This is a genomic window from Streptomyces sp. NPDC039609 (assembly GCF_055596705.1).
In genome coordinates this window covers 1-115,343 of sequence record NZ_JBVIUJ010000011.1, presented here as the reverse complement: position 1 = coordinate 115,343, position 115,343 = coordinate 1, and the positions used below count along the sequence as shown (strand labels likewise).

106 protein-coding genes and 2 riboswitches (1 of these 108 running past the window's edge) are annotated in these 115,343 nt (G+C 70.9%); of the genes, 64 read left to right on the top strand and 42 right to left on the bottom strand.

Annotated elements, in window-relative coordinates; translation table 11 throughout:
- Positions 1-582 carry the 5' portion of a quinolinate synthase NadA gene (nadA, locus tag ACZ561_RS29695; protein ID WP_376446752.1) on the bottom strand. The gene continues 600 nt to the left of window position 1, outside the view, so the window shows 582 of its 1,182 coding nt (coding positions 1-582); the start codon lies at positions 580-582; its stop codon lies off the left edge, out of view.
- Positions 583-843: 261 nt separating this feature from the next.
- On the opposite strand from nadA, the gene ACZ561_RS29690 reads away from it, so the two are divergent.
- Positions 844-1,200 (top strand): HesB/IscA family protein, encoded by a 357-nt coding sequence (locus tag ACZ561_RS29690; RefSeq protein WP_018848827.1) that lies wholly within the window; start codon positions 844-846, stop codon positions 1,198-1,200.
- 79 nt (positions 1,201-1,279) lie between these two features.
- Here the strand turns inward: ACZ561_RS29690 and ACZ561_RS29685 are convergent, their stop codons facing one another.
- Positions 1,280-2,707: a hypothetical protein gene (locus tag ACZ561_RS29685; RefSeq protein ID WP_471000655.1), complete on the bottom strand. Its 1,428-nt coding sequence runs from the start codon at positions 2,705-2,707 to the stop codon at positions 1,280-1,282.
- Positions 2,708-2,793: 86 nt separating this feature from the next.
- Entirely contained in the window at positions 2,794-3,000 is a 207-nt protein-coding gene (locus ACZ561_RS29680; protein ID WP_384528137.1) for a hypothetical protein, read from the bottom strand.
- Positions 3,001-3,132: 132 nt separating this feature from the next.
- Between ACZ561_RS29680 and ACZ561_RS29675 the strand changes: the two genes are divergently transcribed.
- Positions 3,133-4,107 carry a carbohydrate kinase family protein gene (locus ACZ561_RS29675; RefSeq protein ID WP_471000652.1) on the top strand — a complete coding sequence of 325 codons (975 nt, stop codon included), beginning with the start codon at positions 3,133-3,135 and terminating at the stop codon, positions 4,105-4,107.
- A gap of 79 nt (positions 4,108-4,186) precedes the next feature.
- Here ACZ561_RS29675 and ACZ561_RS29670 read toward each other — a convergent pair whose 3' ends face one another.
- Positions 4,187-5,569, bottom strand: coding sequence for an aminotransferase class V-fold PLP-dependent enzyme (locus ACZ561_RS29670; RefSeq protein ID WP_471000649.1), 1,383 nt, complete (start codon positions 5,567-5,569; stop codon positions 4,187-4,189).
- 285 nt (positions 5,570-5,854) lie between these two features.
- On the opposite strand from ACZ561_RS29670, the gene ctaC reads away from it, so the two are divergent.
- The 4 genes from ctaC (at position 5,855) to ACZ561_RS29650 (ending at position 10,357) form a co-directional block, all read left to right on the top strand.
- Positions 5,855-6,856 (top strand): aa3-type cytochrome oxidase subunit II, encoded by a 1,002-nt coding sequence (gene ctaC, locus ACZ561_RS29665; RefSeq protein ID WP_471000646.1) that lies wholly within the window; start codon positions 5,855-5,857, stop codon positions 6,854-6,856.
- Complete coding sequence (ctaD, locus tag ACZ561_RS29660; protein ID WP_471000643.1) at positions 6,853-8,589, top strand: aa3-type cytochrome oxidase subunit I; 1,737 nt, start codon at positions 6,853-6,855, stop codon at positions 8,587-8,589. The genes ctaC and ctaD overlap by 4 nt, the downstream gene beginning before the upstream one ends.
- Positions 8,586-8,984 (top strand): cytochrome c oxidase subunit 4, encoded by a 399-nt coding sequence (locus ACZ561_RS29655; RefSeq protein ID WP_376446364.1) that lies wholly within the window; start codon positions 8,586-8,588, stop codon positions 8,982-8,984. Before ctaD ends, ACZ561_RS29655 begins: the two co-directional genes overlap by 4 nt.
- Positions 8,985-9,103: 119 nt before the next feature.
- Entirely contained in the window at positions 9,104-10,357 is a 1,254-nt protein-coding gene (locus tag ACZ561_RS29650; protein ID WP_471000640.1) for a L,D-transpeptidase, read from the top strand.
- Positions 10,358-10,382: 25 nt separating this feature from the next.
- Here the strand turns inward: ACZ561_RS29650 and ACZ561_RS29645 are convergent, their stop codons facing one another.
- Entirely contained in the window at positions 10,383-10,784 is a 402-nt protein-coding gene (locus ACZ561_RS29645; protein ID WP_471000637.1) for a response regulator transcription factor, read from the bottom strand.
- Positions 10,785-10,961: 177 nt separating this feature from the next.
- On the opposite strand from ACZ561_RS29645, the gene ctaE reads away from it, so the two are divergent.
- The 6 genes from ctaE (at position 10,962) to ACZ561_RS29615 (ending at position 18,155) form a co-directional block, all read left to right on the top strand.
- Positions 10,962-11,582, top strand: a complete 621-nt coding sequence (ctaE, locus tag ACZ561_RS29640; RefSeq protein ID WP_471000634.1) for an aa3-type cytochrome oxidase subunit III — start codon at positions 10,962-10,964, stop codon at positions 11,580-11,582.
- Positions 11,583-11,649: 67 nt separating this feature from the next.
- The gene (qcrC, locus tag ACZ561_RS29635) at positions 11,650-12,459 is read left to right on the top strand and encodes a cytochrome bc1 complex diheme cytochrome c subunit (RefSeq protein WP_376444316.1); all 810 of its coding nucleotides are present in this window, start codon (positions 11,650-11,652) and stop codon (positions 12,457-12,459) included.
- Positions 12,456-13,508: a cytochrome bc1 complex Rieske iron-sulfur subunit gene (qcrA, locus tag ACZ561_RS29630; protein WP_376444314.1), complete on the top strand. Its 1,053-nt coding sequence runs from the start codon at positions 12,456-12,458 to the stop codon at positions 13,506-13,508. Before qcrC ends, qcrA begins: the two co-directional genes overlap by 4 nt.
- Complete coding sequence (gene qcrB / locus ACZ561_RS29625; RefSeq protein ID WP_471000631.1) at positions 13,505-15,130, top strand: cytochrome bc1 complex cytochrome b subunit; 1,626 nt, start codon at positions 13,505-13,507, stop codon at positions 15,128-15,130. Before qcrA ends, qcrB begins: the two co-directional genes overlap by 4 nt.
- Before the next feature lie 152 nt (positions 15,131-15,282).
- Positions 15,283-16,347 carry an anthranilate phosphoribosyltransferase gene (gene trpD, locus ACZ561_RS29620; protein ID WP_471000628.1) on the top strand — a complete coding sequence of 355 codons (1,065 nt, stop codon included), beginning with the start codon at positions 15,283-15,285 and terminating at the stop codon, positions 16,345-16,347.
- Positions 16,348-16,424: 77 nt separating this feature from the next.
- Positions 16,425-16,541, top strand: a riboswitch (SAM riboswitch).
- Between the two features lie 189 nt (positions 16,542-16,730).
- A complete protein-coding gene (locus ACZ561_RS29615; RefSeq protein WP_471000624.1) occupies positions 16,731-18,155 on the top strand; it encodes an aminotransferase class V-fold PLP-dependent enzyme in 1,425 nt (474 codons plus the stop codon).
- Positions 18,156-18,165: 10 nt separating this feature from the next.
- Here ACZ561_RS29615 and ACZ561_RS29610 read toward each other — a convergent pair whose 3' ends face one another.
- The 7 genes from ACZ561_RS29610 to ACZ561_RS29580 form a co-directional block, all read right to left on the bottom strand.
- Positions 18,166-19,317 (bottom strand): glycerate kinase family protein, encoded by a 1,152-nt coding sequence (locus tag ACZ561_RS29610; RefSeq protein WP_471000621.1) that lies wholly within the window; start codon positions 19,315-19,317, stop codon positions 18,166-18,168.
- Positions 19,314-20,744, bottom strand: a complete 1,431-nt coding sequence (locus ACZ561_RS29605; protein WP_471000618.1) for an SLC13 family permease — start codon at positions 20,742-20,744, stop codon at positions 19,314-19,316. Before ACZ561_RS29605 ends, ACZ561_RS29610 begins: the two co-directional genes overlap by 4 nt.
- Positions 20,745-20,817: 73 nt before the next feature.
- Positions 20,818-21,477: a response regulator transcription factor gene (locus ACZ561_RS29600; RefSeq protein WP_471000616.1), complete on the bottom strand. Its 660-nt coding sequence runs from the start codon at positions 21,475-21,477 to the stop codon at positions 20,818-20,820.
- Positions 21,474-22,919 carry a sensor histidine kinase gene (locus ACZ561_RS29595; RefSeq protein WP_471000613.1) on the bottom strand — a complete coding sequence of 482 codons (1,446 nt, stop codon included), beginning with the start codon at positions 22,917-22,919 and terminating at the stop codon, positions 21,474-21,476. Before ACZ561_RS29595 ends, ACZ561_RS29600 begins: the two co-directional genes overlap by 4 nt.
- On the bottom strand, positions 22,894-23,166 hold the full coding sequence (locus ACZ561_RS29590) for a small hydrophilic protein (protein ID WP_329121470.1): 273 nt from the start codon (positions 23,164-23,166) through the stop codon (positions 22,894-22,896). The genes ACZ561_RS29595 and ACZ561_RS29590 overlap by 26 nt, the downstream gene beginning before the upstream one ends.
- 83 nt (positions 23,167-23,249) lie before the next feature.
- Entirely contained in the window at positions 23,250-23,531 is a 282-nt protein-coding gene (locus ACZ561_RS29585) for an Lrp/AsnC family transcriptional regulator (RefSeq protein WP_017238849.1), read from the bottom strand.
- An 83-nt stretch (positions 23,532-23,614) separates the two neighbouring features.
- On the bottom strand, positions 23,615-24,328 hold the full coding sequence (locus ACZ561_RS29580; RefSeq protein ID WP_471000610.1) for a rhomboid family intramembrane serine protease: 714 nt from the start codon (positions 24,326-24,328) through the stop codon (positions 23,615-23,617).
- A 150-nt stretch (positions 24,329-24,478) separates the two neighbouring features.
- On the opposite strand from ACZ561_RS29580, the gene ACZ561_RS29575 reads away from it, so the two are divergent.
- From ACZ561_RS29575 to ACZ561_RS29555, 5 genes are all read left to right on the top strand, one after another.
- Positions 24,479-24,721 (top strand): hypothetical protein, encoded by a 243-nt coding sequence (locus tag ACZ561_RS29575; RefSeq protein ID WP_260228851.1) that lies wholly within the window; start codon positions 24,479-24,481, stop codon positions 24,719-24,721.
- Positions 24,722-24,755: 34 nt separating this feature from the next.
- Entirely contained in the window at positions 24,756-26,120 is a 1,365-nt protein-coding gene (locus ACZ561_RS29570; protein ID WP_471000607.1) for an NYN domain-containing protein, read from the top strand.
- 256 nt (positions 26,121-26,376) lie between these two features.
- Positions 26,377-27,405: a C40 family peptidase gene (locus ACZ561_RS29565; protein ID WP_471000604.1), complete on the top strand. Its 1,029-nt coding sequence runs from the start codon at positions 26,377-26,379 to the stop codon at positions 27,403-27,405.
- A 186-nt stretch (positions 27,406-27,591) separates the two neighbouring features.
- A complete protein-coding gene (locus ACZ561_RS29560) occupies positions 27,592-28,611 on the top strand; it encodes a C40 family peptidase (RefSeq protein ID WP_471000601.1) in 1,020 nt (339 codons plus the stop codon).
- A 73-nt stretch (positions 28,612-28,684) separates the two neighbouring features.
- Entirely contained in the window at positions 28,685-29,881 is a 1,197-nt protein-coding gene (locus ACZ561_RS29555) for a hypothetical protein (protein WP_471000598.1), read from the top strand.
- 59 nt (positions 29,882-29,940) lie between these two features.
- Here the strand turns inward: ACZ561_RS29555 and ACZ561_RS29550 are convergent, their stop codons facing one another.
- Entirely contained in the window at positions 29,941-30,471 is a 531-nt protein-coding gene (locus ACZ561_RS29550; RefSeq protein ID WP_471000595.1) for a PadR family transcriptional regulator, read from the bottom strand.
- A gap of 93 nt (positions 30,472-30,564) precedes the next feature.
- On the opposite strand from ACZ561_RS29550, the gene ACZ561_RS29545 reads away from it, so the two are divergent.
- Positions 30,565-31,911, top strand: coding sequence for an MATE family efflux transporter (locus tag ACZ561_RS29545; RefSeq protein WP_471000592.1), 1,347 nt, complete (start codon positions 30,565-30,567; stop codon positions 31,909-31,911).
- Here ACZ561_RS29545 and ACZ561_RS29540 read toward each other — a convergent pair.
- Positions 31,850-33,112, bottom strand: a complete 1,263-nt coding sequence (locus ACZ561_RS29540) for a glycosyltransferase 87 family protein (protein ID WP_471000589.1) — start codon at positions 33,110-33,112, stop codon at positions 31,850-31,852. The two genes, ACZ561_RS29545 and ACZ561_RS29540, sit on opposite strands and share 62 nt — an antisense overlap.
- 92 nt (positions 33,113-33,204) lie before the next feature.
- On the opposite strand from ACZ561_RS29540, the gene ACZ561_RS29535 reads away from it, so the two are divergent.
- Positions 33,205-34,347, top strand: coding sequence for a glycosyltransferase family 4 protein (locus ACZ561_RS29535; RefSeq protein WP_329121487.1), 1,143 nt, complete (start codon positions 33,205-33,207; stop codon positions 34,345-34,347).
- Positions 34,348-34,537: 190 nt separating this feature from the next.
- Here ACZ561_RS29535 and ACZ561_RS29530 read toward each other — a convergent pair whose 3' ends face one another.
- Positions 34,538-36,334: an AMP-dependent synthetase/ligase gene (locus ACZ561_RS29530; RefSeq protein ID WP_471000586.1), complete on the bottom strand. Its 1,797-nt coding sequence runs from the start codon at positions 36,332-36,334 to the stop codon at positions 34,538-34,540.
- Between the two features lie 257 nt (positions 36,335-36,591).
- Between ACZ561_RS29530 and ACZ561_RS29525 the strand changes: the two genes are divergently transcribed.
- The 6 genes from ACZ561_RS29525 to ACZ561_RS29500 all read left to right on the top strand — a co-directional run bounded on the left by ACZ561_RS29525 (position 36,592) and on the right by ACZ561_RS29500 (position 41,792).
- Entirely contained in the window at positions 36,592-37,359 is a 768-nt protein-coding gene (locus tag ACZ561_RS29525; RefSeq protein ID WP_471000583.1) for a metallophosphoesterase family protein, read from the top strand.
- Between the two features lie 100 nt (positions 37,360-37,459).
- Entirely contained in the window at positions 37,460-37,903 is a 444-nt protein-coding gene (locus tag ACZ561_RS29520) for an SRPBCC family protein (protein ID WP_471000580.1), read from the top strand.
- Between the two features lie 392 nt (positions 37,904-38,295).
- Positions 38,296-39,411, top strand: coding sequence for an ArsA family ATPase (locus ACZ561_RS29515; protein WP_471000577.1), 1,116 nt, complete (start codon positions 38,296-38,298; stop codon positions 39,409-39,411).
- A 41-nt stretch (positions 39,412-39,452) separates the two neighbouring features.
- Entirely contained in the window at positions 39,453-39,896 is a 444-nt protein-coding gene (locus tag ACZ561_RS29510) for a DUF5304 domain-containing protein (RefSeq protein ID WP_471000574.1), read from the top strand.
- 66 nt (positions 39,897-39,962) lie between these two features.
- Positions 39,963-40,904 carry an ROK family glucokinase gene (locus ACZ561_RS29505; RefSeq protein ID WP_383563445.1) on the top strand — a complete coding sequence of 314 codons (942 nt, stop codon included), beginning with the start codon at positions 39,963-39,965 and terminating at the stop codon, positions 40,902-40,904.
- A 144-nt stretch (positions 40,905-41,048) separates the two neighbouring features.
- Positions 41,049-41,792: an endonuclease/exonuclease/phosphatase family protein gene (locus tag ACZ561_RS29500; protein WP_471000569.1), complete on the top strand. Its 744-nt coding sequence runs from the start codon at positions 41,049-41,051 to the stop codon at positions 41,790-41,792.
- Positions 41,793-41,933: 141 nt separating this feature from the next.
- On the opposite strand, the gene ACZ561_RS29495 is transcribed toward ACZ561_RS29500, so the two are convergent.
- The gene (locus ACZ561_RS29495; protein ID WP_471000567.1) at positions 41,934-42,557 is read right to left on the bottom strand and encodes a hypothetical protein; all 624 of its coding nucleotides are present in this window, start codon (positions 42,555-42,557) and stop codon (positions 41,934-41,936) included.
- Entirely contained in the window at positions 42,550-43,332 is a 783-nt protein-coding gene (locus ACZ561_RS29490; RefSeq protein ID WP_471000564.1) for an alpha/beta hydrolase, read from the bottom strand. The genes ACZ561_RS29495 and ACZ561_RS29490 overlap by 8 nt, the downstream gene beginning before the upstream one ends.
- Before the next feature lie 216 nt (positions 43,333-43,548).
- Between ACZ561_RS29490 and ACZ561_RS29485 the strand changes: the two genes are divergently transcribed.
- The 4 genes from ACZ561_RS29485 (at position 43,549) to ACZ561_RS29470 (ending at position 47,417) form a co-directional block, all read left to right on the top strand.
- Positions 43,549-44,295: a lysophospholipid acyltransferase family protein gene (locus ACZ561_RS29485; protein WP_376442356.1), complete on the top strand. Its 747-nt coding sequence runs from the start codon at positions 43,549-43,551 to the stop codon at positions 44,293-44,295.
- 35 nt (positions 44,296-44,330) lie between these two features.
- The gene (gene macS / locus ACZ561_RS29480; protein WP_471000560.1) at positions 44,331-45,542 is read left to right on the top strand and encodes a MacS family sensor histidine kinase; all 1,212 of its coding nucleotides are present in this window, start codon (positions 44,331-44,333) and stop codon (positions 45,540-45,542) included.
- Positions 45,539-46,210, top strand: a complete 672-nt coding sequence (locus tag ACZ561_RS29475) for a response regulator transcription factor (RefSeq protein ID WP_362363627.1) — start codon at positions 45,539-45,541, stop codon at positions 46,208-46,210. Before macS ends, ACZ561_RS29475 begins: the two co-directional genes overlap by 4 nt.
- A 178-nt stretch (positions 46,211-46,388) precedes the next feature.
- The gene (locus tag ACZ561_RS29470) at positions 46,389-47,417 is read left to right on the top strand and encodes a 6-phosphofructokinase (protein WP_376442362.1); all 1,029 of its coding nucleotides are present in this window, start codon (positions 46,389-46,391) and stop codon (positions 47,415-47,417) included.
- A gap of 55 nt (positions 47,418-47,472) precedes the next feature.
- Here ACZ561_RS29470 and ACZ561_RS29465 read toward each other — a convergent pair whose 3' ends face one another.
- The 3 genes from ACZ561_RS29465 to ACZ561_RS29455 all read right to left on the bottom strand — a co-directional run bounded on the left by ACZ561_RS29465 (position 47,473) and on the right by ACZ561_RS29455 (position 52,457).
- Positions 47,473-49,368 carry an anthranilate synthase family protein gene (locus ACZ561_RS29465; protein WP_471000557.1) on the bottom strand — a complete coding sequence of 632 codons (1,896 nt, stop codon included), beginning with the start codon at positions 49,366-49,368 and terminating at the stop codon, positions 47,473-47,475.
- 99 nt (positions 49,369-49,467) lie between these two features.
- The gene (locus tag ACZ561_RS29460; protein ID WP_071892416.1) at positions 49,468-49,524 is read right to left on the bottom strand and encodes a trp operon leader peptide; all 57 of its coding nucleotides are present in this window, start codon (positions 49,522-49,524) and stop codon (positions 49,468-49,470) included.
- 104 nt (positions 49,525-49,628) lie between these two features.
- A complete protein-coding gene (locus tag ACZ561_RS29455; protein ID WP_471000554.1) occupies positions 49,629-52,457 on the bottom strand; it encodes an N-acetylmuramoyl-L-alanine amidase in 2,829 nt (942 codons plus the stop codon).
- 157 nt (positions 52,458-52,614) lie between these two features.
- Between ACZ561_RS29455 and ACZ561_RS29450 the strand changes: the two genes are divergently transcribed.
- Together ACZ561_RS29450 and ACZ561_RS29445 are read left to right on the top strand one after the other, a co-directional pair.
- The gene (locus ACZ561_RS29450) at positions 52,615-53,967 is read left to right on the top strand and encodes a class II 3-deoxy-7-phosphoheptulonate synthase (protein ID WP_471000551.1); all 1,353 of its coding nucleotides are present in this window, start codon (positions 52,615-52,617) and stop codon (positions 53,965-53,967) included.
- A gap of 120 nt (positions 53,968-54,087) precedes the next feature.
- Complete coding sequence (locus ACZ561_RS29445; protein WP_329121521.1) at positions 54,088-54,333, top strand: (2Fe-2S)-binding protein; 246 nt, start codon at positions 54,088-54,090, stop codon at positions 54,331-54,333.
- A gap of 16 nt (positions 54,334-54,349) precedes the next feature.
- Here the strand turns inward: ACZ561_RS29445 and bfr are convergent, their stop codons facing one another.
- Positions 54,350-54,826: a bacterioferritin gene (gene bfr / locus ACZ561_RS29440; RefSeq protein WP_376442373.1), complete on the bottom strand. Its 477-nt coding sequence runs from the start codon at positions 54,824-54,826 to the stop codon at positions 54,350-54,352.
- A gap of 176 nt (positions 54,827-55,002) precedes the next feature.
- On the opposite strand from bfr, the gene ACZ561_RS29435 reads away from it, so the two are divergent.
- The gene (locus tag ACZ561_RS29435) at positions 55,003-55,635 is read left to right on the top strand and encodes a sulfite oxidase-like oxidoreductase (RefSeq protein ID WP_471000547.1); all 633 of its coding nucleotides are present in this window, start codon (positions 55,003-55,005) and stop codon (positions 55,633-55,635) included.
- A gap of 29 nt (positions 55,636-55,664) precedes the next feature.
- Here ACZ561_RS29435 and ACZ561_RS29430 read toward each other — a convergent pair whose 3' ends face one another.
- The 6 genes from ACZ561_RS29430 to thiO form a co-directional block, all read right to left on the bottom strand.
- Positions 55,665-56,219, bottom strand: a complete 555-nt coding sequence (locus ACZ561_RS29430; protein ID WP_471000544.1) for a DUF4396 domain-containing protein — start codon at positions 56,217-56,219, stop codon at positions 55,665-55,667.
- A gap of 70 nt (positions 56,220-56,289) precedes the next feature.
- A complete protein-coding gene (locus ACZ561_RS29425; RefSeq protein ID WP_471000541.1) occupies positions 56,290-57,153 on the bottom strand; it encodes a deoxyribonuclease IV in 864 nt (287 codons plus the stop codon).
- Between the two features lie 6 nt (positions 57,154-57,159).
- Entirely contained in the window at positions 57,160-59,070 is a 1,911-nt protein-coding gene (gene pknB / locus ACZ561_RS29420; RefSeq protein WP_471000538.1) for a Stk1 family PASTA domain-containing Ser/Thr kinase, read from the bottom strand.
- Between the two features lie 91 nt (positions 59,071-59,161).
- Positions 59,162-59,956: a thiazole synthase gene (locus ACZ561_RS29415; RefSeq protein ID WP_376442384.1), complete on the bottom strand. Its 795-nt coding sequence runs from the start codon at positions 59,954-59,956 to the stop codon at positions 59,162-59,164.
- Between the two features lie 5 nt (positions 59,957-59,961).
- Positions 59,962-60,174 (bottom strand): sulfur carrier protein ThiS, encoded by a 213-nt coding sequence (gene thiS, locus ACZ561_RS29410; protein ID WP_471000535.1) that lies wholly within the window; start codon positions 60,172-60,174, stop codon positions 59,962-59,964.
- A complete protein-coding gene (gene thiO, locus ACZ561_RS29405; protein ID WP_471000532.1) occupies positions 60,171-61,337 on the bottom strand; it encodes a glycine oxidase ThiO in 1,167 nt (388 codons plus the stop codon). Before thiO ends, thiS begins: the two co-directional genes overlap by 4 nt.
- Positions 61,335-61,447: riboswitch (TPP riboswitch) on the bottom strand. Its footprint overlaps the gene before it by 3 nt.
- A 54-nt stretch (positions 61,448-61,501) precedes the next feature.
- Between thiO and ACZ561_RS29400 the strand changes: the two genes are divergently transcribed.
- From ACZ561_RS29400 to ACZ561_RS29375, 6 genes are all read left to right on the top strand, one after another.
- Positions 61,502-61,843, top strand: coding sequence for an avidin-fold protein (locus ACZ561_RS29400; RefSeq protein WP_471000530.1), 342 nt, complete (start codon positions 61,502-61,504; stop codon positions 61,841-61,843).
- A gap of 28 nt (positions 61,844-61,871) precedes the next feature.
- Positions 61,872-63,086 (top strand): NAD(P)/FAD-dependent oxidoreductase, encoded by a 1,215-nt coding sequence (locus tag ACZ561_RS29395; protein ID WP_471000527.1) that lies wholly within the window; start codon positions 61,872-61,874, stop codon positions 63,084-63,086.
- A 44-nt stretch (positions 63,087-63,130) separates the two neighbouring features.
- On the top strand, positions 63,131-63,496 hold the full coding sequence (locus tag ACZ561_RS29390) for an Rv2175c family DNA-binding protein (RefSeq protein ID WP_471000524.1): 366 nt from the start codon (positions 63,131-63,133) through the stop codon (positions 63,494-63,496).
- Between the two features lie 83 nt (positions 63,497-63,579).
- A complete protein-coding gene (gene thiE, locus ACZ561_RS29385) occupies positions 63,580-64,230 on the top strand; it encodes a thiamine phosphate synthase (protein ID WP_471000521.1) in 651 nt (216 codons plus the stop codon).
- A gap of 139 nt (positions 64,231-64,369) precedes the next feature.
- Positions 64,370-65,287, top strand: a complete 918-nt coding sequence (gene metF / locus ACZ561_RS29380; RefSeq protein WP_471000518.1) for a methylenetetrahydrofolate reductase [NAD(P)H] — start codon at positions 64,370-64,372, stop codon at positions 65,285-65,287.
- Positions 65,288-65,338: 51 nt separating this feature from the next.
- A complete protein-coding gene (locus ACZ561_RS29375) occupies positions 65,339-66,154 on the top strand; it encodes a hypothetical protein (RefSeq protein ID WP_471000515.1) in 816 nt (271 codons plus the stop codon).
- 15 nt (positions 66,155-66,169) lie between these two features.
- Here ACZ561_RS29375 and ACZ561_RS29370 read toward each other — a convergent pair whose 3' ends face one another.
- The 5 genes from ACZ561_RS29370 to ACZ561_RS29350 all read right to left on the bottom strand — a co-directional run bounded on the left by ACZ561_RS29370 (position 66,170) and on the right by ACZ561_RS29350 (position 72,113).
- A complete protein-coding gene (locus tag ACZ561_RS29370; protein ID WP_471000511.1) occupies positions 66,170-67,603 on the bottom strand; it encodes a phytoene desaturase family protein in 1,434 nt (477 codons plus the stop codon).
- Positions 67,604-67,670: 67 nt separating this feature from the next.
- On the bottom strand, positions 67,671-68,318 hold the full coding sequence (locus tag ACZ561_RS29365; RefSeq protein ID WP_471000509.1) for a DUF4126 domain-containing protein: 648 nt from the start codon (positions 68,316-68,318) through the stop codon (positions 67,671-67,673).
- A gap of 291 nt (positions 68,319-68,609) precedes the next feature.
- Positions 68,610-69,218 carry a TetR/AcrR family transcriptional regulator gene (locus tag ACZ561_RS29360; RefSeq protein ID WP_471000506.1) on the bottom strand — a complete coding sequence of 203 codons (609 nt, stop codon included), beginning with the start codon at positions 69,216-69,218 and terminating at the stop codon, positions 68,610-68,612.
- Between the two features lie 44 nt (positions 69,219-69,262).
- Positions 69,263-71,350 (bottom strand): YhgE/Pip family protein, encoded by a 2,088-nt coding sequence (locus ACZ561_RS29355; RefSeq protein ID WP_471000503.1) that lies wholly within the window; start codon positions 71,348-71,350, stop codon positions 69,263-69,265.
- Entirely contained in the window at positions 71,322-72,113 is a 792-nt protein-coding gene (locus ACZ561_RS29350; protein ID WP_471000500.1) for an ATP-binding cassette domain-containing protein, read from the bottom strand. The genes ACZ561_RS29355 and ACZ561_RS29350 overlap by 29 nt, the downstream gene beginning before the upstream one ends.
- Before the next feature lie 167 nt (positions 72,114-72,280).
- Between ACZ561_RS29350 and ACZ561_RS29345 the strand changes: the two genes are divergently transcribed.
- The 3 genes from ACZ561_RS29345 (at position 72,281) to ACZ561_RS29335 (ending at position 74,386) form a co-directional block, all read left to right on the top strand.
- The gene (locus ACZ561_RS29345) at positions 72,281-72,811 is read left to right on the top strand and encodes an SAV_6107 family HEPN domain-containing protein (protein WP_376446499.1); all 531 of its coding nucleotides are present in this window, start codon (positions 72,281-72,283) and stop codon (positions 72,809-72,811) included.
- Between the two features lie 78 nt (positions 72,812-72,889).
- On the top strand, positions 72,890-73,678 hold the full coding sequence (locus tag ACZ561_RS29340; protein WP_376446496.1) for a class I SAM-dependent methyltransferase: 789 nt from the start codon (positions 72,890-72,892) through the stop codon (positions 73,676-73,678).
- A gap of 303 nt (positions 73,679-73,981) precedes the next feature.
- Positions 73,982-74,386 carry a DUF3040 domain-containing protein gene (locus tag ACZ561_RS29335; RefSeq protein WP_471000497.1) on the top strand — a complete coding sequence of 135 codons (405 nt, stop codon included), beginning with the start codon at positions 73,982-73,984 and terminating at the stop codon, positions 74,384-74,386.
- A 262-nt stretch (positions 74,387-74,648) separates the two neighbouring features.
- On the opposite strand, the gene ACZ561_RS29330 is transcribed toward ACZ561_RS29335, so the two are convergent.
- The 4 genes from ACZ561_RS29330 to ACZ561_RS29315 all read right to left on the bottom strand — a co-directional run bounded on the left by ACZ561_RS29330 (position 74,649) and on the right by ACZ561_RS29315 (position 80,155).
- On the bottom strand, positions 74,649-77,057 hold the full coding sequence (locus ACZ561_RS29330; RefSeq protein WP_471000494.1) for a transglutaminase TgpA family protein: 2,409 nt from the start codon (positions 77,055-77,057) through the stop codon (positions 74,649-74,651).
- On the bottom strand, positions 77,054-78,427 hold the full coding sequence (locus ACZ561_RS29325; protein WP_471000491.1) for a DUF58 domain-containing protein: 1,374 nt from the start codon (positions 78,425-78,427) through the stop codon (positions 77,054-77,056). Before ACZ561_RS29325 ends, ACZ561_RS29330 begins: the two co-directional genes overlap by 4 nt.
- Positions 78,427-79,446, bottom strand: coding sequence for an AAA family ATPase (locus tag ACZ561_RS29320; protein ID WP_376444631.1), 1,020 nt, complete (start codon positions 79,444-79,446; stop codon positions 78,427-78,429). Before ACZ561_RS29320 ends, ACZ561_RS29325 begins: the two co-directional genes overlap by 1 nt.
- A gap of 160 nt (positions 79,447-79,606) precedes the next feature.
- The gene (locus ACZ561_RS29315; protein ID WP_384529082.1) at positions 79,607-80,155 is read right to left on the bottom strand and encodes a beta-class carbonic anhydrase; all 549 of its coding nucleotides are present in this window, start codon (positions 80,153-80,155) and stop codon (positions 79,607-79,609) included.
- A gap of 312 nt (positions 80,156-80,467) precedes the next feature.
- Between ACZ561_RS29315 and rsmH the strand changes: the two genes are divergently transcribed.
- The 16 genes from rsmH (at position 80,468) to ACZ561_RS29235 (ending at position 98,169) form a co-directional block, all read left to right on the top strand.
- Positions 80,468-81,427 (top strand): 16S rRNA (cytosine(1402)-N(4))-methyltransferase RsmH, encoded by a 960-nt coding sequence (rsmH, locus tag ACZ561_RS29310; protein ID WP_471000487.1) that lies wholly within the window; start codon positions 80,468-80,470, stop codon positions 81,425-81,427.
- A gap of 91 nt (positions 81,428-81,518) precedes the next feature.
- Positions 81,519-82,022: a cell division protein FtsL gene (gene ftsL / locus ACZ561_RS29305; protein WP_471000484.1), complete on the top strand. Its 504-nt coding sequence runs from the start codon at positions 81,519-81,521 to the stop codon at positions 82,020-82,022.
- 5 nt (positions 82,023-82,027) lie between these two features.
- Entirely contained in the window at positions 82,028-84,016 is a 1,989-nt protein-coding gene (locus ACZ561_RS29300) for a peptidoglycan D,D-transpeptidase FtsI family protein (RefSeq protein ID WP_471001003.1), read from the top strand.
- Positions 84,017-84,032: 16 nt separating this feature from the next.
- Entirely contained in the window at positions 84,033-85,694 is a 1,662-nt protein-coding gene (locus ACZ561_RS29295; RefSeq protein WP_471000481.1) for a UDP-N-acetylmuramoyl-L-alanyl-D-glutamate--2,6-diaminopimelate ligase, read from the top strand.
- Complete coding sequence (locus ACZ561_RS29290; protein ID WP_471000478.1) at positions 85,691-87,115, top strand: UDP-N-acetylmuramoyl-tripeptide--D-alanyl-D-alanine ligase; 1,425 nt, start codon at positions 85,691-85,693, stop codon at positions 87,113-87,115. Before ACZ561_RS29295 ends, ACZ561_RS29290 begins: the two co-directional genes overlap by 4 nt.
- On the top strand, positions 87,112-88,182 hold the full coding sequence (gene mraY, locus ACZ561_RS29285; RefSeq protein ID WP_471000475.1) for a phospho-N-acetylmuramoyl-pentapeptide-transferase: 1,071 nt from the start codon (positions 87,112-87,114) through the stop codon (positions 88,180-88,182). The genes ACZ561_RS29290 and mraY overlap by 4 nt, the downstream gene beginning before the upstream one ends.
- Positions 88,164-89,591, top strand: a complete 1,428-nt coding sequence (gene murD / locus ACZ561_RS29280; protein WP_471000472.1) for a UDP-N-acetylmuramoyl-L-alanine--D-glutamate ligase — start codon at positions 88,164-88,166, stop codon at positions 89,589-89,591. The genes mraY and murD overlap by 19 nt, the downstream gene beginning before the upstream one ends.
- 55 nt (positions 89,592-89,646) lie before the next feature.
- Positions 89,647-90,984: a putative lipid II flippase FtsW gene (gene ftsW / locus ACZ561_RS29275; protein ID WP_376444649.1), complete on the top strand. Its 1,338-nt coding sequence runs from the start codon at positions 89,647-89,649 to the stop codon at positions 90,982-90,984.
- A 6-nt stretch (positions 90,985-90,990) separates the two neighbouring features.
- On the top strand, positions 90,991-92,085 hold the full coding sequence (gene murG, locus ACZ561_RS29270; RefSeq protein WP_471000469.1) for an undecaprenyldiphospho-muramoylpentapeptide beta-N-acetylglucosaminyltransferase: 1,095 nt from the start codon (positions 90,991-90,993) through the stop codon (positions 92,083-92,085).
- A gap of 84 nt (positions 92,086-92,169) precedes the next feature.
- Positions 92,170-92,970, top strand: coding sequence for a cell division protein FtsQ/DivIB (locus ACZ561_RS29265; protein ID WP_471000465.1), 801 nt, complete (start codon positions 92,170-92,172; stop codon positions 92,968-92,970).
- A 280-nt stretch (positions 92,971-93,250) separates the two neighbouring features.
- A complete protein-coding gene (gene ftsZ / locus ACZ561_RS29260; protein ID WP_471000463.1) occupies positions 93,251-94,459 on the top strand; it encodes a cell division protein FtsZ in 1,209 nt (402 codons plus the stop codon).
- A 17-nt stretch (positions 94,460-94,476) separates the two neighbouring features.
- Positions 94,477-95,184, top strand: a complete 708-nt coding sequence (pgeF, locus tag ACZ561_RS29255) for a peptidoglycan editing factor PgeF (RefSeq protein WP_471000460.1) — start codon at positions 94,477-94,479, stop codon at positions 95,182-95,184.
- Position 95,185: 1 nt separating this feature from the next.
- Positions 95,186-95,905 (top strand): YggS family pyridoxal phosphate-dependent enzyme, encoded by a 720-nt coding sequence (locus tag ACZ561_RS29250; protein ID WP_471000457.1) that lies wholly within the window; start codon positions 95,186-95,188, stop codon positions 95,903-95,905.
- Positions 95,906-96,029: 124 nt separating this feature from the next.
- Positions 96,030-96,650, top strand: coding sequence for a cell division protein SepF (locus tag ACZ561_RS29245; RefSeq protein WP_376444664.1), 621 nt, complete (start codon positions 96,030-96,032; stop codon positions 96,648-96,650).
- Between the two features lie 78 nt (positions 96,651-96,728).
- Positions 96,729-97,019, top strand: coding sequence for a YggT family protein (locus tag ACZ561_RS29240; RefSeq protein WP_019885526.1), 291 nt, complete (start codon positions 96,729-96,731; stop codon positions 97,017-97,019).
- A 55-nt stretch (positions 97,020-97,074) separates the two neighbouring features.
- Positions 97,075-98,169: a DivIVA domain-containing protein gene (locus ACZ561_RS29235; protein WP_471000452.1), complete on the top strand. Its 1,095-nt coding sequence runs from the start codon at positions 97,075-97,077 to the stop codon at positions 98,167-98,169.
- Positions 98,170-98,895: 726 nt separating this feature from the next.
- On the opposite strand, the gene ileS is transcribed toward ACZ561_RS29235, so the two are convergent.
- Complete coding sequence (gene ileS, locus ACZ561_RS29230; protein ID WP_471000449.1) at positions 98,896-102,027, bottom strand: isoleucine--tRNA ligase; 3,132 nt, start codon at positions 102,025-102,027, stop codon at positions 98,896-98,898.
- Positions 102,028-102,581: 554 nt separating this feature from the next.
- Between ileS and ACZ561_RS29225 the strand changes: the two genes are divergently transcribed.
- The 6 genes from ACZ561_RS29225 (at position 102,582) to ACZ561_RS29200 (ending at position 107,868) form a co-directional block, all read left to right on the top strand.
- Positions 102,582-103,454 carry a TraR/DksA family transcriptional regulator gene (locus tag ACZ561_RS29225; protein WP_471000446.1) on the top strand — a complete coding sequence of 291 codons (873 nt, stop codon included), beginning with the start codon at positions 102,582-102,584 and terminating at the stop codon, positions 103,452-103,454.
- Between the two features lie 84 nt (positions 103,455-103,538).
- Entirely contained in the window at positions 103,539-104,117 is a 579-nt protein-coding gene (gene lspA / locus ACZ561_RS29220) for a signal peptidase II (protein WP_376446179.1), read from the top strand.
- A 17-nt stretch (positions 104,118-104,134) separates the two neighbouring features.
- Complete coding sequence (locus ACZ561_RS29215; RefSeq protein ID WP_361433021.1) at positions 104,135-105,076, top strand: RluA family pseudouridine synthase; 942 nt, start codon at positions 104,135-104,137, stop codon at positions 105,074-105,076.
- The gene (locus ACZ561_RS29210; RefSeq protein WP_471000443.1) at positions 105,073-105,540 is read left to right on the top strand and encodes a GNAT family N-acetyltransferase; all 468 of its coding nucleotides are present in this window, start codon (positions 105,073-105,075) and stop codon (positions 105,538-105,540) included. The genes ACZ561_RS29215 and ACZ561_RS29210 overlap by 4 nt, the downstream gene beginning before the upstream one ends.
- 145 nt (positions 105,541-105,685) lie before the next feature.
- The gene (locus ACZ561_RS29205; RefSeq protein ID WP_471000441.1) at positions 105,686-107,272 is read left to right on the top strand and encodes a Na+/H+ antiporter; all 1,587 of its coding nucleotides are present in this window, start codon (positions 105,686-105,688) and stop codon (positions 107,270-107,272) included.
- Positions 107,273-107,298: 26 nt separating this feature from the next.
- A complete protein-coding gene (locus ACZ561_RS29200) occupies positions 107,299-107,868 on the top strand; it encodes a dienelactone hydrolase family protein (RefSeq protein ID WP_471000438.1) in 570 nt (189 codons plus the stop codon).
- A gap of 60 nt (positions 107,869-107,928) precedes the next feature.
- Here the strand turns inward: ACZ561_RS29200 and ACZ561_RS29195 are convergent, their stop codons facing one another.
- The 5 genes from ACZ561_RS29195 to ACZ561_RS29175 form a co-directional block, all read right to left on the bottom strand.
- Positions 107,929-108,894 (bottom strand): zinc metalloprotease, encoded by a 966-nt coding sequence (locus tag ACZ561_RS29195; RefSeq protein ID WP_471000434.1) that lies wholly within the window; start codon positions 108,892-108,894, stop codon positions 107,929-107,931.
- A 351-nt stretch (positions 108,895-109,245) separates the two neighbouring features.
- Entirely contained in the window at positions 109,246-110,895 is a 1,650-nt protein-coding gene (locus tag ACZ561_RS29190; RefSeq protein WP_471000432.1) for an alkaline phosphatase D family protein, read from the bottom strand.
- A gap of 144 nt (positions 110,896-111,039) precedes the next feature.
- Positions 111,040-111,855 (bottom strand): DsbA family protein, encoded by an 816-nt coding sequence (locus ACZ561_RS29185; RefSeq protein ID WP_471000429.1) that lies wholly within the window; start codon positions 111,853-111,855, stop codon positions 111,040-111,042.
- Positions 111,856-111,900: 45 nt separating this feature from the next.
- A complete protein-coding gene (locus ACZ561_RS29180) occupies positions 111,901-112,587 on the bottom strand; it encodes a hypothetical protein (RefSeq protein WP_471000426.1) in 687 nt (228 codons plus the stop codon).
- Between the two features lie 62 nt (positions 112,588-112,649).
- On the bottom strand, positions 112,650-113,975 hold the full coding sequence (locus ACZ561_RS29175) for a DUF2252 domain-containing protein (protein WP_471000423.1): 1,326 nt from the start codon (positions 113,973-113,975) through the stop codon (positions 112,650-112,652).
- A 187-nt stretch (positions 113,976-114,162) separates the two neighbouring features.
- Here ACZ561_RS29175 and ACZ561_RS29170 point away from each other — a divergent pair.
- On the top strand, positions 114,163-115,343 hold a 1,181-nt coding region (locus tag ACZ561_RS29170; protein ID WP_471000421.1), incomplete at its 3' end, for a PHP domain-containing protein.

Sequence of the window (115,343 nt, the reverse complement as noted above, 5' to 3'; positions counted from 1 at the left end):
CCAGTCCAGGGCGCGCTTGGCGTTCGACGAGGTGCAGATCGTGCCCCCGTGCTTGCCGGTGAAGGCCTTGATGTCGGCCGAGGAGTTCATGTACGAGACGGGCACGACCTGCTCGGCGATCCCGGCCTCGGTCAGCACGTCCCAGCACTCGGCGACCTGCTCGGCGGTGGCCATGTCGGCCATCGAGCAGCCGGCCGCGAGGTCCGGCAGGACGACCTTCTGGTCGTCGGTGGTGAGGATGTCGGCCGATTCGGCCATGAAGTGCACACCGCAGAAGACGATGTACTCGGCCTCCGGGCGCGCGGCCGCGTCGCGGGCGAGCTTGAAGGAGTCGCCCGTGACGTCGGCGAACTGGATGACCTCGTCGCGCTGGTAGTGGTGGCCGAGGACGAAGACCTTGTCCCCGAGCTTCTCCTTCGCGGCGCGGGCGCGCTCCACGAGGTCCGGGTCGGAGGGCGACGGAAGGTCGCCGGGACACTCCACTCCGCGCTCGCTCTTCGGGTCGGCCTCGCGGCCGAGCAGCAGCAGGGCGAGCGGCGTCGGCTGGACGTCCAGGGGCTGGGCGGTGGTCACGTCACGCACCCTTTCTTTCTACGGAAGACCTTTTCGTCTAAATGACGCTATCTATCATAACCGCTTCACGTCAGTTTGACGATGTCCATAGTGTCGATGTGACGAATTCGCGGTCCCCGAATCGGATCTTGCCGTTAGCCGGTCCGCGAGCGGGTGTGCGAGCATGAAAGGGACAAGACGCGAAAGCCGAGCCTCGCCCGGAATGAATCCGGGGCCCCGCCGGTTGCAACCGTCGGCAAGCAGTCTCCGTACAACCCGGGAGAGAAGCAGATGTCCGTATCGGACGAGAAGACCACTGTCAGCGACGGCATCCTCCTGTCTGACGCCGCCGCGGCCAAGGTCAAGGCCCTGCTCGACCAGGAAGGCCGCGACGACCTGGCGCTGCGCGTCGCCGTACAGCCCGGCGGCTGCTCCGGCCTGCGGTACCAGCTCTTCTTCGACGAGCGCTCGCTCGACGGCGACGTCGTCAAGGACTTCGACGGCGTCAAGGTCGTCACCGACCGCATGAGCGCCCCGTACCTGGGCGGCGCCTCCATCGACTTCGTCGACACCATCGAGAAGCAGGGCTTCACGATCGACAACCCGAACGCCACGGGTTCCTGCGCCTGCGGCGACTCGTTCAGCTAAGTCGTCGGTCGGACGTACGAAGGCGGCCGCCCCGGACTTCCGGGGCGGCCGCCTTCGTACGTGTGGCGCCGTGTGTGCCTCACATGCGCGGTACGGGCTCCCCGCTCGCGTCCACGACCGCTCGGCCGCCCAGAGGCTGCTCCAGGGTCACCGTACGGGTGACCTCCACCGCGATGGCGATGCACGCCCGCCCCGGGTCGATCGGCCGCTCGGTCACCCGTACGGCGACCTTGTCGGCCCGCTCCTTGGCCGCCGCGGTGTACTCGCTGCACACCCCGCCCCAGAAGGTCACCGACAGCTTCGTGCCGGTGCCGTCGACCCGGTACGACGTGAGCTGCCGCTCGGGCGCCGTTCCCTCGCCCGGTTGCTGCGTCGGGGGCGGCGTCGGACTGGGCTTCGCCGGGGGCGCCAGATGCTCCGGAGCCACCGCCGTTCGTACGACCGTGTACGGCTTCGTGCCGGGCTCCGCCTCCACCGTGAACAGCCACGACGGCACGAGCGCCCGCTCACCGTCCACGAACTGCGACGCGAGACCGAAGACCGCGCCCGTGACCGCCAGCTCCTTCGGCTTCGCGTCCGGCTTACAGGTCGTCGCCGGAGCGTCCGCTCCGCCCTCCGTGCCGGCCGGCGGAGCCGTCGCACAGCCGCCGATGCCGATCGAGCCCGGCCCGGAGGACGCCTTGTTCAGCTCCTCCAGCGCCTTCTCCGCCCCGATCACCGGATAGCTGTCGCCCTTCACCGGATCCTTCAACTGCCCGCTGCCCGAGACCAGTTCACCGCCGGGGCCGACATGGATCCCGGTCGACCAGCCGTACGTCGGCAGCCCGCCCACGACCGGATCGGCGTTGACCACGCGTACCGAGCCCATCAGCTGGCCGGTGTCCAGCTTGGCGTCCTCCTGGCCGATCGCCTTCAGCACGGGAGTGGCCGCCGCCCTCGCCGCCGCCTCGCTCACCGGCCCACCGCTCGGGGGCTTCGCCTCGCCCGGAGGCGGGCATGACTTGCCCTTCAGGCAGGTGTCGCCGACCGGGCCCCCGTCGTACCGCGAGAAGGTCCAGCTGCCCGGGGCCTCGGCGGCCACGTCGAGCCGCAGCCCGGAGCCGTCCTTCTCCGGCGCGATCTTCCAGACCCCGCCCTCCAGGCGCGGCGTGCCCGCGATGCCCAGCGCCTGCGCCAGCCGGGTCACCTCCGCCGAGGTGACCCGGCCGTCGGGCCGGTGGACCGCGGCCGAGGAGGGCCCTTGGGGCAGGTCGCCCTCGGCCTTGTAGACGGCGCCACCGCCGTTGGGGTCGGGCTCACCCGGCGCGATACCGGGCCCGTCGTCGCCGCTCCTCCCGTCGAGCTTCAGCGGCGGGGGAGCGGCCGCCCCGGCGGGCCGGGTGGCATCGCCGTCGGTCGCCGTAGCGGCGAGATACACCCCGCCGCCCCCGACGAGCAGGACGCTCGCCGCCACCGAGGCGACGAGCATCGGCCGGTGCCGCATCCGCCGGTTCTCCGTACCGCTCACCACATCGCTCCTTCGTCCCTGACCCGGAAGGCATCTCCCCGGGAGACATCAGTGGGACGGAATGGGCGAGCGGGTGGTTCCGTCCCTCAGCCGCCGTATTCCGAGGTGGCGTCGATCAGCCGCGCCGAGGCGGGTGGGACGACGACGCCGTGGATGAGTGCGGGAGAGACGGGGGCGGGGGCGTCAGCTGCGGGAACCACCCAGTGGGGGGCCATGCGCGCACTGTCGCCGCGCAGCTGGGCCAGGCTGAACTCGGACTCCTGATGCTCACGAGGAGCGGGGTACGTGGACATAAACGCACCGTACGCACGCCATGACTCCAGGGAAAAGACCTACTCTGGGGTAGTTTCCACTGTTCGGCAGGGCGCCTCCCACCCGGTAGCGTGAACTGTCAACCCCTTTCCGTCCCGCAGGAGCGCCCAGCCGTGCGTATCGCAGTCACCGGCTCCATCGCCACCGACCACCTCATGACCTTCCCCGGCCGGTTCGCAGACCAGCTCGTAGCGGACCAGCTCCACACGGTCTCCCTCTCCTTCCTCGTCGACAACCTCGACATCAGAAGGGGAGGCGTCGGCCCGAACATCTGCTTCGGCATGGGCCAGCTCGGCGGCAACCCGATCCTGGTGGGGGCCGCGGGCTACGACTTCGACGAGTACCGCGCCTGGCTCGACCGCCACGGTGTGGACACCGGCTCGGTGCGGATCTCCGAGGTCCTGCACACCGCCCGTTTCGTCTGCACCACGGACAAGGACCACAACCAGATCGGCTCCTTCTACACCGGCGCGATGAGCGAGGCCCGGCAGATCGAGCTGAAGTCGGTCGCCGACCGCGTCGGCGGCCTCGACCTGGTCCTGATCGGCGCCGACGACCCCGAGGCGATGCTGCGCCACACCGAGGAGTGCAAGACGCGGGGGATCGCCTTCGCCGCGGACTTCTCGCAGCAGATCGCACGGATGGGCGGCGACGAGATCCGCACCCTCCTCGACGGTGCGACCTACCTCTTCTCCAACGAGTACGAGAAGGGCCTCATCGAGTCCAAGACGGGCTGGAGCGACGCGGAGATCCTGGACCGGGTCGGCCACCGGGTCACCACCCTCGGCTCGCGCGGTGTCCGTATCGAGCGCGCGGGCGAGCCGGCCATCGAGGTCGGCTGCGCGGAGGAGGACGCCAAGGTCGATCCGACGGGCGTCGGCGACGCGTTCCGCGCGGGCTTCCTGACCGGACTGTCCTGGGGCGTCAGCCTGGAGCGCGCGGCCCAGGTCGGCTGCATGCTCGCGACGCTGGTGATCGAGACCCTGGGCACCCAGGAGTACACGCTGCGCCGCGCGAACTTCATGGAGCGCTTCACCAAGGCGTACGGCGACGAGGCCGCGACCGAGGTCCAGGCGCACCTGGCCTGACGCCGAGGGCTCTCGGTCCCGCACCCCCGGCCCGGACGGCTCACGCCGCCCGGGCCCCGGGGGCAGGGGTGGCGGAGTTCTACGCCACCCGCCGCACCACGTAGGCCGTGCCGCCCTTCGGGGACGGCTCCTCGCCCACGTACTCCTGGCCACGCATCTCGCACCACGCCGGGATGTCCAGACGGGCGGCCTCGTCGTCGGCGAGAACCGTGACCGTCCCGCCGACGGGGACGTCGTCGATCACCTTCGCCAGTTCGATGACCGGGATCGGGCAGCGCTTGCCCAGCGCGTCCACCACGAGCGAGCCCGCGGACCCCGCGCTGGTCACCGCCTCCGGGGCGCCCAGCCGCTCCCGTACCCCCGCGACCACGCCCGGCAGCACCTCCAGGAAGCGGTCCACGTCCGCCTCCGGTGTCCCGATCGGCAGCGACACCCGGACATTGCCCTCGCTCAGCACTCCCATCGCGCGCAGCACATGGCTGGGCGTCAGCGTCGAGCTGGTGCACGACGAACCGGACGAAACGGAGAAACCCTCCCGGTCCAGCTCGTGCAACAAGGTCTCCCCGTCGACATAGAGACAGGAGAAGGTGACGAGATGGGGGAGTCGGCGCACCGGGTCACCCACCACCTCCACATCCGGCACGAGCGCCGCCACCCGCGCGCGGATCCGGTCCACCAGGCCCCGCAGCCGTGTCGCCTCCGCCGCCGCCTCCGCCCGCACCGCCCGCAGCGACGCCGCGGCGGCCACGATCGCCGGCAGGTTCTCGAAACCGGCCGCCCGCCCCGACTCCCGTTCGTCCGCGGGCCCTTGGGCCGCGAACCGCACCCCCTTCCGTACCGCGAGCAGCCCGACCCCTGACGGTCCGCCCCATTTGTGTGCACTCGCGGCGAGCAGCGACCAGCCGCCCTCCACCGGTCCCCACCCCAGCGACTGCGCCGCGTCGACGAGCAGCGGCACCCCCGTCTCCCGGCACGCCTCCGCGACTTCGGCCACCGGCTGCACCGTCCCCACCTCGTGGTTGGCGGACTGCAGACAGGCCAGGGCCGTCCCCTCCGTCAGTGCCGCGGCGAACGCCGAGGGGTCGACCGCGCCGGACCGGTCCACCGGGACCTCCGTCAGCGACCCGCCCGCCGCCGCGTGCGCCTCGCCCGCGTGCAGGACGGAGGAGTGTTCGACCGCCGACACCACGAGCCGCGTTCCGACACGCCGACGCCCCGCGAGGGCGCCGGAAATTCCGGAGTGAACCGCGCGTGTCCCCGAAGGAGTGAACACCAACTCGTCGGGGCGGCAGCCGACCGCCTCCGCCGCGGCCTCCCGCGCCGCGTCCAGGAGCAGCCGGGCCCGGCGCCCCTCTCGGTAGAGCCGGGCCGGGTCGGCCCAGCCCTCGTCCAGGGAGGCGAGCAGCGCCTGGCGGGCGACGGGGTGCAGTGGGGCGGAGGAGGCGGCGTCGAAGTAGGGCACCGGACAAAGCTAGCCTCCCGTCGCTCAAGGCCCCGTCAGATGCCCGACCCGCGCCGCCGATCGCGCGTCCGGGACCGCTCGGGGACCCTCCGCGGAATGGTCCCGTCCATCCCTTCGGGGAGTCGGACGGCGCGTTGGGCACCCTCCCCGCGCGACCCCAAATAGCGTCCAGTAGGGTTTGGTCCGCATAAACATCCAAACCCCTGCCCGCGGCCGGGGCGGCGACCGACCAGCGAGACGGCCGTAGCCGACCAGCGCGGGCCGAGACTCTCGGGAAGGCGCTACGTGAGTCCCAACGGCTCCGACCTCCCCCGCAGCCAAGGCGCGGGTGGTACCCCCACGTCTCGGCGCCCGATGCGGCGGAAGCTGCCGCAGGTGCTGACTGCGGGCCTGATCCTGGCGACAGCCACCGGCTGCTCGTACAACTGGGAAGACTTCCCCCGCCTTGGTATGCCCACCCCGGTCACGGAAGAGGCTCCCACGATCCTCTCCCTCTGGCAGGGCTCGTGGGCGGCTGCGCTCGTCACGGGCGTGCTGGTCTGGGGGCTGATCCTGTGGTCCGTCATCTTCCACCGGCGCAGCCGCACCAAGGTCGAAGTACCGCCGCAGACGCGGTACAACATGCCCATCGAGGCGCTGTACACGGTCACTCCGCTCATCATCGTGTCGGTGCTCTTCTACTTCACCGCGCGCGACGAGTCGAAGCTCCTCGCGCTCTCCGACAAGCCCGCCCACACCATCAACGTGGTCGGCTACCAGTGGAGCTGGGGCTTCAACTACCTCGAGGACGTGGACGGCAACCCCGCCACCGGTGACCCTCAGGCACAGAAGCAGCTGAACGCGATCCCGGACAAGTACAGCAACGACTTCCCCAAGGGCGCCGAGGGCGTCTACGAAGCCGGTATCCCCGGAGACCGGAACCCTCAGACGGGCAACCCCGGTCCGACCCTGGTGCTGCCGAAGGGGGAAAAGGTCCGGTTCATCCTGACCTCCCGTGACGTCATCCACTCGTTCTGGGTGGTTCCCTTCCTGTTCAAGCAGGACGTCATCCCCGGTCACACCAACGTCTTCGAGGTGACTCCGAACCGGGAGGGCACCTTCATGGGCAAGTGCGCCGAGCTCTGCGGCGTCGACCACTCCCGGATGCTCTTCAACGTCAAGGTGGTCTCCCCGGAGAGCTACCAGAAGTACCTGAAGGAGCTGGCCGAGAAGGGGCAGACCGGCTTCATCCCGTCGGGCATCGAGCAGACGGACCCGGCCAGGAATGCGGAGAAGAACCAACTGTGAGCATCCTCAACGAACCCCAGGGTGCGGCCGCGGCTGAGGACTCGTACGAGAACGAGCTCCCGGTACGCCGCAAGCAGCCCGGCAGCGTCGTGGTGAAGTGGCTGACGACCACCGACCACAAGACGATCGGCACGCTGTACCTCGTCACGTCGTTCGTGTTCTTCTGCATCGGCGGTCTGATGGCGCTCTTCATGCGCGCCGAGCTGGCCCGTCCGGGCACGCAGATCATGTCGAACGAGCAGTTCAACCAGGCGTTCACGATGCACGGCACGATCATGCTGCTGATGTTCGCGACGCCGCTGTTCGCCGGATTCGCGAACTGGATCATGCCGCTGCAGATCGGCGCGCCCGACGTGGCGTTCCCGCGGCTGAACATGTTCGCGTACTGGCTGTACCTCTTCGGCTCGATCATCGCGGTGGCCGGCTTCCTCACCCCGCAGGGTGCGGCCGACTTCGGCTGGTTCGCCTACTCCCCGCTGTCGGACGCCGTCCGCTCGCCGGGCGTCGGCGCCGACATGTGGATCATGGGTCTGGCCTTCTCCGGCTTCGGCACGATCCTCGGATCGGTCAACTTCATCACCACGATCATCTGCATGCGCGCTCCGGGCATGACGATGTTCCGCATGCCGATCTTCACCTGGAACGTGCTGCTGACCGGTGTCCTGGTCCTGCTCGCCTTCCCGGTGCTGGCCGCCGCGCTCTTCGCGCTGGAGGCAGACCGCAAGTTCGGCTCGCACATCTTCGACGCGTCCAACGGTGGCGCGCTGCTGTGGCAGCACCTCTTCTGGTTCTTCGGCCACCCCGAGGTGTACATCATCGCGCTGCCGTTCTTCGGCATCGTCTCCGAGGTCATCCCGGTCTTCAGCCGCAAGCCGATGTTCGGCTACATCGGTCTGATCGCCGCGACGATCGCGATCGCCGGTCTCTCCGTGACCGTGTGGGCCCACCACATGTACGTCACCGGAGGCGTCCTCCTACCGTTCTTCTCCTTCATGACGTTCCTCATCGCCGTACCGACAGGCGTGAAGTTCTTCAACTGGATCGGAACGATGTGGAAGGGCTCGTTGTCCTTCGAGACACCGATGCTCTGGACGATCGGCTTCCTGGTCACCTTCACCTTCGGTGGTCTGACCGGCGTCATCCTGGCCTCGCCGCCGATGGACTTCCACGTCTCCGACTCGTACTTCGTCGTCGCGCACTTCCACTACGTCGTCTTCGGCACCGTGGTCTTCGCGATGTTCGCCGGCTTCCACTTCTGGTGGCCGAAGTTCACGGGCAAGATGCTGGACGAGCGGCTCGGCAAGATCACGTTCTGGACGCTGTTCATCGGCTTCCACGGCACGTTCCTGGTGCAGCACTGGCTGGGTGCCGAGGGTATGCCGCGTCGTTACGCGGACTACCTCGACGCCGACGGTTTCACCGCGCTGAACACGATCTCGACGATCTCCTCGTTCCTGCTCGGACTGTCGATCCTGCCGTTCCTCTACAACGTGTGGAAGACCGCCAAGTACGGCAAGAAGATCGAGGTCGACGACCCGTGGGGCTACGGCCGCTCGCTCGAGTGGGCGACGTCCTGCCCGCCGCCGCGGCACAACTTCCTCACCCTGCCGCGGATCCGTTCCGAATCCCCGGCGTTCGACCTGCACCACCCTGAGATCGCGGCGGTCGACCAGCTCGAGAACAAGCCGCACGAGGCCGTGGCCCTCACGGGTGGCAAGGAGGCCGGCAAGTGAAGTTCCAGGGCAGGTTGTTCATCTGGCTGAGCATCTTCGTGCTCGCCATGGCCATCCTCTACGGCGTGTGGTCGAAGGAGCCGGTCGGTACGACGGCGCTGTTCCTGGCCTTCGGTCTCTGCATCATGGTCGGCTACTACCTGGCCTTCACGGCCCGGCGTGTCGACGAGATGGCCATGGACAACAAGGAGGCCGACGTCGCGGACGAGGCCGGCGAGGTGGGCTTCTTCGCCCCCCACAGCTGGCAGCCGCTGTCGCTGGCCATAGGAGGTGCGCTCGCCTTCCTCGCCGTCGCGATGGGCTGGTGGATCCTGTACTTCTCGGCTCCGCTGATCCTGGTCGGTCTGTTCGGCTGGGTGTTCGAGTTCTACCGTGGTGAGAACCAGAACCAGTAGCGGAAGCAGCACCCCGTAACACCCCGAGGGGCCCGGACACTTCGTCACCCGAAGTGTCCGGGCCCCTCGTTTGCAGCACTCGACGCGCTGGGCGCGAGGATTGTTCTTACGGTGATGTCATGAACGACACGCCGCGCATTCGGACTGTTCTGAGCTGCACCCTTATGGCCCTCCTGGTCACCGTCGGCGCCGGTGCCTGCGCGGGCACCGACGGCCACCCGCTGTCCGTGAAGCCCTACGACGCCGCGGAGCAGGTCTCCTTCAACGCCCCCGAGGACGGCAGGAAGGCCGACCCGGACAAGGCGCTGGAGATCACGGCCAAGGGCGACGACGGCCGCATCACCGATGTGACGGCCGTCGACGAGACCGGGCACCACCTGGCGGGCGAGCTCACCGCGGACGGCCAGCGCTGGCGCTCCACGAGCTCGCTGACGGCCGGCGGCCGCTACACCGTCAAGGTCTCCACGGAGGACGAGGACGGCGCCCCCGGCACCCGTACGTTCACGTTCGAGACGGCCCCGGCCAAGCGGGGACTGACCGCGACGTTCGGCCCGGAGGCGGGCACGTACGGCGTCGGACAGCCCATCACGGCCGAGCTCAGCGTCCCCGTCAAGGACAAGGCGGCCAGGGCGGTCGTCGAACGGGCCCTGAAGGTCCGCTCCACGCCCGCCGTCGAGGGCTCCTGGTACTGGGTGGACGACAAGAAGCTGCACTTCCGCCCGAAGGAGTACTGGCCCGCGGGCGCGTCGGTCTCGGTCACCGGCAATCTGGCGGGCGTCAAGGTCGGCGACAAGCTGTACGGCGGGGAGTCGAAGCCGTTGAAGCTGAAGATCGGCGACCGGATCGAGGCGATCGCGGACGCCGGCTCGTACTCCATGACCGTGCGACGCAACGGAGAAGTGATCAAGACCATGCCGGTGACCACCGGCAAACCGGGCTTCTCCACCCGCAACGGCATCAAAGTCGTCCTCGGCAAGGAGTACTACGTCCGGATGCGGGGCACCAGCGTCGGCATCGCGGAGGGCAGTTCGGAGTCGTACGACCTTCCCGTCTACTACGCGACACGGGTGACCTGGAGTGGTGAGTACGTCCACGCCGCGCCCTGGTCCGTGGGCTCACAGGGATTCGCCAACGTCAGCCACGGCTGTGTCGGCATGTCGACGGGCAACGCGGCCTGGTTCTTCGAGACCGTCCGTCCGGGCGACATCGTGCAGACCGTCAACAGCATCGGCGACATGATGGACCCGTTCGGGAACGGATTCGGCGACTGGAACGTGGCCTGGGACAAGTGGCGTCAGGGCAGCGCCCTGGTGGCCGACACCAAGAGCGCCGCCCACCAGCCCGACCCGACCCGCCTGCAGCCGTCGATCTAGGGCCTGTCCGGCGGATCAGGGTCGGTCAGACGTCGATGGACAGCCGCGAACGCAGCAGGGCCGCCAAGGACGCCGCGAACTCGACCGGTTCCACCGGAAGAGTGACAGCGGCGTCCGCACGGCTCCAGGTGGCCAGCCAGGCGTCCTGCGGGCGGCCGATCAGGAGCAGCACCGGCGGGCAGTGGAAGACCTCGTCCTTGATCTGCCGGCATACGCCCATCCCGCCCGCCGGCACGGCCTCGCCGTCCAGGACGCAGACGTCGATGCCGCCCTCGTCCAGGCGCTTCAGAACGGCCGGGAGTGTCGCGCATTCGAAGAACTCGACCGGCGGTACGTCGGCCGCGGGCCTGCGCCCCGCAGCCAGGCGCACCTGCTCCCGCGTGTTCGCATCGTCGCTGTAGACCAGGACCGTGGCGCTCGACTGCATCGTTCCTCCGTGAAGGTCATCAACCGATGCGGCGGATGCTACTCCGTCCCACACCCCGTCAACACCGGTTCGACACCGCCAGGGAGACCGCTTCGATGGGCCGTTCGGGCTGGACACACGCCCCTGACACTCCGAACGGCACCCCCCGGAGTGAGGGCGGGATAAGCGACCGACATAATGTCGGTCGTGGCGACAGTAACGACAGTAGAAACCGGGCACGCGCACCCGTCGGTCAATCGACCGAACCTCACCAGCGTCGGAACCATCATCTGGTTGAGTTCCGAGCTGATGTTCTTCGCGGCCCTCTTCGCGATGTACTTCACCCTGCGATCGGTGATGGGCCCCGAGTTCTGGACGGAAAAGGCAGACGCCTTGAACTTCCCGTTCTCGGCGACCAACACCACGATCCTGGTGCTCTCCTCCCTCACCTGCCAGCTCGGCGTCTTCGCCGCCGAGCGGGGCGATGTGAAGAAGCTCCGGACGTGGTTCATCATCACGTTCGTGATGGGTGCGATCTTCATCGGCGGCCAGGTCTTCGAGTACACCGAGCTGGTCAAGCACGAGGGGCTCTCGCTCTCGTCGGACCCGTACGGTTCTGTGTTCTACCTGACCACCGGCTTCCACGGCCTGCACGTGACGGGCGGTCTCATCGCCTTCCTGCTGGTCCTGGGCCGGACGTACGCCGCCAAGAGGTTCACTCACGAGCAGGCAACCGCCGCCATCGTCGTGTCCTACTACTGGCACTTCGTCGATGTCGTCTGGATCGGCCTCTTCGCCACGATCTACATGATCAAGTAATCGGGTCCCGGGACCCGAGCACATCCAGCAAGCATCGACGCAGAAGATCCTGACACCGGGGTAATCCGTGAAAAAGCTCTCCGCACGACGACGCCATCCGCTGGCGGCGGTCGTCGTCCTACTCCTCGCGCTGGCGGCCACCGGGGGGCTGTACGCCGCGTTCGCGCCTGCGGGCACGGCGAAGGCCGATGAAACCGCCCAGTCCCTCGCCATCGAGGAGGGCCAGAAGCTCTACGCCGTCGGCTGCGCCAGCTGCCACGGAACCGGCGGTCAGGGCACCTCCGACGGCCCCTCCCTGGTCGGCGTCGGCTCCGCCGCCGTGGACTTCCAGGTCGGCACGGGCCGTATGCCGGCCCAGCAGCCGGGCGCCCAGGTGCCGAAGAAGAAGGTCATCTACACGCAGGCTGAGATCGATCAGCTCGCGGCGTACATCGCCTCCCTCGGTGCCGGCCCGATCACGCCGAAGGAGGGGCAGTACAGCCCCGACGGGGCCGACATCGCCCGTGGTGGCGACCTGTTCCGCTCCAACTGTGCCCAGTGCCACAACTTCACCGGTGAGGGTGGCGCGCTCACGCACGGCAAGTACGCCCCGAACCTCGAAGGCGTGAGCCCGAAGCACCTGTACGAGGCCATGCAGACCGGCCCGCAGAACATGCCCTCCTTCCCGGACACGACCATGCCGGAGAAGGAGAAGAAGGACATCATCGCGTACGTCCAGGCCGTCAACGGCGAAAAGGCCGACAGCCCCGGCGGGCTCTCGCTCGGCGGCCTCGGCCCGGTCAGCGAGGGTCTGTTCGCCTGGGTCTTCGGTCTCGGTGCGCTGATCGCAGTTGCCGTCTGGGTCGCGGCCCACACCGCTAAGGCCAAGAAGTCATGAGTAGCCAAGAGATTCCAGAAGAGAACCTGCCCGCTGAGCAGGACACCGCGCACGGCGCGGTGAAGGTCCTCGACGACCCGTTCGCGGACCCGGGCCTTCCGCCCCACAAGCCGCGCATCCAGGACATCGACGAGCGGGCCGCCCGTCGGTCCGAGCGTGCGGTCGCCTTCATGTTCACGCTGTCGATGCTGGCCACGATCGGCTTCATCGCCTCGTACGTGATCTTCCCGGTCGACAAGATCGTGTACATCTGGCCGTTCGGCCGGGTGTCCGCGCTCAACTTCGCCCTGGGATGGACGCTCGGTCTGGCGCTGTTCTTCATCGGCGCGGGCGCGGTCCACTGGGCCCGCACCCTGATGTCCGACGTCGAGATCGCCGACGAGCGTCACCCGATCCAGGCCTCCCCGGAGACCAAGGCGAAGGTCATGGCGGACTTCGCGGCCGGTGCCGCCGAATCCGGCATGGGCCGTCGGAAGCTCATCCGCAACACGATGTTCGGCGCGCTGTCGCTCGTACCGCTCTCCGGCATCGTGCTGCTGCGTGACATGGGTCCGCTGCCCGAGAAGAAGCTCCGGGTCACCCTGTGGGCCAAGGGCAAGCAGCTCATCAACATGAACACGCACGAGCCGCTGCGTCCCGAGGACGTCGCCGTCGGTTCGCTGACCTTCGCCATGCCCGAGGGTCTGTCGGAGCACGACCACGACTTCCAGGTCCAGATCGCCAAGGCCGCCCTGATGATCGTCCGTATCCAGCCGGAGGACATCAAGGACAAGCAGGAGCTCGAGTGGGGGCACGAGGGCATCGTCGCCTTCTCGAAGATCTGCACCCACGTCGGCTGCCCGATCTCCCTGTATGAGCAGCAGACGCACCACGTCCTCTGCCCGTGCCACCAGTCCACCTTCGACCTCTCCGACGGCGCCCGCGTCATCTTCGGCCCGGCCGGTCACGCCCTTCCGCAGCTGCGGATCGGTGTGAACGACAAGGGCTTCCTCGAGGCGCTCGGCGACTTCGACGAGCCCGTCGGCCCGTCCTTCTGGGAGCGCGGATGAGCACTGTGACCGACACCAAGAAGAAGGCGCCCGCCGGTGAGCGGGTCGCCGACTGGGCCGACGGCCGCCTGGGGATCTACTCCCTGGCCAAGGCCAACATGCGGAAGATCTTCCCGGACCACTGGTCCTTCATGCTCGGTGAGATCTGCCTCTACAGCTTCATCATCATCATCCTCACGGGCGTCTACCTGACGATGTTCTTCCACCCGTCGATGAACGAGGTGGAGTACCACGGCAGCTACGTCCCGCTGCAGGGACAGCTGATGTCCGAGGCGTTCAACTCGACCATGCACATCTCCTTCGATGTGCGCGGTGGTCTGCTCATCCGGCAGATCCACCACTGGGCGGCGCTGATCTTCCTCGCCGGCATGTTCGTACACATGATGCGCGTGTTCTTCACGGGCGCGTTCCGCAAGCCGCGTGAGATCAACTGGCTGTTCGGCTTCCTGCTGTTCTTCCTGGGCATGTTCACCGGCTTCACCGGTTACTCGCTCCCGGACGACCTGCTCTCCGGCACCGGTGTCCGCTTCATGCAGGGCGCGATCCTGTCCGTGCCAATCATCGGCACGTACCTGTCGATGTTCCTGTTCGGCGGGGAGTTCCCCGGCGGCGACTTCGTGGCCCGGTTCTACTCGGCGCACGTCCTGCTGCTGCCCGGCATCATGCTGGGTCTGGTGGTCGCCCACCTGATCCTGGTCTTCTACCACAAGCACACGCAGTTCGAGGGCCCCGGCCGTACGAACAAGAACGTCGTGGGCATGCCGCTGCTGCCGGTCTACATGGCCAAGGCCGGAGGCTTCTTCTTCCTGGTCTTCGGTGTCATCTCGGTCATCGCGGCGATCGCCTCGATCAACCCGATCTGGGCGCTCGGCCCGTACCGGCCCGACCAGGTCTCCACCGGCGCCCAGCCCGACTGGTACATGGGCTTCGCCGAGGGTCTGATCCGTGTCATGCCGGGCTGGGAGATCAACCTCTGGGGCCACACGCTCGTCCTGGGCGTGATGATCCCGCTGGCGATCTTCCCGGCGGTCCTCGCGGCGATCGCGGTCTACCCGTTCATCGAGTCGTGGATCACCGGCGACAAGCGCGAGCACCACATCGCGCAGCGCCCGCGCAACGCTCCGACGCGCACCGCCTTCGGTGTCGCCTGGATCACCGCGTACATGATCATGCTCGTCGGTGGTGGAAACGACCTCTGGGCGACCCACTTCCACCTGTCGCTGAACTCGATCACCTGGTTCGTCCGGATCTTCTTCTTCGCCGGACCGGTCATCGCGTTCGTCGTCACCAAGCGGATCTGCCTCGGCCTCCAGCGCCGGGACAAGGACAAGGTGCTGCACGGTCGCGAGTCCGGCATCATCAAGCGTCTGCCGCACGGCGAGTTCGTCGAGGTGCACCAGCCGCTCAGCCAGGGCGAGCTGTACAAGCTCACGGCCCACGAGCAGAACGAGCCGGCCGAGCTCGGCCCCCTCGTCGACGAGAACGGCGTGGAGCGCAAGATCGGTCGCATGGAGAAGCTCCGGGTCAAGCTCAACAAGGGCTACTACGGCGAGGACCACCAGGTCGCCAAGCCGACCGCCGAGGAGTACAAGGAGATCACCAGCGGCCACGGCCACCACTGATCACCTGACTCCCCCCTAGGGCTTCGCCCTGGGGGGACGCCCAGAAGGTCGCCACAGCGGGAGCCCCGTCCATTCGATGGACGGGGCTCTTTGCCGTCCCCGTGGGTCGATAGGGTGGAGTCGTATCCGTTACGCACTGACCAGGAGCTGCCATGAGCGCTGCGACCCCCGCTGGAGGACCTACGTCGGCGGGCCGCTCCTGGCCCACCGTCCTGGACGGACTGCTGACCGGCCGCGACCAGAGCGCCGAGGACACCGCCTGGGCGATGGACCGCATCCTGCGCGGTGAGGCCACCGACGCCCAGATCGCCGGCTTCGCCGTCGCGCTGCGTGCCAAGGGCGAGACCGTCGAGGAGATCTCCGGCCTCGTCCGGACGATGTACGAGCACGCCAATGTGATCGAGGTCCCCGGCCCGTCCGTGGACATCGTCGGCACCGGCGGCGACGGCGCCAAGACGGTCAACATCTCGACGATGTCAGCGATCGTCGTGGCCGGCACCGGCGCCAAGGTCGTCAAGCACGGCAACCGTGCCGCGTCGAGCGCGAGCGGCGCCTCCGACGTCCTGGAGAAGCTGGGCGTCAATCTCCAGCTGACCCCGCAGCGGGTCGTCGAGGTCGCGGAGGAGGCCGGGATCACCTTCTGCTTCGCGGTGAAATTCCACCCGGCGCTGCGCCATGTGGCCGCTGCCCGCAAGGAGCTCGGCATCCGGACCACCTTCAACTTCCTCGGTCCGCTCACCAACCCCGCCCGGGTCAAGGCGCAGGCGACCGGCGTGGCCGACGCCCGGATGGCGCCGATCATGGCCGGGGTGCTCGCCGAGCGCGGCTCCTCGGCGCTGGTCTTCCGCGGGGACGACGGCCTGGACGAGCTGACGACCACGGCCACCTCACGCGTCTGGGTGGTACGGGACGGTGCGGTGCGCGAGGAGGCCTTCGACCCGCGGGACGTCGGCATCGAACTCGTACCGGTGGAGGCGCTGCGCGGCGCCGACGCCTCGTACAACGCCGATGTCGCCCGCCGGCTGCTCGCGGGCGAGACAGGGCCGGTACGGGACGCGGTGCTGCTGAACTCGGCGGCCGCGCTGACGGCCCTGGAGCCGGGCGAGGGCACTCTGGTGGAGCAGCTGCGCGAGGGAATCGCGAAGGCGGCCGAGTCGATCGACTCGGGGGCGGCGAGGCAGGCGCTGGAGCGCTGGGTCGCGGCCAGCAACAGGTAGGAGCACGGCGCGGACCCCGTTCCGGAATCCGGGACGGGGTTGCGCGGCGGCGATCACGTGGCATACGTTCTGTGCCAGGTCATGAGTGACAGCCATTAAGCCCCGGCTGGCTGTCCGGCAACCCTCCGTCCGTGGCGGGGTGCCCCGGGTGAAGACCAGGCCGTAGGCAGCAAGGTCTACGGCAAGCGCGGACCCCTGCGACACCCTGGGGTCCTGGTCCTCAAGGGAGCAGTCTCGTGAGCAAGCGAATGCGCTAGGGCCTTCGGCCCCGTTGTCCCACCCTCCGCACGAACACCGTGTGTCGAGGCAACACCCGTACGCGGCACCCCACTTCGCGCTGCCCTGCGGGCCCTTCGCTGCCATTCCCGCCAGGAGATACCGTCATGTCCGCGTACCCGAACGCCACCGCCGTCGCCGCTTCCGCCGCCACCACGCCGGCCGCCTCTGCCGTCGACCCCGAGGCCGGCGACCCCTGCTGCGCCGCCCCGCTCCCGGTCCTGGGGCGGGACGTCACCGTTCCGCTCGTCACCGGGGGCGAGGTCACCTACGCCGCGCTCGACTACGCCGCCAGCGCGCCGGCCCTGCAGCGCGTCTGGGACGACGTCGCCGCCTACGCCCCGTACTACGGCAGCGTCCACCGCGGCGCCGGGTACCTCTCGCAGCTCTCCACCGACCTCTTCGAGAACAGCCGCGTCACCGTCGCCGAGTTCCTCGACTGCCGCCCCGGCGACCAGGTCGTCTTCACCCGCTCCACCACCGACTCGCTCAACCTGCTCGCCGCCACGCTCCCCGCCGGTTGCGAGGTCTTCGTCTTCGAGACCGAGCACCACGCCTCGCTCCTGCCGTGGAAGGACGCCCGGGTCACCTACCTCAACGCCCCGCGCACGCACGCCCAGGCCGTCGAGACCCTGGAGCGGGCCCTCGCCGACCGCGACCCCTACGGCCCCGCCCTCGTCTGCGTCACCGGCGCGTCCAACGTCACCGGGGAGCTGTGGCCGGTGAGGGAGCTGGCCGCCGCCGCGCACGCCCACGGTGCCCGGATCGTCCTCGACGCCGCCCAGCTCGCGCCCCACCACCCCGTTTCCGTACAGGAGTTGGACGTGGACTGGGTCGCCTTCTCCGGCCACAAGCTGTACGCCCCGTTCGGCTCGGGTGTCCTCGCCGGCCGTGCCGACTGGCTCCAGGAGGCCGAGCCGTACCTCGCCGGCGGCGGCGCGTCCAAGAAGGTCGCCCGCCGCGCCGACGGCGGTGTCGACGTCGAGTGGCACACCACCGCCGCCCGCCACGAGGCCGGTTCGCCGAACGTCATCGGCGTCTACTCCATCGCCTCCGCCTGCAAGGCGCTCACCGAGGCCGGGTTCGACACCCTCGTCGCCCGTGAGCAGCACCTGATCGACACCGTTCGCGAGGGTCTGGCCGAGGTCCCCGAGGTGAAGGTGCTCTCGCTCTTCGGCGACGAGTCCCCGCGCGTCGGTGTCATCTCCTTCGTGGTGGAGGGCTGGAACAGCTCCCACTTCGCCGCCGCGCTCTCCGCCGAGTACGGCATCGGCGTCCGCGACGGCCTCTTCTGCGCCCACCCGCTGGTCCGCACCCTGCTCGGCAGCGACCCGCAGACCCAGGGCGAATGCGGGGCCCCCGAGGCCGCGCCCGGTGAGAAGTCGCTCAACGCCATCCGCGTCAGCTTCGGAGCCGGTACGCCGGACGAGCACGTGGAGCGCTTCGTACGGGCCGTGAAGGAGCTCGTCCGGGACGGCGCGCAGTGGAAGTACCGCACCGAGGACGGCCGTTGCGTCCCGGACCGCGGCTGATCCGTCCCGCTCAGGCCGCCAGCCGGGTCCCCACCAGGACCATCCGCAGGGCGCGCTCGGCCGCGTCGGCGAGGAACTCGCCGCCCCGGACGAGCGCCTCGGGCAGGGCCATCGGCGCCGGCAGGATCGAACCGTAGGCGTCCACCCCCACCGCCCGCACATGGTGGACGCCGTGCCCCAGCATGCCGGCCAGCGCGAGGACCGGGACGCCATGGGACTTGGCCCGGTGGGCCACCTCGGCGGGGATCTTTCCCCGGACGGTCTGGCCGTCCAGGGCGCCCTCGGCCGTGATGACGAGGTCGGCGCGGGCCAGCCGGGCATCCAGGTCGATCCGGTCGAGCAGCACCTCGAAGCGGGGCAGCAGCCGGGCGCCCAGTGCGGCCAGCCCGGCACCGAGACCGCCCGAGGCGCCCGTGCCCGGGGCGGTTCGCAGATCGACGGGCCCGGGAAGGTCGCGGCCGAGGACGGTGGCCCAGCGCTCCAGCGCGGCCGACAGCTCCTCGACCCGCTCCGGGCTCGCGCCCTTCTGCGGACCGAAGACCCGCGCCACGCCCCGCTCCCCGCACAGCAGGTTGTACGGATTGCAGGCCACGAGCAGCTCGGAGGAGGCGAGCCGCGGGTCGAGGCCGTCGGGGTCGATCCGAGCCAGGCGGTTCAACGCGCCACCCCCTGGGGGAAGTTCGACCCCGTCGGCGTCCAGGAGCCGGGCTCCGAGTGCCTGGAGCGCACCCGCCCCGCCGTCCGAGGTGCCGGAGTCGCCGCAGCCGACCAGGATGCGGTCGGCCCCGGCGTCCAGCGCGGCCCGGATCAGTTCGCCGACCCCGAAGGTGGTCGTGGCGCCCGGGTCCCGCCGTCCGGGCGGCACCAGGGAGAGGCCCGCGACGGCCGCCATCTCGACCACCGCGGAGGAGTCGTCGAGGAGCGCGAAGTGGGTCCCTACGGGTGCGCCCAGCGGGCCGGTCGCGACCCGGGGCACGAGCGTGCCACCGGTCGCGGCCGCCAGCGCCCGCGCCGTACCCTCCCCGCCGTCGACCAGCGGGATCAGATCGAGCAGGGCGTCCGGGCAGGCCCTGCGCACCCCCTCGGCGATGGCCTCCGCGGCCTCGGGGGCGGAGAGGGACTCCTTGAACCCGCTGGGGGCGACGGCGATACGAAGGGTCATGGCTGGGACTCCAGACGGACGGGCACGCCGAGCAGCGGCCAGACGACGAGGGCGAAGAACAGCACCAGCGCGGCGCTGAGCGGGGCGAGCACGGCGGAGAGCCGCAGCAGATGACGCGGTGTGAAGGTCGGGACGCCGTCCGGCGGTTCGGAGAACAGCGCGACCGGTTTGGCGGAGGCGGGCAGGGTCTGGCAGAAGCCGGCGGCAGCCGTGGAGGCGAGCGCGGCGGCGACCGGATCGACCCCGGCGCCGACCGCCGCCGCCATCACCAGCGGCACCAGGACCGAGGAACGGGCGGAGCGGGACTGGAGGACCAGGTGCGCGGCCGTGCCGACCACGACGACCACGGCGAGGAAGGCCCAGGCGGGCATCCCGTCCGGCAGCCCGCCGACCAGCCACCCCGCAGCGCCCGAGTCGACCAGCGCCACGCCCATCGCGGTGGTCGCCGCCATGAACAGGAGCATCGGCCACGGCACGGCGCCAAGACCGTCCCTGAGCCGTACGGTCCCCAGCATCGGCGAGGAGGCCACCACCGCGCCGATCAGCGCGACCACGGCGGGCGACACCCCGTGCACGGGCTCCGAGCACCACAGAGCGATCACCGTCCCGAGCAGCAGCAGGCACCGGGTCTCCTCCGTGGTCAGCGGCCCCGAGACCGCGGTGGGGGAGTGCTCCTGGAGCCGGGCGGCGGTGATCCGCACCGGCTCGCGCCGATCCGCCCGGCGCGTCGTCGTCAGCAGGACGGTCTCCGCAGCCAGATGGGAGGAGACCACCGCAAGTGGCAGCCCGAGCACCAGCCACTCCACGAAGCCGATCCGCTCACCGGTCCGCTCCAGGAGCAGACTCACCGTGATGAGATGCGCCCCCGCCCCGATCAGCGTCGCCACCGCCGACAGCAGCACGACCGTGGGGAAGAGCAGGGCCAGCATCACCACCAGCCGGCGCCGTTCGGACAGAGCCTTGGCGAGCGACAGGAAGACCGGCAGCGCGAGCGCGGCCCTGCCCGAGGTGGCCGGGACGGCGAAGGCGGTCACCACCAGGGCCGCGGTGGTCAGATGGACCAGCTGACGTACGGTACGGGCCCCGCTGACCAGGAAGGCCGCGGCCCGCCCGGCGAGCCCTGTCCGGGTCACCGCGGCGGCCAGCACGAACGCGCAGATCAGCAGCCAGATCGTCTCGTCGCCGAGCGTGCCGAACAGGGTGTCGGCGCTGATCACCCCCGTCGCCGTCAGCGCGAGCCCCGCGCCGAGGGCGACATGGGTGTCGTCGACGGGGGCGGCGATCCAGGCGCAGGTGGCGAGGGCGAAGACCACCAGAGTGAGCCGGGCCTCGCCACCGAGGCCCGGGGCGACGCCGGGGACGGCGAGCAGCGCACAGAGGCTCAAGGAGAGGCAGAGCCACACCGACCGACCGAGGGAGAGTTTCACACGGACCACTCTCCGAGCGGGCGGTGAGCCACCGATGAGCCCTCCATGAAAGGAGGTTCATCGGCCCGGCCCGTCAGGGCATCCGGTACCCCATGCCCCGGACCGTCTCCAGGCGCTCCGCCCCCAGCTTCCTGCGCAGCGCCCGGACGTACACGTCCACGATGTTGGATCCGGGGTCGAAGTCGTACCCCCACACATGGGACAGGATCTGCACGCGCGAGAGCACCTGCCCCGGGTGGCGCAGGAAGAGCTCGAGCAGCACGAACTCACGGGCGGTCAGATCCACGGTCCGCTCCCCGGACCTGGCCCGCCGGGTGCGCAGATCCAGGGTCAGATCGCCGCTGCGCAACACCGTCACCTCGGGCGTACGGGCGGCGGTGCGCAGCCGCAGCCGTATCCGGGCCAGGAGCTCCTCGAAGCGGAACGGCTTGGTCATCCAGTCGTCCGCCCCGCCCTCCAGACCGGCCACCGTGTCCCGTACCGAATCACGGGCCGTCAACACGATGACGGGCAACGTCACCCGGGCCTCGCGCAGTTCTCGCAGGACGGTGAAGCCGTCCCGCCCGGGCAGCCCGATGTCCAGGACCATCAGGTCGAAGCCGCCGGTGACGGCCCGGTGGAGGGCGGTGTCGCCGTCGGCGGCGACCGTGGTCGTGAAGCCGTTGGCGCGCAGCCCCTTCTCCACGAAGGAGGCGATCCGGTCCTCGTCCTCGGCGATCAGAATGCGGTTCACGGTGACTCCTCGAGGGCGAGTACGAGTACGAAGGTGGCGCCGCCGCCCTCGGTCGGGCGCAGTTCGACGCGCCCGCCCCGATGGCCTTCGGCGATGGCCCGGACGATGGAGAGGCCGAGGCCGGCGCCGCTGGTCCGGGCGCCGCGGCGGGTGGTGCCCCGCCGGAACCGTTCGAAGACGACCTCGGCGTCCTGTTCCTGGACGCCCGGGCCGTTGTCGGCGACGTACAGCTCGATCCGGCCCTCGGCCGTCCGCGAGCCGATCGCAATCCGCTGCCCCGGCACGGTGTGCTGGACCGCGTTCTGGGCGAGCTGCACCATCGCCTGGGTGATCCGCTGCGGGTCGAGGGCGGCCTCCCGGTCGGCGACCCCGTCGAGGGCCCAGTCCCGTTCGCCCAGCGCCCGCGCCTTCACGAAGACATCGGCGGTCAGCTCCGCGAGCTGGACCGGCTCGGTGCGGACGAAGTCCGGCCGTTCGGCCTTGGCGAGCAGCAGCAGGTCCTCCACGATCCGGCTCATCCGGTCGAGTTCGTCGGTCACCAGCCGGACGGTCTCGCGCTGCTCGGCCGGGTCCTCGCCCATCAGCTCCAGATGACCACGCACGATGGTGATCGGCGTGCGCAGCTCGTGCCCGGCGTCGTCGACGAACTGGCGCTGCCCGGCGAACGCCTGTTCAAGACGGTCCAGCATCGCGTTGAAGGTCTCGGCGAGCGCGGCGATGTCGTCCCGGCCCTGGACGGGGATCCGCTGGGTCAGATCGCGCTCGGTCAGTTCGGCGGCCGTCGCGCGGACCACTCGTACGGGTGCAAGGATGCGGCCCGCGACGGCCCAGCCGATGCCGGTCGTCATCAGCAGCGCCACGCCCGATATGGCGAGCAGGACGCGGAACGCCTCGTCGGCGACGGCCCGCTCGCGGTCCGCGTGGAAGGCGACCACGAACGCGGAGTCGCCCCCGCCGCCGGGGCTCTCCATCGGCACCTTCGCCCACCGGACCTCGCCCCGGGCGCGCTCGATCCGACCCGAGGAGGCGTCGGACGCGGCGATGGCGTCGAGCGAGACGCGGTCGCGGTGCAGGGCGACCGTGGTGGGGAGGTCCCGGGACTGCCGGATGACGCGGAGCCCCGGGCCACTGGTGCCCACCAGGCCGAGGAGCTCCTCGTCGGGGTCGGAGTACTGCCGCTGGAGGAAGATCCGCAGGAGCGCGTCCGGGTCGGTGAACCGGCGCCCGGTCGCGGGATCGACGCCCTGTTCCACGAAGTTGGCGAACTCCCCGGTCTCCTGGGTCAGGAGCTGGTTGATCCGGTGGTCCACGTCCCGCAGCAGGAGCGAGCGGGTGGCCACGGCGACGGCGGCCAGGGCCACGGCCATCACGAACAGCAGCCACAGCAGGATGCGGACGCGTGCGGAGACGCGGTGGTCAGCCCTCTTCACCGAGGTCGTCATCGTCGTCGCCGGTGGCCGAGGGTCCGGGCACCACCGCGTCGGACGGCGGAGCCGACGGGGCCGACGGCGTGCCGCCGGGGCTCGGGGTGGAGCTCGGTGTCGAGCCGCTCGGCGTGGAGCCGAGCTGCACGGCGGGCGGCACCCGGGGAGCCTCGGGCTCGTCGGTCAGGGCGTAGCTCGTCGCGGCTATCCCGAGCGGGATGGCGACGACGGCGGCGAGCGTGGCCATGCGATGGGTGAAGGACATGCGATCAGGCTGGCGCGCGCGGGTGGCCGCCAGGATGAGGCCCCGATGAGGATTCCTTCATCTTCACCGCGGTGTCCTCCGGGTCAGGACTCCAGGCCGATGGCGAAGGCCGCTTCGAGGTCGTGCTGGGAGTACGTACGGAACGCGACGTGCGTGTCCGTCGCCTCGACACCGGGGATCTTGCTGATCCGGCCGGGGATCACGTCCGCCAGGTCGTCGTGCCGGGGCACGCGGACCATGGCGATCAGGTCGTACGTGCCGGTCACCGAGAAGACCTCGCTGACGCTGTCGAGCGCGGCGATCGACTCCGCGATCTCCGGGATGCGGTCCACACTGGTCTTGATGAGCACGATCGCGGTGATCACGGCTGGCTTACTCCCTCGGTCGCCGCGGCTTGGACCTTCACTCTAGCCCGCCCGCCTCACGCCACCACCCTGCCGACGAGGCGCTACGCGCGCTGCACCCTTCCCCTGTAGCGCCCCCAGGCATAGAGGAAGCCGAAGGCGAAGCCCAGCACATGGGCCAGATAGGCAACCCCGGGCCCGGACCCGGCCGTCCGCGCCGCCAGCCACTGCAGCACGAACCAGAAGACCAGCACGATCCAGGCGGGGAAGCGCAGCGGCAGGAAGAAGAGGAACGGGAAGAGACTGGTCACCCGGGAGCGGGGGAAGAGGTGGAGGAACGCGCCGAGGACCCCGGAGATCGCCCCCGACGCCCCCACCAGCGTCTGCTCGCTGCTCGCGTACGCCGCCGCGTAGCCGAACAGGGCCAGATATCCGCAGCCGAGGTAGAAGAGAAGGAACGGGACGGCACCCATCCGCTCCTCGGCCATCGCGCCGAAGACGTACAGGAACAGCATGTTGCCCAGCAGATGGAGCCAGCTGCCGTGGACGAAGAGGGCGGTGAGCGGGGTGAGCAGGGTGCGTGGTTCGCCGCTCATCAGCTCGGCCGGCACGACTCCCCAGCGGTGGAAGTACGCGCTCTGCGCCGCGAGGGCCGCGTCCCCGGTCCCGTTTCCCGGATCGAGGCCGGACACCGGGCTGATCAGGAAGGTGAAACAGCAGACCGCGATGAGGCCGTACGTCACCGCCGGTCCGCCCCGGGCGCCTCGCCAGACGCCGAGGACCGCCTTCCGCCAGTCGGTCTGCCGCCGGTCGATCATGGACAGATCATTGCGTAACGGTGCTCAACTGGACAGAGTGCCTCGCCGCGACACGGGGTACCTGCGAGGCCGTAGGGTGACGGGCAGTACCTCCGCAGTTCGACGGCGCACCGCGGCACCCGCACTCGCATCATGAAAGAGGACGGCACGATGACGACGGTTCCCCTGCCGACCGCCGAGACCCGCTGGCGCTGCACGCTCTGCGGCAATCTGACCCGGTTCGACGTGACCCGCTCCTCCAAGGTCGTCGAGTACGTCCATCTGGACCTCGCGGGCGAACCGAAGGTCGAGGAGCGCGAGGTGGTCAGTGAGACCATCGAGTCGGTCCGCTGCCGCTGGTGCAACGCGGTGGATCAGATCGAACTCGTGGACAGGCCCGGCACCGCCTCCTGACGGAGCGGTGCGTATGACGATGGGGTGACGGATCGTGGAGCAGCCCGCGCACGGTGGTGAACCGGCCGGCGCGGCAGGTGACGCTGCCGAGACGCTCGACCGGCCGCTGCCCGACGGCGTACGGCGGAGGGTCGTCGCGCTGGTCTCGGACGCCTTCGGCGGGCTGACCGTCGCGGAGCTTCCGGCACCCCTGCGGCAGTACGCGCGGTTCACCGCCAGCAGGCGGGCCAAGTTCGCGGGCAACGCGATGGCCGCCGCACTGGAGGGCGACCCGCTCTTCCGGCAGCGGATCGGCGAGCGGTTCAAGGAGGCGCAGCCCGAGCTGGCCGGGGCCGTCGAGTCCGGCGCCCCGCCCGCCGCCGCCGACCCCGTCGACGTGGCCGCGGCCGCCTATGTCCTGCGCCCCGCCGGCTGGGTCAAGCTGGTCGCCGCCGCCGGTGAGGAGGCCCAGCGCGCGGACGCCGAGCGGGCCGACGAGGCAGGCCGGCGAGAGCTGGAGCGGCTGCGCGAGGAGGTCTCCACCGCCAAGGAGCGCGGCCGCGCGGAGACCGAGCAGTTGCGCACCGATCTGGAGGTGGCCCGCAAGGAAGCGGAATCGCTTCACCGCAAGCTGCGCAGCGCCCAGAGCGATGTGAAGCGCGGCGAGGCCGCCCTGCGTCGCACGCAGGCGGAGATCGACACCTTCCGGGCGGAGGCGGCGGCGCAGGTCTCGGCCGCCGAGAGCGAGACCCGGCGGCTCAAGGCCCGGCTCGGCGAGGTCGAGGCGGCCCTCGAGGCCAGCCGGCGGGCCGCCCGCGAGGGGCGCTCCGTGGAGGACATGCGGCTGCGCCTGCTGCTCGACACCGTGCTCGACGCCGCGCAGGGGCTGCGCCGCGAACTGGCCCTGCCGCCCGTCTCGATCCATCCCGCCGACACCGTCGACGCGGTGGAGCCCGGCCGGATGTCGCCGAAGGACATCGCGGCCCGGGCACTGTCCGAGACCGACCCCGCGCTCCTTGACCAGCTGCTCGCCCTGCCGCAGGCGCATCTGGTCGTGGACGGCTACAACGTCACCAAGACCGGCTATCCGACGATGCCGTTGGAGAAGCAGCGGCTGCGGCTGCTCGGCGGGCTCTCCGCGCTCGCGGCCCGCTCGGGCGCCGAGATCACCTGTGTCTTCGACGGGGCGGAGCTGGCGGCCCCGGTCCTGCTGGCCCCGCCGCGCGGGGTGCGGGTGCTGTTCTCCAAGCCGGGCGTCACCGCCGACGAGTTGATCCGTCAGCTGGTGCGTGCCGAGCCGCCGGGCCGGCCGGTCGTCGTGGTCTCCACCGACCGCGAGGTCGCCGACGGTGTGGCCAAGGCCGGCGCGCGGCCGGTCACGTCCGCATTGTTGCTGAAGCGGCTTTCGCGCACCTCGTGACACCTCATAACTCCTGGGTGTAATGCCCGAATTCTGGAGGGCGCACGGTCAAGTGGCCGCTACTGCCTGTGTGGTCTGTGGAAATAAAGTGCCGCGTGGGCGAGATTTTGCTCATGAGGATTTGAACTGATCACAACTTGGTCACTAGGGTCAGGCCTCGAACCTTCGCGCGGTTGATCATCCATCCGGGATGGCAGCGGAGGAACCGCCTGCCGCAGCCTGGTTGGGCGGCTCGAGGAAGAAGGAGATCGCCTTCGTGGCGTCCCACCGTCGTCCCAAGCAGCCGAGCCGCACCCGTGTGACCGTGCTCACCGCGACCGCCGCAGCGGCCGTCGCGCTCTCCGCCCAGACCGGCGCCCAGGCGGCTCCGAAGCCGAAGATCGACGACGTGAAGTCGAAGGTCGACAAGCTGCACCACGAGGCCGAGGAGGCCACGGAGCAGTACAACCTGGCCGAGGAGCGCCGGGGCAAGCTGCAGAAGGAGATCGGGGCCGTCCAGGACAAGGTGGCCCGCGGTCAGCAGGAGCTCAACACCCTGCGGGACAGCATCGGTTCGGTCGCCAGCGCGCAGTACCGCTCCGGTGGCATCGACCCGGCCCTCCAGCTCTTCCTCTCCTCCGACCCGGACACCTACCTCGACAAGGCGTCCGCGATCGACCAGCTCGGCGCCAAGCAGGCCGACGTGCTCCAGTCGATCCAGGCCAAGCAGCGGACCCTCGCCCAGCAGCGCGCCGAGGCGACGACGAAGCTCGCCGACCTCGAGGACGTCCGCAAGACCCTCGGCGAGAAGAAGAAGACCTTCCAGGGCAAGCTCGCCGAGGCGCAGAAGCTCCTCAACACCCTGACCGCCGCCGAGCGGGCCAAGATGCAGGAAGAGGAGCAGCGCGCCAGCCGCGCCGCCGGCGACCGCGTCGACCTCGGCAACGAGGTCCCGGCCTCCGCGCGTGGCCAGGCCGCGCTCAGCGCCGCCGCCACCCAGATCGGCAAGCCGTACGTCTCCGGCGCCGAGGGCCCCAACTCGTACGACTGCTCCGGTCTGACGCAGTGGGCCTACCGCCAGGCCGGCGTCACGCTCACCCGCACCACCTACACCCAGCAGAACGACGGTGTGAAGATCGGCCGCAGCGCGCTCAAGCCGGGCGACCTGGTCTTCTTCAACAGCCTGTCCCACGTGGGTCTGTACGCGGGCAACGGGCAGATCCTGCACGCCCCCAAGCCGGGCGCCTCGGTCCGCTACGAGTCGATGAGCTACATGGGCACCTTCCAGTTCGGCGTCCGTATCTGACGCATCCCGACATGACGCCCAATCGGGTGGTTCGTCGCATCCTTCGCTGACGTGACGCCCCGCCGGTGACCTGTGGTCTCCGGCGGGGCGTCACTTTGTGTGCCCGGCGCCTTCGTTGGACACGGAGTGATCACCGGCTACTGTCTGCCGCGCCAGTCTGGGTAACAGCCGAACGGAGCGCGATACGTGGCGTCCCACCGACGACCCGCGAGGGTCACCGTCCTGACCGCCGCCGCGGCCACCGCCGCCACGGCCTTCGGTGCCGTCCCCGCGAGCGCCGACCCGGGCGGCGCCCCGGAGGCCGCGACCAAGGCCACGGTCGACCGGCTCTTCGAGGAGGCCGAGCGGGCCACCGAGGGCTTCAACAAGGCCGACGAGCGGGCGGACACGCTGCGCAGGTCGGTCTCCCGGGCGCAGGACGGCCTGGCGCGTGGCCAGGAGCGGATCAACCGGATGAGGGGCGCGCTCGGTTCGGTCGCCGGAGCCCAGTACCGCTCCGGCGGCATCGACCCCGCCCTCGCGCTGCTGCTCTCCTCCGACCCCGACTCGTACCTCGACCGGGCCTCCGTGCTCGACCGGGTGGCCGCCCGGCAGGGCGTGGCGCTCGGCCAGCTCCAGGCCGAGCAGCGGAGGTTGACCCAGAAGCGGACGGAGGCCGGCCGGCTCCTCGCCGAACTGGAGCGCAGCCGGACCCAGGTCGCCCAGCACAAGCGCACCGTCGAGCGGAAGCTTGCCGAGGCCCGCCGGGTCCTGGCGTCCCTGAGCGCCGAGGACCGCGCGGAGTTCGACCAGGACGCCCGGGCCTCCCGTTCCGGCCGAGAGGAGGAGCTGCCGCCGCTCTCCGACCTTGGCCCGGCCTCCTCCCGTGCCGCCGCCGCGGTGATCGCTGCGCGCAGCGCGATCGGGATGCCCTATGTGTGGGGCGCGACCGGCCCGCGGGCCTTCGACTGCTCCGGCCTGATGGTGTGGTCCTACCGGCAGGCCGGGATCAGCCTGCCGCGGACCTCCTCCGCGCAGCGGTACGCCGGACGGCAGGTGCCGCTCTCGCAGGCGCAGCCCGGCGACCTCGTCACGTACCGCAGCGACGCCAGCCATGTCGGGATCTACGCGGGCAACGGGCAGGTGATCCACGCGCCCTACCCCGGGGCGCGGGTGCGCTACGACCCGGTCGGGATGATGTCCCACGTGACGGTGACGCGAGTCTGACCGTACGCCTGCGCGTACGTCTGCCCGTACGATCGATGGCGTGGCAGGTCAGGGGCATGGAGGGGCACGTCGGGTGGCAGTCGGTCTGCTGGCCGGCCTTCTGGCCCTCGCCGGGTGCGGGTTCCCCGAGCCTCCGGATCCCGCCCCCCAGGAGATCCAGACGCTCCTCGACCAGCACGCGCGGGCGCTGCTCACCCGGGACGAGGCGGCCTACGCGGTCACGCTCGACCCGAAGCGCGCCTCCGTCGCCCTGAAGGAGTTCGACCACCTGGCCGAGGTGCCACTGGCCTCGTGGGGCTACCGGCTCAAGGCCGTCGAGCGGCAGAGTGGGGACCGGGCGGGCGACGACCGGGCCACGGCCCGCGCCGACCTCACGTATCGGGTCGAGGGCTACGACTCCGGGCCCGTCACCACGGAGCGCGTCCTCGACCTGACCGAACGGGACGGCCGCTGGTACGTGACCGCCGAGCGGCCCGGAGAGGGCGCCGCCCAGCAGCTGTGGCAGCAGGGCGACGTGGAGGCGGTACGGGGCGCGCGCAGCCTCGTCCTCGGCGTCGGGCAGTCGGAGGAGCGTCTGAAGGCGATCGCGGCGGCGGCCGACCGGGCGGTGCCCGCGGTCTCGGCCGCCTGGTCCCCGCCCTGGGCCGGCCGGGTCGTCGTGCTCGTCCCCGCCTCCCTGGACGCCATGGGCGGCCTGCTCGGGGCGCCGGCGACCTCCTACCGGGGGATAGCGGCGGTCACGACCGGGGAGGTCGGCGGGGGGCCGGACGCCCCGGCGGACCGGGTGATCGTCAACCCCGAGGCGTACGGGGTCCTCGGCGAGTTCGGACAGCAGGTCGTCCTCACGCACGAGACCACCCACGTGGCCACCCGCACCGCCACCTCGGCGGCCACGCCCGTGTGGCTGTCGGAGGGCTTCGCCGACTGGGTCGCCTACCGGGGCACGGGCCGCACGGCCGCCCAGGCGGCCCCGGAGCTGCGTCGCGCGGTCCGGGCCGGCGACGTTCCGGCGGTGCTCCCGGACGACAAGGCCTTCGCCTTCGGCGGCGACGCGGAAGCACTGGCACGGGCGTACGAGGGCGGCTGGCTGGCCTGCGAGCTGATCGCCGAACGCTGGGGCGAGGCGAAGCTGACGGCCTTCTACCGCGCGGTGGGCGCCCACCCGGGTCGCGAGGGCGCGGTGGAGAAGGCGCTGACCGAGACCCTCGGCACGACCCCGGAGGAGTTCACGGCGGCCTGGCGAGGCTTTCTGCGGGACCGGCTGAGCTGACCGACGGGGACGCCGGCGCGGGTGTCAGGCCTCGGGTTCGGAGCCGCCCGCCCCGGGTGTCAGGCCTCGGGGTCCAGCTCCGCCAACGCCTCCGTCAGCCACTGCTTCTCGGCCGTGCCCGTCGCACGGGCGATGCGCAGCATGCCCTGGCGGAAGAGGTCCGGCTCCTCCTCGGCGCGCACCGGGGCGCCGTCCTTGTAGAAGAAGCTGGCGGGGGTGTTCAGGAAGGCCTGACGTCGGCGGAGGACGGCCGCCTGGGCCGCGCGGTCCGGGAGCAGGCCCAGGAAGGACAGCAGCGTGAAGAAGCGCTGGCCGTCGGTGATCTCGGCGTCCTTCGGATCGCGGAGGCGGGCGAACAGTTCCGCCCGGCCCTCGGCGGTCAGCGACAGCATCCGCCGCGGGGCCGCGCTCGTGCCCGGTTCCGTGCGGCGCTCGAGCAGCCCGGCCTTCACCATGCGGGTGATCGCCGGGTAGAGCGCGCCGTCGCTGACCGGGCGCACATGGCCGCTCAGCCCCTGGATGCGGTCCTTCAGCTCGTAACCGTGCAGCGGCTTCTCGTACAGGAAGCCGAGGATCGTCAGCTCCAGCACCCGCTCCTCCTTCGCGCTTGTCCCGGATCCCCAGCCATGCTACCTCTTATCGAGCTACCTCGAATCGATGTAGCTCGATAAGAGGGGGAGTCGATGACACATCGCCGCACACTGATCCGGCTCGCGTACCCCGTCTACGGAGAGCTCCTCGCCGCGGTCGCCGCCGGCATCATCGGCATGGTCTGGGTCGCGCGACTCGGCGGCGACGCCGTCGCGGCCGTCGCCGTCGCCACCAACGTCGAGAACGTCGCTCTCGGCATCGTGCTCATGGCCGGCTCCGGCACCACCGTCCTCGTCGCCCGCGCCCGAGGTGCCGAGGACCCCGGCGCCGTACGGGCAGCCGTCCGCGGCGGACGGCTGCTCGGCGCGCTGCTCGTCCCGCCCGTCGCCCTCGGCGGCTATCTGCTCCGCGAACCCCTCGCCGGGCTCGTCCTCGGCGGCGCCGACACTCCTGCGCGCGCCCTCGCCACCGGCTACCTCGCGATCTCGCTGCCCGGCACGGCCGTCTTCTTCGCCCTCACCGTCCTCGACGGCATCCTCAAGGGCGCGGGCGACACCCGCACACCGATGCGACTCGCCTTCCTCGCCAACGGACTGATCCTGGTCCTCGACCCACTGCTCATCCACGCGTACGGAGTGCGGGGCGCCGCCCTCGCCACCGTCGTCGGCCGCACGGTCGCCCTCGGCGCCGGACTCCTCGCCCTGCGCCGCAACCCGCTCCTGCGGGCCGCGCGGGCCGCCTCGCCCTCGGAGGGGACGGCCGCCGCCCTGCGCCGTACCGTCGCCACCGGGCTGCCCATGTCCGTCGACTTCGTCGTGCGGATGCTGGGGGCCCTCGCCCTCGTCGCCGTCGTGGCCCGGCTCGGTGTCACCCAGGTCGCCGCGTACGGCATCGCCACGAAGGCCATGTACGTCGCCACGATGGCGTTCTACGCCGTGCGCCAGGCCGCGGCCATCCACACCGCGCATCTGCTCGGGGCGGGCCGGGACGAGCGCCGGGCCGTCGGCCGACAGGCCCTGTTCCTCGGGGGAGTCATCGGTGCGGCCGCCGCCGCTCTGCTGTTCCTCGTTGCCGGCCCCGTCATGCGCGGTTTCGGCGCGGAGCCGGACGTGGTGGCCGCCGGCGCCCTCTTCCTGCGCTGCCTGGGGCCCCATCTGGTGCTGATGGCCGGGTTCATCGCCCTCGCCGGGGTCTTCGAGGGCAGCGGCGACAGCCCGCGGCTCGCCCGGATCACGGTCGCCGGCGTCCTGTTCCAGCTGCCTCTCGCGTATGTGCTCTCAGGCCTGGGGCTGCCCGGAATCTGCCTGGCCATGGGTCTCGCGACGGCGGCGCAGTGCGCGGCCCTCGCCGGCCTGATGCACCGCCGCACCCCGCCGCTCAGCCGACGGGCAGGCGCCTCGCACGCTCGGACTGCTGAACCGGAATCCTCGCCGGGGTGAGACGCGGCTCCGTCACCGTCTGCTGCCACAGGATGCGGCATGCCGAGACCGACGCGGCGACCAGGAGTCCGTTCCGTATCAGCAGCAGGCCGATGCCCAGCGGATCGCTGTCCGTCACATGGGAGAACCACACCGGGAACTCGAACTGCGTCACCGCCGTCGCCCACACCACCAGATGCGCCGGCCGCCGCATCCGGCTCGCCCGGTAGGCCAGGCACACGGCGGCCAGACCTATCAGCCAGATCATGTACTGGGGGCTTATCACCCGGCTCGTGGTGGTGAACAGCAGCACCGCCACGAACGCCACGTCCGCCGGAGTCGACGTCGTGAACGCGCGGGCCCGTATCCGCCACACCAGCAACCAGGCGAAGGCGGCGATGGTCAGGGCCATGGCCATCGAGGAGACCGTGGAGACGTACGGGCCGAGGAACTCGATCGAGCCGTAGTTCATCCGGGCCTCGCCCTCCCAGCCGATGTGCCGGGCGACATGGAAGAGCATCGCGCCCAGGGACTCGAGCTCCAGCCCCCGGTCGCGCTGGAAGGTCAGGAAGGCCAGCGCCCCCGGCGCCGCGAGCACGCACAGAAGCAGCAGCCCGGCCGCCGCGCCCGCGGCCGTCGACCACGAGCGGAAGGTGGCGCGGCCGCGCGGGGTGCCGGCGAGCAGCAGCGCCGGCCAGACCTTCAGCATCGCCCCGAAGCCGGCCAGCGCGCCGAGCACCCGGGGGCGGGAGAGCCCCGCGAGGAGCGCGGCCACGGCGACGGCGGTGACCATGAGGTCGTACCGGGCGTACGCGGTCGGGCCGAGCAGCGGCACGCCCGCGATCCAGATCCACGCGCCGTGCGGGCTGCGGCCCCGCCGCTTCCCCGCGTACATCAGCAGCCCGAAGACGAGCGCGTCGCAGAGGAACGCGAGCACGAAGAAGGCGGCGGAGTACTCCAGGAACGGCAGCAGGGCGGGGGCGAGGATCGCCAGGGCGGCGAGCGGCGGGTACTGCCAGGTCACGTCGTCCAGCGGATACGTGCCGGTCTTCAGGACCTCGTACCAGCCCTGGTAGATCTGCTCGATGTCGCTCGTGACGTCCGGCCCGGGGACGGTGACGACCTTGAAGACACAGAGGAGCAGGATGATCCGGGTGAGTCCCCAGATGAGGACGGGGTTTCTTCTCGCGCGCTCGGCAGCCGTACCCAGTACGCCCGTCATTCCTACCTCGTCCATTCCAGTCGGTCGGTCGGTCCGCGCCTGCGGAGGGTGTGTTGCCGGGCGGGGGGTGCGGTCACGTACATTCGGCGACGATGCACAAGACCCTGATCGTAACCAACGACTTCCCGCCCCGGCCCGGCGGAATCCAGGCGTTCCTGCACAACATGGCGCTGCGTCTGGATCCCGAGCGGATCGTGGTCTACGCCTCCACGTGGAAGCGCAGCCGCGAGGGGATCGAGGCGACCGCCGCGTTCGACGCGGAGCAGCCTTTCACGGTGGTGCGGGACAGCACCACCATGCTGTTGCCCACACCTCGCGTCACCGCGCGGGCGACCGCGCTGCTGCGTGAGCACGGCTGCGAATCCGTGTGGTTCGGGGCGGCGGCGCCGCTCGGCCTGATGGCCCCCGCGCTGCGTCGCGCGGGTGCGCGGCGGCTCGTCGCGACGACGCACGGACACGAGGCGGGGTGGGCCCAGCTCCCGGCCGCGCGACAGCTCCTGCGCCGTATCGGCGAGGGCACGGACACCCTCACCTATCTCGGCGAGTACACGCGCTCGCGGATCGCGGCGGCGCTGACGCCCGAGGCGGCAGCGCGCATGGTGCAGCTCCCGCCGGGCGTGGACGAGAAGACCTTCCACCCGGGCTCGGGCGGCGAGGCGGTACGGGAGCGCCTCGGGCTCAGCGACCGGCCCGTGGTCGTGTGCGTCTCGCGGCTCGTGCCGCGCAAGGGCCAGGACACGCTGATCCGGGCCATGCCCGAGATCCTGCGGCGGGTGCCGGACGCGGTGCTGCTGATCGTCGGCGGCGGCCCTTACGAGAAGGACCTCAAGTCGCTCGCGGCGACGACCGGGGTGGCCGGTTCCGTACGTTTCACGGGCGCGGTGCCGTGGGAGGAGCTGCCGGCCCACTACGGCGCCGGCGACGTCTTCGCCATGCCCTGCCGCACCCGCCGCGGCGGCCTCGACGTCGAGGGTCTCGGCATCGTCTACCTGGAGGCCTCGGCCACCGGCCTCCCGGTCGTCGCCGGCGACTCGGGCGGCGCCCCGGACGCGGTCCTGGACGGCGAAACGGGCTGGGTCGTCCGAGGCGACGCCCCCGAGGAGTCCGCGGACCGCATCGCGACCCTCCTCCTCGACCCCGCCCTGCGCGCCCGCATGGGCGAGCGAGGCCGCGCCTGGGTCGAGGACCGCTGGCGCTGGGACCTGCTCGCGGAGCGCCTGAAGGAACTGCTGTAGGACCGGGTCCCTGCCGGGCGTCGCCCGCGCGGCCCCCGGCCCGGTACGCCCGCGGCGGGGAGCCGCCGCCTTCGGGGTGGGGCGACGTCGTCCCCACACGCCGGCCGGCCCAGGCCCCGCACACGGAGACGGGCCCCGCGGGACGCCGAACGGCGTCCCGCGGGGCCCGTCGTGGTTCGGGCACCCGTGCCTACGGGCGGTAGATCGCCTCGATCTCGTCCGCGAAGTCCTTCGCCACCACGTTGCGCTTCAGCTTCAGCGACGGCGTGATGTGGCCCGCCTCCTCGGTGAACTGGGAGTTCAGGATCCGGAACTTCCGTACCGACTCGGCCTTGGACACGGCCGCGTTGCCGTCGTCCACCGCCCGCTGGATCTCCGCGAGCAGCTCCGCGTCGTCGCGCAGCGACGCCGCCGTCGAGTCCGCCGGCTTGCCGTGCTCGCTCGCCCAGCGGCCGAGGAACTCCTCGTCCAGGGTGACCAGCGCGCCCACGAACGGACGCCCGTCGCCGACGACCATGCACTCGGCGACCAGCGCGTGCGCACGGATCCGGTCCTCGATGACCGCCGGGGCGACGTTCTTGCCGCCCGCCGTCACCAGGATCTCCTTCTTCCGTCCGGTGATCGCGAGGTAGCCGTCCTCGTCGAGCGTGCCGATGTCACCGGTGTGGAACCAGCCGTCGGCCAGAGCCTCTGCCGTCGCGGCCTCGTTCTTCCAGTAGCCGGTGAAGATGTGCTCGCCGTGCAGCAACACCTCGCCGTCGTCGGCGATCCGCACCACCGAGCCCGGCAGGGGCTGACCCACCGTGCCGATCTTCTGCCGGTCCCACGGGTTGAACGCCGTCGCCGCGCAGGACTCCGTCAGGCCGTAGCCCTCCAGGACGGTGAAGCCGATGCCGCGGTAGAAGTGACCGAGTCGCTCGCCCAACGGCGCTCCGCCGGAGATGGCGTACTCACCACGCCCGCCCAGCACCGCCCGCAGCTTGCTGTAGACGAGCTTGTCGAAGACCTTGTGCTTGATCTTCAGACCGAGCGATGCGCCCTGCGGGGTGCTGGTGGCCCGGCTCCAGGCGATCGCCGTGTGCGCGGCCTTGTCGAAGATCTTGCCCTTGCCGTCCGCCTGGGCCTTCGCGCGCGCCGAGTTGTAGACCTTCTCGAAGACGCGCGGCACGCCGAGGATCAGCGTGGGCCGGAACGTGGCCAGCTCGTCGGTGAGGTTCTTGATGTCCGGCAGGCAGCCGAGCTTGATCGGCGCCATGACCGCCGCGAGCTCCACCATGCGGCCGAAGACGTGGGCGGCCGGCAGGAAGAGCATCACGGAGCTCTCGCCGGTCCGGAAGAGCGGCTTCAGTCGCTCGACCAGGTTGCCGCACTCCGCGAAGAACGCGCGGTGCGTCAGCACGCAGCCCTTGGGGCGGCCGGTGGTGCCCGAGGTGTAGACGATCGTCGCCGGGTCGTCCGCGTGCGCCGACGACATCCGCTCGTCGAGCAGTTCGTCGGAGACGTCCGCACCGGTGGCGGTGAGTTGGGCGACGGCGTCGGCCTCGATCTGCAAGACGCCCTTCAGCGCCGGCAGGTTCGACCGGACCGACTCCACCGACTCCTGGTGGGCGGAGGACTCGACGAGGGCGAGCGAGGCGCCCGAGTCGCCGAGGATCCACTGGATCTGCTCCGGCGAACTCGTCTCGTACACCGGCACCGTCACGGCGCCCGCGCTCCAGATCGCGAAGTCGAGGAGTACCCACTCGTACCGCGTTCTGGAAAGCAGCGCCACCCGGTCGCCCGGCTCCACGCCGGCGGCGATCAGCCCCTTCGCAGCCCCGCGGACCTCGGCGAGGAACTGCTTGGCGGTGACGTCCGTCCAGACGCCGGCCACCTTGCGTCCCATGACGGCGGTGTCTGGGTGCTGAGACGCGTTGCGGCGGATGAGATCCGTCAGATTGCCGTCCGAGGGGACCTCGTACAGGGCCGGAAGGCTGAACTCGCGCAAGACTGCTGCTCCTCATCGGGCGCCGGCGCCACGGCTCTGTGTGAATGCACCGGTGCGGTCCAAGATCGGGCAGGTGCTCAGTGGGGGTGAGCACAACTGGACTGCCCGGACGTTACCCATCAGTACTCGGTTCCCGATAGGGGGGTCTGGCCAGATGTTCGGTGCATCACACAGTAGTGGCCGTGCTTCGCGCACAGTAATCCACAGCTTTCCGGACTCGGAAGTAACCGCAGGTCCGACGCCCTACGCTGAACCGCATGAGGATCAACGTGGTCAGTGACGTGCACGGGAACGCAGGTGCCCTCCTCAAGGCGGGGGAGGGCGCGGACGCCGTCGTCTGTCTCGGCGACCTGGTGCTCTTCCTCGACTATGCCGACCACAGTCGCGGCATCTTCCCCGACCTCTTCGGCGTGGAGAACGCCGACCTGATCGTCGAACTGCGCACCGCGCGCCGCTTCGACGAAGCTCGTGACCTGGGACGACGCCTCTGGTCCGAACTGGCCGTCGACCGGAACACGGCGATCGAGTCCGCGGTGCGGCGCCAGTACGAGGAACTGTTCGCGGCCTTCCCGACCCCCACCTACGCGACCTATGGAAATGTCGACATCCCGGGGCTGTGGAACGAGTACGCCCGGCCGGGGACCACGGTCCTCGACGGCGAGCGGATCGAGCTCGACGGGCTGGTCTTCGGCTTCGTCGGCGGCGGACTGCGCACCCCGATGCGGACGCCGTACGAGATCTCCGACGAGGAGTACGCGGCGAAGGTGGAGGCGCTCGGCGAGGTCGACGTGCTGTGCAGTCACATTCCGCCGGACGTCCCCGAGCTGACCTACGACACGGTCGCGCGCCGCTTCGAACGCGGCAGCCGAGCCCTGCTCGACGCGATCCGGCGCACGCGGCCGCGGTACGCCCTCTTCGGCCACGTCCACCAGCCGCTGGCGCGCCGGATGCGGGTCGGGGCCACGGAATGCGTGAACGTCGGCCACTTCGCGGCGACGGGCAGGCCGTGGACGCTGGAGTGGTGACGGGCCTTCGGTGACGGCGCGATAGCCTTCGGTCGGCACGGTTCGTGCCCTTCGATTTCTTCGAGTTCTCGCCGGACCGCACAGTGGAGGAGCCACAGCGATGGCCGAACACACCAGCTCGAGCATCACCATCGAGGCAGCGCCGGCCGATGTCATGGGCGTGATCGCCGACTTCGCCCGCTACCCCGAGTGGACGGGCGAGGTGAAGGAGGCCGAGGTCCTGGAGAAGGACGAGGCCGGCCGCGCGGAGAAGGTGCGGCTGCTGCTCGACGCGGGCGCGATCAAGGACGACCACACGCTGGCGTACACCTGGACCGGCGACAACGAGGTCTCCTGGACGCTGGTCAAGTCCCAGATGCTCCGCTCCCTGGACGGCTCGTACCGCCTGGCCCCGGCGGGCGGCGGGACGCGCACCGAGGTGACGTACCAGCTGACGGTGGACGTCAAGATCCCGATGCTGGGCATGATCAAGCGCAAGGCGGAGAAGGTCATCATCGACCGGGCGTTGGCGGGCCTGAAGAAGCGGGTGGAATCGGGGGCGTAGCCGCGGGGGCGGCGCCTGCGCGACCGCGTCGTTCGGGCCCCGGCGCCTGCTGGGGCGGCGCCCGCCATCTCACCGGTTGTGTGCACCCGCGCCGCTGGGGCGGTGTCCGCCCGTCCCACCGGTGGTGGGCAACTGTTCCGCCGGGGCGGGCCCACCCGCGCCTTACCCCTCCCACCCCCGTTGTGGGCATTCGTTCCGCTGGGCTGGGGGTCCCCCCAGACTCCGTCCGGGGGGGACCCCCAGCCCAGCGGAACGCCTGCCCACAACCCGGCGGACCCGTTGCGGATGGGCACAAGCTGCGTGCGTGGGGGCTGCTGGTCGGCACTGCCCTGCAGGGCGGATGTCCATGACGCCGTGAGGGCGGGGAGCCGTGGGCGGTAACGTTCCGTCGTATGGGGATCTTGCTCGTCACCGGGACCGGCGGCGCCGGTCGTACCACCGTCGCTTCCGCCACCGCGCTCGCCGAGGCGCAGGCCGGCCGGCGAGTCCTCCTCGTGTCCGGCGACGCCGACGAGACGCCCGGCGTGGAGCTCCTCCGCCCCGCCCCCGCCGCCGACTTCCGCCGCGAGTTCCTCGCCCTGCAGGCCCGCTCCGGCGCCGCCCTCGACCTCCTCGGTGCCGCCCCCTTCGAGGACGCCGAGCTCACCGAACTCCCCGGCAGTCACCAGTTCGCCCTGCTCCGCGCCCTGCGCGACGCCGCCGGCGGCGACTGGGACCTCGTCGTCGTCGACCTGCCCCCGCTGCTCGAAGCCCTCGCCCTCCTCGCGCTGCCCGAGCAGCTGCGCCGCTACCTCCGCCGCCTCCTGCCCCCCGAGCGGCAGGCCGCCCGCGCCCTGCGCCCCATGCTGGCCCAGCTCGCCGGCGTCCCCATGCCCGCCCAGTGGCTGTACGCGACGACGGCCCGCTGGGAGGCCGAGCTCGCCGCCGTCCAGGCCGTCGTCGACGACCCCACCACCGCCGTCCGCCTCGTCGTCGAGCCGGGACCCGCCGCCACCGTCGCCCTGTGCACCGCCCGCCTGGGCCTCGCGCTCCACCGCCTCGCCCTCGACACCGTGATCGCCAACAAGCTGCTCCCGGCCGACTCGCCCGACCCCTGGCTCGCCGGGTTGACCGCCCAGCAGCACGAGCACCTGGACCGGCTCCGTACCTCCCACGACGGGGCCGTGCACGCGCTCCCGCACCTCGGCCGGGACCTGCGCGGCCCCGAGGACCTCGCCCTGCTCGCGGTCGACGCCAAACCCGCACCCGTCCCCGAGTGGACCGTCGAGGACCGCAGGGACGACGACGGCATCCTCGTCTGGCACATCCCCCTGCCCGGCGCCGTCAAGGGCGAGCTCTCCCTCGTCCGCCGCGGGGACGAACTTCTCCTCGCCGTCGGCCCGTTCCGCCGCAACGTCCCGCTGCCGCCCGCCCTGCGCCGCTGCACGGTCGCCGGCGCCGGGCTCGTCGACGGCGATCTGAGGGTCCGCTTCGCACCGGACGCCGGTCTCTGGCCCCGGACGTCCTGAGGCCGTGTACCGTCGACGGTATAAGCCGTAAGGAGTACGCCATGAGCGATTCGGATGCCTGGGCCAAGGCGTGCGCCGAGGACCTGGAGGCCGAGAAGGCGCGCCGCCGCGCCGAGGCCGGCGCGGAGCCAGGCTCGGCCGCCGAGGAGTTCCGCAAGCTCTTCGACGCCGTCGCCGACAAGGTCTCCTCGATGCGGAACCCGCTGATGGGCATGGCAGCCCAGGGCACCGTGCAGCAGCTGGTCAACCAGGCGAAGGCGGCCGTCGAGCCCGTCATCGAGCGCAACCCGCAGGTCTTCGACCACCTCGCCGCCGCCGGCAACGAACTGCTGGCCGCCTACCGCTCGGCGGTCGAGGGCCACGAGACGCGCTGGACCCGCGACGAGCCGCACGACCCGCGCAAGGAATCCCGGCCGGACCGGCCCGAGGACTCCAAGAAGGACGACGACGGGCCCGGAACCGGGCAGCACATCGACCTGGACTGATCAGTACGGTCGCCCCCCTCGGGTACGGTTGGCCTTAGCGGGGCTCGACCGAAAACTGAGGGACACATGGGACTCACCATCGGCGTCGACATCGGCGGCACGAAGATCGCGGCCGGCGTGGTCGACGAGGAGGGCAACATCCTCGACACGCACAAGGTGCCCACCCCGCCGACCCCCGAAGGCATCGTCGACGCGATCTGCGCCGCCGTGTCCGAGGCCGGCAAGGGTCATCAGATCGAGGCTGTCGGCATCGGTGCCGCGGGCTATGTCGACGACAAGCGCGCCACCGTCCTCTTCGCGCCGAACATCGACTGGCGGCACGAGCCGCTGAAGGACAAGGTCGAACAGCGGGTCGGCCTGCCGGTCGTGGTCGAGAACGACGCGAACGCGGCGGCCTGGGGCGAGTACAAGTTCGGCGCCGGTCAGGGCCACGAGGACGTCATCTGCATCACCCTCGGCACCGGCCTCGGCGGCGGCATCATCATCGGCAACAAGCTCCGCCGTGGACGCTTCGGCGTGGCGGCCGAGTTCGGCCACATCCGGGTCGTCCCCGACGGCCTGCTGTGCGGCTGCGGCAGCCAGGGCTGCTGGGAGCAGTACGCCTCCGGCCGCGCGCTCGTCCGGTACGCGAAGCAGCGCGCCCACGCCACGCCCGAGCACGCGGAGATCCTCCTCGGCCTGGGCGACGGCACCCCCGACGGCATCGAGGGCAAGCACGTCAGCGCGGCGGCCCGACAGGGCGACCCGGTGGCCGTGGACTCCTTCCGCGAGCTGGCCCGCTGGGCCGGCGCGGGCCTCGCGGACCTGGCGTCGCTCTTCGACCCCTCGGCGTTCATCGTGGGCGGAGGCGTCTCGGACGAGGGCGAGCTGGTGCTCGACCCGATCCGGAAGTCCTTCCGCCGCTGGCTGATCGGCGGCGAGTGGCGGCCGCACGCCCAGGTGCTCGCGGCCAAGCTCGGCGGCAAGGCCGGTCTGGTCGGCGCGGCGGACCTGGCCCGCCAGGGCTGACGCCCACGCCACGCTCGTACAGCATTCGTACGACTCGGAACGCCGTCCCGCGCTCGTGCGAGGGGCGGCGTTCCGCACGTCGAGGCCACGTTCGCCCGTCGCGTCCTCTGGGGACCGACGGGCGGTTGTCGTATGTTGCTGGGCATGGCGATCACCGGGCTGCCCAACTCCCGCACCGAGGCGGACGGTTCGGCCGTCGTCCGGGTGCTCAGCTACAACATCCGCTCGATGCGTGACGACGAGGACGCCCTCGCCCGGGTCATCCGGGCCTGCGCGCCCGATCTCGTCTTCGTCCAGGAGGCGCCGCGCTTCTTCCGCTGGCGCAAGCACGCGGCCCGGCTCGCCGCCAAGAGCGAGCTCGTCGTGCTGAGCGGCGGCGCCACGGCCGCCGGGCCGCTGCTGATGTGCTCGCTGAGGGCCACCGTGGAGCGGACCGAGGACGTGCTGCTGCCGCTGACCCCCGGGCTGCACCGGCGCGGCCTCGCCACCGCCGTCGTACGGTTCGCGGGCGCGAGGGTCGGGCTGATCAGCTGTCATCTGAGTCTGCGGAGCGACGAACGGTACGCGCAGGCCGGGATGGTTCTCGACCGGGTCGCCGCCATGGACGTCCCGCACACGATCGTCGCAGGGGACCTCAACGAACGCCCCGGCGGCCGGAGCTTCACCCGTCTCACCAAGGAGCTCCAGGACGGCTGGGCGGCCGGCCCCTGGGGCGGCGAGTACACCTCGACACCCACCGACCCGCACCAGCGCATCGACGCGATCCTGGCGACCGAGGGCGTCGAGTTCCTGGGCTGCGGAGTCCCGACGGAGCTCGACCCGACGGACCTGAGAGCGGCGACGGACCACCTCCCGGTCCTCGCGGCGGTCAGGATTCCGGCGACCTGAGCGGCGGGCCGGAGGCGCGGGCCGGAGGCCGGGGCGACGGCACCCGGCGGACGCGGTCCGCCGGGAGGATCAGCCCACCTTCCGGTCCTCGCGGCCGCCAGGATCCCCCGGCCAGGAACGGACGGAGCGGCGCCCGGTCCGCTACACCACCGCGCCGCGCCCCGGGTCGTCGAAGCCGTCATCGTCGTCGTCGTGCTTCATGCGGGCCACCAGCGTCGCGAAGCCGCCGAGGAAGCCGCCCACGCAGAGCGTCGTCAGCCACCACGTCATGTCCCACTTGAGCAGCACCGCGAGCAGCATCAGGACGGGGCCGCCGACGACGCCGAGCCACGCGAACTTCGTGGTCGCGTCCGCCTCCGGCAGCGGCGGCGGCTCCGGCGGGACGAAGTGGCCCTCGTCGCCGTCCTCGCCCTTCTTGCCGGACGGCTTCTCGCCGGTCTCGGCGTCCGGATCCGCGAGTTCGTAGTCGCGCGGGCCGCCGCCCACGCTCACACCGGGCGCGAAGACGACCGAGCCGCCGAGGACGGGCTTCCGAGGATCCTCGTCCTCGCCGTCCTCTTCCTCCTCCTCGTCGTCCTCGCCGTCGTCGTCACCGTCGTCGGAACCCTCCACGGGCTCCGGCAGTGCCAGGTCCTCCACCGATCTGAAGGGCCTCGCCCCCGGAGGGTCCGCCGGCTCCTCGCCGTACCCGGCGACGATCGCGGCCCAGGCCGCTTCCTCGTCGATCGGCTGCGGCTCGCGCTCGCCGTCCTGCTGCTCAGCCACTGCTCGTGCTCCCCTTCTCCCCCACGGCCTCCGGAGCGAGGCGGCAGAGGAACGCCCAGCTCTCCTCGAAGATCCGCTCCGCATCGTGGTCCAACGTCGCCACGTGGTAGCTCTGTTCCAGCAGGATCTCCTTCACGTCCGTCGAGGAGATCCGGCTCAGGATCCGCGCCGTGTCGGCGGGCGGCACCACATGGTCCTGCGTGCTGTGCAGGACCACCAGCGGCTGCGTGACCTGCGGCAGCTCCGCGTCCACCGTCTGGAACAACCGGCGCAGGGAGTGCGCCGCGTGCAGCGGCACCCGGTCGTACCCGACCTCCGCCGCGCCCTCCTTGGCGATGTCGCTGGCGATGCCGTTCGTCGACCGGACGAAGTGGCGGACCACCGGCAGCGCGTGCGCCGCCAGGCCATGGACCTTGTTGCCCGGGTTCACCAGGACGAGGCCCTGCACCGCGTCCCCGTACTTGGCCGCGAGCCGCAGGGCCAGCGCCCCGCCCATGGACAGGCCGAAGACGAAGACCCGCTCGCAGCTCGCGAGCAGCTCCCGCAGCGCCCGGTCCACCTCCGCGTACCAGTCGTGCCAGGTCGTGAGCTGCATGTCCTCCCAGCGCGTGCCGTGCCCGGGCAGCAGCGGCAGCGACACCGTGAGACCGCGCTCGGCCAGATACTCCGCCCACGGGCGCAGCGACTGCGGGGAACCGGTGAAACCGTGACAGAGAAGGACGCCGACCTCTCCGCCCTCATGGCGGTACGGCTCGGCTCCAGGAAGGACCGGCACCGGGGTCTCCTGTTCGGGTTCGGCTTCGAGGTGCGAGTACGGCGAGTACCGCGACGAAGCAACGACGAAAGAGGGAAGAACCTTCACCGTACGCGACCGGACCGACACCGACCAGGGCCGTTCGCACGAAGGTGCCCCGCACACGGCCACACCCGCGAGGGCAGGCGGGAAAAGGCGGGATAAGGTCTGTCCGACAGCACACGGAAGGTACTCGAGTTGATCTACGGCGCAATGAAGTTCTCCATCGGAGGGTCACTGAAGGTCGCCTTCAGGCCTTGGGTGGAGGGCCTCGAGAACATTCCCGCCGAGGGGCCGGCGATCCTCGCGAGCAACCACCTGTCCTTCTCGGACTCCTTCTTCCTGCCGGCGGTCCTCGACCGCAAGGTCACCTTCATCGCCAAGGCCGAGTACTTCACCTCGCCTGGTGTGAAGGGCAAGCTCACCGCCGCCTTCTTCAAGGGCGTCGGCCAGCTCCCCGTGGACCGCTCCGGCGCCCGCGGTGCGGGCGAGGCGGCGATCAAGGCCGGTATCGACGTCATCGAGAAGGGCGGGCTCTTCGGGATCTATCCCGAGGGCACCCGCTCGCCCGACGGCCGGCTCTACCGCGGCAAGCCCGGCGGTCTCGCGCGCGTGGCGCTGGCCACCGGCGCGCCGGTCATCCCGGTCGCCATGATCGACACCGAGAAGATCCAGCCGCCCGGCAAGGTCGTCCCCAAGCTGATGCGCCCGGGGATCCGGATCGGCAAGCCGCTCGACTTCAGCCGCTACCAGGGCATGGAGGGCGACCGCTTCATCCTCCGCTCGGTGACCGACGAGGTCATGTACGAGATCATGAAGCTGTCCGGCCAGGAGTACGTCGACATCTACGCGACCGCTGCCAAGCGTCAGATCGCGGATGCCGAGAAGGCCGCCAAGGAGGCCGTCAAGGCCGAGATCGCGGCGCGGGAAGAGTCCGGCGCCTGACCCTCTCGTAGAGGGGGCGCCCGGGGGTGGGGGAGATGGCCAAGCGCGAGCGTGTCGTGCGGATGTCGGTTGAGCAGCCGCTGTGGCGCGCGCTCACCGCGTACCGCGTCGGAACGATGATCTACGCCGTTCTGATCTTCGTCTTCGCCCGGGACCGTTACGAGCGGCCCTGGGTGGCCGTCGCCTTCCTCGCCGTCATGTGCGTCTGGACCCTCGCCACCCTGCCCAAGGTGGCGAACGCGGCCAGCTGCACCAAGCGTTTTCTGATCGCCGACCTGGCCGTCGCCCTGACCGGCATCCTGCTCACCCCGCTCGCGGACGAGCAGGCCCAGTCGGTCGACGGTCCTACTCTGCCGACGATATGGACCGCCGGAGCCGTCCTCGCGTACGCGATCAAGGGCGGCTGGCGCTGGGCCGGCTTCGCCTCCTCGCTGGTCGCCGTCGCCAACATCATCGAGCGCGCCCACCCCACCCGGGACACCCTTCACAACGTCCTCCTCGTGTGGGTGGCGTCCATCGCCATCGGCTACGTCGTCGAGGTCGCCCGCGCATCCGAACGCACCCTCGCCCGCGCCCTGGAGATCGAGGCCGCGACCCGGGAGCGGGAGCGGCTCGCCCGGGACATCCACGACAGCGTCCTCCAGATTCTGGCGATGGTGCAGCGGCGCGGCACGGCACTGGGCGGCGAGGCCGCCGAGCTGGGCCGGATGGCGGGGGAGCAGGAGGTCGCGCTGCGGACCCTGGTCGCGGGTGGGCTGACCCGCCCGTCGCTGGTCTCCGAGGACGAGTCCGAAGGCGCCGTGGTCCGCATCGTCGAGGAGCCGGACGACGACTGCCCGGTCGATCTGCGCGCCCTGCTCGCCCCGCGCGCCGGGGCGAAGGTCACGCTCTCCGACCCGGGCGCCCCGGTCCTGCTGCAGCCCGCCGCCGCCCGCGAGCTGGCCGCCGCCGTCGGTGCCGCCCTGGACAATGTCCGGGTGCACGCGGGCGGGAACGCCCGGGCCTGGATCCTGGTCGAGGACTGGCCGGACGAGGTGATCGTGACGGTACGGGACGACGGCCCGGGCATCCCGGAGGGGCGGCTGGCCCAGGCCGAGGGCGAGGGCCGGATGGGCGTCGCCCTGTCCATCCGGGGCAGACTGCGCGATCTGGGCGGCACGGCCGAGCTGATCTCGGTCCCGGGCCAGGGCACGGAAGTCGAACTGAAGGTCCCGCGGGATCCACGGGGGAAGGCAGGAACACGATGAGCGAGCAGCAGATCAGAGTGATGGTCGTGGACGACCACCCGATGTGGCGGGACGCGGTCGCCCGCGACCTCGCCGAGGCGGGCTTCGACGTGGTGGCCACGGCGGGCGACGGCGAACAGGCCGTGCGCCGCGCCGGCGCGGCCGCCCCGGACGTCCTCGTCCTGGACCTCAACCTGCCCGCCAAGCCGGGCGTCCAGGTCTGCAAGGAGCTGGTCGGCGCCAACCCCCGGCTGAGGGTCCTCGTGCTCTCCGCGAGCGGCGAGCACGCCGACGTGCTGGAGGCGGTCAAGTCCGGCGCCACCGGCTATCTGCTGAAGTCCGCCAGCACGGCCGAGCTGATCGACGCCGTGCGCCGCACCGCGGTCGGCGACCCCGTCTTCACCCCTGGTCTCGCGGGCCTGGTGCTCGGCGAGTACCGCCGCCTCGCCTCCGAGCCCGTTCCGGCGGCCGGCGGCGACGAGTCGAAGGCGCCGCAGCTGACCGAGCGCGAGACCGAGGTCCTGCGTCTGGTCGCCAAGGGGCTGAGCTACAAGCAGATCGCCGAGCGCCTGGTCATCTCGCACCGCACGGTGCAGAACCACGTCCAGAACACCCTCGGCAAGCTCCAGTTGCACAACCGCGTGGAGCTCGTCCGGTACGCCATCGAGCGCGGCCTCGACGACGCCTGAGCGCTCCGGGCGCGCCGGGCCGCCAGGTCTCCGGGCGCGCCCGGCCCGGTCTTCCGGGCGTGCAGGGCCCATCGTCCGGGCGGGCACGGACAATTCACTCTTCGCGCTGTGTCGGAGTGACCCACGTCACTACTAGCGTGGGTCGCGCATCCCGTCCGCCACGGTGAAGGAGAGCTCCATGCGCGTCGGCGTACTGACCGGGGGCGGCGACTGCCCCGGTCTCAACGCGGTCATCCGCGCCATCGTCCGCAAGGGCATCCAGGAGTACGGCTACGAGTTCACCGGGTTCCGCGACGGTTGGCGCGGCCCGCTGGACGGCGTCACCGTACGGCTCGACATCCCAGCCGTCCGCGGCATCCTGCCGCGCGGCGGCACCATCCTCGGCTCCTCGCGCACCAATCCGCTCAAGGTGGAGAACGGCATCCGCCGGATCAAGGAGAACCTCGCCAAGTGCGAGGTCGACGCCCTGATCGCGATCGGCGGCGAGGACACCCTCGGGGTCGCCGCCCGGCTGGTCGACGAGTACGGCGTCCCCTGCGTGGGCGTGCCGAAGACCATCGACAACGACCTGTCCGCCACCGACTACACCTTCGGTTTCGACACCGCCGTCGGGATCGCCACCGAGGCCATCGACCGCCTCCACACCACCGCCGAGTCCCATATGCGGGTCCTGGTGGTGGAGGTGATGGGCCGCCACGCCGGCTGGATCGCCCTGCACTCCGGCCTCGCGGGCGGCGCCAACGTCATCCTCATCCCCGAGCAGCGCTTCGACCTCGACCAGGTCTGCGCCTGGGTCACCTCGCGCTTCAAGGCCACGTACGCCCCGATCGTGGTCGTCGCGGAGGGCGCGATGCCCCGGGACGGGGACATGGTCCTCAAGGACGGCACCCTCGACTCGTACGGACACGTCCGGCTCTCGGGCGTGGGCGAGTGGCTCGCCAAGGAGATCGAGCGGCGGACCGGCAACGAGGCCCGCACCACCGTCCTCGGCCATGTGCAGCGCGGTGGCACCCCCAGCGCCTTCGACCGCTGGCTCGCCACCCGCTTCGGTCTGCACGCCATCGAGGCCGTGCGCGACGGGGACTTCGGAAAGATGGTCGCGCTGCGCGGCACCGACATCGTCCGCGTCCCGATCTCCGAGGCCACGGCACGGCTGAAGACGGTCGATCCGGCGCTCTACGCCGAGGTGGGCGTCTTCTTCGGCTGAGCACCCCGAGGGCATGGGCCGTATACGCGCTGTTCGCGCATGTACGGCCCATCGCTCACCCGCGCCCCAGGGCGTGTCCGTCCTGGGCCCGCACCCCGGCGAGCAGTGACGCGGTCAGCGCGGCCCCTTCCCTCGTCAGCACCGACTCCGGGTGGAACTGGACGCCCGCGAAGCCCGGCCCGCGCAGGGCGTGGACCTCGTCCGTCGCCGCGTCGCGGCTCACCTCGATCCGGTGCAGGGCCAGTTCGGTGGCCGTCCGGTCGTCGCAGCGGGCCGTGAAGCTGTTGTAGAAGCCGACCGTCTGCTCCTGCCCGAAGAGGTCGATCCGCATCTGCGCCCCCTGGAAGGGGGTGCGCTTGCGGGCGATCTCCAGGCCCAGTTCGGCCGCGATCAGCTCGTGGCCGAGGCAGACACCGAGCAGTCCGTGCCGGTGGCCCCCTACGAGATCGGCGGTGAGCCCGCGCAGGAAACGCATCTTCGGATCGGCGGCGTCCGACGGATCCCCCGGCCCCGGGCCGAGCACCACCGGGCCGTCGTGGGAGAGCGCGAGCTGCCGCAGTCCCGGCTCGTCGTAGCGGACGACCGACACCTCCAGACCCGAGGAGCGCAGCAGATGCGCGAGCATCGCGGTGAACGTGTCCTCGGCGTCGATCACCAGCGCGTGGCCGCTCAGCTCGGCCGACCGGACCTGCATCCGCAGCCAGAACGGCGCCAGATCGGCCCGCCGGGCGTCCAGCGCAGCCCGCACCCGCGGATCGTCCGCGAGCCGGGCCGCCCGCGGGGACTCCTCGCGCGGCCGACCCTCCCGAACTCCCAGGGCGGCGAGCACACCCGCCGCCTTGGCATGGGTCTCGGCGACCTCGCCCGCCGGGTCGGAGTGGCGCACCAGGGTCGCGCCGACCGGCACCCGCAGCCGCCCGTCCCGGGCGATGTCGGCGGTCCGGATGAGGATCGGGGAGTCCAGCGTCTGGACCCCGTTCTCGTCGGTGCCGAGCAGGGCCAGGGCGCCCGCGTAGTAGCCGCGCCCGCCGGCCTCGTGCCGCTCGATGACCCGGCAGGCGTTCTGTACGGGGGAGCCGGTGACCGTCGCCGCGAACATCGTCTCCCGCAGCACCTCCCGCACGTCGAGGGACGAACGGCCGCGCAGCTCGTACTCGGTGTGCGCGAGATGCGCCATCTCCTTGAGCCGGGGACCGATCACCACTCCGCCCATGTCGCCGACGGTGCACATCATCTTCAGCTCCTCGTCGACCACCATGGAGAGCTCCTCGGTCTCCTTGCGGTCGGCGAGGAAGGTCAGCAGGTCCTCGGGGGTCGGAGCGGCGCCCGACGGGTAGCGGTACGTGCCGCTGATCGGATTCATCACGACCGTGCCCCCGGACATCCGGACGTGCACCTCGGGGCTCGCACCGACCAGCGTGCGGTCCCCGGTGTGGACGACGAAGGTCCAGTACGCGCCCCGCTCGCCCGCGAGCAGCCGACGGAACAGCGCCAGGGCGTCGGCGCGTCCGAAGCCCGGGATCTCGCCGGTGTAGGTGCGGCGGATGACGAAGTTGGCGCCCTCGCCGGAGCCGATCTCCTCGTCGATGACCCGCCGTACGGTCTCGGCGTACGCCTCGTCCGACACGTCGAACCCGCCACCCTCCACCCGTACGTCATGGCCGGGCAGCTGCTCCATCGCGGTGGCGAGCGGCAGCTCGTACGCCTCCTCGGCGACCAGGACGGCGAGCGGGGTGCCGTCGTCGCGGACGTCGAAGCCGCGCTCGCGGATCTGCCGGAACGGCACGAGGGCGAGCGTCGGCAGCGTGCCGACGGGCAGCTCGGCGAGCCGCCCGGCCTCGTGGACCGCGCCGATCAGCACGTCGACGGTGTCGTGATCACGGCCCGGTGTGCGCCTGCGGAGCAGCGCGAAGGGAGGGCAGGAGGGGTCCAGGAGTCGGGAGAGGTCCATGGTGCGTGTTCCTTCCGGGGAATTCGGAGAGGAACGGCTCCTGAAACGGAAGAAGGCCGCCCCTCGGGGCGGCCTTCGCGTGTCTCGGTGTACGCGCAGTCAGTGGGCCGCCGGATGAGCGGTCCACCACCAGTTCTGGATCTGCGGCGCGAACATGCGAGCACTGTAGCCCAGCCGGACAGGGAAACGGGGCCCGGTCCGCACCGTGGACGGTGCGGGCCGGGCCCCTCTTCACAGATCGACAGGATCGATTCCTCGGATCAGAAGATCGAGTTGTAGATCCCCCAGCCCGGACCCATCTTGATGCGCGCGCCGATCGGGGACGTGGCGCTGCCCGTGCCGGGGTACAGCCATGCGACGCCGGTGGTGTCCCGTGCCATCAGGTCCACCCTGCCGTCACCGGTCAGGTCGCTCGGAGCGAGGATGACGTTGTGCATGTTCCAGCCGGTGCCGACCTGGACCCGGCTGGTGTACGGCGCGGCGGCGTTACCCGTGCCCTTGTGCATCCACAGGACGCCGGACGCCTCGCGGCCCAGGATGTCGGGCTTGCCGTCACCCGTCAGATCGCCGGCGCCGAGGATGATGGTGTAGCCCTGCCAGCCCGTGCCGAGCTTCGCGCGGGTGGTGAACGGCGCGGACGGGTTGCCGGTGCCCTGGTACAGGTAGATCGCGCCCGACTTCTCGCGCGCGAGCAGGTCGGCCTTGCCGTCACCGGTCAGGTCACGCATGCCGACGATCCTGTCGTAGCCGCCCCAGCCGGGACCGACCTTGACTCGCGCCTTGAAGGGCGCGGACGGGTTGCCGCTGCCCTGGTGGTACCAGAGCACGTCGCCGCCTTCGCGACCCACGACGTCACCGGTGCCGTCGGCGCGCAGCGCGGTCATCGGGGTGATGACGTCGTAGCCCTGCCAGCCGCTGCCGACGCGGTAGCGGTTCAGGAACTGCCACGACGCGCTGCCGGTGCCCTGGTACTGCCAGATGACGCCGGAGCTGTCACGGGCGACGACGTTGTAGCGGTTGGTCGCGGTGGCCGGTGCGGCACCGGCGACCACGTCCACGTCGGACGCCTTCACCCAGGCGATCCGGTGGTTGAACCGGATCGGGATGAACTGGTTCGTCGTGCCCTTGACCAGGGTGCGCGAGCCGGCGCCCGTTCCGTCGAAGGTGCCGCCGTAGTAGTAGTCACCGGCGACCTGGGCGCCACCTTGGACGTACTTCTGGCCCGACAGCAGGAGGCTGCTGTACTTCGTCAGCGACTCCTGGCCGCGGGACTGGACCGCGACGTTCGTCCCCGTGTACGCCGCGTCTTCGGGGTAGGCACGGCCGTAGACCTTGACGGAGGTCAGGCCGGCCTTCGGCGTCACCGTCTTGGTGCCCGTGCCGACCGGGACGGTCCACTGGCCGCCGGGGTTCTGGAACCAGGCCTTCTTGCCGCCGTACCAGATCGCCGTCCAGTTGTACTGGCTCTCCGCGACCACGTATTCGCCGCCCGCGACCAGCTTGTTCGCCCAGTTGGAACCTTCCGACCAGGTGGACGAGAAGTACGGGTCGGTGAGGGTGGCCGAGCTCGTCGACGGCGAGGTGTAGAGGTAGTTGAAGTTCGACGGCCGTGCGGCGACAGCGGCTCCGCCGTACGTCAGCGTCGGCTGGTTGGCCGTGGTGAACGGCGGGACGTAGCGAACGATCTGGCCCGCCTTGAGCAGCCCGCCCGCGCCGCCGACACCCGTCGGGGCGCCCAGCAGCGACATGTAGTGGTTCCAGTCCCAGTACGGGCCCGGGTCCCAGTGCTGGGTGCGGACCTTCTCGTCGAGCACGCCGGGGATCTCGTCGTGGCCGATGATGTGCTGGCGGTCCAGCGGGATGGAGTACTTCTTCGCCAGGTGCTTCACGAGCGCGGCGGAGGACTCGTACTGCGGCTCGGTGTACCAGGAGCCGCTCTTGATGGCGTAGCCCTCGTGCTCGATGCCGATCGAGTGCATGTTGAGGGTCTTGTTGCCCGCGTGCCAGGCCTCGTTCTTGTTCTCGACCATCTGGGTGACGAGACCGTCCGAGGCGCGGATCAGGTAGTGCGCGCTCGCGTACGACGCCGGGTTCTTGAAGACGGCGAGCGAGCCGTCGTAGCCGCCCTCGGTGTCGTGGATGGCGATGTAGCGGATGTCGTAGCCGCCCTCGGGGCGGTTGGCGACGTTGTAGTTGCCGTAGTCCGTCGGGTCGGTCGTGCTGTTCTGCCGGAAACCGGCAGGGATGAAGTTGCAGTTCAGACCCACAGGGCAGTCGGCCGTCGCCGTCGTCGCCGCGAAGGTCGCGGCGAGCGGGACGTTCGACGGCTTCACGGGCTCGACCGAGGGATCGGCGGCCAGGACGACCTGCTCGCCGTCCGTGGTGAGCTCCCGCTCGCCCGTCTTGATCGACTCGAAGACCCGCTTCGCGAAGAGGTCGGCGCCCTTCTTGTCCGGCGCCTGGCTGTAGCGCGCCACGGCCGGGTACCAGGCACCGGCCTCGTCCGGCAGATCACCGGTCGCCTGCTTCTGGTACTCGGCGAGCAGCGCCGCGCCGGCGCGGATGCTCGCGGCGGTGTCGTTCTTCAGGGAGTCGGCGGAGCCGTCGACCAGCTCGGCGGCCTTGTCCAGGGTGTGCAGCCGCGGATCGTCGGTGTCGACGGTCTCCTTCGGCGTGGTGCGCAGCGCCTTCTGTGCGTCGAAGTGCTTCTCGACGTTGGGGTCGCCGCTCCGGTTCATGTGCTCGAGGCGTTCCTCGTCGGCCTCGGGTTCCACGTCCTCCGGGTCGACATCCGTCAGACCCATGACGTTGTACGCACCGGTCGTGCTCGGCTCGCCGTCGTGGGACTCCCACCGCGTCTGCCGGTACGCCACGGCCATCAGCACGCTCTGCGGCACGTCGAACTCGTCCGCCGCCTGCGCGAACTGCGACTGCAGCGACACGTGCGCGCCCGGCTTGTCGTCCGAGGAGCCCAGGATGCCGGGCGATGCCACGGCGATCGTGCCGATCGTCGCGGTGGCGACGACCGCCGCCGCCGCACCGTAAAGCAGCCGTCTTTTCTTGCGGTCCCTGCGGTGCCCTTGAGTCACACCCACCCCTGTGATTAATTCAAGTCTCAGATGTTTAAACGCGCGTGAGGGTAACACCACTCGAAGGCGTGAACCTTGTTCACAGACATTTCGGACGCGCGTCTCAGCCACTGGTCGCGTCCCTGGACAGGTCGCCCGACCCCGTAATGTGGTGGTTGTGACCGTGAACGCTAAGACCACCGCAACCGGTGGCAACACCTGGCGAGACCTTCCCGCGGCGCAGCAGCCTGAGTACCCCGATGCCGAGGCTCTGCGCGATGTGATCGCGGACCTCGAGTCGTATCCGCCGCTCGTCTTCGCGGGCGAGTGCGATCAGCTGCGCGCCCGTATGGGAGCCGTCGCCCGTGGCGAGGCGTTCCTCCTCCAGGGCGGCGACTGTGCCGAGGCCTTCGACGCCGTTTCCGCCGACCACATCCGTGCCAAGCTCAAGACCCTGCTCCAGATGAGCGCCGTCCTCACGTACGCGGCCTCCGTGCCCGTCGTCAAGGTCGGCCGCATCGCCGGGCAGTACTCCAAGCCCCGTTCGAAGGGGACCGAGACCCGCGACGGCGTGACCCTGCCGACGTACCGCGGCGACTCGGTCAACGGCTTCGACTTCAACGAGAAGGCCCGCATCCCGGACCCCGAGCGTCTGAAGCGGATGTACAACGCCTCCGCCTCCACGCTCAACCTGGTGCGCGCCTTCACCACCGGCGGCTACGCCGACCTGCGCCAGGTGCACGCCTGGAACCAGGACTTCGTGAAGTCGTCCCCCTCGGGCCAGCGCTACGAGCAGCTGGCGCGCGAGATCGACAACGCGCTGAACTTCATGAAGGCGTGTGGCACCGACCCTGCCGAGTTCAAGGCCGTCGAGTTCTACGCCTCCCACGAGGCGCTGCTGCTCGACTACGAGGGTGCGCTGACCCGTACGGACTCGCGCACCGGCAAGCTGTACGACACCTCCGGCCACATGGTCTGGATCGGTGAGCGCACCCGCCAGCTCGACCACGCCCACATCGAGTTCGCCTCGCAGATCGCGAACCCGATCGGCATCAAGCTGGGCCCGACGACCTCGGTCGACGACGCGCTGACGTACATCGACCGCCTGGACCCGGACCGTGAGCCCGGCCGGCTGACCTTCATCGTCCGCATGGGCGCCGACAAGGTCCGGGACAAGCTCCCGGAGCTGGTCGAGAAGGTCACCGCCTCCGGTGCGACCGTCGCCTGGGTCACCGACCCGATGCACGGCAACACCTTCGAAGCGGCCTCCGGCCACAAGACCCGCCGCTTCGACGACGTGCTCGACGAGGTCAAGGGCTTCTTCGAGGTCCACAAGGGCCTCGGCACGCACCCGGGCGGCATCCATGTCGAGCTCACCGGTGACGATGTCACCGAGTGCGTGGGCGGCGGCGACGAGATCTTCGTCGACGACCTGCACCAGCGCTACGAGACGGCCTGCGACCCGCGGCTGAACCGCAGCCAGTCGCTCGACCTGGCGTTCCTGGTCGCGGAGATGTACCGCGATCAGTAAGTGGCTTCCTACGACTGTGGGGCGCGGATCCATGTGATCCGCGCCCCACAGTCATTTCCGGGCTTTACACCTGGTAGGCGCCGGGTAAGGTTAGGTTAGCCTTATCGATCCCGGCAGGAGGTGAACCGCGTGTACGTCTGCTCATGCTTCGGCGTTACGGAGAAGCAGGTCAAGGAGCACGCGGACGCGGGCGCCTGCACCCCTCGCCAGATCGCCTCGGCCTGCAAGGCCGGGACCGACTGCGGTTCCTGTGTGCGACGCATTCAGGCCATCCTCGGGCGCGGCAACTGCCCCCGACGCGAGCTCCTGGACCAGGGAATGCCGGCCCTGACGTCGGCCCCCGAGGACCTCTCCGAAGCCGCGTAGGGCCGCCCGGAGCCGATCAGCTCGGCTGCTCGATGAGCGTCGAGATGTACAGCGCCTCGCCGAGGCTCTCGATCAGCTCCAGCTGTGTGTCGAGGTAGTCGATGTGGTGTTCCTCGTCGGCCAGGATCTCCTCGAAGAGGTTCGCCGAGGTGATGTCCCCCTTGGCGCGCATGACCTCGATGCCGCGCTTGAGGCGGTCGATCGCCTCCACCTCCACCTGGCGGTCCGCCTCGAACATCTCCTTGATCGTCTGACCGACCCGCACATGGAAGAGCCGCTGGTAGTTGGGCAGACCGTCCAGCATCAGGATGCGTTCGGTGAGCTTGTCCGCGTGCTTCATCTCATCGATGGACTCTTCGCGGGTGTACTTGGCGAGCTTGGTCCAACCCTTGTTGTCCTGGATGCGGTAGTGCAGCCAGTACTGGTTGATGGCCGTCAGCTCGCCGGTCAGCTGCTCGTTGAGGAACTCGAGGACCTCGGGGTCGCCCTGCATCGCAGAGGCTCCTTCCACGCATGTCTATGTCGTGACTGGGCAGGATGGCCGCATCCTTGCACCACGGATGGGGGGCGTCCAGTAAGTGCAGGCTTAGTGGGGCTTGCCCTGAATCAAGCTGGTGTGCGAGGTTGGCTGGTCATGACCACCCCTCGCGGTCTGTCACCATGGATGACATGGGTCAGCCGGAGAGCGGAGTACACCGGGAAGCAGGGCAGTCGGATCTTCCGCCGGGGCAGCGGCTGCAGCGAGGCTGGCCGGTCACCCATTACGGCCCCGTCCCCAAGTTCAAGCCCGACCGCTGGGAGTTCCGGGTCTTCGGGGCCACGGCGGACGGCGACAAGCGGTGCTGGAACCACGAGGAGTTCTCGGCGCTCCCGTTCTCGACGGTCGTGGCCGATCTGCACTGCGTCACGAAGTTCAGCATGATCGGGGCCGAATGGGGTGGAGTGCCGGCCCGGACGATCCTGGAGCTCGCCCCGCCGGCCGCCAGTGTCACGCATGTGATGGTCTGGGCCGAGTACGGCTTCAGCGCCAACATGCGGCTCGCCGACTTCGCCTCGGAGCGCTCGATCTTCGCCACCCACAAGGACGGTGAGCTGCTCACCGCCGAGCACGGCTTCCCGCTGCGTCTCGTGGTGCCCCACCTGTACGCCTGGAAGGGGCCCAAGTGGGTCCGGGGCGTGGAGTACATGACCGCCGATCGCCGCGGCTTCTGGGAGGAGCGCGGCTATCACAACATCGGCGACCCGTGGACGGAGCAGCGGTACTCGTACCAGGAGGAGCCCGGGGACGGCCCGGAGCTGTAGCGCTCCAGGGCCGTCCCTCGTGCGCGGTCTCAGTGGTGGTACCGGTGGACCACCGCGTGGCCCTTTCCGCGGCCGATCATCCATTTGTTGACGGGTGTGGTGATCAGGAAGGCGACGAGGAAGGCGAAGGCCAGGGCGCCCCAGAACAGCGCGTCCGAGAGGTGTGCGTCCATCGCGCCGGGGACCAGGAGCAGCACCCCGTTGTCGACGATCTCCATCACGGCGATGGAGAGCGTGTCGGCGGCGAGTGCGACGCCGATGGCGGCCTTCAGGCTCAGGCCGGCGCGGACGACCGCCCACAGGGTCAGCGAGTAGCCGAAGAAGAAGGCCAGCACGATGGCGAGGGCCATCGTCGGGGCGTTGCCCCAGCCGAGCGCGGTTCCGATGATCATGCCCAGGATCTCGCCGATGGCGCATCCGGTGAGGCAGTGGAGGGTGGCCTTCGCCGCCATGGACCAGCTGACCTTGCCGGGGGTGTGTCCCTGGTGGCCGCCGTGGCCCTGGTGGGCGGCTTGGCTCTCGTGCCCGTGGTGGGTGGCGTGGTCGTGCGTGGAGTGGTGATGCGTGTGCGCCTCGTGCTCCATGAGGTCCCCCAATGGCCGGTAGCGGTTCCTGCTGCCTTGACAGGAACCGTATACCCCCCAGGGGTATTCCTCAACGGGAAACTCGGCCCCTGAGCTTCTTCAGCCGCTCCACGTCCGCCACGTGCCCTTCCTTCCCGCCCGGGGTCTCGATGATCAGCGGGACGCCCTCGGTCGCATGGTGCCGCATGAGCTCCCGGAACGGCTCCTCGCCGATGTGGCCGGCCCCGATGTTCGCGTGCCGGTCCTTGTGCGCGCCGACGACATCCTTGGAGTCGTTTGCGTGGATCAGCTTCAGCCGCCCCTCGCCGACCACCTCCACCAGCCGGTCGAGCGTCTGCGTCATCCCGTACGGACCGGTCAGATCGTGGCCCGCGGCGAAGATGTGGCAGGTGTCCAGGCAGATGCCGAGCTTCGGATGGCGGTCCAGCGCATCGAAGTACGGGCCGAAGTCCTCGGCGCGTGAGCAGAGCGAGAACCCCTGCCCGGCCGTCGACTCGAGCAGGAGGAACGGGTCGTCCGGGTGGGTCAGCTCGTCGAGCAGCGGCCGCATCCGCTCCCGTACCTGCGCCAGCGCCTCCGCACGCGGCCGGCCGCCGGTCGCCGAACCGGTGTGCACCACGACGCCCTTCGCCCCGATCTCACGGCCCCGGCGCAGCGAGTGCCGCAGCGACTCGACCGACCGCTCGACGGTGGCCTCGGTGTGGGAGCCGAAGTTGATCAGATACGGGGCGTGGACCCAGGCCGACAGGGACTCGGCCTCGCACCCGGCGCGGAACAGCTCGTCCTGCGCCGGGTTGCCGACGGGGGTGGCCCAGCCGCGCGGGTTGGCGACGAAGACCTGGACGGTCTCCGCACCCAGTTCGCGGGCGTAGCCCAGACCGACCGTGGCGAGGCCGCCGGCCACGGGTACATGGCCGCCGACGGGGTTGCGCATGAGTTCTTACAGTCCCTTGATCGTGATCGTGACGGTGGAGCCCTCGGGGGCGGTGGAGCCGCCCTCGACCGACTGGCCCGAGACCTTGTCGCCGAGGAAGGGGAAGGTCTTCTCGACCTTCACCTCGAAGCCCGCGCCTTCCAGTCTCTCGCGCGCGGTGTCGGTGGACTCGCCCACGACGTCGGGGACCTCGATCATGCGAGGGCCCTTGGAGACGGTGAGGACGATCCGGTCGCCCTGCGCGGCGCGGCTGCCCTCCGCGAGGGACTGGGCCGCGACGGTGCCGGCCGCCTCGGGGGAGTGGACGCGCTCGCCGGCCACCTCCACCTTGAGTCCGGCGTCCCGGAGCGTGCTCGTGGCCTCGTCCACCGTCTCGCCGGCCACGTCGGGGACGTCGATCGGGACACCCTTGCTCACGACCAGGGCCACGGCCGAGTCCGGGCTGCGCTCGGTGCCGGGCTCGGGGTCGGAGCTGATCACGGCGCCCTGCGCGATGTCCTGGCTGAACGCCCGGGTGATCACACCCGGCGCCAGCCCCTCCTTCGCCAGGAGCCGCTTGGCCTCCGCCAGCGGCTTCCCCTTGAGGTTCGGGACCTTCACGATCTCCGGGCCGCGGGAGATGGTGAGCGTGACCGTGCCGTTGCCGCGGATCCGCGCGCCGGAGGCGGGGTCGGTGGCCATGACCGTGCCGCGCTCGTACACCTCGCTGAAGGCGCGCTTCGTCGCACCCACGTCGAGCCCGGCGTCCCTGAGCCGCTGGCTGGCCTGCGCCTCGCTCTGGCCGAGGACGGCCGGGACGCGGGTGAACTGGCCGGAATTGATGTACCAGACGCCCGCGCCGAGTCCGAGGGCCAGCAGGACGGCGGCCACGACGAGCAGAGGCCCGCGGGGGCGGCGCGGAGCGCGCCGGGACTCCGGACGGGGCTCGGGCGGCGGCATCGTCAGCCGGCTGGTGTGCTGCACCGGCTGCTCGGTCTCCGCGGGCAGGGTCCGGGGGATGACGCTGGTCCGGTCCTCGGCCCCCGTGGTGTCCTCCCGGTGCGCCTGCGGCGGGACCGCGTCCAGCTGCTCGTCCCCGAGCGTCGAACGGGCCTCCCGGGTCAGGGCCAGGAGCGCGACGGCGTCGTACGGACGGACGTCGGGGTTGCGCGCGGTCGCGGTCGCCACCAGCTCGTCCAGTTCGAGGGCGAGACCGGGGACGGCGGCGGACGGGGCCGGGACGTCGGTGTTCAGATGCTGGTAGAGGACCTGCGCGGGAGTGTCCCCGGAGTGCGGCTTGCCGCCCGTCAGCATCTCGTACAGGACGACACCGCAGGCGTACACGTCGGCGCGGGTGTCCGCCGTGCCGTGCTCGATCTGCTCGGGGGCGAGGTACGACACGGTGCCGAGGACGGAGCCGGTGGTGTTGGTGGCCGAGCCGACGGCCCGTACGAGACCGAAGTCGGCGACCTTCACCCGGCCGTCGTCCCCTATCAGGACGTTCTCCGGCTTCATGTCCCGGTGCACGAATCCGGCCCGGTGCGCGGCGCCCAGCGCGGCGAGGACCGGCTCCAGGATGTCGAGCGCCGCCCGGGGCTGGAGCGCCCCGCGCTCGCGCAGCACGTCGCGCAGGGTGCACCCGGCGACGTACTCCATGGCGAGATAGACGTACGCGCCGTCCGCTCCCTGGTCGAAGACCCCGACGACGTTCGGGTGCGAGAGCCGCGCCACGGACTTCGCCTCGCGGATGAACCGCTCCACGAAGGTGGCGTCGGTGGCGAGGTCCGGGTGCATCACCTTGAGCGCGAGCACCCGGTCGAGTCGGGTGTCGACCGCCCGGTAGACCGTGGCCATCCCGCCGACGGCGATGCGCGCGTCGACGCGGTAGCGGTCGTCGAGCAGCTGCCCGACGAGGGGGTCATGAAGGGTCGTGTCCACGGCCTCGAGTTTACGAGCCGGTGAGGACCGCCCGTCCCCACCGGCCGCTACCGCAGCACACCTGTGACGCGCGGGGCCCGCTCCACCGGCCTCAGAACGCCGGCCGCTCCGGGTCCAGGACCGCGCGGCCCTCCGTCGGGGACGAGGCCTCCGCGAAGTGGCGCCGCGGGATCCGGCCCGCCCGCCACGCCAGGCGGCCCGCCTCCACGGCGTGCCGCATCCCCTCCGCCATCAGCACCGGCTCCTGCGCCCGGGTCACCGCCGACGCGAGCATGACGGCCGCGCACCCCAGCTCCATCGCCAGGGCGGCGTCCGAGGCCGTCCCCGCCCCCGCGTCCAGGATCACCGGGACCCCGGCCCGCTCCACGATCAGCTGGAAATTGTGCGGGTTGCGGATCCCGAGCCCGGAGCCGATCGGCGAGCCCAGCGGCATGATCGCCGCGCACCCCACGTCCTCCAGCTTCCTCGCCAGGACCGGGTCGTCGTTGGTGTACGGCAGGACCGTGAAGCCGTCGTCCACCAGCGTCTCCGCCGCGTCGAGCAGCTCGATCGGATCGGGCAGCAGGGTCCGTTCGTCGGCGACGACCTCCAGCTTGATCCAGTCGGTGCCCAGCGCCTCCCGCGCCAGCCGCGCCGTCAGGACGGCCTCGCCCGCCGTGAAGCAGCCCGCCGTGTTGGGCAGGACGCGGATGGAGAGCCGGTTCAGGACGGACAGGACGGAGCCCTGCACGGTCGGGTCGAGGCGCCGCATGGCGACGGTGGTGAGCTCGGTGCCGCTGGCGATCAGGGAGCGTTCGAGGACGTCCAGGCTCGGGGCGCCGCCCGTGCCCATGATCAGACGCGAGGAGAACTCCGTACCGCCGAGGAGGAAGGTGTCGTCGGACATCGCGCTCAGCCCCCCTGCACCGCGGTGAGAACCTCGACCCGGTCGCCCTCGCCGAGGACGGTCGCGGACCACTGGCTGCGCGGCACGACCGTCTCGTTGACGGCCGCGGCCACCCCTGACGGCGCCGGCGTCAGTGTCGCGACCAGGGCGTCGAGGGTCGTGGGCGCGGCGAGGGCACGTGCCTCGCCGTTGACGGAGACGTTCGTCGAGACGTTCATACGGGCTGCTCCTGAGGTACGGGGGAGAAGCGGCGGGGGCTGAAGGGGCGGGCCTCGTCCGGAAGCACGCCGGTGGTGAGGAGGTCGGCCATCACATCGCCGGTGACGGGGGTGAGCAGGACCCCGTTGCGGTAGTGCCCCGTGGCCAGCCGCAGGCCGGGCAGGGCGGTCGGGCCGAGCAGCGGTGCGTTGTCCGGCGAACCGGGCCGCAGCCCCGCGCGGGTCTCGGTGAGCGGCAGCTCGGTGATGCCCGGCACGAGCTCGTGGGCGTCACGCAGCAGCTCGTACACGCCGCCCGCCGTGACGGTGGTGTCCCAGCCCAGTTCCTCGCTGGTCGCACCGACCACCAGCTCGCCGTTCTCGCGCGGCACGAGATAGACGTGGCTGCCGCGCACGACGGCCCGGACGGTCCGCGACAGGAACGGCGCGTAGGCCCGTGGCACGCTCAGCCGCAGCACCTGCCCCTTGACGGGGCGTACAGGCGGCAGCACCTCGTCCGGTACGCCGGCGAGCCGGCCGCTGAGGCTGCCCGCGGCCAGGACGACCTGGTCGGCTTCGAGCGTCCCGCCCCCGGCGAGCAGCACGCCCGCCGCCCGGTCCCGTACGACGGCCAGCCGCTCCGCGAGGGCCCGGTGGAAGACCACTCCGACCCGCTCGCAGGCGGTGACCAGCGCGGCGGCGAGCCGGCGCGGATCGACCTGGTGGTCGCCGTCGACCCGCAGTCCGCCGCGCACGCCCGGGGCCAGCATCGGCTCCAGACGGCGGCAGTCGCGCCCGCTGAGCCACTCCGACTCCAGGCCGCAGCGGGTCTGCAGGGCGTGCAGTTCGCGCAGATGCGCCCGGTCGTCGGCGTCGAGCGCGACGGCGAGCGTTCCGCAGGCGCGGTACCCGACGTCGTGCCCGGTGGCGTCCCGGAGCTCGGTGACGAAGTCGGGATAGCGGCGCGCGGAGGCGAGGTTGAGGGCGAGCAGGGTCTCCTCGCCGTAGTGGAGCTCGGTGACCGCGGCCAGCATTCCGGCCGCCACGCGGGCGGCCCCGCCGCCCGGTTCCGGGTCGACGACCGCGGTGCGCAGCCCGCGCTGCGCGGCCCGCCAGGCCGTGACCAGACCGATGATTCCGCCCCCGATGACGAGAACGTCCGGGGTACTGCATGTACGCGACATGGGCGTCCAGCCCCTCCCTTCGCCGGCATGACCCGGATCAGGTTCGTACGGTCGGAGGCCGGCCAGCCTCCCTCTCAGCCCGGTGCGTCCGGGCTCCCGCGAGTGCTCTACGTTGACGGTCAGACTATCCCCCGCCCCCGACGCCCAGTAAGGGAGCCTCCACCGTGGCCCGATCTCTCGACGGACTCGTCCTCGCGCCCGTCGCCGACCAGGCCCCCGGTCAGGTCGGTACGCGCACCCGGTTCACCTACCACGAGGAGGACGGCCGGATCTGGGCCGAGTACGCGGGCGGGGACGTGGTCCGCGGGAATCTCGTCGGCACGCGCGCGGGGGACCGGCTCGACTTCCGCTACGTCCAGTTGAAGCAGGACGGATCCACCTCTTCCGGGCATTGCGTCTCGATTGTGGTGGAGCTGCCGGACGGGCGCGTTCGGTTGGAGGAGACCTGGGCATGGGAGTCCCAGGAGGGCTCCGGCACCAGCGTGGTGGAACAGCCGCCTTCCTGACGGTGCGTCAGATCGTTAAGGTGATCGGGTGAGCGAGCAGAAGCAGGCACAGCAGCGGGTCGTGATCGTGGGCGCCGGCATGGCGGGGGTGCAGACCGCCGTCGCCCTGCGCGAACAGGGCTTCACCGGCCAGGTCACCCTCATCGGCGCCGAGCCGCACCAGCCCTACGACCGGCCGCCCCTCTCCAAGGCCGTGCTCCTCGGCAAGGCCGAGGACTCCGCCTTCGACGTCGACTTCGAGGCCCTCGCCATCGAACTGCGCCTCGGCCTCGACGTCACCGGACTGCGCGCCGAGGGCCACGAGGTCGACACCGAGGCCGGACCCGTCCCGTACGACGTCCTGGTCGTCGCCACCGGCGCCGAGCCGGTCACCCTGCCCGGCACCGAGGGTGTCCCCGGAGTCCATCTGCTGCGCACCCTCGACGACGCCGCCCGCCTCAAGCCCGTCCTGGAGCGGCGCCACGACATCGTGGTGGTCGGCGCCGGCTGGATCGGCGCCGAGTTCGCCACCGCCGCGCGCGAGGCGGGGTGCGCCGTCATCGTCGTGGAGGCCGCCGACCGCCCGCTCGCCGGCGCGCTCCCCGCCGAGGTCACCGCCCCGATGGCGCAGTGGTACGAGGAGAGCGGAACCGAACTCCTCACCCACGCGCGCGTGGCCGCCGTCGAACCCGGCACGGTCGTCCTGACCGACGGCCGCCGGCTGCCCGCCGAGGCGGTCGTCGTCGGCATCGGAGCCCGCCCCGCCACCGGCTGGCTCGCCGACTCCGGCATCGCCCGCGACCCCGACGGCTCCATCACCGCCGACGAGCGGCTGCACACCTCCCTGCCCGACGTGTACGCCGTCGGCGACTGCGCATCCTTCCCCTCGGCACGCTACGGCCGCCGCCTCCTCGTCCACCACTGGGACAACGCGCTCCAGGGCCCGCGCACCGTCGCGGCCGACATCATCGGCGAGGCCCCCCGGCCGTACGACCCCGTGCCCTACTTCTGGTCCGAGCAGTTCGGCCGCTTCGTGCAGTACGCCGGGCACCACGGAGGCGACGCGCAGCTGGTGAGGCGCGGCGACCCGGCCGGCCCCTCCTGGTCGGCGCTCTGGCTGCGCGACGGCGTGCTCGTCGCCCTGCTCGCCGTCGGACGCCCCCGCGACCTGGCCCAGGGCCGCAAGCTGATCGAGTCCGGCGCCCGGGTCGACCCCGACCGTGCCGCCGACCCGTCCGTCCCTCTGAAGGCGGCACTCCAGTAGGGCTCGACTACCGGCTGTCAGTCCGGGATGGCAGGCTTGTCCACGTGACCGAGATTGACGCAAGAATCGATGCTCTCGTCCCCGCCTGGCTCTACCTCCCCGACATCGCGGAAATGCTCGATGTCGAGGTGACGCGCGTGCGGCAGCTGGTCAAGGAGGGCCAGCTCATCGCCGTACGCCGCGGTGAGAACAAGGCGCTTCAGGTGCCCGCCGCCTTCATCGACGGCGACAAGGTGGTCAAGGGCCTCTCCGGGACCCTGACCCTCCTGAAGGACGACGGCTTCACCGACGAAGAGATGCTGGAGTGGCTCTTCACTCCCGACCCGAGCCTGCCGGGCACGCCCGCGCAGGCCCTCAGCGAGAATCGCGGCACGGAGGTGAAGCGCCGCGCCCAGGCGCTCGCCGTCTGACGTACCGAAGACACCACAGAGATTCCGTGGGGCCGGGCCCGCCCCGGCTCCACGGAATCCGCACCCAACGGGGGGAAGCACCCATGTCCACGCCTCGCGAGCAGCTCGCCGACGCCCGGCTCTACCTGTGCACGGACGCCCGAAAGCGTCAGGGAGACCTGTCGGCCTTCCTCGACGCCGTGCTCTCCTCCGGCGTGGACATCGTGCAACTCCGTGACAAGGGCATGGAGGCCGGCGAGGAGCTGGAGCACCTCGCCGTGTTCGCCGACGCCTGCCGCCGCCACGGCAAGCTGCTCGCCGTGAACGACCGGGCCGATGTCGCCCACGCCATCGGTTCCGACGCGCTGCACCTGGGCCAGGGCGACCTGCCCGTGCCCGCGGCCCGCGCGATCCTCGGCGAGGACGTGCTGATCGGCCGTTCCTGCCACGGCGAGTCCGAGGTGGACACCGCCGTCGCCGAGCCCGGCGTGGACTACTTCTGCACCGGCCCCTGCTGGCCCACCCCGACCAAGCCCGGGCGGTACGCACCCGGCCTCGGCCTGGTGCGGTACACGGCCGCCCTGGAGCAGGACCGGCCCTGGTTCGCCATCGGCGGGATCGACGAGACCACCCTCGACGAGGTCCTCGACGCGGGCGCCCGCCGGATCGTGGTCGTCCGGGCGATCACAGAGGCCGACGACCCGGCCGCCGCGACGGCCCGCCTGGCCAAGCGGGTCCGCGAGCGCTCGGCGTGATCTCCCCGCCGTGGACGGCCGCGTGACCTTTTTGGCGCAATGCCCGAAGGCCGGGTCCGCCCCTTGGGCGTTGTCCAAAAACGTGTCCATCCCTCGGACGCGGCTTCGCCGGCCGTGTGACCCCGTCTAACCTGCCGGTATGGCCCTTGGAACCGCTTCCACCCGCACGGACCGTGCCCGCACGGTCCGCGAGATCCTCTCTGCCGGCAAGCCGTCGTACTCCTTCGAGTTCTACGCGCCCCGGACGGAGAAGGGCGAGCGGAGCCTGTGGAACGCCCTGCGCAGAGTGGAGGCGGTCGGGCCGAGCTTCGTCTCGGTGACCTACGGCGCCGGCGGCTCGACCCGCGGCGGGACGGTCAAGGCCACCCAGAAGATCGCCGGCGACACCACGCTGACCCCGGTGGCCCACCTCACCGCGGTCGACCACTCCGTCGCCGAGCTGCGCAACGTTCTCGGCCAGTACGCGGACGCCGGCATCCGGAACATGCTGGCCCTGCGCGGCGACCCGCCCGGCGACCCGCTGGGGGAGTGGATCGAGCACCCCGAGGGTGTGCGGTACGCCGCCGACCTGGTCCGGCTGATCAAGGAGTCCGGCGACTTCTGCGTGGGTGTCGCCGCCTTCCCCGAGATGCACCCCCGCTCACTCGACTGGGACACGGACATCCGTCACTTCGTGGACAAGTGCCGGGCGGGCGCCGACTACGCGATCACGCAGATGTTCTTCGATCCGGAGAACTACCTCCGGATGCGTGACAGCGTGGCGAAGGCCGGCTGCGAGACGCCGATCATCCCCGAAGTCATGCCCGTTGTGAACGTGAAGACCCTCGACCGGCTGCCCCAGCTGAGCAACGCGCACTTCCCGGCCGATGTGAAAGAACGCATCCTCGCCGTCAAGGACGACGCGGCCGCTGTACGCTCCATTGGCATCGAGTTCGCGACGGAGTTCTGCGCACGTCTGCTCTCCGAGGGTGTCCCCGGACTGCACTTCATCACGCTGAACAACTCCACCGCGACGCTGGAGATCTACGAGAATCTCGGACTGCACGTGCAGTCGTGACCGGCGTACCCGCCCCAGACCCGCGGCGGTGGCCGTAGGAGAGGGGCGGGCATGGGGTGGACGGTCCTCTACATCGCGTTCGGCGTTGTCGCGTTGTGGCTGCTGGGTGAGGTGCTCCTGCAGTACAAGGCACGCCTGCGCTGGCGGGTGCTCGCCTTCTGCGGCTTCCTCGGCGTCGTCCTGGGCGTCCTGATGCCCTCGGTCGCGGTGATCATCGCGGGGGCGATCGCCTTCGCCGTCGGCCAGACCTATGTGACCCTGTCCTTCCGCCGCGGCTTCTCCACCGGCTGGGCCATCGGCGGGAGCCCGGGCGCGAGCCGTCGCCGCAGGTCCGCACCGGTCGAGACGGGCCCCACCCTGGAGGTCAGCGACCTCTCCTACGAGCACGCGGAGCCTTCCGCCGCCGAGTCCACCGCGGTCTACGAGCCCCAGCCCATGGACGAGGACACCGGCCAGTACGGCATCTACGACACCTCGTACGGCCACGGTCACGACCACACCCAGGCGCAGCCGCAGGAGCAGCCCGCCTACAGCACCGGATACGACGGCTACGGCCCGGGGTACGAACAGCCCGCGTACCAGCCCGCCTACGAGCAGCAGCCGGCCTACGACTACGGCAGCGGCCAGCAGCAGTACGCCGCCTACTCCGACCCGTACATCGGCGGGGGGACGGACGGCCAGCAGTACGCCTCGTACGACTACGGCACAGGCCAGCAGCAGTACGCCGACCCCTACGCGCCCTCGTACGGCTACGACACCCCGCCCGGCGGCGTGTGGGTGCCCCAGCAGCGCGACAACGAACAGTCCGCCCCGCAGCAGGGCCAGGAGCACTACGGCTACGGCAACGACCAGCAGTACCGGTACTGACCGCTCCGGACGCGTCTACCGCGAACCGCGGAAGTCCGCGCCCTCCACGATCAGCCCGGCGACGAGCGCGCCCGACATCCCGGCGTGCGCGAGCCCGCCGCCGGGGTGGGACCAGCCGCCGGCGAAGTAGAGCCCGGGGAGCGGGGAAGGATTGGCCGCCGGGAGATACCGTCCGGCGGCCCCCGCGAGCGCGGGTCCGGGTACCTCGGCAACGCCTGTCTCGTGCCGCGTGTCGTCAGGGGTGCGGACCTCCCGCCAGAGCAACCGCTCCTGAAGCCCGGGAACGGCCGACTCCGCCGCCGTGACCATGCGTGCGGCGACGGCGCTCCAGTCCTGCCCGCCCTGCGTGCCCACGGTCGCGGTCACGGTCACCGACTCGTGGTCGCCGTCGGGCCGCAGGGCCGGGTCGTCGGGCCGCAGTACGGTCACCGTCGGCCGGTCCCCGGAACCGTGGACGACCGTGCGGTGCACGGTGCCGGACTCCTGCGCCCCGCGCAGGGCCAGACAGACCGTCACGCGGCCCGTGCCGTCGGGCCGGAGCGCGTGGACGTCCACGCCGCTCGGCGCGAGCCGCCGATCCCCGTCGTGGTGCGAGGGCACCGGCGCGCCCGACACGACGTGATCGGCCTCGACGGTCTCCCCTCCGGCCAGCTCGATGCCGCACGCCCGCCCGTCCTTCTCCAGGACCTTCTCCACGGGGGCGTCGAACACGAACTCCACCCGCCGCTTCCGGCACCGCTCGTACACCGCGTCCGCGAGCGCCCTGATGCCGCCGCTCACGTACCAGGTGCCGAAGGTCTGCTCCATGTACGGCAGGACGGCGGCCGAGGCCGGGGCGGTGGCCGGGTCGAAGCCATGGCTCCAGGCGTACGAGTCGAGGAGCGCGGCGAGCCGTGGGTCGCGCAGCTCGCGGGCGCCGATCTGCGCGAGCGTGGTCGTCGGGCGGCGCAGGAGCCCCGCCTTCAGGGCGGGGTAGGGCTCGCGGCCCAGGGCCGAGGCGTCCGCGGGCTGCGGCTCCTCCAGGAGCGGGCGGCGGGTGCGGTCCCAGGCCTCGCGGGCCCGGACCAGGAAATCGCCCCAGCGCTCACCCGCGCCCGCGCCGAGCGCCGCGTCCAGCGCGGAGACCGTGCCCGCGCGCGAGGCGTTCGGCAGGTCCACGCGGGTGCCGTCGGCGAAGACATGACGGCTCGCCGGGTCGACCTGCGCCAGCTCGACGCAGTCCTCCAGCGGCTCCTTGCCGGTCTTGACGAACAGATCGCGGTAGACCGCGGGCAGATGCAGTAGCCCCGGGCCCGTGTCGAAGCCGAACCCGTCCCGCTCGAAGCGGCGCACCGCACCGCCGTACGTCCCGCCGCGCTCGTACACCGTCACCCGGTGGCCCGCCACGGCCAGCCTGGCGGCCGCCGCCATGGCGCCGAGCCCCGCGCCGATCACCACAATCCGTGCCATGTCAGCGACTTTATCCGGCCCCTCGGACACTGCCGAAGGCCAGGTGCGGCCAACTGGGCAGGCATGGTCAGAAGTGCTCCGACCCGTCGCCGGACCGCGCCCGCGCCCGCGTCCTGGCCTCCGCGGCCGCCAGGGTCTTCTCCTCCCGCCGCTGTGCCCTGCGGCGCAGGAAGCGGCGGATGCGATGGGCGAGGAAGCCCAGTATCACCAGGCCGAGCACGAGGAGTACGGCCGCGATGATCGCCGCCACCTCCGGATTGAATATCGCGAAGGTGATGATCCCGGCGACCCCGAGGTCTTCCGCGATGCTCATGCCGATGTTGGAGAACGGCTCCGGCGAGGTGTTGATCGCCATCCGGGTCCCGGCCTTGACGAGGTGGCTCAGGAGAGCCGTCGAGCCGCCGACCGCGGCCGCCGCGAGTTCGGGCAGCGAACCGGACTCCCCGGCCAGCAGGGCGGCCACGACGGCGCCGGCGATCGGCCGGATCACCGTGTGGACGGAGTCCCAGACGGAGTCGACATAGGGGATCTTGTCCGCCACCGCCTCGCACAGGAACAACACCCCGGCCGCGATCAGGACATCGGTGCGCTGCAACGCCTCGGGCACCTCGTCGCTGATGCCGGTCGCGCCGAAGACGCCGAGCAGCAGGATCACCGCGTACGCGTTGATCCCGCTCGCCCAGCCGCTGGTGAAGACCAGGGGGAGTACGGACACGCCCGCGATCGTATCCAGGTCTGAGTACCCGTACCTAGAGCGTGAGATGAGTAGGGATGCGGATGGGTTCCGACCTGCCGAGACGGAAGAGTGGAGGCAACGGAAGGGGCACGGCTCCGGACCGCCGGCACGGGGCGGCGGAACGGGGCCGTGCGCCTGCCGGCACGGGGGTGCACGGGGGTACGGGGGTACCACGGGGGAGCACGGGGGTGCGGAAACGCCGGACGGCGAGGCTCGGGGGGATCGAGCCTCGCCGTCCGGCGTTTCTCCCGGCGGTCGTTCGGCTGTCGGTCAGCAGCCGCCCACGCGCCCGTGCAGCAGCCGTGACAGCGCGCTGTGCACGTCGTCGATCGAGCGCTCCCGCTGGAAGGCCTGCCAGTCGAGGGCGGCCACCAGCACCATCCCGACCAGCGCGGCCGCGGAGAGCGGAATGTCGATCTCCTCGCTCAGCTCGCCGTTCTCGACGCCCTCGCGCAACACCCCCTCCACCACGGCGACCGCCTGCTGACGGACGACCAGGAGGGTCGAGTTCCAGGCCCGGTTGGTGCGCCACAGCTCGGCCACGTACAGCTGGGTGAAGGCCGGATAGCGGTCGATGAAGACCAGACCCGCCCGGATCATCGCGTCCAGCGCGTCGACCCGGCTCCCGCCCCGCTCCGCCGTCTCCTCGGCAGCCGTCCTCAGAGAGGTGGTGAGCAGGGCGACTCCGTGCCGCAGCAGCTCCTCGAAGAGCTCGGTCTTGCTCTTGAAGTTGTAGTAGACCGTGCCCTTGGCGACACCCGCGCGCTCGGCGATCTCGTCCACCGTCGTCGCCGAGAAGCCCTGCTCGGCGATGAGCGTGACGGCGGCCTCGTAGAGCTTCGCGCGCGTGGCCTGGCGTCTGGTGCTGCTGCTGTCCATGGGCTCGATTCTCACAGGTCTCGCGGGGGTCACAGAGGCAGGTGTCACAAGGACAGATCGGGGTGGAGCCGGTCCAGGGTCCACACCTGCTTGCGCCGGGCGGAGACCGCGGTCAGCGCCAGCGCGCCCACGGTGAACGCCGTCAGTACCGCGACCGCCTGCCAGACCGGTCCGATGCCGCCGCCCGAGATCAGCCGGCGCAGCGACTCGACCACATAACTCATCGGCAGGAAGGGATGGATCGCGTTGAAGAAGCCGGGACTGGTCTGAACGGGGTACGTGCCGCCCGCCGAGGTCAGCTGGAGCATCAGCACGGCGAGCACCAGGATCCGGCCTGCCGCGCCGAAGCGGGCGTTGAGCCACTGGATGATCGCGGCGAAGCAGCAGGTCACCAGGGCGAGGAAGCCGACGGTCCCGGCCGCCCTGGCCATCTGGAGGCCGAGGCCCCAGTGCAGTACGGACATCAGCGCGGCGACCTGGAGCAGCCCGATGGCCGCGACCGGAAGCCAGCCGGCCAGTGCGATCCGCCAGGCGGAGGCACCGGCGGCGAGCGCGCGCCGGTTGAGCGGCTGGATCAGCATGTACGCCACCATCGCGCCGACCCAGAGGGAGAGCGGGATGAAGTACGGGGCGAAGCCGGTGCCGTAGTTGGGCGCCTTGTGGAGCGACTGGGAGGCGAGTGCGACCGGGTCGGCCATGACCTCCGTGCGCTTGTCACGCTCCTGCTTGTCGTAGTCGGGGATCTTGGCGACTCCGTCGTTCAGGCCGGTGGCCAGCTCGCCGGATCCGTCGGCCAGCTTGAACAGACCGCCGTCGAGGTCCCCGGCGCCTTTCTTGAGCTTGCCGACACCCGTGTCGAGGTTCGTGGAACCGGTCTTGGCGCTCGTGAGGCCGGTGTGCAGCTCGTCGGCGCCCTTGGCGACCTTCAGGGCGCCTTCGTTCAGCTTGTTGATCTTCTTGACGGCGCCTTCGAGGTCCTCGTCGAGGTGCGGCGCGGCCTTGGCCAGGTCCTCTGCCTGCTTCTGCAGGGTGGCGAGCCGGCCGTCGAGCTTCTTCAGGTCGCCGTCGCTGTCCTTGGTCAGCTCGTGCAGGTCGTCGGCGATCTTCGCCACGTCGTCGGCCGAGACCTTGGCCTCCTTGAGGACCGGGCAGGCCTTGGGATCGGGCAGCGGATTGTCCACGCACTCCTTCTTGTGGAGCGCGTCCAGGTGGTCGTCGGCCAGGTGGGCGGCGGTCCGGGCGATCGGGGCGCGGCGGACGACGTCCTCGAGGTCGTGACGCACGGCCGCGGTCGAGTCGGCGACCAGCCGGGCGGTGTCGCCGATCGTCTTGCCGTTGTTCTTCAGGTACGGGCGGACCTGGGCGGCCCGTTCGTTGACCTTGTCGGCGAGCGCCTGGGTGCCGTTCGCGACCTGTCGTGAGCCGGTCTCCAGGTCACCCGCGCCCTTGTCGAGCTTCTTCAGGCCGGTGGCGAGGTCGCCACTGCCCTTCTTGGCGTCCTTCAGGCCGTCGGCCAGGCTCTTCGAACCCTTCTTCGCCTTGTCCACGCCCTCCTTGAGCTCACCCGCGCCCTTGGCGGCCTCGGCGGTCGCGTCGTGGATGTCGGAGAAGGAGATGAAGATCTTGTCCAGGAAGGTGCGCGAGGACTTGGTGGAGGCGGCGGTGCGGACCTCGGAGAAGACCGTCCGGGAGATCTGCCCGACGATGTAGTTGTTGGCGTCGTTCGTACGGACCCGCAGCGCGCCCGTCTCGGGGGCGTCGCCCGAACTGGAGGCGATCCGCGTGCTGAGGTCGCCCGGCATGGTCAGCGAGAGGTAGTACGTCCCGTCCTCCACGCCCTTGCGGGCGTCGGCGTCGCTCACCTCGTGCCACTGGAAGACCTTGCTGTCCAGCAGGCCCTTCGCGATGTCGTCACCGGCGTTGATCTTCTTGCCGTCGGCGGTCGCGCCCTTGTCCTCGTTGACCAGGGCGACGGGTATCCGGTCGAGCCTGCTGTACGGGTCCCAGAAGGACCACAGGTACAGCGCGCCGTACAGCAGCGGCAGCAGCAGGATCGCGACGAGCGCGGCCCGCGGCAGCTTCCCCCTGCCGAACCGCTTCAGCTCAAGCGCGGCCAGTTTCGGCGAGCGCATCGGCTGCCCCCTCCTCGATCGTGTGGTCCTCGGTGGTCGTGTCGTCCTCGGTCGCGCGCGGCGCCGTGGTGATCTTCAGGGCGTTCTCGGGCGCCTCGCTGCAGACGGCGAGCACGGTGGTACCGGCGTCGGCGATGGAGCGCAGCAGGGACCAGGCCTCGGCCCGGTCGGCGTCGGAGAGCTTCAGATCGGTGTCGTCGAGCGCGAGCAGCCGGGGCCGGCCGATCAGCGCCAGGGCGATGGACAGCCGCAGCGCCTCCAGCCGCTCCAGATCCCGTACGGAGGTCCGCTCGCCCTTCGGGAGGGTGTCCAGGTCGAGCCCGGACGCCTCCAGGGCCGCGTCGATCCGTGCTTTGGCGGCGGTCGCCCGCTCGGCCGGCGGCCGGAGCAGGGCCCGTACCGAGCCGTCGTAGCGGCGCTGGAGCAGGGCGCGCTCGCGCAGGTGCTCGGCGACGGTGAACGCCGGGTCGAGGTCGCTGACCCCGGGCACCGGGCCGAGCGCGCTGATCCGGCGCACGGCGGCCATCTTGCGGGGCAGACGGAGCCCCGCGACCTCGGCGTGGCCCTCCTGGGGCTTCATCCGGCCGGTCAGCGCCAGCAGCAGACAGGTACGGCCCGAGCCGGACGGCCCCTCGATCGCGACGAGCGAGCCGGGCTCGGCCCGGAAGCCGACCTCGCGGAACACCCAGCCGCGCGGCCCTTTCAGCCCGAATCCGTCCGCGACGACGGCGGCGCCGTGCGGCTCCTCCGGCTTCGCTTCCACCGGTCCACCCCCACATTCCCCAGTTTTTGAACTGACCAGTCAGTTCAAAAACTTACCCCTGAGTCGGCGATCCAGGCAAAGTCGCAGGTCAGAGGGATTGTCAGTGGTGCCCTTCACGATGGACACATACGGACACAGAGCCGTCACACGACGACAGGAGGCTCGTCATGACCAGCTCCTCCGCAGCAGCCGCACCGCGGCGCCGCGCCGCCGGCCGCCCTGCCCCCGCACTGTCCGGACCGCCGTCCGACGTCCACCCCGTGCTGCGCCGCTCCACCGCGCCGCCCGCAGCACTCGACCTGCTCGCCCAGGCCCGCGCCGGCCTGGAGGAGGCCGTCGGACACGATGTGCCCAACGAGCGGTACGCCACCGCACACCTCGCCGCGCTGCGCACCGCCGCGGCCGTGCTCGCCGCCCGTGGCCGCCCCGAGACCAACCCGCGCAAGCGCGCGCGGATCAGGAGCGCCTGGGAAGTGCTCCCCGAGATAGCGCCCGAGCTGACCGAGTGGAGCGCACTGTTCGCCTCCGGAGCGTCCCGCCGGGCCAGGGCGGAGGCGGGCATACCCGGCGCGGCGAGCCGCCGGGACGCCGACGACCTGATCCGGGACGCCGCGATGTTCCTGCGCCTCGTCGAGCGGCTCCTCGTCCTCCAGCCCGTGCTGCCCCGTCAGTCCGGCGCCGAGGAGGCCACGGGGTAGCCACATGTGAGCGGGGGAGCACGCCCGAGGCCATAGGGTGGGAGGCGTTCGTGCACCGTCACCGAGGAGTCAACAGCCGTGTCGGACCCTTCCCCTGTCTTCGGTCGAGAGGCGTCGTCGCGCCCGTCGCGCGCCTCCCTGCGTACGGCCGTCGTCTGGGACGTCCTCAAGGACGCCCTCGACCGCCGGGTCAAGGCCACCGGGCAGGACGGCCTCGACGTCCTCGACACGGGCGGCGGCTCCGGGAACTTCGCGGTGCCGGTGGCCCGCCTCGGCCACCGGGTCACCGTCGTCGACCCCAGCCCGAACGCGCTGTTCGCGCTGGAGCGCCGGGCCGCCGAGGCCGGCGTCGCCGACCGGGTGACCGGGGTCCAGGGCGACATCCGCGGCCTGTTCGACGTGGTCGGGCGGGAGGCGTACGACGTCGTGCTCTGCCATGGCGTCCTGGAGTACGTGGACGACCCGGCCGAGGGTGTACGGAACGCGGTGGCGGCGCTGCGGGCCGGTGGCGCGCTCAGCCTGCTCGCCGCGGGCGTCGGGGGCGCGGTCCTGGCCCGCGCGCTCGCCGGCCACTTCACCGAGGCCCGCACCGCCCTGAGCGACCCGTCCGGGCGCTGGGGCGACGGTGACCCGGTGCCCCGTCGCTTCACGGCGGACCAGCTCGGCGAACTGGCGGGCGAGGCCGGTCTGGACGTCGGGGCGGTGCACGGCGTGCGGGTCTTCGCCGACCTCGTCCCCGGCGTCCTGGTCGACACCGAGCCCGGAGCGGCGGAGGCCCTGCTCAAGCTGGAGGCCGCCGCCGCGGAGCTGCCGTCCTTCCACGCCATCGCCACCCAGCTGCACGTCCTGGGCGAGAAGCGCGCCTGACACCCGCCCGGCGGCAGGTCCGGGGCCCGGCCCCGGACGGCGCGCACCGTGCTGATCAGCGACGCAGCCGCACATGGAGTACGCCACAGGCCCCCCGAACGGGGAGTTCGCCCCGTATGATCGGGGGACACCATCCGGCATGACAGGCCAGGCGCTGGGGAATCAACGCTTCAGCAACCGAACCGCATGGCGGCCCGGATTGGCGATTTGGCGTTGAGGGCGGGTTTCACGGGGACGATTCCCTGCCTATCCTGAAAGGGCCGCATCCCGGTCGCCCCCGCGACCGACGACTAGGAGGACTCCGTGCCGCTCTCGGAGCACGAGCAGCGAATGCTCGAGCAGATGGAGCGAGCGCTGTACGCCGAAGATCCCAAGTTCGCGACAGCGCTCGAGGGAAGCGGACTGCGTACGTACACCCGGCGACGGGTCTACCAGGCAGTCGTCGGCTTTCTGGTGGGTATCGCGCTCCTCATGGCTGGAATGGTCGCTCAGCAGTGGTGGATCAGCGTGGTGGGTTTCCTCGTCATGCTGGGCTGCGCGGTGATGGCCGTTACAGGCTGGCGCAAGGCGCCCAAGCCGGGTGAGCAGCAGGCGACGGGCGGATCGGCGGCCGGTGGCCGTCAGGCCCGGCAGCGCCGCTCGATGATGAATCGGATCGAGGAACGGTGGCAGCGCCGCCGGGACGAACAGCAGGGCGGCGGCCACTGACGGCGCCCTGAGGGCGAAGCCCTCCTCACGACACAGAGCCCCGCGGGGCCGCGCTGGAGCGCGGCTCGGCGGGGCTTCGTCGTGGGCGCCTGTCGCCGGGGTGAGCGGCGCCCACGCCTCCCCTCGTTGTGGGCATTCGTTCCGGCTGGGGCTGGGGGTCGCCCAGACTTCGTCCGGGGGACCCCCAGCCCCCGCGGAGCGAATGCCCACAACCGGGTGGAGGTGGGCTCCGCCCACCGTGGAGCGGAGCCCTACCGGGGGGTCAGGTGCGTTCGGTGCGGCGGAGGGCGACCGTCAGGCGGGTCATCAGGGCCTGGCGGCGGGCCGACCAGGCTCCCGTCGCCCTTGACCAGCGCGACGACGCCGCCCACACCACCCGGACGGCCGAGCGTGGTGCCAGCAGTGCGCGCAGGCGCGTCTTCCGGGAGGACGCCGCCGCGAAGCCCGACCCGACCAGAGCGACCTCCTCCACGAGACCCGTCGCCGGACGGGGCTGCGGGGCGTAGAGGACCTGCTCGACCGCGCGGGCCACCCGGTGCACCGCGTTCGCCGGCTCGCCCTCCAGCGAGCCGAGGCGGACGATCCGGGCCGCCGTCTTCCGGGGCGTCTGCGAGTCGTCCGGCGTGACCCCGTGGTCCCAGGCCGTGTCGCGGATCTCCTGCCACGCCGCCAGCGTCCTGGCCACCGCGTCCTCGGGCGTACGGCCCGAGGATCCGAGCCGTCGCGCCCGTACCCGCGTACGCCACAACCAGGGCGACAGCGGCAACAGAAGCACCACCGCCACGCCCAGGCAGATCAGCACGACCTTCAGCGGATCCACCCCACCGCCGTCGGACGACCCTCCGCCCGCCGCCGCGTCCGGGCCGCACTCGCCGAGGCGACGCATCTCCGGCGGGCAGCTCTCCGAGGTGCTCGGCGCCGCGGACGGCATCGCCGAGGCGCTGGTCTCCGGCTGCGCCGTCTGCGACGGCGTCCCCGAAGGGGACTGCTGCCGCGTGTAGTCCGGCGTCGTACCCCGCGTCGGCGTCGGCTCGAACCGGATCCAGCCCGCGCCCTCGAAGTACAGCTCCGGCCAGGCGTGGGCATCCCGGATACCGACCGACATCGTGCCGTCGGACTGCGAGGTGCCCGGCATGAAGCCGACCGCCACCCGGGCCGGAATGCCCAGGGAGCGTGCCATCGCCGCCATCGAGAACGAGAAGTGGACGCAGAAGCCCTCCCGCCGCTGGAGGAAGCGGGAGATCGCCTCGACACCCGTGCCCGACTCGACCTCGACGTCGTAGCGGAAGCCACCGTCCGTCGCGAACCAGTCCTGGAGCTTCACGGCCCGCTCGTAGTCGTTCCGCGCGCCCCTGGTGACCTGGAGAGCCGTCGCCTTCACGTCGAGCGGCAGCGAGGAGGGCACCCGGGTGTACTCGGAGCGGAGCTTGGGCGGTGCCGGCGGCGCCGCCGCCAGCTGCGCGGCCGTGGGCCGCACGTCCAGGCTGCTCACCGTGTACCGGGCGCCCCGCGTGTTCTGCTCGTCGTCGCCGACGATCATCCGCCCGGCCGGCTCGTACCGCCAGCGGCCGTCGATCTCGACCTTGGCCGCCGGGTACGGCATCGGCAGCCACTTCTGCTCGTACGTCGAGGAGGCCACGAAGTTGCCCGTGACCTCGGTCGTACGGACCTGCTCGCCGAGCCCGTCGGGCCGCGGCAGCCGCTCGGGAACGTCCCCGATCGGGCGGACCGAGGACTTCCATGAGGTGCCGTCGAACTGGTCGAGCGCCACCAGACGCAGATACATCCCGGTGGTGTCGGTGGCGTTGGTCCGGTAGCGCAACACCTCGCGGTCCTCGGGCTGCCGCAGATTGTCCTGGAGCGAGACCAGCGGGTTCACGGCCGAGATCGTGCCGCCCTTGCCGCTCTCACCCGATCCGCCGCCCGGGCCGCCGAACAGACCGCCGGAGAGCGCGGGCAGCGCTGCCGGCACGACCAGCGCGACACCCATGGCCACCACGCCGATCCGCCGGCCGGTCCGCACCGGGGCGAGCGCCTGCCCGCTCCCGGCCGCGCCGGTGCTCCCGGGTCGCGGCGCGCCGCCGAAGACCCGCCCCCACTGCGAGAGCCGGTCACGGCTCTCCGCCAGGAGCAGCACGAGGTAGCCGGTGGCGGCGAGCACGAACCACAGCCAGCTCGCGCCGCCGTCGGAGAGACCCGCGGCCACCGAGTACAGCGCGAGGAGCGGCAGACCGGCCGGAGCGGCGCTGCGGAAGGTCACCGCGATCGTGTCCACCAGGAGACCGATCACGAGCACGCCGCCGACCACCATCAGCCGGATGCCCTCGGTGTCGGGGGCCGGGATCGCGTAGGTGCCGACGTCGTCCGCGCCCGCCCGGAACAGCGCGGCGAACTCCCCGAGGGCCCCCGGCCCGGGCAGGAAGCCGAGCAGCGCCTGCTCCCGGGTGAAGACGAGGGTCAGTGTCAGCAGGCTCGTCAGGGCCTGAGCCGCGATCGTCAGCGGCCGGGCCAGCGGAACCCGCCGGGTCAGCGCGCCGACCCCGCTCTGCAGCGCCAGCAGGATCACGGCCGTGAAGATCCAGGTCGCCGGCTTCACCAGCGGAAGAAGCGCGCCCGCCGCCATCAGCGTGGCGGCGAAGGCGCCCAGTGTCAGCCGCCCGCGGCCGCTCATGACCAACCTCCGTACGTGTCACCCGCGGCGGTCTCCGCACGCGCTCCGCCGGCCTGCTGCCACAGCTCGGCGAGCCGTGCGCCCGGGCGCACCGCCAGCGCCGTCCAGCCGGCCTCCCGCAACTGCCGCAGCCGCTCGTCGACCGCACCGGTCACCGCGCCGCCCGTCAGCCATGTTCCGCTGTCCAGGACGAAGGCCACGGCCGCACCGCTGCGCTGCCGCATCCGGGCCGCCACCGCCGCCTGCTCCTCGTCGATGTCGCCGACGAAGGCGATCAGAAGCCCTTCGTTCCCGCCGCGCAGGACGTCGTACGCGCGGGAGAGTCCGGCCCCGTCGGAGTGGTCGACGACGGCGAGGGTGTCCATCATCAGCCCGGCCGCCTCGGCCGAGTCCTGCGTCGCACCGGCGAAGCCCTCGGCGCCCTCACCGGGCACCGCGGTGCCCGTGTCGGTGAGGAGCCGTACCGAATAGCCCCGTTCCAGCATGTGCACCAGGGCCGAGGCCGCGCCCGAGACCGCCCACTCGAAGGCCGAGTCGGGGCCGGCGCCCTGGAACGCGATCCGGCGGGTGTCGAGCAGGACCGTGCAGCGGGCCCGCTGCGGCTGCTCCTCACGGCGGACCATCAGCTCGCCGTAGCGCGCGGTGGAACGCCAGTGCACCCGGCGCAGATCGTCGCCGTGGCGGTAGGTACGCGGGATCACGTCGTCGTCGCCGGCCAGCGCCAGCGAGCGCTGCCGGCCGTCGCCGTACCCCGCGGCCTCGCCGGCCAGCTTCACCGCCGGGAGCGATTCGGTCCGCGGGACCACGGTGAGGGTGTCGTAGGCGCTGAAGGAGCGGGTCAGCTCGCACATGCCGAAGGGGTCGTTCAGCCGCAACTGGAGCGGGCCCAGCGGGAAGCGGCCGCGCAGATCGGACCGGACCCGGTACGACACCTCGCGCCGGCCGCCCGCCTCGACCCGGTCCAGGACGAACCGGGGCCGCGGCCCGAGCATGTACGGGACATGGTCCTGGAGCATCAGCAGCCCGGTGGGCAGTCGGGAGACGTTGTCCATCCGCAGATGGACCCGGGCCTCGGAGCCGACCGGCACCCGGTGCGGGGAGAGCCGGCGGCTGCCGGCGACCCGGTACCGGGTGCGGTAGAGCACCCCGACGCAGATCAGCGGCAGCACGGCGAGCAGCAGCCCGACGCGCAGCAGATCACCCTGGCCGAGGACGTAGGCACAGATCGCGGCGGCGACACCGGCGGCGAGGAAGGACCGGCCGCGCGTGGTGAGACCGCCGAGCGCGGCCCTCAGTCCGCCCTTGTCGTTCCCCGTGGGAGCGCCCCGGTCGTCACCCCGCTGCCCCTCCGGCGCGGCAGCGGTCGCCATCACAGCTGCCGAACGCCGGGCTGCTGCTGGCCGTAGTGCGGGCCGGCGGGCGGCGCCGCGACCGGGACGGGCGTGCGCTGCAGGATGTCCAGCACGACCTGCTCCGAGGTGCGCCGGTTCAGCTGGGCCTGCGCCGTCGGCAGCAGCCGGTGCGCGAGGACCGGCACGGCCAGCGCCTGGAGGTCGTCCGGCAGGACGTACTCGCGGCCGCTGAGCGCGGCGGACGCCTTGGCGGCGCGCAGCAGGTGGAGCGTGGCACGCGGCGAGGCGCCGAGCCGCAGATCCGCGTGGTTTCGGGTCGCGGCGACGATGTCGACGGCGTACCGGCGCACGGCGTCGGCGACATGGACGCCGCGTACCGCGTCGATCAGCTTCACGATGTCGTGGGCGTGCGCGACGGGTTGCAGGTCGTCGAGCGGGTTGACCGCCCCGTGGATGTCGAGCATCTGGAGCTCGGCCTCGGCACTGGGGTAGCCGATCGAGACGCGCGCCATGAAGCGGTCGCGCTGTGCCTCGGGGAGCGGGTACGTGCCCTCCATCTCCACCGGGTTCTGCGTGGCCACGACCATGAACGGGCTCGGCAGCTCGTACGTCTGCCCGTCGACGGTGACCTGCCGCTCCTCCATGGACTCCAGGAGCGCCGACTGGGTCTTCGGCGAGGCGCGGTTGATCTCGTCGCCGATCACGATCTGGGCGAAGATCGCGCCCGGCTTGAACTCGAAGTCCCGCCGCTGCTGGTCGAAGATCGACACGCCGGTGATGTCCGACGGCAGCAGGTCGGGCGTGAACTGGATACGGCGCACCGAACAGTCGATGGACCGCGCCAGCGTCTTGGCCAGCATCGTCTTGCCGACGCCGGGGACATCCTCGATCAGAAGATGCCCCTCGGCGAGCAGCACGGTCAGCGAAAGCCGTACGACCTCAGGCTTGCCCTCGATCACACCCTCCACCGACCTGCGGACACGCTCCGCTGTGGTGGTCAGATCTGTGAGGCTCGCTCGATCGTCATAGGTCGTCACCCGGCCCTCCTCGGCCCCTGCGAAAAACACCGACACCTGCCCCCGCGGTTCATTCGGGGGGTGTCACCCGAGCATTCTTGTTGCCTCTGCCGGGTTGTGTCACTTGCCTGTGGACAAGTGAGAGCGATATGCCGGGGTTTGCCGTGTTGTGCCCCGCGAATCAGGAGGGGTCGATCTCGCGCAACAGGCCCGTGGTCACGTCGAAGACAAAACCGCGGACGTCGTCGGTGTGCAGCAGGAACGGCGAGGTCCGCACGCGCTGCATCGACTGCCGGACGTCCTGCTCGACGTCGCGGAAGGCCTCCACCGCCCAGGCCGGCCGCTGACCGACCTCCATCTCCAGTTCGTGCCGGAAGTCCTCGGTGAGCGACTCCAGGCCGCAGCCGGTGTGGTGGATGAGCACCACGCTGCGCGTCTTCAGGGCGCGCTGGCTGATCGTGAGCGAGCGGATCACGTCGTCGGTGACCACGCCGCCCGCGTTGCGGATGGTGTGGCAGTCGCCGAGCTCCAGACCGAGTGCGGCGTGCAGGTCGAGACGGGCGTCCATGCAGGCCACCACGGCCACCTGCAGGACGGGCTTGGCGTCCATGCCGGGATCGGTGAAGCGGGACGCGTATCGCTCGTTGGCCTCGACGAGGCGGTCGGTGACGGTACCGCCGGTACGTATCACGTCGGCGGCGTCTGCGGAGGGGTGCGCTGAGGTCGACATGTCTATGACGGTAGTGGTCACAGAACGTCGCGGCCCGTCGTGAGAGCGGACAAAGAACGTCAATGAGCCTTGTTGTGAGCTAACCCACAGGCATGGGAAGAGCAGACCCATTCGAGTGAGCTGTCGGGAATGCCCGACTCCTCTCGATGGCCCGTGCGACGCGCCAGCCGGTTGATTGACCGCTGGGTCCAGTGGACTAAAGTGACGCGAAGTTCACGGAGACATTGAGCGATTTCCGCAGTTTCTCCCCCGCGAGTGCGGCGGATGCGTAGCGGCCGCGCCGAATCTGAGCCGAATTCTGAGAGGGCGCAATTGAGCAACGACCGACACGTCCCGGTGATGCTCCAGCGGTGCCTGGACATGTTGGCCCCGGCGCTCGAGCACCCCGGTGCGGTGGTCGTCGACTGCACCCTCGGCCTCGGCGGCCACAGCGAGGCGCTCCTGCGCCGCTTCCCCGAGGCGCGGCTCGTCGCCCTCGACCGGGACAAGGAGGCGCTGCGGCTCTCCGGCGAGCGGCTGGCCCCCTACGGTGAGCGCGCCACGCTCGTCCACGCGGTCTACGACGAGCTGCCCGAGGTCCTCGACCGGCTCGGCATCCCGAAGGTGGACGGCATCCTCTTCGACCTCGGCGTCTCCTCGATGCAGCTCGACGAGGCCGACCGCGGCTTCGCGTACGCGCAGGACGCCCCGCTCGACATGCGCATGGACCAGACGACCGGGGTCAGCGCGGCGGAGGTCCTCAACACCTACCCGGCCGGCGAACTGGTCCGCATCCTCCGCGCGTACGGGGAGGAGAAGCAGGCCAAGCGGATCGTCTCCGCGATCGTGCGCGAGCGCGAGAAGGAGCCGTTCACCAACAGCGCCCGCCTGGTCGAGCTGATCCGCGACTCCCTGCCGCAGGCGGCCAAGCGCACCGGCGGCAACCCCGCCAAGCGCACCTTCCAGGCCCTGCGCATCGAGGTCAACGGCGAGCTGACCGTCCTGGAGCGGGCGATCCCGGCGGCGGTGAAGGCGATCGCGGTGGGCGGCCGGATCGCGGTCCTGTCGTACCACTCCCTGGAGGACCGGCTGGTCAAGCAGGTCTTCGCGGCGGGCGCGGCGAACACGGCCCCGCCCGGCCTGCCGGTCGTCCCCGAGCAGTACCAGCCCCGCCTGAAACTCCTCACCCGCGGCGCCGAACTCCCCACCGAGGAGGAGATCGCCGAGAACCGCCGCGCGGCCCCGGCCCGGCTCCGAGGGGCGCAGCGCATCCGGGAGGACGTGCTCCGGTGAGCGACACACGCGAGGCCACCGGGCCGCAGACGACGACGATGCCAGCGCCTCCGCGTCTCGCGGGCGGAGAAGCGAGCGAGGACAGGCACGCATGACCACGAAGGGGCCGCTCAAAGGGCGGGCGGCGCGACTCGGGCGGCTCATGCCCTCGGGGCACAGTACCGCCGCCCGTACCCCTTTCGTCCTCCTCGTCGTGGTCCTGCTCGGCGGCGGGCTCATCACGCTCCTGCTGCTGAACTCCGCCCTGAACCAGGGCTCCTTCAAGCTGCGTGACCTCAAGAACCGGACCACGGAACTCACCGACGAGGAGCAGGCCCTCCAGCGGGACGTGGACGACCGCTCCGCGCCCGACGCGCTGGAGCGTCGGGCCCGGGAGCTCGGCATGGTCCCGGGCGGGAGCCCCGCCTTCCTGAACCCGGACGGCAAGGTCCTCGGCGAGCCCTCCAAGGCGTCCGCGCCCAAGCCCACCCGCACCCCGGCCCCACCGCGCACCACACCCCCGACGGGGTCCCCGACCGGACCACCGCCCGCGACACCCGGGAAGACCGGGAAGCCGCAGACGACCCCGCCCGCCCCGACGACCCCCGGCAGGTGACCGCAGTGCCCCCCAAGGAGCCCCCGCGCCGCCGGGTGCCCGGCCCCGCCCGCTCCGCACGGCCCCGGCCCCCCGAGGGCAGGCAGGCCCGGCCCGGACCGCGCCCCGCCGCCCGCCCGGGCGCCACGCGCAGGCCCGCTCCGAGGCCACCGGCGAGGCCGCGCACCATTCGGCTCGGCAGCCCCAAGCCCCGGCTGCGGCTGGTCTCCCTCGGACTGACCCTCGTGATGCTGGCCTTCGTCGTCCGCCTGCTCCAGGTGCAGGCCGTCGACGCGAGCACGCTGGCCGCCAAGGCCGAGGCGCACCGCTACCAGGAGTACACGCTCTCCGCCGACCGCGGCGAGATCACCGACCGCTCCGGGATCGCGCTGGCCGCCAGCGTCGACGCGTACGACATCGTCGCCGACCCGTTGCTCTTCACCCCCGAGGAGAGCAAGGTCCAGGACGCCCCCGAGCAGGCCGCCGCGCTCCTCGCGCCGCTCCTGGGCAAGCAGCCCGCGGACCTGGCCAAGAAGCTCCGCACCCCCAAGTCCCGCTACACCCTGCTCGCCCGCAAGCAGACCCCGCAGGTCTGGAACCAGATCAAGGACCTCAAGAAGGTCTACGGGAAGAAGTCCGCGCGCTCCGAGGGCGGCAACGGCGTCAATCTCCTCGGCGGCATCGTGAGCGAACCCAGCACCAAGCGCGTGTACCCCAACGGGGAGCTCGCCGCCGGAATACTGGGGTACGTCAACGCCGAGGGCCGCGGCGCCGGCGGCCTGGAGTCGATGCTCGACAAGGAGCTCGCGGGCCAGGACGGCAAGATCAGGTTCGCCGAGTCCGGGGGGCGCCAGGTACCGACCGCCGGCACCCGGGGCACCCCTGCCGTACCCGGCTCCGACATCGAGCTGACCATCGACCGGGACATCCAGTGGGCCGCCCAGCAGGCCATCACCGACCAGGTGAGGAAGTCCAAGGCCGACCGCGGCTACGTCATAGTGCAGAACACGAGGACCGGCGAGGTCCTCGCGATGGCCAACGCCCCCGGCTTCGACCCCAACGACCTGTCGGCGGCCAACTCCGCCGCGATGGGCAACGCCGCCCTCCAGGACGCCTACGAGCCCGGTTCGACCAGCAAGGTCATGTCCATGGCCGCCGTTCTGGAAGAGGGCGTGGCGACGCCCGGAACCCATGTCGTCGTGCCCAACCGGCTGCACCGCGGGGACCGACTCTTCAGGGACGACATCGACCACCCCACCTGGTACCTGACCCTCAACGGCGTCCTCGCCAAGTCCAGCAACATCGGCACGATCCTGGCGACCGGCCAGCTCGGCAAGACCCAGGCCGAGTCCAACCGGGTCCTCCACTCCTATCTGCGCAAGTTCGGCATCGGCAGCCCCACCGGGCTCGGCTACCCCGGTGAGACCCCTGGCATCCTCGCCAAGCCGGCGAACTGGTCGACCTCGCAGCAGTACACGATCCCGTTCGGTCAGGGCCTGTCGATCAACGCCATGCAGGCCGCCTCGGTCTACTCGACCATCGCCAACGGAGGCGTACGGATCGAGCCCACCCTCGTCCGCGGCACCAAGGGACCCGACGGCCGGTTCACCCCCGCGCCCGCCCCGGAGCAGACCAGGGTGGTCAGCGAGAAGACCGCCAAGACCCTCGCGACGATGCTGGAGTCCGTGGTCGACGACCGGGAGGGCACCGGCACCAAGGCCCGGATCCCCGGCTACCGGGTCGCGGGCAAGACGGGCACCGCCAACCGCGTAGACCCCGAAGTCGGTGGCTACAGGGGATACACCGCCTCCTTCGCCGGCTTCGCGCCCGCCGACAACCCGCAGATCACGGTCTACTGCGCCATTCAGAACCCCACCAAGGGCAGCTACTTCGGCGGCCAGATCTGCGGCCCGATCTACAAGAAGGTCATGGAGTTCGCCCTGAAGACCCTCCACGTGGCCCCGACCGGCAGCGAGCCCGCCCGTCTGCCGGTGATTTTCAAGGACAGCGAGTGACACCCCGGGAGCACCAGTGACCACGATCACCCCCGATTCCGGGAACCGGAAATCGAACTCCGGCGAGGCCCGGGTCTCTTTTGGCCCCTCGGCGGGTGGGCCCGGTACGCTCACCGCCGTGCCACACGCTGATCAGTACCGAACCGCCCCGCCCCGCCCGGAGCAGGCCCGCCCGACACCCCTGGGCGACCTGGCCGCCCGGCTCGGTGTCGAGACGCCCGCCAGCACGGACACCGCCGTCACGGGCATCACCCACGACTCGCGGGCGGTACGCCCCGGGGACGTCTACGCCGCCCTGCCGGGCGCCCGGCTGCACGGCGCCGACTTCGCCGACCAGGCCGCCGGACTCGGCGCCGCCGCGATCCTCACCGACCCGTCCGGCGCCGACCGCGCCGCCGCGACCGGCCTGCCGGTCCTGGTCGTCGCGAACCCGCGCGGACGGATGGGCGAGCTCGCCGCCGAGATCTACGGCCGCCCGGGCACGGACCTGCTCCAGATCGGCATCACCGGCACCTCCGGCAAGACCACCACGGCCTATCTGGTCGAGGGAGGGCTGCGCGCCGCCGAACGCAGGACCGGCCTCATCGGCACGGTCGAGATGCGGATCGGCGACGAGCGCATCAAGTCGGAACGTACGACCCCGGAGGCCACCGACCTCCAGGCGCTGTTCGCGGTCATGCGCGAGCGCGGCGTCGAGGCGGTCGCCATGGAGGTCTCCAGCCACGCCCTCGTGCTCGGCCGGGTCGACGGCTGCGTCTTCGACGTCGCCGTCTTCAACAACCTCAGCCCGGAGCACATGGAGTTCCACTCCGACATGGAGGACTACTTCGGGGCCAAGGCGCGGCTGTTCACGCCCGAGCGCAGCAGGCGCGGCGTCGTGAACCTCGACGACACCTACGGCCGCAGGCTCGCGAAGGAGGCGTCCGTCCCGGTCGTCACCTTCTCCGCCGAGGGCGACCCGGACGCCGACTGGCGAGCCGAGGACGTCGCACTGGGCGCGGTCGGCTCGACGTTCACCGTCGTCGGCCCCGAGGGCGAGCGGATCGCCGCCACCGCCCCGCTGCCCGGCCCGTTCAACGTCGCCAACACGCTCGCCGCGATCGTCACCCTCGCCGTCGCCGGGATCGACCCGCAGACCGCCGCCGACGGCGTCGCCGACGTCCCCGGCGTCCCCGGCCGCCTCGAGCGCGTCGACGCGGGCCAGCCGTACCTCGCGGTCGTCGACTACGCCCACAAGACGGACGCCGTCGAATCCGTCCTGCGCTCGCTGCGCAAGGTCACCGAGGGGAAGCTGCACATCGTCCTCGGCTGCGGAGGCGACCGGGACACCACCAAGCGCGGCCCGATGGGCGCCGCCGCGGCGCGCCTCGCCGACACCGCCGTACTGACCTCCGACAACCCCCGCTCCGAGGACCCCCTCGCGATCCTCGCCGCGATGCTCGCGGGCGCCGCCGAGGTGCCCGCCCACGAGCGCGGCGACGTCCTGGTCGACGCCGACCGGGCCGCCGCCATCGCCGCGGCCGTGGCCCGCGCACAGCCCGGCGACACCGTGCTCGTCGCCGGCAAGGGCCACGAGCAGGGCCAGGACATCGCCGGAGTGGTCCGCCCCTTCGACGACCGCCTGGTCCTGCGCGAAGCGCTTGAAGCCAGCCACAAGAAGTCAGGGATGAAGCAGTGATCGCCCTCTCCCTCGCCGAGATCGCCGAAATCGTCGGCGGGCAGTCGTACGACATACCGGATCCGGCCGTCCAGGTCACCGGACCCGTCGTCATCGACTCCCGTGAGGTGAAGCCCGGCAGCCTGTTCGCCGCCTTCGCCGGTGAACAGGTCGACGGCCACGACTACGCGACCCGTGCCGTCGAAGCGGGCGCGGTGGCCGTGTTGGCCGTCCGCCCCGTCGGCGTGCCCGCCATCGTCGTGGACGACGTCCAGACGGCGCTCGGCGCCCTCGCCCGAGCCGTCGTCGAACGCCTCGGCACCGATGTCGTCGCGCTCACCGGCTCCGCCGGCAAGACCTCCACCAAGGACCTGATCGCCCAGGTCCTGCAGCGCCACGCGCCCACCGTCTGGACGCCCGGCTCGCTCAACAACGAGATCGGGCTGCCGCTGACGGCGCTGCGCGCCGGCGACGAGACCCAGCACCTGGTCCTGGAAATGGGTGCTCGCGGCATCGGGCACATCCGCTACCTCACCGGACTGACCCCGCCGCGCATCGGACTCGTCCTGAACGTGGGCACCGCCCACATCGGCGAGTTCGGCGGCCGCGAGCAGATCGCCCAGGCGAAGGGCGAACTCGTCGAGGCGCTCCCGCCGGCCGACAAGGGCGGCGTGGCGGTCCTCAACGCCGACGACCCGCTCGTCCGGGCCATGGCAGCGCGCACCCACGCGCGCGTGATCCTCTTCGGAGAGGCACGCGAATCCGACGTACGTGCCGAGAATGTCCGGCTCACAGAGAACGGACAGCCCTCTTTCAGTCTTCACACACCCACCGGGTGCAGTGACGTGACCTTGCGCCTGTACGGTGAGCACCACGTGTCGAACGCGCTCGCCGCGGCCGCCGTCGCCCATGAGCTGGGCATGGCCGTCGAGGAGATCGCCACCGCGCTCTCCGAGGCAGGCACCCTGTCGCGCTGGCGCATGGAGGTCACCGAGCGTCCGGACGGCGTGACGATCGTCAACGACGCCTACAACGCGAACCCCGAGTCCATGCGAGCCGCGCTGCGCGCGCTCGCGGCCATGGGTCGGGCCGCACAGGCCCAGGGGGGCCGCACGTGGGCGGTGCTCGGCAAGATGGCCGAGCTCGGTGACGCATCGCTCGCCGAGCACGACGCGGTCGGGCGGCTCGCCGTCCGGCTCAACGTCAGCAAGCTCGTGGCGGTCGGGGACAGGGAAGCGTCCTGGTTGCAACTGGGCGCATATAACGAGGGTTCGTGGGGTGAGGAGTCGGTGCACGTGTCCGACGCGCAGGCGGCGGTCGACCTGTTGCGCAGTGAGCTGCGCCCGGGGGACGTCGTCCTTGTGAAGGCTTCCAGGTCGGTCGGTCTGGAGCAGGTCGCCCTGGCACTGCTCGACTCCGGGAGCGAGGTTGCCGGTCGATGAGGCAGATCCTCTTCGCGGGGGCCATCGGGCTCTTCCTGACCCTGATCGGTACTCCGCTGCTCATCAAGCTCCTTGCCCGCAAGGGATACGGACAGTTCATCAGGGATGACGGCCCGCGCGGCCACGCCGGCAAGAAGGGCACGCCCACCATGGGCGGTATCTCCTTCATCCTGGCCACGCTCATCGCGTACGCCCTCGCCAAGGTCATCACCGGTGAGGACCCGACGTACTCGGGCGTCCTCGTCCTCTTCCTGATGGCTGGCATGGGTCTCGTCGGCTTCCTCGACGACTACATCAAGATCGTCAAGCAGCGTTCGCTGGGTCTGCGGGCCAAGGCGAAGATGGCCGGCCAGCTGATCGTCGGCATCGCCTTCGCCGTGCTCTCCCTGCAGTTCGCGGACCTGCGCGGGCTCACCCCCGCCTCCACGAAGCTCTCCTTCATCACCGACTTCGGCTGGGCCATCGGGCCGGTGCTGTTCGTGGTCTGGGCGCTCTTCATGATCCTGGCCATGTCCAACGGCGTGAACCTGACGGACGGTCTGGACGGCCTGGCCACCGGCGCGTCGGTGATGGTCTTCGGCGCGTACACGTTCATCGGCCTGTGGCAGTTCCAGGAGTCCTGCGCCAACGCGGAGACCCTGACCAACCCCAACGCCTGCTTCGAGGTCCGCGACCCGCTCGACCTGGCGGTCGTCGCCTCCGCCCTCATGGGTGCCTGCTTCGGCTTCCTGTGGTGGAACACCTCGCCGGCCAAGATCTTCATGGGCGACACGGGCTCGCTGGCGCTCGGCGGCGCGCTCGCCGGTCTCGCCATCTGCTCCCGTACCGAGCTGCTGCTCGCCCTGCTCGGCGGCCTGTTCGTGCTGATCACCATGTCGGTGGTCATCCAGGTCGGTTCGTTCAAGATGACGGGCAAGCGTGTCTTCCGGATGGCCCCGCTCCAGCACCACTTCGAGCTCAAGGGGTGGTCCGAAGTCCTTGTGGTGGTCCGCTTCTGGATCATCCAGGGCATGTGTGTGATCGTGGGTCTGGGCCTCTTCTACGCGGGATGGGCGTCCGAAAAGTGAGCTGGAACGGCAAGAGGGTCACCGTCGCGGGCCTCGGGGTCTCCGGAATCCCGGCCGCCCGCGTCCTGCACGGCCTCGGCGCGGTCGTGACCGTCGTCAACGACGGCGACGACGAGCGCTCCCGGGCCCAGGCCGCCGAACTGGAGGCGGAGGGTGTCGCCGTCCGCCTCGGCGACGGGGCGACCCTGCCCGAGGGCACCGAACTGATCGTCACCACCCCCGGCTGGCGGCCCGACAAGCCGCTGTTCGCGGCCGCCGCCGAGGCGGGCGTGGAGATCTGGGGCGATGTCGAGCTCGCCTGGCGCCTCCGCGGCCCGGGAGCCGCCCCCTGGCTCGCCGTGACCGGCACCAACGGCAAGACCACGACCGTACGGATGCTCGCCTCGATCCTGGAGGCCGCGGGCCTGCGGACCGCGGCCGTCGGGAACATCGGCGTCTCCCTCCTCGACGCGGTCCTCGGCGAGGAGACCTACGACGTGCTCGCCGTCGAACTCTCCAGCTACCAGCTGCACTGGGCGCCGAGCGTGCGCGCCCACTCGGCCGCCGTACTCAACCTGGCGCCCGACCACCTCGACTGGCACGGCTCCATGGAGGCGTACGCCGCCGACAAGGGCCGCATCTACGAGGGCAACACCGTCGCCTGCGTCTACAACGTCGCCGACAAGGCCACCGAGGACCTGGTCCGCGAGGCCGATGTCGAGGAGGGCTGCCGCGCGATCGGCTTCACCCTCGGCACGCCCGGCCCGTCCCAGCTCGGCGTCGTCGAGGGCATCCTCGTCGACCGGGCCTTCGTCGAGAACCGCCAGAAGCAGGCCCAGGAGCTCGCCGAGGTCGCGGACGTCAACCCGCCGGCCCCGCACAACGTCGCCAACGCGCTCGCCGCGGCGGCCCTGGCCCGCGCCTTCGGTGTCGAGCCGAGGGCCGTACGTGACGGACTGCGGGCCTTCCGGCCCGACCCGCACCGCATCGAACTGGTCGAGGACGTCCAGGGCGTCGTGTACGTCGACGACTCCAAGGCGACCAACACCCACGCCGCGGAAGCCTCGTTGGCGGCCTACGACCCGATCGTCTGGATCGCCGGCGGCCTCGCCAAGGGCGCGACCTTCGACGAGCTCGTCGCGAAGTCGGCGGAGCGGCTGCGCGGGGTCGTGCTGATCGGCGCCGACCGCGCCCTGATCCGCGAAGCCCTGGCGCGACACGCCCCCGAAGTACCGGTGGTGGACCTCGACCGGACCGACACTGGGGCGATGTCAGCGGCGGTCCAGGAGGCCGCCCGGCTCGCCCGGCCGGGGGACACGGTCCTGCTGGCCCCGGCCTGCGCCTCGATGGACATGTTCACCAACTACAACAAGCGGGGCGAGGCGTTCGCGGACGCGGTCCGCACCCTTGCCGCCACCGGGCGCGTCTGACCTGACCAGCGAGAAGGTCCGGCAGCGCCGGGCACGACTGGAGGGGACAGCGACCATGCCGAGCAGAACCGCCGGGACTCGCCGGCCCTCCGCCGTACGCGGCGGAGGCCGGGCCCCCACGCCGCCGCGCGCCTCGCGCGGCGGCGTACGGCGGATGTACGAGCAGGCCCGCCGTGCCTGGGACCGCCCGCTGACGGCGTACTACGTGATCTTCGGTGCGGCACTGCTCATCACCACCCTCGGCCTGGTGATGGTCTACTCCGCCTCGATGATCACGGCGCTGCGGTACGACCTCGTGCCCTCGTACTTCTTCCGTAAACAGTTCTTCGCCGCGGTCCTCGGCACGGCGCTCCTCCTGGTGGCCTCCCGGATGCCCGTGAAGCTGCACCGGGCGCTCGCGTACCCGATCCTGGTCGGCGCCGTCTTCCTGATGGTGCTCGTCCAGATCCCGGGGATAGGGCGCGCGGTCGGCGGCAACCAGAACTGGATCTCACTGGGCGGCCCCTTCATGCTGCAGCCCAGTGAGTTCGGCAAACTGGCTCTCATCCTGTGGGGCGCCGATCTGCTCGCCCGCAAGCAGGACATGAAGCTGCTCACGCAGTGGAAGCACATGCTGGTGCCACTGGTTCCCGGCACGTTTCTGCTGCTCGGGCTGATCATGCTCGGCGGGGACATGGGCACGGCCATCGTGCTCACCGCGATCCTCTTCGGGCTGCTGTGGACGGCCGGCGCGCCCACCCGGCTCTTCGTCGGGGTGCTCGGCGTGGCCGGGGCGATCGGCTTCCTGCTGATCAAGACCAGCGCCAACCGGATGAAGCGATTCGCCTGCATCGGTGCCACCGACCCCGGGGGAGAGGGCGCGCCCTGTCTTCAGGCGGCGCACGGCATCTATGCTCTGGCCTCGGGCGGATGGTTCGGTTCCGGTTTGGGTGCCAGTGTGGAAAAATGGGGCCAACTACCCGAAGCGCACACCGACTTCATCTTCGCCGTCACCGGGGAGGAACTGGGTCTGGCGGGGACGCTGTCGGTGCTCGCCCTGTTCGCGGCTCTAGGCTATGCGGGTATCCGCGTGGCCGGACACACGGAGAACCCCTTCGTGAGGTACGCCGCGGGAGGCGTGACCACCTGGATCACGGCGCAGGCCGTGATCAACATCGGTGCGGTGCTCGGTCTGCTGCCGATCGCCGGAGTCCCGCTCCCGCTGTTCTCCTACGGAGGGTCGGCCCTGCTGCCGACCATGTTCGCCGTCGGGCTCCTCATCGCCTTCGCGCGACAGGAACCCGCCGCGAAAGCGGCCCTGGCCATGCGGCGCCCCGGCTGGGGTAGGCGGGCCGGGGTGAGATGGAAGTCGATGCGACGGCGCGTCAAGAAGCGTCCGTCCGGAGAGCGGTGAATTTCGGTGCATGTCGTACTTGCCGGTGGGGGGACCGCCGGCCACATCGAGCCCGCGCTCGCCCTCGCGGACGCCCTGCGCAGGCAGGACCCGAGCGTGGGAATCACGGCGCTCGGCACGGAGAAGGGCCTGGAGACCCGGCTCGTGCCCGAGCGGGGCTACGAGCTGGCCCTCATCCCCGCCGTGCCGCTGCCGCGCAAGCCCACCCCTGAGCTGATCACCGTCCCCGGACGGCTGCGCGGCACCATCAAGGCGGCCGAGCAGATCCTGGAGCGCACCAACGCCGACTGTGTCGTCGGCTTCGGTGGCTACGTGGCGCTGCCCGGCTATCTGGCGGCCAAACGGCTCGGGGTGCCGATCGTGGTCCACGAGGCCAACGCCAGGCCCGGTCTGGCCAACAAGATCGGCTCGCGGTACGCGGCCGGCGTCGCCGTCGCCACCCCTGACTCCAAGCTGCGCAACGCCCGTTACATCGGCATTCCGCTGCGGCACACCATCGCCACCCTCGACCGGGCCCGGGTCCGGCCCGAGGCGCGCGCCGCCTTCGGTCTCGACCCGAACCTGCCGACGCTGCTGGTCTCCGGCGGCTCGCAGGGCGCGCGCCGGCTCAACGAGGTCGTCCAGCAGATCGCGCCGGTGCTCCAGCGCTCGGGCATCCAGATCCTGCACGCGGTCGGCCCCAAGAACGAGGTGCCGCGTGTCGACAACATGCCCGGGATGCCGCCGTACATCCCGGTACCGTACGTGGACCGGATGGATCTCGCGTACGCCGCCGCCGACATGATGCTCTGCCGTGCGGGCGCGATGACCGTCGCCGAACTCTCCGCCGTCGGGCTGCCCGCCGCCTATGTCCCGCTGCCGATCGGCAACGGCGAACAGCGGCTCAATGCCCAGCCGGTGGTCAAGGCCGGCGGTGGTCTGCTCGTCGACGACGCGGAGCTTTCGCCGCAGTGGGTGCAGGGCAATGTCCTGCCCGTACTCGCCGATCCGCACCGGCTGTACGAGATGTCCCGCGCCGCGGCCGAATTCGGCCGCCGGGACGCCGACGACCTGCTCGTCGGCATGGTGTACGAGGCGATCGCCGCACGCCGCCGGGCGTAGCGCGCGGGGCGGAAGCGGAATGGCGGGCGAGCCAACGGGGCGCCCCGGCGGCGAGCCGAGTCCGAACAACGAAGGGGACGCCAGGTGGCTGGACCGACGACCGCCGAGAAGCACGGCACGAGCACGCCGAAGGGGTCGTCGGAGCGGCCGTCCCCCTCGGGCACCCGGAGCAGTGGCTTCCGGGTGCCCGCGCCGCGCCTCCTGCTGATCGCCCTGGCCGTTCTCGTGATCGCGGCCGGTGGAATCTGGGCGCTCTACGGCTCGTCCTGGCTGCGTGTGGAGCGGGTGGATGCTTCCGGAACCCAGGTTCTGACACCTCATGAGGTGGAAACGGCCGCCGCCGTCCCGATCGGATCCCCGCTCGTCTCCGTCGACACGGACGCGATCGAGGCGCGACTTCTTCAGAAACTGCCCCGCATCGACACGGTGGAGGTCGTTCGGTCCTGGCCGGACGGAATTGGTCTGAAAGTGACGGAACGGCAGCCCGTTCTGCTGGTGGAAAAGGACGGAAAGTTCACGGAAGTGGACTCCACCGGAACCCGCTTCGCCACCGTGGACAAAGCGCCCCCAGGCGTACCGAAGCTCGTCCTCGACATCGCCTCCTCGGCGAGCCTGCGCCGCTTCGACGCCGACCGGCTGTTGCTCGAAGCAGTGGGCGTGACGGGCGAACTCCCGGAAAAGATCGCCCGGGATACTCGTGTCGTCAAGGTGGTGTCGTACGACTCCATCACTCTGGAGCTCAGCGGCGGCCGCACGATCCTCTGGGGCAGCGGTGAGGACGGTGCCGTCAAGGCGCGCGTACTCACGGCGCTGATGAAAGCAACGCCCAAAGCGGGGCACTTCGATGTAAGCGCCCCCACGGCACCCGCCGTGTCGGGGAGTTGACGCTCATCGGCGCTGGCCAGCACCCTGGTTGGCCAGCGCTACGGGTGATCACATAGGGTGAAAAGAAAAACGGGAGGTTCGGCGTGTTCGTTGAACGTGCGCCACTTGTCGACTTAGTGTCCTGTTCGGAAGAGTCCAGAGAACAGAGACACTGGTAACCCTAAACTTCAACGTTAGGGTTTGGGTCGGCGTTTCGGACCGTCCCAATCGGCATCCGTCGTCGCAGCGCGACTACCACCGCGAAGCGGCGACACGTAACTCGAGGCGAGAGGCCTTCGACGTGGCAGCACCGCAGAACTACCTCGCAGTCATCAAGGTCATCGGTGTCGGCGGCGGTGGTGTCAATGCCATCAACCGAATGATCGAGGTCGGTCTCAAGGGCGTCGAGTTCATCGCGATCAACACGGACGCGCAAGCGCTGTTGATGAGCGACGCCGACGTCAAGCTCGACGTCGGTCGTGAACTCACCCGCGGCCTCGGGGCCGGGGCCAACCCGGCCGTCGGTCGCAAGGCGGCAGAGGACCACCGTGAGGAGATCGAGGAGGTCCTCAAGGGGGCCGACATGGTCTTCGTCACCGCCGGCGAAGGTGGCGGCACCGGCACCGGCGGCGCACCCGTCGTGGCCAACATCGCGCGCTCGCTCGGCGCCCTGACGATCGGTGTGGTCACCCGGCCGTTCACCTTCGAGGGACGCCGTCGGGCCAACCAGGCGGAGGACGGCATCGCCGAGCTCCGCGAAGAGGTCGACACCCTCATCGTCATCCCGAACGACCGCCTGCTCTCGATCTCGGACCGCCAGGTCTCCGTGCTCGACGCTTTCAAGTCGGCCGACCAGGTGCTGCTGAGCGGTGTGCAGGGCATCACCGACCTCATCACCACCCCGGGTCTGATCAACCTCGACTTCGCCGACGTCAAGTCGGTCATGTCCGAGGCCGGTTCGGCACTCATGGGCATCGGCTCCGCCCGCGGCGACGACCGCGCGGTCGCGGCGGCCGAGATGGCGATCTCCTCGCCGCTCCTCGAGGCGTCCATCGACGGCGCCCGTGGCGTGCTGCTCTCCATCTCCGGTGGCTCCGACCTCGGTCTCTTCGAGATCAACGAGGCCGCGCAGCTGGTGAGCGAGGCCGCGCACCCCGAGGCCAACATCATCTTCGGTGCCGTCATCGACGACGCGCTGGGCGACGAGGTACGGGTCACGGTCATCGCGGCCGGCTTCGACGGCGGCCAGCCGCCGGCCCGCCGGGACAACATCCTCAGCTCCGCCTCGGCCAAGCGTGAGGAGCCGGCCCCGGCGCCGCGCGCCACCGAGCGCCCGCTCGGCGGCCTCGGCACCGTCGCCCCCCGGGACGAGCCGCCCGCCCCGGTCGAGCCGGCTCCGGCGGTCAACGAGTCCTCGCTGCCGCCGGTCACCCCGCCGGCGGTCCCGCCGGCCCGCCCGTACCCGGACACCCAGGCCGAAGAGCTGGATGTGCCGGACTTCCTGAAGTGATAGAGAAGCTCGAACCCGTGAGCGGCGCGCATTTCGCCTTCACCGACAGGTGGGGCGGGGTGAGCGCCGTTCCGTACGAGGAGCTCAACCTCGGCGGCGCGGTGGGGGACGATCCCGAGGCGGTACGCACGAACCGGGCGCGGGTGGCGGAGCAGCTGGGGCTCGACCCGGCACTCGTGGTCTGGATGAACCAGGTCCACGGCGCGGACGTCGCGGTGGTCGACCGGCCGTGGGACACGGACCGGATCCCGGCCGTCGACGCGATCGTCACCGCCCGGCGCGGACTCGCTCTCGCCGTCCTCACCGCCGACTGCACCCCGGTCCTTCTCGCCGACCCCGTCGCGGGGATCGTGGCCGCCGCCCACGCCGGGCGGCCCGGGATGGTCGCCGGGGTCGTACCGGCCGCGGTGCGGGCCATGATCGACTTGGGTGCCGACCCGGCCCGTATCGCCGCTCGCACCGGCCCCGCCGTCTGTGGGCGCTGCTACGAGGTGCCCGCCGGGATGCGGGAGGAGGTCGCGGCGGTCGAGCCGGCGGCCTTCGCCGAGACGAGCTGGGGAACCCCGGCCGTCGACGTCACCGCCGGAGTCCACGCCCAACTGGAGCGGTCGGGGATCCGGGACCGGCGGGCCAGTGAGATCTGCACCCGCGAGTCGGGCGACCACTTCTCGTACCGCCGCGATCGCACCACGGGGCGACTCGCGGGATATGTCTGGTTGGACTGATATGACGGACCGTAAGACGGAACTCGCCGAAAATCTGGCGCAGGTGGAGGAACGTATCTCTGCCGCCTGCTCCGCCGCCGGCCGCAAGCGGGCGGATGTGACCCTGATCGTGGTCACCAAGACCTACCCCGCGAGCGATGTGCGACTTCTGCACGAACTCGGAGTGCGGGACGTCGCCGAGAACCGGGACCAGGACGCGGCCCCCAAGGCCGCGGCCTGCGCGGATCTGGACCTGCGCTGGCATTTCGTCGGCCAGTTGCAGACCAACAAGGTCCGATCTGTGACGAGTTATGCGGATGTAGTGCAGTCTGTCGACCGTTTGAAGCTCGTCACCGCGCTGTCGGTGGCGGCGGACAAGGCCGGGCGCGAGCTCGGCTGCCTCGTCCAGGTCGCGCTCGACGCCGAATCGGGCGCGCGGGGCGAGCGGGGCGGCGTGTCGCCCGACGGCATCGAGGAGTTGGCAGCCGCCGTGGACGCCGCGCCGGGGCTGAGGCTCGACGGACTGATGACCGTCGCGCCGCTCGCCGGCCCCTACGCGGGGCGCCAACGTGCGGCGTTCGACCGCCTGATGGATTTGTCGACTGTCCTGCGCGCGAACCGTCCGGCTGCGAACATGGTGTCGGCGGGGATGAGTGCGGACCTCGAGGACGCCGTGGCGGCCGGAGCGACACATGTGCGCATCGGTACGGCGGTACTGGGTGTCCGCCCCAGGCTCCGGTAACGTCGCGAAGCAAGTCGGACCACAGCAGAAAATATGGTCATTCCCGCTGATCGGCGGGCAGGCCTCGTGGATCGCGGGCACTTGGTGACGATGCCGATCCACCACAGAGCGGAGGACTCAGAGAATGGCCGGCGCGATGCGCAAGATGGCGGTCTACCTCGGCCTCGTGGAGGACGATGGGTACGACGGCCGGGGTTTCGACCCCGACGACGACTTCGAACCCGAGCTGGAGCCCGAGCCCGAGCGTGAACGGCGCCACCAGCCCCCGCGACAGATCGAGCGGGAGGAACCGGTACGAGTGGTGCAGCCGCCCGCCCCGCGTGAACCGGTGTCCCATTCTGTCCCGGTACCCGCCGAGAGCGGACGTCCGGCCCGAATTGCCCCCGTGGCATCCATCACACCCGAACGTCCGAGCATGGAGAAGAACGCGCCGGTGATCATGCCCAAGGTTGTGTCCGAGCGGGAGCCCTACCGGATCACAACACTGCACCCCAGGACGTACAACGAGGCCCGTACCATCGGGGAACACTTCCGTGAGGGCACCCCCGTGATCATGAACCTCACGGAGATGGACGACACGGATGCGAAGCGACTTGTCGACTTTGCCGCCGGACTCGTCTTCGGGCTCCATGGCAGCATTGAGCGCGTGACGCAGAAGGTGTTCCTGTTGTCGCCTGCTAACGTCGATGTCACGGCGGAGGACAAGGCCCGCATCGCAGAGGGCGGATTCTTCAACCAGAGCTGAGAACTACGAGACCGGAACGGCCCGGCCGCGAGGCCGGACAAGCGAGAGCACGAGAGCCAGGGGAGAGGGAAGCGCGGGATGGGCGTCGCACTACAAGTGGTCTACATCGCTCTGATGTGCTTCCTCATCGTGCTGATCTTCCGATTGGTCATGGACTACGTCTTCCAGTTCGCCCGTTCATGGCAACCCGGTAAGGCGATGGTGGTCGTTCTGGAGGCCACCTACACTGTCACCGATCCACCGCTCAAGCTTCTGCGGCGGTTCATTCCGCCGCTGCGTCTCGGGGGCGTGGCACTCGACCTGTCCTTCTTCGTTCTGATGATCATCGTCTACATCCTGATCTCCATCGTGAGCAGCTTCGCGAGGTGAATGTGGACGATACGGTCTTGCCGACTGCCGACGACTACGTAGAGGTGAAGAAGAGATGCCGCTGACCCCCGAGGACGTGCGGAACAAGCAGTTCACGACCGTCCGCCTTCGAGAAGGCTATGACGAGGACGAGGTCGATGCCTTCCTCGACGAGGTCGAAGCCGAACTGACCCGCCTGCTCCGCGAGAACGAGGACCTGCGCGCCAAGCTGGCCGCGGCGACGCGTGCCGCCGCGCAGAACCAGCAGCAGCAGGGTATGCGCAAGCCGCCGGAGCAGCAGGATCGTCCCGTCGGTCCCGGTGCCCCCGTGCCCGCCGCCATATCCGGACCGCCGGTCCAGCAGCAGCCCCCGCAGATGGGTCCGCCGCAGCTGCCGTCCGGTGCGCCGCAGCTTCCCGCCGGTCCTGGTGGCCACGGCCCGATGCAGGGTGGCCCGATGGGCCCCGGCCCGGGCCAGATGCAGGGCGGCCCCATGGGTCAGCCGATGGGCGGCCCGATGGGTCACCCGCAGCAGCAGATGCAGCAGCCGATGCAGCAGCCCCAGCAGGGCCCCGGTGGCGACAGCGCCGCGCGTGTGCTTTCGCTGGCCCAGCAGACGGCCGACCAGGCGATCGCGGAGGCCCGTTCCGAGGCCAACAAGATCGTCGGCGAGGCGCGCTCGCGCGCCGAGGGCCTGGAGCGGGACGCCCGCGCCAAGGCGGACGCGCTGGAGCGGGACGCGCAGGAGAAGCACCGCGTCGCGATGGGCTCGCTCGAGTCCGCTCGCGCCACGCTGGAGCGCAAGGTCGAGGACCTGCGCGGCTTCGAGCGCGAGTACCGCACGCGTCTGAAGTCCTACCTCGAGTCGCAGCTGCGTCAGCTGGAGACCCAGGCGGACGACTCGCTGGCTCCGCCGCGGACGCCGGCCACGGCTTCCCTGCCGCCGGCCCCGTCGATGGCTTCGGCCGGTGCGAGCGCCCCGTCGTACGGCGGCAACGGCACGATGGGCGGCGCGCCGTCCATGGGCGGTGCCCCGTCCTACGGTGGCCAGCAGCAGATGTCCCCGGCGATGACGCAGCCGATGGCTCCGGTCCGCCCGCAGGCGCCGCAGCCGATGCAGCAGGCGCCGGCGCCGATGCGTGGCTTCCTGATCGACGAGGACGACAACTGACGGCGGCCGCTCGCGCGATGAGCGCGTAGCCGTCGGCAGGCTGAAGGCCGGGCCCCTGGGAAACCAGGGGCCCGGCCTTTGTCGTGGGCGGGTTGCGGGACGGGGGCGCGGGCGGGAGCGGACCGGGAGCGGGGGCATGCGGGGGGCGCCTGCGGCGGGCTCCTTCCCCACCCCGCGCCTTCCCGAACTGGGGCTCCGCCCCAGACCCCGGTGGGGGCTGATGCGGGGGCTCCGCCCCCACTGCCCCGAGAGGCCGGCAGCTTCGCGCCGGGAGAGGTGTCCGGGTGGGCGGTGGCTTCGCGCCGCAGGGCCGTGCGGCCTGGGGGTGTGTGCCTGGGGCTGTGGTGGCTCGCGCCGCGGGTCTGTGTCGCCTGTGGGCGTGTGCCTGGGTGGGCGGCGGCTTCGCGCCGCAGGGCCGTGCCGCCTGGGGGTGTGTGCCTGGGGCTGTGGTGGCTCGCGCCGCGGGTCTGTGTCGCCTGTGGGCGTGTGCCTGGGTGGGCGGTGGCTTCGCGCCGCAGGGCCGTGCGGCCTGTGGGTGTGCCTGGGGCGGTGGTGGCTCACGCCGCAGGGCCGTGCCGCCTGTGGGCGTGTGCCCGGGTCGGGGGTCGCGTTGTGGGCCGTGTGCCGCCGGGGTCTGCGCCGCGGTGCCGGCGTCGGGCCTCTGGCTCGTCGGAGGGAACGAAAAGGCCCGGCACCCCGTAGGGGCCGGGCCGCTTCGTGTCGGTGTTACGCCTTGCGGAGCTGGAACGTCAGGGACAGGCCCTCGTCCTTGAACGGGGTGCCGAACGTGTCGTCCGCCGGGCCCGTCGCGTAGTCCGTCGCCAGGACCTCGTCCGCGATCAGGGTCGCGTGGGCCGTCAGGGCCTCCGTGGTCTCCGGGGAGTCCGACGTCCAGCGCAGGGCGATCCGGTCCGCCACGTCCAGGCCGCTGTTCTTGCGGGCCTCCTGGATCAGGCGGATCGCGTCACGCGCCAGGCCCGCCTTGCGGAGCTCCGGAGTGATCTCCAGGTCCAGCGCCACCGTCGCGCCCGCGTCCGACGCCACCGACCAGCCCTCACGCGGAGTCTCCGTGATGATGATCTCGTCCGGGCCGACCGTGATCGTCTCGCCGTTGACCTCCAGCGTCGCCTCACCGCTCCTCAGCGCCAGCGACAGCGCCGCCGCGTCCGCCGCCGCGACCGCCTTCGCCACGTCCTGGACGCCCTTGCCGAAGCGCTTGCCCAGCGCACGGAAGTTCGCCTTCGCCGTGGTGTCGACCAGCGAGCCGCCGACCTCGGAGAGCGAAGCCACGGACGAGACGTTCAGCTCCTCCGTGATCTGGGCCTGGAGCTCCGGGGAGAGGTCCCCGAAGCCCGTCGCGGCCACCAGCGCGCGCGACAGGGGCTGGCGGGTCTTCACGCCCGACTCCGCCCGGGTCGCCCGGCCCAGCTCCACCAGGCGGCGGACCAGCGTCATCTGCGTGGGGAGCGTCGGGTCGACCAGCGACAGGTCCGGCTCCGGCCAGGTCGAGAGGTGGACCGACTCCGGGGCGTCCGGCGTCACGGGAACCACCAGGTCCTGCCACACGCGCTCCGTGATGAACGGCGTGAGCGGGGCCATGAGCCGCGTGACCGTCTCGATCACGTCGTGGAGGGTGCGCAGCGCCGCCGCGTCGCCCTGCCAGAACCGGCGGCGCGAACGCCGCACATACCAGTTCGACAGGTCGTCGACGAACGACGAGATCAGCTTGCCTGCCCGCTGGGTGTCGTACGACTCCAGCGCCTGCGTGGTCTCGGACACCAGCGTGTTCAGCTCGGACAGGAGCCACTTGTCCAGGACCGAGCGCTCACCCGGCGCCGGGTCAGCCGCGCTCGGCGCCCAGCCCGACGTACGGGCGTACAGCGCCTGGAAGGCGACCGTGTTCCAGTAGGTGAGGAGGGTCTTCCGCACCACCTCCTGGATCGTGCCGTGGCCCACCCGGCGCGCCGCCCACGGCGAGCCGCCGGCCGCCATGAACCAGCGCACCGCGTCCGCGCCGTGCTGGTCCATCAGCGGGATCGGCTCCAGGGTGTTGCCCAGGTGCTTGGACATCTTTCGGCCGTCCTCGGCGAGGATGTGGCCGAGGCAGACCACGTTCTCGTACGAGGACTTGTCGAAGACGAGCGTGCCGACGGCCATCAGCGTGTAGAACCACCCGCGCGTCTGGTCGATCGCCTCCGAGATGAACTGCGCCGGGTAGCGCGACTCGAAGAGCTCCTTGTTCTTGTGCGGGTAGCCCCACTGCGCGAACGGCATCGAGCCCGAGTCGTACCAGGCGTCGATGACCTCCGGCACGCGCGTCGCCGTCTTCGAGCAGCTCGGGCAGGGGAAGGTCACCGCGTCGATGTACGGGCGGTGCGGGTCGAGCTCCGACTGGTCCGTGCCCGTCAGCTCGGACAACTCGGCGCGTGAGCCCACGCACGTCAGGTGGTCGTCCTCGCAGCGCCACAGCGGCAGCGGGGTGCCCCAGTAGCGGCTGCGGGAGAGCGCCCAGTCGATGTTGTTGTTCAGCCAGTCGCCGAAGCGGCCGTGCTTGACCGAGTCCGGGAACCAGTTCGTCTTCTCGTTCTCCTCGAGAAGGCGGTCCTTCACGGCGGTCGTACGGATGTACCAGGACGGCTGCGCGTAGTAGAGCAGCGCCGTGTGGCAGCGCCAGCAGTGCGGGTAGCTGTGCTCGTACGGGACGTGGCGGAAGAGCAGGCCGCGGGCGTCCAGGTCGGCGGTCAGCTGCTCGTCGGCCTTCTTGAAGAAGACGCCGCCGACCAGCGGCACCTCCTCCTCGAAGGTGCCGTCGGGGCGGACCGGGTTCACGACCGGCAGGCCGTAGGAACGGCAGACCTTGAGGTCGTCCTCGCCGAAGGCGGGGGACTGGTGCACCAGACCCGTACCGTCCTCGGTCGTGACGTACTCCGCGTTCACCACGTAGTGGGCTTCCGCGGGGAAGTCGACGAGCTCGAAGGGGCGCTGGTACGTCCAGCGCTCCATCTCGGCGCCCGTGAAGGACTCGCCCGTGGTCACCCAGCCCTCGCCGAGCGCCTTCTCGACCAGCGGCGCGGCGACGACGAGCTTCTCCTCGCCGTCGGTCGCGACGACATAGGTGACCTCGGGGTGGGCCGCGACGGCCGTGTTCGAGACCAGGGTCCACGGGGTCGTCGTCCAGACCAGGAGCGACGCCTGGCCGGCCAGCGGGCCCGAGGTCAGCGGGAAGCGGACGAAGACCGAGGGGTCGACGACCGTCTCGTACCCCTGCGCCAGCTCGTGGTCCGAGAGGCCGGTGCCGCAGCGCGGGCACCAGGGGGCGACGCGGTGGTCCTGGACCAGCAGGCCCTTGTCGAAGATCTGCTTGAGCGACCACCAGACCGACTCGATGTACTCGGGGTCCATCGTCCGGTACGCGTCGTCGAGGTCGACCCAGTAGCCCATGCGCGTCGTCAGGTCGGCGAACGCGTCGGTGTGGCGGGTCACGGACTCGCGGCACTTGTCGTTGAACGCGGCGATGCCGTATTCCTCGATGTCCTGCTTGCCGGAGAAGCCGAGCTCCTTCTCGACGGCGAGCTCGACCGGGAGGCCGTGGCAGTCCCAGCCGGCCTTGCGGGCCACGTGGTAGCCGCGCATGGTCCGGAAGCGGGGGAAGACGTCCTTGAAGACGCGGGCCTCGATGTGGTGGGCGCCGGGCATTCCGTTGGCGGTGGGCGGACCCTCGTAGAACACCCACTCGGGGCGGCCCTCGGACTGCTCCAGGGTCTTGGCGAAGACCTTGCTCTCGCGCCAGAAATCGAGCACGGCGTGCTCGAGCGCGGGCAGGTCGACCTGGGCGGGCACCTGGCGGTACTGCGTCATCGATCTTCCTCCGGCGGACTGCTTCGTTTCCGTCCGGAGGGACGAGAGCGCCGTGCTGCGCGGCTCCCGCGGTACCACCCTCCTTGGCCCCGGGCGTGTGCCCGTGGCCCCCTCATTGGGGTCGCGATGCCGGGTCTAGTCGCCTGACGGCTTTCTTCCGGCGGCTCCGGGGTGATCCTTCACATCGGGCTGGCCCCCGGGCTCTCACCGTCCCCGGGTCGCTCATGGCTGCGTACGACGCTACTCGTCCCCATCCAAGCCTTTCGCTCTGCCCAGTGTACGGGGCGGGAAGCGGGTCGGCAGACCGCTTTTCCGGCGGCTCGCCGGGGCATCCGGCGTGACCCGAATGGCCATACGGGTGCGGTCGGGCTTCGGCCGGGGCGATGGGGCGGATTTACCGGGCGGGGAGCTGGGCACAACGGAGGCAGGCATGCCATGCCGCGGGCATGGGCGGGTGCGAAACGGCGGCGTGCCCCGTTGCCGCGGGCCTTGGGCCGATTTATCGTCCCAGCACGATTCGCGAGCAAGATCACAAAATGTGAAGGGGCCGCGACATGGTGGCGAAGAAGACCGCCGCGAAGAAGACCTCGACCGCCGGTACCGCCGGTGCGGGCGGGGCGGCCAAGGACGTCACCGGAAAGAAGACGACGGTCACGAAGAAGGCGAACGCGGTGGCCCCGGCACGCACGAGCACGGCGAAGAAGACGGCCAACAGCACGGCGAGGAAGACCTCCGCCGCGAAGACGGCTCCCGAGGAGGAGGCGGCCGCGAAGAAGGCTCCGGCGGCCAAGAAGGCCAAGGCCCCGGCGAAGAAGGCGGCCACGAAGAAGGCCGCAGCGGCCAAGAGGTCCACGGCCGCCGAGAAGGCCCCGGCGGCGAAGAAGGCCCCGGCCAAGAAGGCCGCGGTCACGAAGAAGGCCGCGTCCGCGGCGCAGGTGAAGCAGACAGGAGCCAGGACGGTGGCAGCGAAGAAGACCGCGGGTGGCGTCACGACGGCCGAGAACGAGGCCGCGGTCCCCCCGGCCCGTACCGGCGAGCTCGCGGTGCGTCCCGGCGAAGACCCCTGGACGCCCGAGGAGGTCGCCGAGGCCCGCGCCGAGCTGGAGAGCGAGGTGCTCAGACTCCGGGCCGAGCTGCTCCACTCCAAGGAGGAGCTGACCGGGCTGATGCGGGACTCCGGTGACGGCGCGGGCGACGACCAGGCCGACACGGGCACCAAGAACATCACGCGCGAGCACGAGCTGGCCCTGGCGGCCAACGCCCGCGAGATGCTCGAGCAGTCCGAGCACGCCCTGGAGCGGCTGGACGCGGGCACGTACGGGCTCTGCGAGGTCTGCGGCAAGCCGATCGGCAAGGCGCGGATGCAGGCGTTCCCGCGGGCCACGCTGTGCGTCGAGGACAAGCAGAAGCAGGAAAGGCGCGGCTGATTCGGTGCCCGGCTGCCCTGACGGTGCCGCGGAGGCGTGCCGTACCCTCGTGCACAGTCAGGGCACCTAGGTTGAGGGACTCACGTGGCAGAGGCGGAGCGCATCATCGGTACGCCGGATTCAGGCGCGGACGGCGCGGCGGACGGCGAGGCTGCGGCCCCCGCCGAGCAGCCCAAGGGCAAGCGCAAGATCGTCGCGCTCTTCGTGGTCGCTCTGCTCGCGTACCTGCTCGACCTCGGCAGCAAGTTGCTCGTGGTGGCCGAGCTGGAGGGCCGTGAGCCGATCCGGGTCGTCGGGGACCTGCTGACGTTCCATGTGATCCGGAACCCGGGTGCGGCCTTCGGCATGGGCGAGGCCTTCACGATCATCTTCACGTTCATCGCGGCGACCGTGATCATCGTGATCGCCCGGCTCGCGCGCAAGCTCTACAGCACCTGGTGGGCCATCGCGCTCGGCATGCTCCTCGGCGGTGCGTTGGGCAACCTGACCGACCGGATCTTCCGTTCGCCGGGCGTCTTCGAGGGCGCGGTCGTCGACTTCATCGCGCCGGCCCACTTCGCCGTCTTCAACCTCGCGGACTCGGCGATCGTCTGCGGCGGCTTCCTGATCGTGATCCTGTCCTTCCGGGGCCTGGACCCGGACGGCACCGTCCACAAGGACTGACAAGGCATACTCGACGGGTGAGTACGAGTCCCGAGATCCGAACCCTGCCCGTTCCCGATGGCCTGGAGGGCGAGCGCGTCGACGCCGCCATCGCCCGTATGTTCGGGTTCTCCCGTACGAAGGCGGCTGAGCTGGCCGCCTCCGGGAAGGTCCAGGTCGACGGCGCCGTCGTCGGCAAGTCCGAGCGGGTCAGCGGAGGCGCGTGGCTCGAGGTCGAGATGCCGGGCGCCCCGGCGCCCGTGCAGATCGTGGCCGAGCCCGTCGAGGGCATGGAGATCATCCACGACGACGACGACATCGTCGTGATCATGAAGCCGATCGGGGTGGCCGCCCACCCGAGCCCGGGCTGGACCGGAACGACGGTCATCGGCGGCCTCGCCGCCGCCGGGTACCGCATCTCCACCTCCGGCGCCGCCGAGCGCCAGGGCATCGTGCACCGACTCGACGTGGGCACCTCGGGTCTCATGGTCGTCGCCAAGTCGGAGCGGGCGTACACGCTGCTGAAGGCGCAGTTCAAGGAGCGGGTCGTCGACAAGCGCTACCACGCGCTGGTCCAGGGCCACCCGGACCCGATGAGCGGCACCATCGACGCGCCCATCGGCCGCCACCCCCAGCACGACTACAAGTGGGCCGTCACCGCCGAGGGCAAGCCCTCGGTGACGCACTACGACCTGATCGAGGCGTACCGCGCGGCCTCGCTGCTCGACATCAAGCTGGAGACCGGCCGCACCCACCAGATCCGGGTGCACATGTCGGCCCACCGCCACCCCTGCGTCGGCGACCTCACCTACGGCGCCGATCCGACGATGGCGAAGCGGCTCGGTCTGACGAGGCAGTGGCTCCACGCCGTACGGCTGGGCTTCGAGCACCCGTCGGACGGGCGCTGGGTCGAGTTCGCGAGCACCTACCCGGCGGACCTGCAGAACGCGCTGGACCGGATCGCGGCGGAGAGCGCGTGACCACGGGGTTCTCGGTACGCGAGGTGCGCGGGCCCGAGGACCGCGAGGCCTGCTTCGCGGTGCGACGGGACGTCTTCGTGGTCGAGCAGCGGGTGCCGCAGGAGATCGAGTACGACCGGTACGACGAGACGGCCGTGCACGTCCTCGCCGTCCGCGAGGACGGACTGCCGCTGGGCACCGGACGGCTGATCCACGGCGAGGACGCGGTCGGAAAGACCGGCGCCGACACGTCCGTGGGCTCGCTGGGGCGGCTCGCCGTCACCAAGGCCGCGCGCGGCCTGGGGGTCGGCGTGGCGCTGGTCCGCGCCGTCGAGGACGCCGCCCGTGCGCGCGGGCTGGCCGCCGTGGACCTCCACGCCCAGACCCAGGCGCTCGGTTTCTACGAGCGTCTCGGCTACGAGGCGTACGGCCCCGAGTTCCAGGACGCGGGCATTCCGCACCGCGCGATGCGGCGGGCGCTCTAGGAGCGTCCGCGCGCGCTCACGGGGGAGTTCCCCACGGGGCCGCCCGCGGGCGGCGCCGGTCGGTGGGTTTAGGCTGATTCGTCCATGCCCGTGGCAGGGTTGAGGCCCGATCATCGACCGTGCCGCCAGGCCGGGAGGGCTCACCGTGGACCAATTGGCCCTGTTGTTCCTGCTGTTGCTCGGCGCGCTGCTCACCGTGCCGCTCGGGGACCGGCTCGGGCTGCCGGCCCCCGTGCTCATGACCCTCGTCGGGATCGTGCTGGCCTTTCTGCCCTTCGTACCCAGCGTCGAGATCCCGCCCGAGTACATCCTTCCGCTCGTCCTCCCGCCGCTCCTCTACGCCTCCGTGCAGCGCACCTCCTGGCGCCAGTTCGCGGCCAACAGGCGGCCCATCTTCCTGCTCGCCGTGGCCCTGGTCTTCGTCACCACGGCCGCCGTCGCCGCCATGGCCCACGCGCTCGTCCCGGGGCTTCCGCTCGCCGCCGCCGTCGCGCTCGGCGCGCTCGTCGCGCCGCCCGACCCGGTGGCGGCGACCGCCGTCGCCGGGTCGCTCGGGCTGCCGCGCCGGCTCGTCTCGATCCTGGAGGGCGAGGGGCTCTTCAACGACGTCACCGCGATCGTGCTCTACCACGTGGCCATCGGCGCGGCCGTCGGTGGCTCGTTCTCCTGGGAGGGCGCGGGTCTCGATCTCGTCCTGTCGGCCGTCGTCGCCATCGCCGTCGGGCTCGTCCTCGGCTGGCTCAGCAACAAGCTGATGGGTCTGCTCGGTGAGCCCACCCTCCAGACGGGGCTCACCCTCCTCGTCCCCTTCGTCGCCTATGTCCTCGCCGAGGAGCTGCGCGGCTCCGGCGTGCTCGCCGTCCTCGTCGTCGCCCTCTTCCTCGCCGAGCACGCATTCGACGCCGACGACGTCATGGGCCGACTCGCCGGACAGGCGTTCTGGCAGATCGTCGACACCCTGGTCACGGGCATCGCCTTCGGACTGATCGGACTCGAACTGCACGTCGTCTTCGGCACCAGCGACGGCCGCCTGGGGGAGATGCTCGGCTGGGGCGCGGCCGTGACCGGTGTCGTCATCGGCGTACGGCTGCTGTGGCTGATGCCCGCCACCTGGCTGGCCAAGCGGCTGCACACCCGTCGCGACTACGACGAGGAGATCCCCATGAGCTGGCGGGAGACCGTCGTCATGTGGTGGTCCGGGATGCGCGGGGTGGCCTCGGTGGCGCTGGCGCTCGCCATCCCGCTGCGTACGGACGACGGCTCGCCGTTCCCCGGTCGGGACGAGATCGTCTTCATCGCCTTCTGTGTGATCATGACGACCCTGGTCCTCCAGGGACTCACCCTGCCCTGGCTGGTCAAGCGGCTCGGGGTGCAGGCGGACACGGACGTCGAGCGAGCCCTGGAGCGGGACCTCGCGCTCCGTGCGGCGAAGGCGGCCAGGCGCCGGCTCAAGGAGATCGAGGATGCGGAGGAGCTGCCCGAAGAGGTTCAGGAGCGGCTGCTGCGCGGGGCGTTCGACATCGGGGCGCGGATCAGTCCCGACATGCTGGACGAGGAGCGCCGGGCGGCGTTCACCGAGCGGGCCGGACGTCTCAAGGCCGTGCAGCGCATCCAGCGGGAGATGATGTCGGCCGCCCGCCACGAGGTGCTCTCGGCGCGGAGCGAGCCGGGCACCGACCCCGAGGTGGTCGACCGGGTGCTGCGCCAGCTGGACGTGCGCAGCATGAGATGACGCGGTCGGCTGGCAGGATGGACCGCATGGACATCATGCTTTTCCACTCGACCTACGGTCTGCGTCCGGCGGTGGAGGCCGCGGCCGAACGGCTGCGGGCCGCCGGGCACCTGGTGCACGTGCCCGACCTCTTCGAGGGACGGACCGCCGAGACCGTGGAAGAGGGCATGGCGATCAAGGAGGCGATCGGCAAGGAGGAGCTGCTGAAGCGCGCGATCCTCGCCGCGGCTCCGTACTCCGAGCGCGGTCTCCTCTACGCGGGCTTCTCGTTCGGCGCCTCGGTCGCGCAGACCCTCGCGCTGGGCGACGACAAGGCGCGCGGGCTGCTTCTCCTCCACGGCACCTCGGACATCGCCGAGAGCGCGTCCGCCGACGACCTTCCCGTACAGCTGCACATCGCCGACCCGGACCCCTTCGAATCGCACGACTGGCTGACGTCCTGGTATCTGCGCATGGGGAAGGCGGGTGCGGACGTGGAGGTCTACCGCTACCCGGGCGCCGGGCATCTCTACACCGATCCGGAGCTGCCGGACTGGGACGAGGGCGCCGCCGAGCAGACCTGGGCGGTCGCGCTGGCGTTCCTGGAGAGTCTGTAGGACATACGGAAGGGCGCGGCGGGGGCTCTCCCGCCGCGCCCTTCCTCAGGTGACCGGCTGTCAGCCGGCGCGGTACGCGGTCCACATGCTGCTCATCCGCGAGACCTGGCCCGCGGTGAACTGGTACATGCACGAGTCGTACGTGTAGTCCATGAAGTTGTGGATCGGGTCCACACCGGTCTTGTTGGTGCAGCTGTCACGGCCGGTCGGGCACTCGTACGCCGGGCTCTTCTCGGCCGGGGTGTCGCTCACCGAGTCGCCGGAGCCGCTGCAGCCGCCCTGGAACGTGTGGTACAGCCCCAGCCAGTGGCCGACCTCGTGGGTCGCGGTGTCGCCCTCGTTGTAGTTGGCCGCGGAGCCGCCCGGCAGGGAGGAGTCGAGGACGACCACACCGTCCATCGACGGGCTCGAGTTGTACGAGGACGGGAAGGTCGCCCAGCCGAGCAGACCGCCGCTGAGCTTGGCCGTGTAGAAGTTCAGCGCGCCGGCGCCGCCCTTGCGCAGGGTCTGCTTCATCTGCTTCTCGGCCGTGGAGCCGGACGCCAGGTTGTACCAGGACGCGTTGTCCGTGTAGTCGGTCGAGGCAAGGGTGAACTGGAAGTTGGTGTTCACATTGCCGGTGCCCTGGCCGCCGTAGGCCGCGTTGAGGACCGCCATCTGGTTGTTGATGGCGGTGGCGCTCAGCTTGCCCGTGGTGCCGCTGTGAACCACGTGGAAGTAGACGGGGATGTTCACCACGGCGGCGGTGGAGTTCATGCCGCTCGCGCGGACCGACTCCAGTCTCTTCTTCAGGTCCGCGTCCATGGCCTTCGCCTGGGCGGCGGAGATCTCGTTGGGCTCGCCGGCGTGGGTGGAGGCGCCGCGGGCCTTACGGGCGCCGGAGAGGGCCTCCGTACCGTCCGCGCACTCCTCGGCGGAGGAAGCGGCGGCCGCCGTGGTGGTGGCCGGGGCGGCCGACGGGGCGGAGAGGGGGGCCAGGGCCAGGGTTCCGGCCATGACCGCGGTGCCGAGCACACGACGTGACATACGCGGCGATATACGAACAAGAGCACGCACTGGTGACTCCTCGCGGGGGGGTGTGTGGAGAGGCAGTTCCTCGCCACCGCGGGGAGATTACGGGTCCATGTCAGACGTTGTTGAGCATTGATCAAGCCCAATCATTCATGGTGCAAAGCGGGTCATGGGGAAGAAAAACTTTCGCCCGTTCCGGAGTTTGAGACGTGGACGTAACGAACGAGGCGCCAGTGACGGGTGGTGTGTCCGGATTTTGATCTCCCGAACTCACCACCCGCCGTGGCGATGTGATCTGCTGTTAACAGACGCGATCATGGCTGAAAATCGACCATGACGTCATGTCGGCGAAAGGCGGGGGCAAGCTCAGCGCACCGGCTGGTACACCCGCTCGACGCGCTGCGTTCCGTTCCTCGTCCGGTACGAGCGCGACCAGGCGGCCGTCGCGTCCGCCTCCGCCTTGTCGGAGACCGTGTAGTAGTCCATCTGGGACTGCTCGGCGGTCACATCGAGCACGCCGTAGCCGTGGTGGTCCATGTCCACCCACTTCACATGGCGGTTGGCGGCCTTGACCGCCCCGGCCGCCACCACCGAGAGCGTGCCCGGTGCCACATGGAGGATGTCGTCCAGGTTGTCCGAGGTCACCGAGGTCACCACGAACTCGGTCGCCGCCGACTGCGACAGCGGGTACGTCGCCGCCTTCACGGGCACGTCGTTGGCCCAGGCCATATGGATGTCGCCGGTCAGGAAGACGGTGTTCCGGATGGATCGCTGGGTCAGATGCGCCAGCAGCTCCTTGCGGTCGTCCGTGTACCCGTCCCACTGGTCGACGTTGACCGCGAGGCCCTCCTTCGGCAGCCCCAGCAACTCCGCGAGCGGGCCGAGCAGATGCGCGGGCAGGGCGCCGAAGGCGACCGGCGAGATCATCACCGAGGTGCCCACCAGCTTCCAGGTCGCGTCGGAGCCGGCGAGGCCGGACTTCAGCCAGTCCAGCTGGGCGCGGCCGGTGAGCGTGCGCTCCGGGTCGTCGATCGCGCCCTTGCCGATGCCCGCCTGCTGCGAGCGGAACGAACGCAGATCGAGCAGGTGCAGATCGGCCAGCTTGCCGAAGCGCAGCCGCCGGTAGACCGTGCCCTCGGTCGAGGCGCGGACCGGCATCCACTCGAAGTACGCCTGCTTGGCGGCGGCGACCCGGGCCGCCCAGTCGCCCTCGGTGCCGGGCGTGTGGTTCTCCGCCCCGCCCGACCAGGCGTCGTTGGCGACCTCGTGGTCGTCCCAGATCGCGATCATCGGGTGCGCGGCGTGCAGAGCCTGCAGATCGGCGTCCGTCTTGTACTTCCCGTGCCGGGTGCGGTAGTCGGACAGCGAGACGATCTCGTGCTTCGGCTCGTGCTGCCGGACGACGTACTTCGCCTCCGGGTAGCCGCCGGTGCCGTACTCGTAGATGTAGTCGCCGAGATGGAGGATCGCGTCCAGGTCCGCCCGGGCCGCGAGGTGGCGGTACGCGGAGAAGTAGCCGGACTCCCAGTTCGCGCAGGAGACGACGCCGAACCGGACGCCGGGCGTGACGGCGTCGGTGGTCGGCGTGGTGCGGGTGCGGCCGACCGGGGAGACGGTGGCGCCCGCCGTGAAGCGGTACCAGTGGGCGGTCGCCGGGCGAAGGCCCCGGACATCCACCTTGACGGTGTGGTCGGAGGCGGCCGTCGCATCGGAGGTGCCACGGGCCACGATCCGGGTGAAGGCCCGGTCCTCGGCCACCTCCCAGCCGACCGTGACGGCGGGGCCTCTGCCGGATCCGGGTCCGGCGTCGGGGGTGGGTGTCACACGGGTCCAGAGCAGGACGCCGTCGGGCAGCGGGTCGCCGGAGGCGACACCGTGCAGAAACGCGGGTGCCTCGGAGTCCGCGAACGCGGGGGAGGCGGCGCCCACCAGCGCCGGTGTGGCGACGGCCGTGACGGCGGCGGCCTTCACGACCGTACGGCGGGTGGGGGCAGGGGGAATGTGTCGACTGGTCACGGGCAGTCAGATTACTGACCAGTATGACGAACAGGCAGGCGAAATCCGGAAAGTTCGCACACTCGTCGCCCTGCGGACGTGATCAGCCGCTGCCCGTGCGGGGCGGGTCCGCGGGGCCGGGGCTCCCGCGGACCCGAGCGCCTGTCAGCCCTTGAGCGCCGGGGTGATCGCGGCGTTGAACTGCTCCACCGTCATCGGCGGGTTCTCGCTGCCCTCGGCCGTCAGGGTCTTGCCGTCCATCTTCAGGGTCGGCGTGCCCTTCACACCGCTGGCGTCGAACGCCGCGGACATCTTCATCGCCCAGGCGTCGAAGGTGCCGTTCTCCACGTTCTTCTTGAACTCCGCGTTGCCCTTCAGCGCCGGGACCGAGTTCGCGACGTCCAGGAGGTAGGAGTCCTTCGCGAACTTGTCCTGGCTCTCCTCCGGGTGGAACTGGGCGGAGTAGAGGGCGGACTTGTACGTCATGAACGCCTCGGGGCTCACGTTCAGCGCCGCGCCCAGCGCCGACAGCGCGTTCTTCGAGCCCTCGCCCTGGTCGACGTTGTCGATGAAGGTGGCGCCGACGTACTTGACCTTGTACTTGCCGGCCTCGACGTCCTTCTCGACCGTCGCGCCGACCTGCTGCTCGAAGGTCGCGCAGACCGGGCAGCGGGAGTCCTCGTAGAGCTCCAGCGTCTTCTTCGCGGACGCCTTGCCGACGACGACCGTCGTACCGTTCGTGCCCTCGGTGTTCTTGGGCGCGGTGATGGTCGACTCCTTCGCCACCGCCTCCCAGTGGGACGGCTTGTTGGCCTGGACGACGGCGTAGCCGATGCCGCCGGCGACCGCCAGGGCGGCGACCGCCGACACGGCGACGATCACCTGACGACGGGCCTTGTCCTTCTTGGCCTGACGCTCGCGCTCTATGCGCAGCCGCTCGCGGGCGGCCGCCTTGTTGGCCTGGCTGTTGCGTGCACTCATGGTCGTGATCTCCGTGAAAGGTCGAAAGAAAAAGGGGGGCGGTGCTCAGGCGAGGGCGAAGCCCGAGCACGGCGGTCCCCGCCGTCCGACGGAGTGCACGAGAAGGCGGGTACGGGACCGACGCGGCCGGTCCAGGGGGCGCCCGCCGCGCCCACGGGCGGAGCGCGGGGTGCCGAGGAGCGAGGCGACGAGCAGCAGCGGCCGGAACGCGAAGGCCGCCACGGCGCCGACCAGCCGCGTCAGCGCCCGCTCGCCGTGCCGCAGCCAGGCCGCGGCGAACAGCCCGACCGACACATGGGCGGCGAGCAGCAGCCACGGCAGGGACGGGTCGGGAGAGTTCAGGAGGGCGGCCGCGGTCCCGCTCTCGGGGGCGGCGACTCCCGGCAGCGGGGTGCCCAGGGCGCCGCCGCAGAGCACGTCCACGCCCACCGCGCGCAGCGAACCGGCGACGGGGCCGCCGGCCTGGCCGTAACAGACCGCCTGGCCGGTCGTGAACACCGTGTCGGCCGCCAGCTCCAGCGGCACGAGCAGCCCGGCGATCGCGCCGAAACCACGCTCGCGGCCGGCCAGCGCGTACGCCACGGCGAACACACCGGCCGAGAGCAGGCCCACGGTCAGCAGCGGCAGCGGCACCTGGGACAGCAGCACATGGGAGCCGGCGGACAGCGTCACGACCAGTGCCGTGAAGAGCGCCGCCCGCAGCCCCCTGAGCCGCGTCCCTGATATGTCCATCGCGCTGGAGAGTGTGCCATGCCTTCCTGTAAGAGCCTCTTAAGGGCGAGCTGTGAGGGGACCTACAAGCCCGGGATCCGGCCGTTCCGGAACAGGTCCACGAAGATCTGGTGGTCCGCACGCGCGCGTGCCCCGTAGCTGTGCGCGAAGTCCACCAGCAGGTCCGCGAAGCCCTCCTCGTCGGCGGCGATCGCCGCGTCGATGGCCCGCTCGGTCGAGAACGGCACCAGCGAGTGGCCGCTGGAGTCGTCCGCCGCCGCGTGCATCGTCGCCGTCGCGCGGCCGAGGTCGGCCACGGTCGCCGCGATCTCCTCCGGGTCGTCGACGTCCGACCAGTCCAGATCCACCGCGTACGGCGAGACCTCCGCGACCAGCTGCCCGGAGCCGTCCAGCTCCGTCCAGCCCAGCCACGGGTCCGCGTGCGCCTGGAGGGCCCGCTGGGAGATGACCGTGCGGTGACCCTCGTGCTGGAAGTACCCGCGCACCGCCGCGTCCGTCACATGACGCGACACGGCCGGGGTCTGCGCCTGCTTCATGTAGATCACGACATCGTTCTCCAGGGCGTCGCTGTTGCCCTCGAGAAGGATGTTGTACGAGGGCAGGCCCGCGGAACCGATGCCGATCCCGCGCCGCCCGACCACGTCCTTGACCCGGTACGAGTCGGGGCGGGCCAGGGACGACTCCGGCAGGGTCTCCAGATAGCCGTCGAAGGCCGCCAGGACCTTGTAGCGGGTCGCCGCGTCCAGCTCGATGGAGCCGCCGCCGGAGGAGAAGCGGCGCTCGAAGTCGCGGATCTCCGTCATCGAGTCCAGGAGCCCGAAGCGGGTCAGTGAGCGGGCGTCGCGCAGCGCGTCCAGGAGCGGGCCCTCGGCGGTGTCCAGGGTGAAGGGGGGCACCTCGTCGTCCTTGGCGCCGAGCGCCAGGGCGTGGATGCGCTCCCGGTAGGCCGCGGCGTAGATCCGTACGAGCTCGGTGATCTGCTCGTCGCTGAGCGCCTTCGTGTAGCCGATCAGCGCCAGGGAGGCCGAGAGCCGCTTCAGGTCCCAGGTGAAGGGGCCGACGTACGCCTCGTCGAAATCGTTGACGTTGAAGATCAGCCGGCCGTTGGCGTCCATGTACGTACCGAAGTTCTCGGCGTGCAGATCGCCGTGGATCCAGACCCGGCCGGTCCGCTCGTCCAGATAGGGACCGCCGTGCTGCTCCTGCTCCAGGTCGCTGTAGAACAGGCACGCCGTGCCCCGGTAGAAGGCGAAGGCGGAGCCGGCCATCTTCCGGAACTTGACGCGGAAGGCGGCGGGGTCGGCGGCGAGGAGCTCACCGAAGGCGGTGTCGAAGACGGCGAGTATCTGCTCACCGCGCTGGGCGGCGGTGGGCTGCGGGACCGACATCGAGGGGCCTCCTGGTGCAAGACTGTTCATGACAATTGGGACAGGCGTTCCGTGTCTCTCAACGCGCGACCGTACCCCCGAGTGCCCGGCGGTTGTCAGTGGGGAGCCGTAGACTTCCACGCTGTTCCCTCAAAGCGGGGGTCTGGGGGTCGCACCCCAGAAGACTGCAGCCCGGAGGCCTTCCGCCGTGACCAAGCCGCCCTTCACGCACCTTCACGTACACACCCAGTACTCGCTGCTGGACGGTGCCGCGCGGCTCAAGGACATGTTCGACGCGTGCAACGAGATGGGCATGACCCATATCGCCATGTCCGACCACGGCAACCTCCACGGGGCGTACGACTTCTTCCACTCGGCCAAGAAGGCCGGTGTGACGCCGATCATCGGCATCGAGGCGTACGTCGCCCCGGAGTCCCGGCGCAACAAGCGGAAGATCCAGTGGGGCCAGCCGCACCAGAAGCGGGACGACGTCTCCGGTTCCGGTGGTTACACCCACAAGACGATCTGGGCGGCGAACAACACCGGACTGCACAACCTCTTCCGGCTCTCTTCCGACGCCTACGCCGAGGGCTGGCTGCAGAAGTGGCCCCGGATGGACAAGGAGACCATCTCCCAGTGGTCCGAGGGCCTCATCGCCTCCACCGGCTGCCCCTCCGGCGAGCTGCAGACCCGGCTGCGCCTCGGCCAGTTCGACGAGGCCCTGAAGTCGGCCTCCGAGTACCAGGACATCTTCGGCAAGGACCGGTACTTCCTGGAGCTGATGGACCACGGCATCGAGATCGAGCGCCGGGTCCGGGACGGGCTTCTGGAGATCGGCAAGAAGCTCGGCATCCCGCCGCTGGTCACCAACGACTCGCACTACACGTACGCGCACGAGGCCACCGCCCATGACGCGCTGCTGTGCATCCAGACCGGCAAGAACCTCTCCGACCCGGACCGCTTCAAGTTCGACGGCACGGGCTACTACCTGAAGTCCACGGACGAGATGTACGCCGTCGACTCCTCGGACGCCTGGCAGGAGGGCTGCCGCAACACGCTGCTCGTCGCCGAGCAGGTCAGCACCGACGGCATGTTCGTCGAGAAGAACCTCATGCCGAAGTTCGACATCCCCGAGGGCTACACCGAGGTCTCCTGGTTCCGCGAGGAGACCATGCGCGGCATGCACCGCCGCTTCCCCGGAGGCATCCCGGACGACCGGCTGAAGCAGGCCGAGTACGAGATGGACACCATCATCTCGATGGGCTTCCCCGGCTACTTCCTCGTCGTCGCCGACTTCATCATGTGGGCCAAGAAGCAGGGCATCGCCGTCGGCCCCGGCCGAGGCTCCGCGGCCGGTTCGATCGTCGCGTACGCCATGGGCATCACCGA

Bases quoted from the DNA above. Each gene is read 5' to 3' on its own strand.
- ACZ561_RS29535 (WP_329121487.1), top strand. From the start codon at position 33,205: ATGCACAAGACCCTGATCGTAACCAACGACTTCCCGCCCCGGCCCGGC.
- ACZ561_RS29375 (WP_471000515.1), top strand. From the start codon at position 65,339: ATGGGGTGGACGGTCCTCTACATCGCGTTCGGCGTTGTCGCGTTGTGG.
- thiS (WP_471000535.1), bottom strand. From the start codon at position 60,174: ATGAACGTCTCGACGAACGTCTCCGTCAACGGCGAGGCACGTGCCCTC.
- ACZ561_RS29505 (WP_383563445.1), top strand. From the start codon at position 39,963: ATGGGACTCACCATCGGCGTCGACATCGGCGGCACGAAGATCGCGGCC.
- ACZ561_RS29610 (WP_471000621.1), bottom strand. From the start codon at position 19,317: ATGACCCTTCGTATCGCCGTCGCCCCCAGCGGGTTCAAGGAGTCCCTC.
- ACZ561_RS29250 (WP_471000457.1), top strand. From the start codon at position 95,186: ATGACGGACCGTAAGACGGAACTCGCCGAAAATCTGGCGCAGGTGGAG.
- ACZ561_RS29465 (WP_471000557.1), bottom strand. From the start codon at position 49,368: ATGGACCTCTCCCGACTCCTGGACCCCTCCTGCCCTCCCTTCGCGCTG.
- ACZ561_RS29240 (WP_019885526.1), top strand. From the start codon at position 96,729: ATGGGCGTCGCACTACAAGTGGTCTACATCGCTCTGATGTGCTTCCTC.
- ACZ561_RS29330 (WP_471000494.1), bottom strand. From the start codon at position 77,057: ATGAGCGGCCGCGGGCGGCTGACACTGGGCGCCTTCGCCGCCACGCTG.
- metF (WP_471000518.1), top strand. From the start codon at position 64,370: ATGGCCCTTGGAACCGCTTCCACCCGCACGGACCGTGCCCGCACGGTC.
- bfr (WP_376442373.1), bottom strand. From the start codon at position 54,826: ATGCAGGGCGACCCCGAGGTCCTCGAGTTCCTCAACGAGCAGCTGACC.
- ACZ561_RS29370 (WP_471000511.1), bottom strand. From the start codon at position 67,603: ATGGCACGGATTGTGGTGATCGGCGCGGGGCTCGGCGCCATGGCGGCG.
- ACZ561_RS29470 (WP_376442362.1), top strand. From the start codon at position 46,389: ATGCGCGTCGGCGTACTGACCGGGGGCGGCGACTGCCCCGGTCTCAAC.
- ACZ561_RS29545 (WP_471000592.1), top strand. From the start codon at position 30,565: ATGACACATCGCCGCACACTGATCCGGCTCGCGTACCCCGTCTACGGA.
- ACZ561_RS29345 (WP_376446499.1), top strand. From the start codon at position 72,281: ATGACCAGCTCCTCCGCAGCAGCCGCACCGCGGCGCCGCGCCGCCGGC.
- ACZ561_RS29575 (WP_260228851.1), top strand. From the start codon at position 24,479: ATGACGACGGTTCCCCTGCCGACCGCCGAGACCCGCTGGCGCTGCACG.
- qcrA (WP_376444314.1), top strand. From the start codon at position 12,456: ATGAGTAGCCAAGAGATTCCAGAAGAGAACCTGCCCGCTGAGCAGGAC.
- ACZ561_RS29195 (WP_471000434.1), bottom strand. From the start codon at position 108,894: ATGTCACGTCGTGTGCTCGGCACCGCGGTCATGGCCGGAACCCTGGCC.
- thiO (WP_471000532.1), bottom strand. From the start codon at position 61,337: ATGTCGCGTACATGCAGTACCCCGGACGTTCTCGTCATCGGGGGCGGA.
- thiE (WP_471000521.1), top strand. From the start codon at position 63,580: ATGTCCACGCCTCGCGAGCAGCTCGCCGACGCCCGGCTCTACCTGTGC.
- ACZ561_RS29225 (WP_471000446.1), top strand. From the start codon at position 102,582: ATGGTGGCGAAGAAGACCGCCGCGAAGAAGACCTCGACCGCCGGTACC.
- ACZ561_RS29510 (WP_471000574.1), top strand. From the start codon at position 39,453: ATGAGCGATTCGGATGCCTGGGCCAAGGCGTGCGCCGAGGACCTGGAG.
- ACZ561_RS29430 (WP_471000544.1), bottom strand. From the start codon at position 56,219: ATGGAGCACGAGGCGCACACGCATCACCACTCCACGCACGACCACGCC.
- ACZ561_RS29180 (WP_471000426.1), bottom strand. From the start codon at position 112,587: ATGGACATATCAGGGACGCGGCTCAGGGGGCTGCGGGCGGCGCTCTTC.
- ACZ561_RS29425 (WP_471000541.1), bottom strand. From the start codon at position 57,153: ATGCGCAACCCCGTCGGCGGCCATGTACCCGTGGCCGGCGGCCTCGCC.
- ACZ561_RS29435 (WP_471000547.1), top strand. From the start codon at position 55,003: ATGGGTCAGCCGGAGAGCGGAGTACACCGGGAAGCAGGGCAGTCGGAT.
- ACZ561_RS29680 (WP_384528137.1), bottom strand. From the start codon at position 3,000: ATGTCCACGTACCCCGCTCCTCGTGAGCATCAGGAGTCCGAGTTCAGC.
- ACZ561_RS29595 (WP_471000613.1), bottom strand. From the start codon at position 22,919: ATGACGACCTCGGTGAAGAGGGCTGACCACCGCGTCTCCGCACGCGTC.
- ACZ561_RS29235 (WP_471000452.1), top strand. From the start codon at position 97,075: ATGCCGCTGACCCCCGAGGACGTGCGGAACAAGCAGTTCACGACCGTC.
- ACZ561_RS29175 (WP_471000423.1), bottom strand. From the start codon at position 113,975: ATGTCGGTCCCGCAGCCCACCGCCGCCCAGCGCGGTGAGCAGATACTC.
- ACZ561_RS29525 (WP_471000583.1), top strand. From the start codon at position 36,592: ATGAGGATCAACGTGGTCAGTGACGTGCACGGGAACGCAGGTGCCCTC.
- ACZ561_RS29520 (WP_471000580.1), top strand. From the start codon at position 37,460: ATGGCCGAACACACCAGCTCGAGCATCACCATCGAGGCAGCGCCGGCC.
- ACZ561_RS29580 (WP_471000610.1), bottom strand. From the start codon at position 24,328: ATGATCGACCGGCGGCAGACCGACTGGCGGAAGGCGGTCCTCGGCGTC.
- ACZ561_RS29645 (WP_471000637.1), bottom strand. From the start codon at position 10,784: ATGCAGTCGAGCGCCACGGTCCTGGTCTACAGCGACGATGCGAACACG.
- ACZ561_RS29355 (WP_471000503.1), bottom strand. From the start codon at position 71,350: ATGCGCTCGCCGAAACTGGCCGCGCTTGAGCTGAAGCGGTTCGGCAGG.
- macS (WP_471000560.1), top strand. From the start codon at position 44,331: ATGGCCAAGCGCGAGCGTGTCGTGCGGATGTCGGTTGAGCAGCCGCTG.
- ACZ561_RS29500 (WP_471000569.1), top strand. From the start codon at position 41,049: ATGGCGATCACCGGGCTGCCCAACTCCCGCACCGAGGCGGACGGTTCG.
- murD (WP_471000472.1), top strand. From the start codon at position 88,164: ATGGGCGTCCGAAAAGTGAGCTGGAACGGCAAGAGGGTCACCGTCGCG.
- ACZ561_RS29360 (WP_471000506.1), bottom strand. From the start codon at position 69,218: ATGGACAGCAGCAGCACCAGACGCCAGGCCACGCGCGCGAAGCTCTAC.
- ACZ561_RS29650 (WP_471000640.1), top strand. From the start codon at position 9,104: ATGAACGACACGCCGCGCATTCGGACTGTTCTGAGCTGCACCCTTATG.
- ileS (WP_471000449.1), bottom strand. From the start codon at position 102,027: ATGACGCAGTACCGCCAGGTGCCCGCCCAGGTCGACCTGCCCGCGCTC.
- ACZ561_RS29615 (WP_471000624.1), top strand. From the start codon at position 16,731: ATGTCCGCGTACCCGAACGCCACCGCCGTCGCCGCTTCCGCCGCCACC.
- ACZ561_RS29590 (WP_329121470.1), bottom strand. From the start codon at position 23,166: ATGTCCTTCACCCATCGCATGGCCACGCTCGCCGCCGTCGTCGCCATC.
- ACZ561_RS29415 (WP_376442384.1), bottom strand. From the start codon at position 59,956: ATGTCCGACGACACCTTCCTCCTCGGCGGTACGGAGTTCTCCTCGCGT.
- ACZ561_RS29315 (WP_384529082.1), bottom strand. From the start codon at position 80,155: ATGTCGACCTCAGCGCACCCCTCCGCAGACGCCGCCGACGTGATACGT.
- ACZ561_RS29690 (WP_018848827.1), top strand. From the start codon at position 844: ATGTCCGTATCGGACGAGAAGACCACTGTCAGCGACGGCATCCTCCTG.
- ftsL (WP_471000484.1), top strand. From the start codon at position 81,519: ATGACCACGAAGGGGCCGCTCAAAGGGCGGGCGGCGCGACTCGGGCGG.
- ACZ561_RS29475 (WP_362363627.1), top strand. From the start codon at position 45,539: ATGAGCGAGCAGCAGATCAGAGTGATGGTCGTGGACGACCACCCGATG.
- ACZ561_RS29245 (WP_376444664.1), top strand. From the start codon at position 96,030: ATGGCCGGCGCGATGCGCAAGATGGCGGTCTACCTCGGCCTCGTGGAG.
- ACZ561_RS29325 (WP_471000491.1), bottom strand. From the start codon at position 78,427: ATGGCGACCGCTGCCGCGCCGGAGGGGCAGCGGGGTGACGACCGGGGC.
- ACZ561_RS29515 (WP_471000577.1), top strand. From the start codon at position 38,296: ATGGGGATCTTGCTCGTCACCGGGACCGGCGGCGCCGGTCGTACCACC.
- trpD (WP_471000628.1), top strand. From the start codon at position 15,283: ATGAGCGCTGCGACCCCCGCTGGAGGACCTACGTCGGCGGGCCGCTCC.
- ctaE (WP_471000634.1), top strand. From the start codon at position 10,962: ATGTCGGTCGTGGCGACAGTAACGACAGTAGAAACCGGGCACGCGCAC.
- mraY (WP_471000475.1), top strand. From the start codon at position 87,112: ATGAGGCAGATCCTCTTCGCGGGGGCCATCGGGCTCTTCCTGACCCTG.
- ACZ561_RS29540 (WP_471000589.1), bottom strand. From the start codon at position 33,112: ATGACGGGCGTACTGGGTACGGCTGCCGAGCGCGCGAGAAGAAACCCC.
- ACZ561_RS29185 (WP_471000429.1), bottom strand. From the start codon at position 111,855: ATGAGTGCACGCAACAGCCAGGCCAACAAGGCGGCCGCCCGCGAGCGG.
- ftsW (WP_376444649.1), top strand. From the start codon at position 89,647: ATGCCGAGCAGAACCGCCGGGACTCGCCGGCCCTCCGCCGTACGCGGC.
- ACZ561_RS29200 (WP_471000438.1), top strand. From the start codon at position 107,299: ATGGACATCATGCTTTTCCACTCGACCTACGGTCTGCGTCCGGCGGTG.
- qcrB (WP_471000631.1), top strand. From the start codon at position 13,505: ATGAGCACTGTGACCGACACCAAGAAGAAGGCGCCCGCCGGTGAGCGG.